The organism is Streptomyces sp. NPDC016640 (assembly GCF_043076215.1).
In the GTDB taxonomy this organism is placed as follows: domain Bacteria; phylum Actinomycetota; class Actinomycetes; order Streptomycetales; family Streptomycetaceae; genus Streptomyces.
Genome location: NZ_JBIBRG010000015.1, coordinates 113,216 through 213,281, shown reverse-complemented (window position 1 = coordinate 213,281; position 100,066 = coordinate 113,216). Strand labels below are relative to the sequence as shown.

General features: G+C 73.3%; 78 protein-coding genes and 2 pseudogenes (1 of these 80 only partly in view). 47 read left to right on the top strand and 33 right to left on the bottom strand.

Features of this window, described 5'->3' with window-relative positions; translation table 11 throughout:
* Positions 1–163 precede the first annotated feature (163 nt).
* Positions 164–1,447: a homoserine dehydrogenase gene (locus ACF07S_RS27470; protein ID WP_391966800.1), complete on the top strand. Its 1,284-nt coding sequence runs from the start codon at positions 164–166 to the stop codon at positions 1,445–1,447.
* A gap of 192 nt (positions 1,448–1,639) precedes the next feature.
* Here the strand turns inward: ACF07S_RS27470 and ACF07S_RS27465 are convergent, their stop codons facing one another.
* The 4 genes from ACF07S_RS27465 to ACF07S_RS27450 all read right to left on the bottom strand — a co-directional run bounded on the left by ACF07S_RS27465 (position 1,640) and on the right by ACF07S_RS27450 (position 5,629).
* Positions 1,640–2,509: an SGNH/GDSL hydrolase family protein gene (locus ACF07S_RS27465; protein ID WP_391975389.1), complete on the bottom strand. Its 870-nt coding sequence runs from the start codon at positions 2,507–2,509 to the stop codon at positions 1,640–1,642.
* A 333-nt stretch (positions 2,510–2,842) separates the two neighbouring features.
* Positions 2,843–3,697 carry a family 16 glycosylhydrolase gene (locus tag ACF07S_RS27460; protein ID WP_391966798.1) on the bottom strand — a complete coding sequence of 285 codons (855 nt, stop codon included), beginning with the start codon at positions 3,695–3,697 and terminating at the stop codon, positions 2,843–2,845.
* A 355-nt stretch (positions 3,698–4,052) separates the two neighbouring features.
* The gene (locus ACF07S_RS27455) at positions 4,053–5,030 is read right to left on the bottom strand and encodes a serine hydrolase domain-containing protein (RefSeq protein WP_391975388.1); all 978 of its coding nucleotides are present in this window, start codon (positions 5,028–5,030) and stop codon (positions 4,053–4,055) included.
* Positions 5,031–5,125: 95 nt separating this feature from the next.
* Positions 5,126–5,629, bottom strand: coding sequence for an NUDIX hydrolase (locus ACF07S_RS27450; RefSeq protein ID WP_391975387.1), 504 nt, complete (start codon positions 5,627–5,629; stop codon positions 5,126–5,128).
* 401 nt (positions 5,630–6,030) lie between these two features.
* Between ACF07S_RS27450 and ACF07S_RS27445 the strand changes: the two genes are divergently transcribed.
* Positions 6,031–7,527, top strand: a complete 1,497-nt coding sequence (locus ACF07S_RS27445) for a PTS transporter subunit EIIC (RefSeq protein ID WP_391975386.1) — start codon at positions 6,031–6,033, stop codon at positions 7,525–7,527.
* 313 nt (positions 7,528–7,840) lie between these two features.
* The gene (locus ACF07S_RS27440) at positions 7,841–8,719 is read left to right on the top strand and encodes an endonuclease/exonuclease/phosphatase family protein (RefSeq protein ID WP_391975385.1); all 879 of its coding nucleotides are present in this window, start codon (positions 7,841–7,843) and stop codon (positions 8,717–8,719) included.
* 18 nt (positions 8,720–8,737) lie between these two features.
* Here ACF07S_RS27440 and ACF07S_RS27435 read toward each other — a convergent pair whose 3' ends face one another.
* Together ACF07S_RS27435 and ACF07S_RS27430 are read right to left on the bottom strand one after the other, a co-directional pair.
* Positions 8,738–9,070, bottom strand: a complete 333-nt coding sequence (locus tag ACF07S_RS27435; protein WP_391975384.1) for a putative quinol monooxygenase — start codon at positions 9,068–9,070, stop codon at positions 8,738–8,740.
* Between the two features lie 107 nt (positions 9,071–9,177).
* Positions 9,178–10,659, bottom strand: a complete 1,482-nt coding sequence (locus ACF07S_RS27430; RefSeq protein ID WP_391975394.1) for an MFS transporter — start codon at positions 10,657–10,659, stop codon at positions 9,178–9,180.
* Positions 10,660–10,943: 284 nt separating this feature from the next.
* On the opposite strand from ACF07S_RS27430, the pseudogene ACF07S_RS27425 reads away from it, so the two are divergent.
* The 3 genes and pseudogenes from ACF07S_RS27425 to ACF07S_RS27415 form a co-directional block, all read left to right on the top strand.
* Positions 10,944–11,249: pseudogene (locus ACF07S_RS27425) on the top strand (hypothetical protein); the annotation flags it as partial.
* A gap of 124 nt (positions 11,250–11,373) precedes the next feature.
* Positions 11,374–12,555 (top strand): FAD-dependent monooxygenase, encoded by a 1,182-nt coding sequence (locus ACF07S_RS27420; RefSeq protein WP_391975383.1) that lies wholly within the window; start codon positions 11,374–11,376, stop codon positions 12,553–12,555.
* On the top strand, positions 12,555–14,090 hold the full coding sequence (locus ACF07S_RS27415; protein ID WP_391975382.1) for a hypothetical protein: 1,536 nt from the start codon (positions 12,555–12,557) through the stop codon (positions 14,088–14,090). The genes ACF07S_RS27420 and ACF07S_RS27415 overlap by 1 nt, the downstream gene beginning before the upstream one ends.
* Before the next feature lie 9 nt (positions 14,091–14,099).
* Here the strand turns inward: ACF07S_RS27415 and ACF07S_RS27410 are convergent.
* Positions 14,100–14,822, bottom strand: a pseudogene (locus ACF07S_RS27410) (alpha-L-rhamnosidase C-terminal domain-containing protein); the annotation flags it as partial.
* Positions 14,823–15,281: 459 nt separating this feature from the next.
* Positions 15,282–15,692, bottom strand: a complete 411-nt coding sequence (locus ACF07S_RS27405; RefSeq protein ID WP_391975381.1) for a RidA family protein — start codon at positions 15,690–15,692, stop codon at positions 15,282–15,284.
* A 79-nt stretch (positions 15,693–15,771) separates the two neighbouring features.
* On the opposite strand from ACF07S_RS27405, the gene ACF07S_RS27400 reads away from it, so the two are divergent.
* Positions 15,772–16,143 (top strand): winged helix-turn-helix transcriptional regulator, encoded by a 372-nt coding sequence (locus ACF07S_RS27400; protein WP_391966790.1) that lies wholly within the window; start codon positions 15,772–15,774, stop codon positions 16,141–16,143.
* 56 nt (positions 16,144–16,199) lie between these two features.
* Here the strand turns inward: ACF07S_RS27400 and ACF07S_RS27395 are convergent, their stop codons facing one another.
* Positions 16,200–18,599 carry an RICIN domain-containing protein gene (locus tag ACF07S_RS27395; protein WP_391975380.1) on the bottom strand — a complete coding sequence of 800 codons (2,400 nt, stop codon included), beginning with the start codon at positions 18,597–18,599 and terminating at the stop codon, positions 16,200–16,202.
* Positions 18,600–18,877: 278 nt separating this feature from the next.
* On the opposite strand from ACF07S_RS27395, the gene ACF07S_RS27390 reads away from it, so the two are divergent.
* The 3 genes from ACF07S_RS27390 (at position 18,878) to ACF07S_RS27380 (ending at position 22,872) form a co-directional block, all read left to right on the top strand.
* Positions 18,878–19,900: a LacI family DNA-binding transcriptional regulator gene (locus ACF07S_RS27390; protein ID WP_391966788.1), complete on the top strand. Its 1,023-nt coding sequence runs from the start codon at positions 18,878–18,880 to the stop codon at positions 19,898–19,900.
* 273 nt (positions 19,901–20,173) lie between these two features.
* Positions 20,174–21,301, top strand: coding sequence for a cellulose binding domain-containing protein (locus ACF07S_RS27385; RefSeq protein WP_391975379.1), 1,128 nt, complete (start codon positions 20,174–20,176; stop codon positions 21,299–21,301).
* Between the two features lie 494 nt (positions 21,302–21,795).
* Positions 21,796–22,872 (top strand): lytic polysaccharide monooxygenase, encoded by a 1,077-nt coding sequence (locus tag ACF07S_RS27380; RefSeq protein ID WP_391966786.1) that lies wholly within the window; start codon positions 21,796–21,798, stop codon positions 22,870–22,872.
* Positions 22,873–22,981: 109 nt separating this feature from the next.
* On the opposite strand, the gene ACF07S_RS27375 is transcribed toward ACF07S_RS27380, so the two are convergent.
* Positions 22,982–23,314: a WhiB family transcriptional regulator gene (locus ACF07S_RS27375; RefSeq protein WP_391966785.1), complete on the bottom strand. Its 333-nt coding sequence runs from the start codon at positions 23,312–23,314 to the stop codon at positions 22,982–22,984.
* A gap of 279 nt (positions 23,315–23,593) precedes the next feature.
* On the opposite strand from ACF07S_RS27375, the gene ACF07S_RS27370 reads away from it, so the two are divergent.
* Entirely contained in the window at positions 23,594–23,956 is a 363-nt protein-coding gene (locus tag ACF07S_RS27370) for a DUF1304 domain-containing protein (protein ID WP_391975378.1), read from the top strand.
* Positions 23,953–24,519: a TetR/AcrR family transcriptional regulator gene (locus tag ACF07S_RS27365; protein WP_391966783.1), complete on the top strand. Its 567-nt coding sequence runs from the start codon at positions 23,953–23,955 to the stop codon at positions 24,517–24,519. The genes ACF07S_RS27370 and ACF07S_RS27365 overlap by 4 nt, the downstream gene beginning before the upstream one ends.
* Positions 24,520–24,740: 221 nt before the next feature.
* Here ACF07S_RS27365 and ACF07S_RS27360 read toward each other — a convergent pair whose 3' ends face one another.
* The gene (locus ACF07S_RS27360; RefSeq protein ID WP_391975377.1) at positions 24,741–25,754 is read right to left on the bottom strand and encodes a LacI family DNA-binding transcriptional regulator; all 1,014 of its coding nucleotides are present in this window, start codon (positions 25,752–25,754) and stop codon (positions 24,741–24,743) included.
* Positions 25,755–26,054: 300 nt separating this feature from the next.
* Between ACF07S_RS27360 and ACF07S_RS27355 the strand changes: the two genes are divergently transcribed.
* The 4 genes from ACF07S_RS27355 to ACF07S_RS27340 all read left to right on the top strand — a co-directional run bounded on the left by ACF07S_RS27355 (position 26,055) and on the right by ACF07S_RS27340 (position 30,914).
* Positions 26,055–27,365: an ABC transporter substrate-binding protein gene (locus ACF07S_RS27355; protein ID WP_391966781.1), complete on the top strand. Its 1,311-nt coding sequence runs from the start codon at positions 26,055–26,057 to the stop codon at positions 27,363–27,365.
* Between the two features lie 91 nt (positions 27,366–27,456).
* Positions 27,457–28,455, top strand: a complete 999-nt coding sequence (locus tag ACF07S_RS27350; protein WP_391975376.1) for a carbohydrate ABC transporter permease — start codon at positions 27,457–27,459, stop codon at positions 28,453–28,455.
* Positions 28,456–28,467: 12 nt separating this feature from the next.
* Positions 28,468–29,391: a carbohydrate ABC transporter permease gene (locus tag ACF07S_RS27345; RefSeq protein WP_391966779.1), complete on the top strand. Its 924-nt coding sequence runs from the start codon at positions 28,468–28,470 to the stop codon at positions 29,389–29,391.
* Between the two features lie 83 nt (positions 29,392–29,474).
* Positions 29,475–30,914 carry a GH1 family beta-glucosidase gene (locus tag ACF07S_RS27340; protein ID WP_391966778.1) on the top strand — a complete coding sequence of 480 codons (1,440 nt, stop codon included), beginning with the start codon at positions 29,475–29,477 and terminating at the stop codon, positions 30,912–30,914.
* Positions 30,915–31,123: 209 nt separating this feature from the next.
* Here the strand turns inward: ACF07S_RS27340 and ACF07S_RS27335 are convergent, their stop codons facing one another.
* The 4 genes from ACF07S_RS27335 to ACF07S_RS27320 all read right to left on the bottom strand — a co-directional run bounded on the left by ACF07S_RS27335 (position 31,124) and on the right by ACF07S_RS27320 (position 34,291).
* Positions 31,124–31,801 carry a TOPRIM nucleotidyl transferase/hydrolase domain-containing protein gene (locus ACF07S_RS27335; RefSeq protein ID WP_391966777.1) on the bottom strand — a complete coding sequence of 226 codons (678 nt, stop codon included), beginning with the start codon at positions 31,799–31,801 and terminating at the stop codon, positions 31,124–31,126.
* A gap of 117 nt (positions 31,802–31,918) precedes the next feature.
* The gene (locus ACF07S_RS27330) at positions 31,919–32,137 is read right to left on the bottom strand and encodes a hypothetical protein (RefSeq protein WP_391966776.1); all 219 of its coding nucleotides are present in this window, start codon (positions 32,135–32,137) and stop codon (positions 31,919–31,921) included.
* A gap of 693 nt (positions 32,138–32,830) precedes the next feature.
* The gene (locus ACF07S_RS27325) at positions 32,831–33,268 is read right to left on the bottom strand and encodes a heme-binding protein (protein WP_391975375.1); all 438 of its coding nucleotides are present in this window, start codon (positions 33,266–33,268) and stop codon (positions 32,831–32,833) included.
* A 54-nt stretch (positions 33,269–33,322) separates the two neighbouring features.
* Positions 33,323–34,291: an NADP-dependent oxidoreductase gene (locus ACF07S_RS27320; RefSeq protein WP_391975374.1), complete on the bottom strand. Its 969-nt coding sequence runs from the start codon at positions 34,289–34,291 to the stop codon at positions 33,323–33,325.
* A gap of 346 nt (positions 34,292–34,637) precedes the next feature.
* Between ACF07S_RS27320 and ACF07S_RS27315 the strand changes: the two genes are divergently transcribed.
* From ACF07S_RS27315 to ACF07S_RS27305, 3 genes are all read left to right on the top strand, one after another.
* Positions 34,638–35,090: a DUF2809 domain-containing protein gene (locus ACF07S_RS27315; RefSeq protein WP_391975373.1), complete on the top strand. Its 453-nt coding sequence runs from the start codon at positions 34,638–34,640 to the stop codon at positions 35,088–35,090.
* 148 nt (positions 35,091–35,238) lie between these two features.
* Entirely contained in the window at positions 35,239–38,247 is a 3,009-nt protein-coding gene (locus ACF07S_RS27310; RefSeq protein ID WP_391975372.1) for a glycosyl hydrolase, read from the top strand.
* Positions 38,248–38,400: 153 nt separating this feature from the next.
* Positions 38,401–38,913, top strand: coding sequence for an alpha-L-rhamnosidase C-terminal domain-containing protein (locus tag ACF07S_RS27305; RefSeq protein WP_391975371.1), 513 nt, complete (start codon positions 38,401–38,403; stop codon positions 38,911–38,913).
* Here the strand turns inward: ACF07S_RS27305 and ACF07S_RS27300 are convergent.
* The gene (locus tag ACF07S_RS27300; protein ID WP_391975370.1) at positions 38,900–39,805 is read right to left on the bottom strand and encodes an endonuclease/exonuclease/phosphatase family protein; all 906 of its coding nucleotides are present in this window, start codon (positions 39,803–39,805) and stop codon (positions 38,900–38,902) included. The genes ACF07S_RS27305 and ACF07S_RS27300 overlap by 14 nt on opposite strands.
* A gap of 507 nt (positions 39,806–40,312) precedes the next feature.
* Here ACF07S_RS27300 and ACF07S_RS27295 point away from each other — a divergent pair.
* On the top strand, positions 40,313–41,107 hold the full coding sequence (locus tag ACF07S_RS27295; RefSeq protein ID WP_391966769.1) for a serine/threonine protein kinase: 795 nt from the start codon (positions 40,313–40,315) through the stop codon (positions 41,105–41,107).
* Positions 41,104–42,663 carry a protein kinase gene (locus tag ACF07S_RS27290; RefSeq protein WP_391975369.1) on the top strand — a complete coding sequence of 520 codons (1,560 nt, stop codon included), beginning with the start codon at positions 41,104–41,106 and terminating at the stop codon, positions 42,661–42,663. Before ACF07S_RS27295 ends, ACF07S_RS27290 begins: the two co-directional genes overlap by 4 nt.
* A gap of 81 nt (positions 42,664–42,744) precedes the next feature.
* On the opposite strand, the gene ACF07S_RS27285 is transcribed toward ACF07S_RS27290, so the two are convergent.
* Positions 42,745–43,929 (bottom strand): hypothetical protein, encoded by a 1,185-nt coding sequence (locus ACF07S_RS27285; protein WP_391975368.1) that lies wholly within the window; start codon positions 43,927–43,929, stop codon positions 42,745–42,747.
* Positions 43,930–44,221: 292 nt separating this feature from the next.
* On the opposite strand from ACF07S_RS27285, the gene tap reads away from it, so the two are divergent.
* The 5 genes from tap (at position 44,222) to ACF07S_RS27260 (ending at position 49,682) form a co-directional block, all read left to right on the top strand.
* A complete protein-coding gene (gene tap, locus ACF07S_RS27280) occupies positions 44,222–46,315 on the top strand; it encodes a telomere-associated protein Tap (RefSeq protein WP_391975367.1) in 2,094 nt (697 codons plus the stop codon).
* Between the two features lie 3 nt (positions 46,316–46,318).
* Positions 46,319–46,876 (top strand): telomere-protecting terminal protein Tpg, encoded by a 558-nt coding sequence (gene tpg, locus ACF07S_RS27275; RefSeq protein WP_391966765.1) that lies wholly within the window; start codon positions 46,319–46,321, stop codon positions 46,874–46,876.
* 625 nt (positions 46,877–47,501) lie between these two features.
* Entirely contained in the window at positions 47,502–47,729 is a 228-nt protein-coding gene (locus tag ACF07S_RS27270) for a hypothetical protein (RefSeq protein ID WP_391966764.1), read from the top strand.
* Positions 47,729–48,625 carry an XRE family transcriptional regulator gene (locus ACF07S_RS27265; protein ID WP_391966763.1) on the top strand — a complete coding sequence of 299 codons (897 nt, stop codon included), beginning with the start codon at positions 47,729–47,731 and terminating at the stop codon, positions 48,623–48,625. The genes ACF07S_RS27270 and ACF07S_RS27265 overlap by 1 nt, the downstream gene beginning before the upstream one ends.
* A 10-nt stretch (positions 48,626–48,635) precedes the next feature.
* Positions 48,636–49,682: a hypothetical protein gene (locus ACF07S_RS27260; RefSeq protein WP_391966762.1), complete on the top strand. Its 1,047-nt coding sequence runs from the start codon at positions 48,636–48,638 to the stop codon at positions 49,680–49,682.
* A gap of 195 nt (positions 49,683–49,877) precedes the next feature.
* Here the strand turns inward: ACF07S_RS27260 and ACF07S_RS27255 are convergent, their stop codons facing one another.
* Together ACF07S_RS27255 and ACF07S_RS27250 are read right to left on the bottom strand one after the other, a co-directional pair.
* The gene (locus ACF07S_RS27255) at positions 49,878–50,411 is read right to left on the bottom strand and encodes a TetR/AcrR family transcriptional regulator (protein ID WP_391975393.1); all 534 of its coding nucleotides are present in this window, start codon (positions 50,409–50,411) and stop codon (positions 49,878–49,880) included.
* Positions 50,412–50,433: 22 nt separating this feature from the next.
* Complete coding sequence (locus ACF07S_RS27250; RefSeq protein ID WP_391966761.1) at positions 50,434–51,270, bottom strand: alpha/beta fold hydrolase; 837 nt, start codon at positions 51,268–51,270, stop codon at positions 50,434–50,436.
* Positions 51,271–51,506: 236 nt separating this feature from the next.
* Between ACF07S_RS27250 and ACF07S_RS27245 the strand changes: the two genes are divergently transcribed.
* The 6 genes from ACF07S_RS27245 (at position 51,507) to ACF07S_RS27220 (ending at position 56,742) form a co-directional block, all read left to right on the top strand.
* The gene (locus ACF07S_RS27245) at positions 51,507–52,067 is read left to right on the top strand and encodes an RNA polymerase sigma factor (protein ID WP_391966760.1); all 561 of its coding nucleotides are present in this window, start codon (positions 51,507–51,509) and stop codon (positions 52,065–52,067) included.
* Positions 52,064–52,882 (top strand): zf-HC2 domain-containing protein, encoded by an 819-nt coding sequence (locus tag ACF07S_RS27240; protein ID WP_391966759.1) that lies wholly within the window; start codon positions 52,064–52,066, stop codon positions 52,880–52,882. The genes ACF07S_RS27245 and ACF07S_RS27240 overlap by 4 nt, the downstream gene beginning before the upstream one ends.
* A gap of 17 nt (positions 52,883–52,899) precedes the next feature.
* Entirely contained in the window at positions 52,900–53,709 is an 810-nt protein-coding gene (locus tag ACF07S_RS27235) for an ABC transporter ATP-binding protein (RefSeq protein ID WP_391975366.1), read from the top strand.
* Positions 53,706–55,103, top strand: a complete 1,398-nt coding sequence (locus tag ACF07S_RS27230) for a hypothetical protein (RefSeq protein WP_391975365.1) — start codon at positions 53,706–53,708, stop codon at positions 55,101–55,103. Before ACF07S_RS27235 ends, ACF07S_RS27230 begins: the two co-directional genes overlap by 4 nt.
* Positions 55,100–55,675, top strand: coding sequence for a hypothetical protein (locus tag ACF07S_RS27225; RefSeq protein ID WP_391975364.1), 576 nt, complete (start codon positions 55,100–55,102; stop codon positions 55,673–55,675). The genes ACF07S_RS27230 and ACF07S_RS27225 overlap by 4 nt, the downstream gene beginning before the upstream one ends.
* 257 nt (positions 55,676–55,932) lie before the next feature.
* Entirely contained in the window at positions 55,933–56,742 is an 810-nt protein-coding gene (locus ACF07S_RS27220; RefSeq protein WP_391975363.1) for a restriction endonuclease, read from the top strand.
* A 146-nt stretch (positions 56,743–56,888) separates the two neighbouring features.
* Here the strand turns inward: ACF07S_RS27220 and ACF07S_RS27215 are convergent, their stop codons facing one another.
* Positions 56,889–57,083, bottom strand: a complete 195-nt coding sequence (locus tag ACF07S_RS27215) for a hypothetical protein (protein ID WP_391975362.1) — start codon at positions 57,081–57,083, stop codon at positions 56,889–56,891.
* Positions 57,084–57,189: 106 nt separating this feature from the next.
* Here ACF07S_RS27215 and ACF07S_RS27210 point away from each other — a divergent pair, with 106 nt between their 5' ends.
* Positions 57,190–57,843, top strand: coding sequence for a DUF5701 family protein (locus ACF07S_RS27210; RefSeq protein ID WP_391966753.1), 654 nt, complete (start codon positions 57,190–57,192; stop codon positions 57,841–57,843).
* 338 nt (positions 57,844–58,181) lie between these two features.
* Here ACF07S_RS27210 and ACF07S_RS27205 read toward each other — a convergent pair whose 3' ends face one another.
* The 5 genes from ACF07S_RS27205 to ACF07S_RS27185 form a co-directional block, all read right to left on the bottom strand.
* On the bottom strand, positions 58,182–58,673 hold the full coding sequence (locus ACF07S_RS27205) for a hemerythrin domain-containing protein (protein ID WP_391966752.1): 492 nt from the start codon (positions 58,671–58,673) through the stop codon (positions 58,182–58,184).
* A gap of 359 nt (positions 58,674–59,032) precedes the next feature.
* Complete coding sequence (locus ACF07S_RS27200) at positions 59,033–59,917, bottom strand: TauD/TfdA dioxygenase family protein (protein WP_391966751.1); 885 nt, start codon at positions 59,915–59,917, stop codon at positions 59,033–59,035.
* A 26-nt stretch (positions 59,918–59,943) separates the two neighbouring features.
* A complete protein-coding gene (locus ACF07S_RS27195; protein WP_391966750.1) occupies positions 59,944–60,762 on the bottom strand; it encodes an ABC transporter ATP-binding protein in 819 nt (272 codons plus the stop codon).
* Complete coding sequence (locus ACF07S_RS27190) at positions 60,749–61,801, bottom strand: ABC transporter substrate-binding protein (RefSeq protein WP_391966749.1); 1,053 nt, start codon at positions 61,799–61,801, stop codon at positions 60,749–60,751. The genes ACF07S_RS27195 and ACF07S_RS27190 overlap by 14 nt, the downstream gene beginning before the upstream one ends.
* A 36-nt stretch (positions 61,802–61,837) precedes the next feature.
* Positions 61,838–62,713, bottom strand: coding sequence for an ABC transporter permease (locus tag ACF07S_RS27185; RefSeq protein WP_391966748.1), 876 nt, complete (start codon positions 62,711–62,713; stop codon positions 61,838–61,840).
* A 427-nt stretch (positions 62,714–63,140) separates the two neighbouring features.
* On the opposite strand from ACF07S_RS27185, the gene ACF07S_RS27180 reads away from it, so the two are divergent.
* Positions 63,141–63,383, top strand: coding sequence for a hypothetical protein (locus ACF07S_RS27180; RefSeq protein ID WP_391966747.1), 243 nt, complete (start codon positions 63,141–63,143; stop codon positions 63,381–63,383).
* 177 nt (positions 63,384–63,560) lie between these two features.
* Here ACF07S_RS27180 and ACF07S_RS27175 read toward each other — a convergent pair whose 3' ends face one another.
* Positions 63,561–63,902 (bottom strand): hypothetical protein, encoded by a 342-nt coding sequence (locus ACF07S_RS27175; RefSeq protein ID WP_391975361.1) that lies wholly within the window; start codon positions 63,900–63,902, stop codon positions 63,561–63,563.
* Between the two features lie 219 nt (positions 63,903–64,121).
* On the opposite strand from ACF07S_RS27175, the gene ACF07S_RS27170 reads away from it, so the two are divergent.
* Positions 64,122–64,517, top strand: a complete 396-nt coding sequence (locus ACF07S_RS27170) for a hypothetical protein (RefSeq protein ID WP_391966745.1) — start codon at positions 64,122–64,124, stop codon at positions 64,515–64,517.
* A gap of 214 nt (positions 64,518–64,731) precedes the next feature.
* On the opposite strand, the gene ACF07S_RS27165 is transcribed toward ACF07S_RS27170, so the two are convergent.
* On the bottom strand, positions 64,732–65,445 hold the full coding sequence (locus tag ACF07S_RS27165; RefSeq protein ID WP_391975360.1) for a S1 family peptidase: 714 nt from the start codon (positions 65,443–65,445) through the stop codon (positions 64,732–64,734).
* A 267-nt stretch (positions 65,446–65,712) separates the two neighbouring features.
* Positions 65,713–66,195, bottom strand: coding sequence for a GNAT family N-acetyltransferase (locus ACF07S_RS27160; protein ID WP_391966743.1), 483 nt, complete (start codon positions 66,193–66,195; stop codon positions 65,713–65,715).
* 271 nt (positions 66,196–66,466) lie between these two features.
* Between ACF07S_RS27160 and ACF07S_RS27155 the strand changes: the two genes are divergently transcribed.
* Positions 66,467–66,709, top strand: a complete 243-nt coding sequence (locus ACF07S_RS27155) for a DUF5302 domain-containing protein (RefSeq protein WP_391966742.1) — start codon at positions 66,467–66,469, stop codon at positions 66,707–66,709.
* 217 nt (positions 66,710–66,926) lie between these two features.
* Complete coding sequence (locus tag ACF07S_RS27150) at positions 66,927–67,568, top strand: GNAT family N-acetyltransferase (protein WP_391975359.1); 642 nt, start codon at positions 66,927–66,929, stop codon at positions 67,566–67,568.
* Between the two features lie 208 nt (positions 67,569–67,776).
* Here the strand turns inward: ACF07S_RS27150 and ACF07S_RS27145 are convergent, their stop codons facing one another.
* Positions 67,777–68,400 carry a TetR/AcrR family transcriptional regulator gene (locus tag ACF07S_RS27145; RefSeq protein ID WP_391966740.1) on the bottom strand — a complete coding sequence of 208 codons (624 nt, stop codon included), beginning with the start codon at positions 68,398–68,400 and terminating at the stop codon, positions 67,777–67,779.
* Between the two features lie 408 nt (positions 68,401–68,808).
* Between ACF07S_RS27145 and ACF07S_RS27140 the strand changes: the two genes are divergently transcribed.
* The 7 genes from ACF07S_RS27140 (at position 68,809) to ACF07S_RS27110 (ending at position 75,887) form a co-directional block, all read left to right on the top strand.
* The gene (locus ACF07S_RS27140) at positions 68,809–70,203 is read left to right on the top strand and encodes an MFS transporter (protein ID WP_391975358.1); all 1,395 of its coding nucleotides are present in this window, start codon (positions 68,809–68,811) and stop codon (positions 70,201–70,203) included.
* Positions 70,200–71,420, top strand: coding sequence for an FAD-dependent monooxygenase (locus ACF07S_RS27135; protein ID WP_391975357.1), 1,221 nt, complete (start codon positions 70,200–70,202; stop codon positions 71,418–71,420). Before ACF07S_RS27140 ends, ACF07S_RS27135 begins: the two co-directional genes overlap by 4 nt.
* A 194-nt stretch (positions 71,421–71,614) precedes the next feature.
* On the top strand, positions 71,615–72,163 hold the full coding sequence (locus ACF07S_RS27130) for a TetR/AcrR family transcriptional regulator (RefSeq protein ID WP_391966737.1): 549 nt from the start codon (positions 71,615–71,617) through the stop codon (positions 72,161–72,163).
* Between the two features lie 26 nt (positions 72,164–72,189).
* Positions 72,190–74,361, top strand: coding sequence for an MMPL family transporter (locus ACF07S_RS27125; protein WP_391975356.1), 2,172 nt, complete (start codon positions 72,190–72,192; stop codon positions 74,359–74,361).
* 388 nt (positions 74,362–74,749) lie between these two features.
* Positions 74,750–75,037, top strand: a complete 288-nt coding sequence (locus ACF07S_RS27120) for a hypothetical protein (RefSeq protein WP_391966735.1) — start codon at positions 74,750–74,752, stop codon at positions 75,035–75,037.
* A complete protein-coding gene (locus ACF07S_RS27115) occupies positions 75,034–75,552 on the top strand; it encodes a GNAT family N-acetyltransferase (protein WP_391966734.1) in 519 nt (172 codons plus the stop codon). Before ACF07S_RS27120 ends, ACF07S_RS27115 begins: the two co-directional genes overlap by 4 nt.
* A 104-nt stretch (positions 75,553–75,656) precedes the next feature.
* Entirely contained in the window at positions 75,657–75,887 is a 231-nt protein-coding gene (locus ACF07S_RS27110; protein ID WP_391975355.1) for an MbtH family NRPS accessory protein, read from the top strand.
* 168 nt (positions 75,888–76,055) lie between these two features.
* Here the strand turns inward: ACF07S_RS27110 and ACF07S_RS27105 are convergent, their stop codons facing one another.
* On the bottom strand, positions 76,056–78,452 hold the full coding sequence (locus ACF07S_RS27105; RefSeq protein ID WP_391975354.1) for a ricin-type beta-trefoil lectin domain protein: 2,397 nt from the start codon (positions 78,450–78,452) through the stop codon (positions 76,056–76,058).
* 283 nt (positions 78,453–78,735) lie between these two features.
* Complete coding sequence (locus ACF07S_RS27100) at positions 78,736–79,362, bottom strand: TetR/AcrR family transcriptional regulator C-terminal domain-containing protein (protein WP_391975353.1); 627 nt, start codon at positions 79,360–79,362, stop codon at positions 78,736–78,738.
* A 64-nt stretch (positions 79,363–79,426) separates the two neighbouring features.
* Here ACF07S_RS27100 and ACF07S_RS27095 point away from each other — a divergent pair, with 64 nt between their 5' ends.
* Positions 79,427–80,908 carry an FAD-dependent monooxygenase gene (locus ACF07S_RS27095; RefSeq protein WP_391966730.1) on the top strand — a complete coding sequence of 494 codons (1,482 nt, stop codon included), beginning with the start codon at positions 79,427–79,429 and terminating at the stop codon, positions 80,906–80,908.
* A gap of 349 nt (positions 80,909–81,257) precedes the next feature.
* Here the strand turns inward: ACF07S_RS27095 and ACF07S_RS27090 are convergent, their stop codons facing one another.
* Both ACF07S_RS27090 and ACF07S_RS27085 read right to left on the bottom strand, forming a co-directional pair.
* Entirely contained in the window at positions 81,258–84,545 is a 3,288-nt protein-coding gene (locus tag ACF07S_RS27090) for a GH92 family glycosyl hydrolase (RefSeq protein ID WP_391975352.1), read from the bottom strand.
* Between the two features lie 480 nt (positions 84,546–85,025).
* Positions 85,026–85,796 (bottom strand): class I SAM-dependent methyltransferase, encoded by a 771-nt coding sequence (locus ACF07S_RS27085; protein ID WP_391975351.1) that lies wholly within the window; start codon positions 85,794–85,796, stop codon positions 85,026–85,028.
* Between the two features lie 570 nt (positions 85,797–86,366).
* On the opposite strand from ACF07S_RS27085, the gene ACF07S_RS27080 reads away from it, so the two are divergent.
* Both ACF07S_RS27080 and ACF07S_RS27075 read left to right on the top strand, forming a co-directional pair.
* Positions 86,367–92,660, top strand: coding sequence for an amino acid adenylation domain-containing protein (locus ACF07S_RS27080; RefSeq protein WP_391975350.1), 6,294 nt, complete (start codon positions 86,367–86,369; stop codon positions 92,658–92,660).
* 125 nt (positions 92,661–92,785) lie between these two features.
* On the top strand, positions 92,786–100,066 hold the 5' portion of the coding sequence (locus ACF07S_RS27075; RefSeq protein WP_391975349.1) for an amino acid adenylation domain-containing protein. The gene runs 51 nt beyond the window's last position; the window shows 7,281 of its 7,332 coding nt (coding positions 1–7,281); the start codon lies at positions 92,786–92,788; its stop codon lies off the right edge, out of view.

Here is a 100,066-nt window from a genome sequence, read left to right as displayed (position 1 = left end):
GGGGGGGGGGGCGCTCGTGCAAATCCCTCCGGCCGGGTCGGTTGCGGGGGGCCCCCCCCCCCCCCCCCGGCCCGCCCCCCGGGCCCGGGGGGGGGGGGGGGGCCCCCCCCCCCCCCCCCGGCGGCGCCGCACACACAACGGCCTCGGAGCGGAGGAGTCGGACATGCGCACCCTGAGGGTGGCGATGCTGGGCTGCGGAACGGTCGGCAGCGAGGTCGCCCGCTACATGAAGAGGCACGCGGACGACCTCACCGCCCGCATCGGCGCCCCGGTGGAGATGGCCGGGATCGCCGTGCGCCGGGCCGGTCCACCACGCCCCGGCGTCCCGGGGCATCTCGTCACGACCGACGCGGACGCGCTGGTACGGCGGGGCGACATCGACGTCGTGATCGAGGTCATCGGCGGGACCGACCCCGCCCGTGACCTGATCATGACCGCGTTCGCGCACGGAGCGTCCGTGGTCAGCGCCAACAAGGCGCTGATCGCCGCGGAAGGCGGCGCGCTGCACGCCGCCGCCGCCGCGCACGGCGTGGACCTGTACTACGAGGCCGCCGTGGCCGGTGCCGTACCGTTGCTGCGGCCGCTGCGCGAATCCCTGGCGGGAGACCGGGTCCGCCGTGTCCTCGGCATCGTCAACGGCACCACCAACTTCATTCTCGACAGGATGCACTCCTTTGGAGCGGACTACTCCCAGGCGTTGAAGGAGGCGACTTCCCTCGGCTACGCCGAGGCCGACCCCACCGCCGATGTCGAGGGGTACGACGCCGCCGCGAAGGCCGCCATCCTGGCCGGCTTCGCCTTCGGCACCCGGGTACGGGTCGACGAGGTGCACCGCGAGGGCATCACCGCGATCACCGCAGCCGACGTCGACGACGCCAAGGCCGCGGGCTGCGTGATCAAGCTCGTGGCCGTCTGCGAACGCAGCGCCGACGGATCCTTCGTCAACGCCCGCGTCCACCCGGCGATGATCCCGTCGGACCACCCGCTCGCAGCGGTGCGCGGCGCGTGCAACGCCGTACTCGTGGAGGCCGACGCGGCAGGACAGCTGATGTTCTACGGCCCGGGCGCGGGCGGGGCACCGACCGCCAGTGCCGTGCTGGGCGACTTGGTCGCGGTCTGCCGCAACAAGCTGGCAGGCGTCACAGGGCCCGGCGACGCGGCGTACAACAGGCCGGCCGTGTCTCCCATGGCGGATGTCGTCGGTCGGTACCACCTCAGCCTCGATACGGCCGATCAGCCGAGTGCCCTCGCCGAGGTGGCCACCGTCCTCGGCCGGCACGGCGTGTCCGTGGCGACGCTGACCCGGCGGCCCCGGGAGGGCGGCTTCTCGCTGGCCGTGTCCACCCACCGGGCGACGGACGCCGCGCTGTCCGCGGCGCTCTGCGCGCTGCGCACCCTGGACCACGTCCGACGGGTCAGGAGCATCCCCCGCCTCGGGGAGACCTGATCAGCCCCCACTGACGCCCTGTTCCCGCCCCGCCGGTCCGCTTCCGTTCGCCTGTGACCGCATCGTGCGCCGGATACGCTCCTCGCCGTCCAGGTGTCACCACCGGTCCCGGGCACGTGCCGTGGTCCGCACCCGGCCGGGTGCCCGGCCCGGTCACGACCGCGTGGAGCTCCACGGCGGGGACGGAGCCCGTCACCGTGCGGACGTTGCGCGGACGGCCGTGGCGAGGGCCTGGCCGATGGCCCGGGACCCCGGAGCGTTGGGGTGCAGGGGCATGGCCGCGCGGGTGGGGACCAGACCTTCGACATAGCGGTCGGCGGGGGCGGCACAGGTGTCGTGTCCGGTCCCCAGGGTGTAGGTGTCGACGAAGGTGGCGCCGTGCTCTTCGGCCGCCCGCTCCAGCACGGCGCTGAGGTGGTTGATCACGCCTTGGAGGTAGTCGGCGTCCTGATCCCAGAAGGGCTGGACGGGGTAGCAGCCGCCGGGGCGGAAGTAGTTGCCGTAGCCGACGACGAAGACCTCGGCACGCGGCGCCCGCCGGGCGATCTCGTCCAGGACGGTGCCGAAGGCCGGTGCCCAGGCGTCGATGCGGGCCCGGATCTTGTCGGTGCCGCCGGCGGTGTTCTCCAGCGCGCAGCTGGTGCCGTGAGGTTCGGGCAGGATGTTGACGCATTTCAGCGCTTCACCGAAGAGGCCGGCGTCGTTGCCGCCGAGGGTGACGCTGACGATGTCGGTACCGGGCGTGAGCGCGTCGTACTGGGGTGAGGTCCCCGGGTGCTGGGAAGTGCTCAGGTGGTCGACGGTGGCGGCGGAGCAGCTGACGTCGGTGAGCTTGGCACCGAGGGCCTCGGCCGCGACACGCGGATAACCGGCCAGGGAGCGCAGGCACGCGGGGCCGCTCGGGTCGGCCGGCGGTACCAGGGGTGCGGCCGCGTAGGAATCACCGAGCGCGACGTACCGCAGGGGTTCTATCACGGTGGGCGCGGCCGTGGCGGGTGCCGTGGCCGAAAGGGCGCCGGTGAACAGAGCGGTGGTCAGGACCAGGCGCAGGGTTGTCTTCACAGACGCCTCCGTCAGAAGGTGAGGGGGTGGTTCTGCCGTGTGATGAGCATGCAGAGGTGTCCGGGCCGCCGCACGGCAGGGCGCGGCCCGGTACGCCGATCGGGTCCGGCGGTGTGTGCGTGAACACGGCGGCGGACCGGCGAAACGGGTGGCGGCGGACACCCGGCGGATGAGGATCCACCCACCCCGGCGGGAACAGGCGCAGCGCCTCGGCGGCGGGTCCCCCACCGGTGGGCGCGCGAGCTGACGGCGGTGATCTGCCGCACCGCTCGTTGCGTACGGCTCACGCGTGTCGCCCAGGCAGCGGGCGCACGCGGTGGCGTTACCGGTGCGTCACGCGTGGCCTTCGCCGTAGAAGCGCACGTGGTCGACCGTCATCGTCGCGGGGGACGGTGTCGAAGTGCCGGGAGGGCCGGGCCAGTCGCCTCCGACGGCGACGTTGAGCAGCAGGTGCATGTCCTGTTCGAACACCCAGTCGCGTGGGGCGGGCAGCTTCGACGGAGTCAGGGTGAAGTACGGCCGTCCGTCGACGGACCAGGTGATGCGGTGCGGCTGCTTGTCGACGGCGTAGGTGTGGAACGCCTGCGAGGCGTCGGCCGGAAGGGTGACGGAACCGCCGATTCCGTTCTCATTGAAGTAGGTCGGCCCGTGCGCGGTGCCGTACACCGTGCGCGGTTCTCCGCCGACCACCTCGCAGATGTCGATCTCACCCTGGCCGGGCCATTCGACTCCGTTGTCGCCCAGCATCCAGATCGCCGGCAGCAGTCCCGTACCGGTGGGTATCTTCGCGCGTACCTCCACGCGTCCGCGGGTGAGCGCGACCTTTCCCTCGGTGGTCAGACGGGCCGACGTCCAGGTGCAGAACTCCGTTGTGTGACACGGCAGCTCTGATCCGGCGGGGGCCGGCCGTGCCGAGATCAGGAGGTGGCCCGCGCCGTCGAGAGCGGAGTTGGCCGCGTCGTCCGTGTAGTACTGGAGTTCGTTGTTGCCCCAGCCCTCGGCATCCCGGTTCCCGGTTTCGGTGTTCCAGGACCGCGCGGACGGACGGGTGTCCGCCGCTCCGTCGAACTCGGCCCGCCAGAACGGCTTCTCCCCGGCCGAGGAGGAGCGCGGGTCCGGGGCGGAACCGCATCCGCACAGCAGTCCGCCCAGCGCCAGCACGAGCGCCAGGCGGGTCCGTCGATTCATCGCGCTGCTCCTGGAAGGTCGTGCGGAGGGGCGAGCACGGCCTGTTTCCCCACCCGCCGGGGGAGACCGGCACCCGGCGAACCGGGACCGTGCACACCCCGCAGACCTTACGCAACGACGCTTCCGTACATTCCCCGGGCCCGACGTGTCGCGGGGACCTCTGGGCAGTTTCACACGAATCAGCTGATCGCCGGTACGGGTCTGCCCGCTGAGGCGCAGTGGGCGCGGATCGCGCCCGGAGGCGATCACCGCCGGGCCTCCGGGGATCCGCCGGGCCGGCCGCCCCGGCCGGACGGCTCCGGCCGGGGCGGGGTCGACGGCTCTCGCCCGGGCCGTCGGGTGGCGGCCGGGTGCGTCAGTTCCGGGTGATCCGGGGAGCGATGTCCTCGGTGAAGGAGGGGACGGAGGCGGTGCGCCGGCTCGCGGCCGCGCCGGAGCCGCAGAAGGACGCTTCCAGGGTGGCGCCGAGGGTGGCGTTGACGGTCCCGTTGTTGGAGGTGTTCGCCAGGGAGGTCATGCTGCGGGTGCCGTCGCTGGTGGTGAAGGCGTACGTGTAGTAGCCCTGGACGGTGCCGGTGTGACCGTGGACGGTGGTGCCGCAGGAGAGCTGCCTGCTCCGCAGGCCCAGTCCGTAGGACTGCTTGCCGTCCGCGGTGACCGGGACCATGGTGGTCATCTCCCGCAGCTGCCGGTCGGGCAGGAGCCTGCCGGACAGGAGCGCGGAGAAGAAGCGGTTGAGGTCCGCCGCGTTGGAGACGACCGCTCCCGCGGACTGGGCCCAGGAGAGCGTCTGTTCGGTGGAGTCGACCAGCGGCAGGCCGGTGTCGTCCGGGCGGAGGTAACCGCGGGCGTAGGAGCCGGAGAGGGTGGTCCCCGGGTGGACGTAGGAGGTGTTCCGCAGCCACAGGGGCTCGAAGATGCGCTGCCGGTAGTGGGTGGCGACAGGGGTGCCGGTGATGTGCTCGATGAGCTGCCCCAGCACGACGAAGTTGGTGTTGGAGTAGCTGTACGCGGCGCCCGGCGCGTTGCTGAGGGGGCGCGCGGTGGACAGGTCGATCAGCTCCTGGTAGCTGAAGACCTTGTTGCGGACCGCCTCGAAGCCCGGGACGGTGTCGTGGAACATGTCGTTGGTGTAGTCGTACAGTCCGCTGCGGTGGCCGAGCAGGTGACGGACCGTGATGCGGTCGTCGGGCAGCGGCTCGGGCAGGTACTGGTTGGCCGGGGAGTCGAGGACGCCCCGTCCCTCGGCGGCGAGCTGCAGCAGCACCACCGCGGTGAACGTCTTGGTGACGCTGCCCGCGCGGAACCGGCGGGCGGGGCGGTACCGCGGCATAGTAGTGCACCGTCGGCCGCGTGCGTCTCACACCGCTCCGGCCAGGCCGGACGCGGCCGGGGCGAGCGGTGTGCGCGGTGCCGGCCCACACGCCGTCAGCCGGAGCGAGCCCTGTCCCCGGCGATCCGGTACGTGCGCACCCCGGCCGCCCCTCGCGGAACCGCTTCGGGCCACAGGCAGTCCAGGACCGAGGCGGACGGAGGGAACAGCGCGGGCGGCACCGACCCGCGCGGGAACCACTCCCAGCGCACGATCTTGTCCGGTTCGGTCACCCGGGGCGTGCCGGCCGCCCGCTCGGTGACGGCCGCGGCCGTCACCCGGGGCAGCCCGTGCGGACCGTCGACGACGACGGCCAGTACGCGGACGGCCGTTGCGGGCACCGAGAGTCCCGTCTCCTCCGCCAGTTCCCGCGCGGCGGCCGTCTCGAAGTCCTCCCCGGCGTCCACCTTGCCGCCCGGAAGCTCCCACCGGCCGTCGTGGCCGAGGCCGAGCAGGACGCGGCCTGCGGGGTCGAGCACGGCCAGACCGACGCCGGTCAGGCCGTGGGGGGCGGGGTGGGCTCGTTCCGGGCGCTCCGCACCCCGTTCACGTGTGTTCACCGGCCCATTGTGCAGGGAGGACACCACCACCGCGGCGCCGCGGAGGGCGTTCTCGGCCCACCCGATCCGCCACGGTGAGGACGGGTGCTCCGGCGGGGCGGGCGGGGCCGGTGGTCCCCGGCGGGCTGCCGGCCGGCGGCGCCGCCGCGGCCCCGCACGCGGCGGTGGTGTCCTCGGTGCGCAGGTCCGGGTGGGTGGAGTCGTGAGGGGCCCGCGGCCGTCCGGCACCGGGCGCACCCGGGCACCGAAAACCTCCCTCGGTCGCGGGAGACGAGTGGGAAAGAGGGTTTCCCCGCGGGGGAGTGGAGTGATCGGAACGGGCAGGATCTACGGAAACCCGCACAGGGTCCGCAAGCCGCTTGACGCACCGGTCCCCCCTCACAGCAAGGCCTGACCGCACCATGACGCAAGAGAGCAAGCACCACGCCACCGCTGCCGCCATCCTTCCCCTGGTCGGGGGCGCGGGGAACGTGACATCGGTGGCCCACTGCATGACCCGGCTGAGGCTGGGGCTGCACGACGGATCGCTCGTGCAGGAGGAGCGGCTCAAGGCGCTGCCGGCCGTCCTGGGCGTGGTCGAGGACGACACCTACCAGATCGTGCTGGGGCCGGGCACGGTGGCCCGTGTCACCCCGGAGTTCCAAGCCCTGGTCCAAGCCGGGAGGCCCGGTCCGGCCGCCTCCGGCCGCAGGCCGGACGCCGTGACGGCCGAGGCGCTCGCGGTGCGGGGGGCCGCGCTCAGGGCGGACCGGAAGACGAGGAACGCCACGCCGTTCAAGCTCGTCCTGCGCCGGATCGCCGACATCTTCGTGCCGCTGATCCCCGCGCTCATCGGCTGCGGCATCATCGCGGGCCTGAACGGTCTGCTCGTCAACCTGCGCTGGCTTCCCGCGGTCACCCCCGCCCTCGCCGCCGTCGCCGCCGGCTTCATGGCGCTGATCGCCGTCTTCGTCGGCTACAACACGGCGAAGGAGTTCGGCGGGACGCCGATTCTGGGCGGCGCCGTCGCGTCGGTCATCGTCTACGCCGGCGTCGCCGAGGTCGAGGCGTTCGGCCAGGACCTCTCACCGGGCCAGGGCGGCGTGCTGGGCGCCCTGGGTGCCGCATGGCTCGGCGTGCGGGTGGAGAAGTGGTGCCGTCGCCGGGTGCCCGAGGCCGTCGACGTCCTGGTGACGCCCACGATCACCGTGCTCGTGGCCGGACTGACGACCCTCTTCGGACTGATGTTCCTCGCCGGTGAGGTCTCCGCCCTGATCGGTGAAGCCGCCGACTGGCTCCTGTCCCACGGCGGCGCGGGTGCCGGCTTCCTCCTCGGAGGCATCTTCCTGCCCCTGGTCATGCTGGGCCTGCACCAGGCCCTGATCCCCATTCACACGACGCTGATCGAGGGGGCGGGCTTCACCGTCCTGCTGCCGATCCTCGCGATGGCGGGCGCGGGGCAGGTCGGCGCGGCGATCGCGATCTACTGCCGGCTCTCCCGCAACACCTCGATCCGGACCACCGTCAGGTCCGCCCTCTGGCCCGGCGTCCTCGGTGTCGGGGAACCCCTCATCTACGGTGTCTCCCTCCCCCTGGGGCGTCCGTTCATCACGGCCTGCGCGGGCGGCGCGTTCGGCGGCGCGTTCGTCGGCCTCTTCAACCAGCTGGGAACGGACGTGGGTTCCACCGCCATCGGCCCCTCGGGCTGGGCGCTCTTCCCCCTCCTCGACGGCAACCACGGCCTGGGACGGACGGTCGCCGTCTACGCCGCCGGCCTGATCGCCGGGTACGCGGCGGGCTTCCTCGCCACCTACTACCTCGGTTTCACCAGGGCCATGCTCACGGAACTCAACACGGAGCCCGCCTCCCCGGCGGCCGGTGCCGCCGGCGCCGGGGACCGGGGCGCCGAGAGAATCTGACGCGAGGCCGGATCTCCTGAGAAATGTCCTCGATCCGCGTGGAACCGCCCGGCACGCGGTGGGCGATCCCGGACGGGCGCGGGCGTGCCGCGCGGAACCTCCTCGCCGCCCGGTCGAGGGAACCGGCGTCGTCCCCGCGGCGCGTGAGCGGCCCTGCCGGTCACCGGACCGGGAAGCCGGCGCCCCGCGGGGCGCACGGCCGGTGAACGGCCGCGCCATGTCGACGTGTTGTGCCCGGGAGTGCGAGTACGCGGGTGTCTCCCGGAGCAGAATGCACTGGTGCCGGTCCGCTTCCACCTGACCTGGAGAAGGCATGAAGCCCAGATTCCGACGTGCTGTCCGCGGTGTCCGTGTCGCCGTCGTGCTCGGCGCCGGCCTGCTGACCGCCGCGACGCCGGCGACAGCCGCGGGTACCGGCGCCTCGGGGACGCCTCGCCCGACGGTCCCGCTGCGGGTGGCGACGTACAACATCCACGCCGGGGCCGGCCAGGACCAGATCTTCGACCTCGAGCGGACCGCCGCGGCCCTCCGCGGCCTGGACGCCGACGTGATCGGGCTTCAGGAGGTCGACGTGCACTGGGGTGCGCGCAGCGCCTTCGTCGACGAGGCGCACGCGCTCGCCCGGGAACTGCGCATGCGGGTCTTCTTCGCACCCATCTACGATCTGGACCCGGCCACCCCGGACGGCGAACGCCGGCAGTTCGGTGTGGCCGTGCTGAGCCGCCACCCCGTGCTCGGCGCCGAGAACCACGAGATCACCCGGCTCTCCACCCAGACGCCCGATCCGGTGCCCGCCCCGGCGCCCGGCTTCGCCGAGGTGGTGGTGGACGTGCGGGGCGCGCACGTCCACGTCTACACCACACACCTGGACTACCGGGCCGACCCGTCGGTCCGGCAGGCCCAGGTCGCGGACATGCTCGAGGTGCTGGCCGCCGATCGCGGACCGAAGGTCCTGGTCGGCGACTTCAACGCCGAGGCGACGGCTCCCGAGCTGGCTCCGCTGTGGCGGGAGCTGCGCGACGCCGCCCCCGGCGGCGGCGGGACGTACCCGGCGGTCGATCCGGCCAAGCGCATCGACCTGATCACCGTCTCACCGGACATCACGGTCACCGGTGCCCGGACGGTGACGAGCGACGCATCGGACCACCGCCCCGTGGTCACCGACCTGAGGTTGCGCCGGCGCGGCCACTGAAGGAGCCCGCCGGGCGGGTCACCGCTGTTCGGGGACGCTCATCTCGCCCAGCGTCGACCAGCCGTCCTGCGCGAGCGTCGCGTTCACGACCCGGGGTGTCTCGGCCAGATGGGACGGCAGGATCCTCTGCGCGGTCCTGAAGTGCTCGGACTGCACGTGCGCCGCTCCCGCCTCGTCGTCGCGGAAGGCCTCGACCAGGACGTACTCCGTCGGATCCTCGACACTGCGGGACCAGTCGAACCACAGGCAGCCCGGTTCGGCGCGGGTCGCCGCGGTGAACTCGGCGGCGATCCCGGGCCACTGGTCGGCGTACTCGGGACGGACACGGAACTTGGCGGTGATGAAGATCATCGGGCTACCTCACTCCTTCTCGCCACCGTGCCGTCCGGGCCGGACACGGCGGGCTGTGGTGATCGTAACCAACGCGCGTCCTGCCGGGTCGCCCGCGGGCTCCGCACTCACACCGGTCCGGGTCCCGTGCCGCCCTGGAGCCGCTCCAGATCGGCGGGGCGGACCTGGACGGCCAGCACGGCGATGAGCGCGGCGAGCACGGCGAAGAGCGCGGCCATGACGAAGGCGGCCGAGACGCCCGCGGTGAGCACCTCGTCGGCCCAGGGCGGTGGCAGCTCTCCGCTGCGCCGGAGACGCGCACGCTCGAGCGGGGTCGCCTGCTCCAGGAAGCGCGGGATCTGCTTCTCCGCCTGATTGCCGCTGGCCGTGCCGAACATCGTGACCAGGATGGACAGACCCAGTGAGCCGCCGACCTGCTGGGTGGCGTTGAGGAGCCCGGAGGCCGCTCCGGTCTCCGGCACGGGGACGTCGGACAACGCCATCAGGGTCAGCGACACGAACTCCATGCCCATGCCGAGACTGAAGACCAGCATCGGGCCGAGGACGCTGCCCGCGTACGTGGAGTGGACGTCGGTCAGGGTCAGCCAGGCCAGGCCCGCCGCCGCCAGGATGCCGCCCCCCACCATGAACGGCTTGGGCCCGTACACGGGCAGGAACCGGGAGGCCAGCCCGGCACCGATCGCGATGACCGCGCTGACCGGGAGGAAGGCGAGCCCGGCCTGGAGAGGGCTGAAGTCCAGCACGTTCTGCACGAAGAGCGTCAGGAAGAAGAACATGCCGAACATCGCCGCGGCCAGGAAGAGCATGATCCCGTACGTGCCCGCACGGTTCCGGTCGGCGAACATGCGCAGCGGGGTGATGGGCTGCCGGGAGCCCCGCTCGATCAGGACGAACCCCGCGAGGACGACGACGGCCACGGCGAACGAGGCCAGCGTGAAGGCGTCCCGCCAGCCCTCCTGCGCCGCCCTGATGAATCCGTACACCAGCAGGACCATGCCCACCGTGGAGGTGAGCGCGCCGGTGACGTCGAAGCGGCCCGGGTGGCGTTCCGACTCCCTGATCCAGCGCGGTGCGGCGAGCGCGATGAGGACGCCGATCGGGATGTTGACGAAGAGCACCCACCGCCAGTTCAGCCACTCGACGAGCATGCCGCCGGCGAGCAGCCCGATCGCGCCGCCGCCCGCCGACACGGCGGCGAAGACGCCGAACGCGCGGTTGCGTTCCGGCCCTTCGCGGAAGGTCGTGCTGATCAGGGCGAGGGACGTCGGGGACGCGATGGCGCCACCCATGCCCTGCAGGGCGCGGGCCGCGAGGAGCTGGCCGGAGTTCTGGGCGATCCCGCCGAGCAGGGACGCCAGCACGAAGAGCAGCACGCCGAAGACGAAGACCCGCCGTCTGCCGAGGATGTCGCCGGCCCGGCCGCCGAGCAGCAGCAGCCCGCCGAAGGTGAGGGTGTAGGCGTTGACCACCCAGGACAGGCTGGTGGTGGAGAAGTCCAGGGAGCGCTGGATCTGCGGCAGCGCGATGTTCACGATGGTGATGTCCAGCACCACCATGAGCTGACACGCCGCGATGACCAGCAGGGCCATCGCGCTTCCACCGCCGCCGGCCGTGCGGGCGGCGTCCTGCGGGGCGGTGGCTGAGTGCGGACGGCTGGTCATACCGGGTCGCCCTTTCGGGGAGTCCACCGTTCGACCGTACGCGCGCGCCCCGTCGGTCACCACTCGATCAGCCCCATCGCAGTGCAACCCCCGGGGTGCGCCCGGCGGACCGATGCGCAACCTTGGGGTTGCGTAATGCGTGCACGTCCAGGCATTGCAGGAGTACCTGATGAGCGAGGACCGGATCGAACGCGGCACCTGATCGACGGCCGTTCGCGCCGGGCGGCACCCTGATCACACGGGTTCTCCACGAGGCCGCCGGAGCCCCCTCCACGGCCGGCTCGTACGCGACCGCGGCACCCGACGCCGGGGCCGCCGTCGGACCGCTCCTCGCCGGAGCCGCCCTCGGCACCCCGGCCGGGGAACTCGGGCCGCTGGGGGCGAGCGGGCCGCTCGTCCTGGTCGCGCTGCTGGTCGCGCTCCCCTCCGCGGCGCGATCACCGGTGGCCGGGGCGCCGAGGTGCTCCGGTGACGCGTCCGGACGGCGCCTCGGCCACGGGCCGCCCTCCCCACGTTGACAGGCGCCCGTCGGCGTGTTGCCATGAGGCGCCGCTCGGCCGGGTGCCCGCCGCGTCGCCTCGCGTCCGGGCACCGCGTCGAAGGCCGACCGACGGGTGCCCCCCGGACACAGAGCGAGGAACCATGCCACAGCGCGCCGCGACCGTCGTCGGCGGCGGGATCGGCGGCCTCGCGGCGGCCCTCGCCCTGCACCGCCGGGGCTGGCACGTCGAAGTCCTGGAGCGGGCCCCGGAATTCACCGAGATCGGCGCCGGCATCTCCCTGTGGCCGAACGCGCTGCGCGCCCTGGAGGTACTCGGTCTCGCCGGCACCGTCCGCTCCCGCGGCGCCGTGGAGAGCGCGGGAGCGGTACGCGACCACCGGGGCCGCCGGCTGTCCCGCACGGACAACGCGGAAGTGGAGCGCCGGTTCGGCCGCCCCCTGGTGGTGCTGCACCGCGCGGACCTGCTGCGGGCGCTCGCCGAGGCGCTGCCCGGCGACCGCCTGCTGCCGGGCAGCGAGGTGTCCGCCGTCCGCGACGACGGCGGACACCCGGTCGTCGGTCATCGCGGGGGCGAGTCCCGGCCGGACCTCGTGATCGGCGCCGACGGGCTGCGCAGCACCGTGCGCCGCCGCCTGTGGCCCGACGCGCCCGGCCCCCGGTACGCCGGTTACACCGCCTGGCGCATGGTCACCCGCCCTCTCGCCGAGCCGCCCGGCGAGGGCACGGTGACCTGGGGACGCGGCGAGCGGTTCGGCTGCACGGTGCTGCCGGGCGGGCGGATGTACTGCTTCGCCACCGCCTCGCTGCCACCGGGGACACCCTCCGAACCGTCCGAACACGCCGAACTCCTGCGCCGGTTCGGCTCCTGGCCGGATCCCGTCCCCGCCCTGCTGGCCGCGGTCCCCGAGGACGCGGTGCTCCGGCACGACCTGTACGACCTGCCGCCCCTGCCCTCCTTCGTCTGCGGCCGGGTCGCACTGCTGGGCGACGCGGCCCATGCGATGACCCCCAATCTCGGCCAGGGCGCGTGCCAGGCGCTGGAGGACGCGGTCGTCCTCGCCCACTGCCTGGACGGCACCCCCGACGTGGCCGCCGCGCTCCGCTCGTACGACCTGCTGCGCCGTCCGCGGACCCAGGCCGTCGCACGGCGCTCCGCCCGGCTCGGTGTGATCGGCCAGCTGTCGTGGCCGCCCGCGGCGCTGCTGCGCGACACGGCCGCCCGGCTGGCACCGGCACGGCTGACGCTCCGGGCCATGACACCGGTGCTCGGCTGGACCCCGCCCGGCGACCGGGCCACCACCGGCGACGGCGGGAACGACTGATGCCGGACTGGACGTACGTCCCCCTGCGCGGCCCCGCCGCCGCCCTCCTCGGCGAACGCCGGTCGCAGCGGACCGCGCTGCGCCTGCTCGCGTCGATCGGCTCCCGTCCCGCCGGTGCGCGTCTGATCGCCCGCGCGTTCGGCCACCGCCATCCGCCGCGGCATCTCGCCGGAGAGATCGCCGGCACGCCCGTGACCGTACGTCTCGGCCTGTCCGTCCCGCCCGCGCACGCCCGCGAAGCGGTACGCGCCATGCCCCCGCTCGGGGCCGGGGTGATCGAGGTGGCGCCCGTCTCGGCGGCCGACGTCCCCACGGTGCGCGAGGCCGCCGCCGGCCGCTCGGTCCCGCTGCTCGTGCGTGCCCGCGACCCGGAGACCGCGGCCGCCCTCGCCCCGTATGTCGACGGTTTCACCGACGACGACCCGCGCGTGGTCCGTGTGTCCGATCCGTCGGTCACCGCCGCGGCCGCCGCGCTCCGGGAACCGGGCGGCGTCGTGCTCGCCCGTCCACAAGTCCTCGTCACGGCCGGACCCGGCTGGTTCGCCCGGGTCACCGAGGCGGCCACCCCCACCGAGCCCGCCCCCTCGCTCCGCGACGTCGGCCGCGATCCTCGCCGCTGGCCCGCCTGGTGGTGGGCGCTGCTCGTCGGCCTCGGCATGACGGGCGCCGGACTCGGCGCCGCGGCGATCACGCTCGGACCGGTGCTGCTCTGGTACGACCGCGACTACCTCGGCATGACGCTGCACGAACTGCACGCCGCCAACCACCACCTTGTGCACTTCCTCCAGCACGACCGGATCACCATGGCCGGCACCATGGTGGCGATCGGTGCCCTTTACACCGGCCTCGCCGTGGGCGGCATCAGACGCGGCCGGAGCTGGGCCCGCGAGGCGTACCTGCTGTCGGGGGCGATCGGCTTCCCCACCCTGTTCTACTTCCTGGCCACCGGTTTCGTGGAGCCCCTGCACACCGCCACCGCGGTGGTGCTGTTCCCCATGTTCGTGGCCGCGGTCCGCCGGGCCCCGCGCACACCCCGGTGGCGCCCGGTCCCCGAGGGGCCGGAGGCGGAGCGCCGCAGGGCACTGCTCGGCCAGCTGCTGCTCGTCGTCACCGGCGCGGGGCTGTTCGCCGGCGGCGCGGTGATCTCCGTCATCGGTCTGACGGGCGTCTTCGTACCGACCGACCTGGCCTTCCTCGGCACCGGCGCGCAGGCGCTGGAGACCGTCAGCCCCCGGCTGGTGCCGTTCATCGCCCACGACCGTGCCGGGTTCGGCGGCGCCCTGATGGCCGCCGCCGTGGCGATCCTGCTGCTCAGCGCCTGGGGCTGGCGGAGGGGCGAGGCCTGGGTGTGGTGGACCCTGGCCGCGGCGGCCGCCGCGGGCTTCCTGCCGGCCGTCGTGGTGCACGGGGTGATCCACTACACGGACTTCGTCCACCTCGCTCCGGTCCACTTCGGCATCGCCACGACCACCACCGGCCTGCTCCTCGCCCGCCCGTACCTCTGTGCCCGGGTGCGGGCGGAACCGGCGGGCTGAGCGGCACGCGGTGAAACGGTGGCTGCCGGAGCCGGCCCGGTGGACGGCGCAGCCGTCCTCCTCGCGGAGGAAGACCGCGCGGGTGTGGGTGACCGCGCCCGGAGTGTCCGGGGGGATCCACACCTCGGCGGTGGTGTCGGGCGGCACCGCGCACGACAGCGAGAAGCCGCCGGACGCCAGGTGCCACCGTGTGGAGACGGGACCGCAGGGCGAGGTGAACGTGGCACGGGCGCAGGTGACGCCGCCGCCCGGGCGCGGACGGATGACGATCTCGCGGTAGCCGGGCCGGGCCGCCGAGATACCCGCGATGTCCGTGTACATCCACTCGCCCACCGACCCGTAGGCGCAGTGGTTGAAGGAGTTCATCTCCGGGGTCCGGAAGCTGCCGTCGGGCCGGACGGAGTCCCAGCCTTCCCACATCGTGGTGGCACCGTTGTCGATCTGGCAGCCCCAGCCGGGGAAGGTGCGCTGCCCGAGCAGCCGGTGGGCGACATCGGTGTGGCTCGTGTCGGTGAGGACGGGCAGCAGCCGGGGCGTGCCGAGGAATCCCGTCGACGGATGCCGGTCCTTCGCCTCGATCAGGGCGACGAGCCGGTCGGCGGCCGCCTTCCGCAGGGGGTCCGGCAGCAGCGAGGACGGACTCCTCCGACGTGTCCTTCCCGCTGTCCCGGACATCGGGGTGCGCCAGGCCCGACGCCCGGGGCCGGTGAAGGCGCGTACCGGTCGCCGGTCCGGCGCCTGGCCGGAGCCCCTGCCGGAGGGTGCCCGTGGGGGCTGGACGCCCTGTGCGGGACGGTGACGCCGCTCCCGGGCCGCCGCGGCGCCGTGCGGTCGCCGGTCCGCTGCGCCGGGGGGGGGCGGCGTCGGCGATCGGTCGACCGAGCTACCTCGCGAGGTGCGAGGACCCTGCGGAGTGGAGGCGTCGCGGTCAAGGGGGCGGGGGACGTCTGCCTGATCACGCAGGGTGCGTCCGGTGACGGCATCCCGTGACCACCCCGGGGGCAGACATCGGTCGTGCGCCCGCGCCCCCTCAGGGCCGTGGTCACCGTCAGGCCCGACCGCATGAGCATGGCCTTCCACGGACGATCGACGTGATCCGGCCCGGTGAGGGTTAGGCCGCGGCGCCGGATACGCGCCGCGGCGCCGGATACGCGCCGCGGTCCGCGTCCGGGGCCGGTAGCGAGAGGCGGCTCAGCCGACGACGGCGGTCGCCTCGACCTCGACGAGCACGTCGGGCTCGAAGAGGTGATCGACGCCGATCAGTGACGAGGGCGGCAGCGGCACGGGCAGCCCGAGCTCCCCGGCGACCTCCTCGACCCCCGCCATGAACGCGTCGATCTTCTCGGGGGCCCAGTGCGTGACGTAGAAGGTCAGGCGGAGCACGTCGTCGAACGACGCGCCGGCACCCGCCAGACCGGTCGCGGTGTTGCGCAGGGCGTGCGCGACCTGGCCCGCGAGGTCGCCCGGGGCGAGCGGGGAGCCGTCCGCGGAGCGGGCGATCTGGCCGCTGACGTGCACGTGGCGGGTGCCGGTGCCGACGGCGACATGGGCGTACGGGGTGGGCTGCATCATGCCCTCGGGGGTGAAACGACGGACCGGCATGGAAGTCTCCTCACTTCGGCTGCTTCGGTATACCATTGCTACCTGGTGTGCGAAGGACACTTCAAGGAGACCAAGTATCGTGCCGGATACCGCGGAGGAGTACGACAGCGAGTTCACGATCACCGCACCGCACCGGGAACTCCTCGACCAGGTGCTGGACAAGTGGTCGCTGAGCATCCTCAACGAGCTGTGCGAACGGCCCCGCCGGTTCAACGACCTCCGCCGCGCCATTCCGGCGGTGACGCAGAAGTCGCTCACCGCGACCCTGCGGCGGCTGGAGCGCAACGGCATCGTCGAGCGGGTGCTCCTCAGCTCCCGGCCCGTCGCCGTCGAGTACCGGATCACCCCCCTGGGCAAGACCATGCGTCGACCGGTCGAGGGGCTCCTGGACTGGGCCGCGGCGCACCTGCACGAGGTCGAACGCGCACGGAGCGCGTTCGACCTCGAATGAGCCGGAGGCGGACGGCAGCGGGTCACCCCGCCACGGCCGGGCCGCCCGTCGCCGGATCACAGGAAGCGCCACAGGTGGTCGGCGGTGCCGTTGTCGTCGAACTGGACGACCTGCGCGCTGTTGGCGGTGGACATGCCGTCGACGCCCAGGACCTTGCCGCTGTGCCTGTTCCGGATGCGGTACCAGCCGTCCCCGTCGTCCACCGGCGTCCAGAGGTGGTCGGCGGTGCCGTTGTCCTCGTACTGCACGACGCGCGCGCTGTCGGCGGTGGACATGCCGTCGACCCCCAGCACCTTGCCGCTGTTGCCGTTGCGGATCAGGTACCGGCCCTCGCCCCGGTCCAGGAGCTGCCAGGCGTGGTCGCCGGTACCGGTGCTGTCGAACTGGACGACGCGTGCGCTGTTCTCGAGGGACATCCCGTCGACCGCCAGGACCTTGCCGCTGTGCCGGTTCTCGATCCGGCGGAACGGCGGTTCGGGCGTCCAGGGCCGGCCGTCGGGCGACGCGGTGGGGAAGGAGGTGACGCGCAGCCGGGCCGCGCCCATGGGGATCAGGGTGATGGTCTCCACGGGGGCGTCGCTGCGGGCGGGACTGTCCTGCAGGGGCGCGACGACGTGCTCGTCGTCCGCGATCCACTCCTCGATGCGGCGGGCCTCGGCGGTGATGCGGACCGGGGCGCTTTCGTGGGTGAAGGGGTTGTCGGGGACCGGGCCGGAGTCGCGGGTGAGGGCCGGTCGGGGTGACGGGGTGAGGCCGTAGTTCCAGGGGGTGGTGGGGTGCACCTCGTAGGAGGGGACGGCGACGTCGCCCGCGTGGCGGTCGTACCTCTCGCCGATTCTCAGCGAGTACGTCAAAGGGCCGTGCCGGACGCTGACGGCGTCGTGCTGGTCCGGCCGGCGGTGCAGCTCGGTGCGCTGCGGCAGCCGCAGGGTCACCCTGTCGCCGTCGCGCCACGTGCGGTCCGCCGAGGCCCAGGCCGGTCCGTCCGGTGCGGTCACGCGCGTGCCGTTGACCCGCAGTTCGGGCCCGCGGCACCAGCCGGGCACGCGCAGCCGGAGCGGGAAGCGGACCGGCCGCGGGGTGGAGACGGTGAGCGTGACGGTCTCGGTGAAGGGATAGCCGGTGTCCTCGGTGACGGTCACCGTGGTGCCGCCCGCGACCTGCCCGCGCACCGTGCACGGCGCGTACATCGTGGCGGCCAGACCGCCGTCGGGACTGCCGGCCCACAGCTCCTCGGTGAAGTACGGCCAGCCCATGCCGTAGTTGTGCGGGCAGCAGCGGTACCGGTCGACGCCGGGGGTGAACGCCTGCATGGCGAAACCGTTCTGGAACTGGCCCTGTGTCTTGGTCCTGTCGTCCAGGTCGACGCTGTTGGCGCTGGTGATGTAGTGGACGGACCTGCCCCGCGGATCGAGGGAGGCGGGCAGCATGTTGAACGCCAGGTCCTCGCAGCGGTCCGCCCACACCGGGTCGCCGGTGATCCTCGTGAGCAGTTCGTGGCTGGCCATGAACTCGACGATGCCGCAGGTCTCGAACCCCTGCCGGGGGTCGGTGAAACCGGGCCGGTAGTTCTCGTCCCCCGCCATGCCGCCGCCGGGGAACCGCCCGTAGACGTCCATGACGCCGTCGTAGGCGCGGTAGGTGGCCCGGGTCAGCTCCGCGGAGCCCGTCACCTGCGCGTACTGGGCGGGTTCGCGGAAGCCCCGGGCGATGTTGACGTTGTGCCGCGTGGGGGTGGGACCCGTCCAGTCCGCGCCCAGGGTGTGCATCTTGGCGGCCAGGTCGAGCAGGAACGCTTCCCCGGTACGGCGGTGCAGCCATACCGCGATGTCGAGTCCGTCGCCCCAGCGGTAGGAGATCCAGCTGGTGCCGAAGGCGCCCGGGCCCTGGGCGTTCATGAACCGGAGGAACCGGATCAGGAAGGGCACGATGCGCTCGTCACGCGTGAACTCCTCGTGCGTGCGCAGCGCCTGCAGCAGGGGCAGGAAGGGCCAGAAGTCCGGCCCGCCGTCGAGTGACGTCCGCAGTGCGCGCGGTCCGAAGAAGCCGTCGCTCCGCTGGGTGGCGAGTATCGCGTCGATCCACTCGCGCGAGCGGGTCAGGGCGGTCCGGTCGCCGGTGGCGACGGCCAGCGGCACATAACCGCGCAGCCAGTACGGGACCTCCTCCCATCCACCGCGCTCCGGGTGCACCCACCCGGTGGCGCCGAAGTCGAGGAAGTGGGAGATGCTCTCGTACCGGCCGCACAGGCCGTCGAGCTGGAGCCGCAACTGGCCGGCGAGCCAGCCGCGCGCGGTGACGCTGCCGGCGGGCAGCTTGCGGAAGGCATCGGGCAGGGGAGCGCCGGCGGGCCGACGGGGCGCGGCCCGCGCGGATGGGGCGAGGGGACCGCCCAGCGCGGCGGTGCCGGCGGCCAGGGCGCCGGCACCGAGGAGTGTGCGTCTGTCGAGGGGCATGCGGGAGCTCCTGTTCCGGGCCGAAGACGTGCCGCGCGCGGAGGGGCCGGGTTCGCCCCGGCCCTCGTCCGGCTGTACGACGCGGCAGCCGTACGGGGATGGCCGGCTCACTGCTCGCTCTGTACAACGTTGGAAGGATCGGTCCGGATCACAGCACGACACCCGGCGCGCTGTCCAGGGCCATGACAAAACGACCGTCACGACCGTCCGGAAGCGGCCTTCCTCCCTCCCGTCACCGGCCCGGGCCGTAAGATCTAGTGATCTCGTGGGGGGTGGTCATGGGCAGGCAGCGTCCCGGCGCACCGACGCTGGAGGAGGTGGCCGCGCTCGCGGGGGTGGGGCGGGGAACGGTCTCCCGCGTCATCAACAACGCGGCGGGCGTGAAGGATTCGACGCGCCGCGCCGTGCAGCGCGCCATCGCCGAACTCGGGTACGTCCCCAACCTGGCGGCCCGTTCGCTGGCGGGCCGGCGCGCGGACGCCGTGGCGCTGGTGATGACCGAGCCGGACTGGCGGCAGTTCGGCGAGCCGTTCTTCTCGGAGATCGTCCGGTCCGTCGGCGACGCGCTGACCGAGACCAAGGTGCAGTTGCTGCTCACCCTGGTCCGTACGGACGCCGAGCGGCAGCGCCTCGTGGAGTTCGCGCGCGGCGGCCGGGTCGACGGCGTCATGCTGATGTCCGTGCACGCCGAGGACGCGCTGCCCGACATGCTGGCCGAGGTGGGGCTGCCCACCGTCCTGCTGGGACGGCGCTCCGGCGACGAGAGCGTGACCTACGTCGACGCGGACAACGTCGGCGGAGCCCGCAGCGCGGTGGCGCACCTGCTCAGCCGTGGCCGCCGGGCCGTCGCGGCCATCACCGGACCGCCCGACATGTACGTGGCCCAGTGCCGGCTGCGCGGTTACCACGAGGCTCTGCAGCGGGCGGGAGCCGAGGCCAGGCGCTCCTGGGTCGCCGAGGGCGACTTCTCGGAGGAGAGCGGGCGCCGTGCGATGGCCGAACTCATCGAGCGGGCCCCGGAGGTCGACGCCGTCTTCGCCGCCTCGGACACCATGGCCGCCGGAGCGCTGGCCGCCCTGCGGGCGGCGGGCCGCAGGGTTCCGCAGGACGTCGCGGTGATCGGGTTCGACGACTTCCCGCTCGCCCGGCGCACCGATCCGCAACTGACGACGGTCCGTCAGCCGCTGGAGGAGATCGGCCGGACCATGGTGCGGTTGCTCCTGGAGGAGATGGAGGACTCGGCGGTCGCCTGGCGGCACGTCATCCTCCGGACGGAACTGGTACTGCGCGACTCCGCCTGAACCTCCCTCCCGCCGACCGGTCCGCACGTGCTCTCCCCACCCGCCGTGACCGAATGTTTCGGGAGCGCTCCCGAGGCGGGGGACTGTTGTGGATCAACCCACTGACCTGCGTCTTCGAAATCAGTTCGACACTTCTGTGCGTACAGGGTTGTCAGGAACATGTGCAGCTCCTACAGTCCCGTCGGAACCGAGTTATGGGAGCGCTCCCATCACATGGGGAGACGGGAGCGCTCCCGATCGGCCGCCCCCGCACCCTCTTGGAAAGGTCCCCGCATGCGACGGTTACGGCATCGAACCCGCACCCCGCGCGGCCTCTTCGCGACGCTGCTCACCGCTCTCGCCGCGGTCGCGGCGCTGGTGACCGCGACGGCGCCCGCGCAGGCCGACACCACGCTCTGCGAACAGTACGGAACGACCACCATCCAGGGGCGCTACGTCGTCCAGAACAACCGCTGGGGAATCAGCGAGCCCCAGTGCGTCACCGCCACCGACACCGGCTTCCGGCTCACCCGGGCCGACGGCTCGGTGCCGACCAACGGCGCCCCGAAGTCGTACCCCTCGGTCTTCAACGGCTGCCACTACACCAACTGCTCGCCGGGCACCAACCTCCCGGCCCGGATCAGCGGCATCTCGGCCGCGCCCAGCAGCATCTCCTACGGCTACGTCAGCGACGCCGTCTACAACGCCTCGTACGACATCTGGCTGGACCCGACGCCCCGGACCGACGGCGTGAACCGGACCGAGATCATGATCTGGTTCAACAAGGTCGGTCCGATCCAGCCGATCGGCTCCCAGGTCGGCACGGCCACCGTGGGCGGGCGCACCTGGCAGGTGTGGTCGGGCAGCAACGGCTCCAACGACGTGCTGTCGTTCGTCGCACCGTCCGCGATCGGCAGCTGGAGCTTCGACGTCATGGACTTCGTCCGGGAGACCGTCGCGCGCGGCATGGCGCAGAACGACTGGTACCTGACGAGCGTCCAGGCCGGCTTCGAGCCCTGGCAGAACGGTGCGGGGCTCGCGGTGAACTCCTTCTCCTCGACCGTCACCACCGGCGGCGGCTCCCCGGGCACCCCCGGTGGCCCGGCGGCGTGCACGGTGTCGTACGCCACCCATGTCTGGCAGGGCGGCTTCACCGCGAACGTCACCGTGAAGAACGCCGGTCCGTCCACCGTCGACGGCTGGAAGCTCGCCTTCGCCCTGCCCTCGGGGCAGCGCATCACCAACGCCTGGAACGCGTCCGTCACTCCCTCCTCGGGAACGGTCACGGCGAGCGGTCTGAACGGCAACACGCAGATCGCGTCCGGCGCCAGCCAGACCTTCGGGTTCCAGGGAACCTACAGCGGCGGCTTCGCCCAGCCGAGCGGCTTCAGCCTGAACGGCACGGCCTGCACCACCGCGTGACGCGACCGGCGGGCAGCGCACCCGCCGTGTCCCCCGGCCCCGGGGCCCGTTCTTCCTCCCTGCGCCGACAGGGCGGGCCCCGGGGCGACCCCACCGCCGGACCGTCCCGGAAGGCCCGTCCGCATGAGCCGCACGCCGTTCTCCCGCCGGCCGGAGGCCACCGTGGAGAACACCGGGACCGAACCGCTCACCGGCCGGCCGGGTCGAGTGGCCCGGGGGAGGGGCGGCCGTTACCGGCCCCTGGAACGGCCCCCTGCCGGTGACCGGGGACCGGACCGCCGTCCGCGACACCGCCCGCGACGGAACCCTCGCGCCGGACGCCACCACCACCCCGTCCGGGTCCACCGCGAACGGCACCGCGAGCGCGCCCGCACCGCACCGCACCGGTTCCCGAAGCTCCCCCGCCCGTCCGGTCGACGCCCTTCCCCGGACGGGCGGGGGGTTCCACCTCCCGTACCCGCCCTGATGAGCCCACGATCGGAACAGGAGATCCCATGGCATTACGCAGCAGATTCGTCTCCCTGGCAGCGGTACTGGCCACCTTGCTGGGAGGGCTCGGCCTGAGCTTCCTCTGGCAGAACGACGCGCAGGCGCACGGCGTGGCGATGATGCCCGGCTCGCGCACCTACCTGTGCCAGCTGGATGCCGTCACCGGCACCGGAGGACTGGACCCGACCAACCCGGCCTGCAAGGACGCGCTGAACAGGAGCGGCTCGTCGGCACTGTACAACTGGTTCGCCGTCCTCGACTCCAAGGCCGCCGGGCGAGGCGCCGGCTATGTGCCGGACGGCACGCTGTGCAGCGCCGGTGACCGGTCACCGTACGACTTCTCCGCCTACAACGCGGCCCGCGCCGACTGGCCCCGCACGCATCTGACGTCCGGGGCGACGATCAAGGTGAAGTACAGCAACTGGGCCGCCCACCCGGGTGACTTCCGGGTCTATGTCACCAAGCCCGGCTGGTCGCCCACGTCCCGGCTGGGCTGGAGCGACCTGGAGCTCGTCCAGACCGTCACCAACCCGCCCCAGCAGGGCTCGCCCGGCACCAACGGCGGCCACTACCACTGGGACCTGAAGCTGCCCTCCGGCCGCTCCGGCGACGCCCTGATCTTCATGCAGTGGGTGCGTTCGGACAGCCAGGAGAACTTCTTCTCCTGCTCCGACGTCGTCTTCGACGGCGGCAACGGAGAGGTGACCGGCATCCGCGGCTCCGGCGGCACGCCGACCCCGACGCCGACTCCGACGGATCCCCCCACGCACACCGGTTCCTGCATGGCCGTCTACAACGTGGTGAACTCCTGGGACGGCGGCTTCCAGGGTTCGGTCGAGGTGATGAACCACGGGACGTCACCGCTCACCGGCTGGGCCGTGCAGTGGAAACCCGGCGCCGGGACCCGGGTCGGCAGCGCCTGGAACGGCTCCCTGTCCACCGGATCCGACGGCACGGTGACCGTGAGGAACGTCGATCACAACCGGGTGATCGCCCCCGACGGCAGCGTGACGTTCGGCTTCACGGCCACGTCGTCGGGCAACGACTTCCCGGTGGGAACGATCGGCTGCGCGGCACCGTAGACAGTCCGGGGCGACGCCGGTACCGGCGGCAGGCCGGGCCGGCGGCGGCCCGGCCGTACGGTCGGCTCCGTTCCGGCGTACGGGCCGCGCGGCCGGGTGGCCCGTACGCTCACGAGTCCCCGCAGTGGGGCCGCCGGCCGGCCCCCTGTCCGTCCGAACCGCTGCGCGGCCCCCGGCTCATGGCGCGGCGCTGCGCAGCGGTCGTCGCCCCCCATATGCCGGCGTCCTCCCCCTGCTCGAGCGCCCATGACCGGCAGGCGGTCAGCACCCCGCAACGACGGCACACCCCACGGGCCGCGGCGACCTGCGGATCGCTCTCCCGCTCCACCAGGGGAAAGAACAGCTCGGGGTCCTCATCGGCACAGGCGGCCCCGTCCAGCCATGGCCGGACGTCACGGGCAGGGCCGGCGCCGAAGCGAGAACGGCGAGGGTGAACAGACACGGCGAACCTCCGCACGATGCCGGCCGAACCGGCGAGTGGCTGCGGCACGCACGGTGCCACAGGCCCGGCAGGGGTCCGTTTCCCACCATAATGCGTGACTCCGCACGCCGCAGATCGGACCACCGCACGCGCCGCCTCCGTACCCCGGCGACCCGGCGACCCGGAGGCGTCGGGTCGCCGGGTCGCCGGGGTACGGAGGCGGACGCCCGGGACGCTTCTTGGACAGGTGTCCATGTATATTGGACACCTGTCCAAGAAGTGTGGAGGAGTGGGTCACCGGTGGAGACCGCGGCGAATGTTCTGGTCGGTCTGGTGGCCGCCCTGCACGTGTACATCCTGGTTCTGGAGATGTTCCTGTGGGAGAGGAAGCCGGGCCGCAGCCTCTCCGGCTTCGACGCGGAACTGGCCCGCGCCAGTGCCCCGCTGGCCGCGAACCAGGGCCTCTACAACGGCTTCCTGGCCGCGGGCCTGATCTGGGGCCTGATCGCCGGTGACCCGACGGGGTTCCGGGTCCAGGTCTTCTTCCTCGTCTGTGTGCTCGTCGCCGGACTCTACGGAGGCGCCACCGCGAACCGGCGCATCCTGATCGCGCAGGCGCTGCCCGGTGCGCTCGCGCTCGCCGCGGTCCTCCTGGCGCGATGACGGGTCCGCCGGGGGAACCCCGGGCGGCCCGCACCCGGGCCAAGCTTCGCCAGGCACTGCTGGACGAATGCGCACGGCGTCCGCTGGCGGAGGTCAGCGTGGCCGCGCTGGTGCGACGGGCGGGGGTCGGCCGTGCCACGTTCTATCTCCACTACGACGACCTGGGGTCGCTGGCCGTCGACGCCTGCGCCGGCGTGGTCCGTGAGGCGGTGGACGCCCTGCATGCCTGGCGCGGCACACCCGACCCCGCCTCCCCGCCACCCGCGCTCATCGACTTCCTGACCGGTCTCGCTCCGCATGCCGGGCTCTACCGGGCGCTGCTGAGCCCAGGCGGCGGCGGCCCGCTCGGCCGCGTGCTCCATCGGGACCTGCGGGCCCGCAGCCGCACCGAGCGCAGCCTGGCCGGTGCTCCGGAGCCCGACCTGATCGCCTCAGCCGTGGCCGCGACCTTCACGGGAGTGCTCGCCGACTGGCTGCACGGTCTCATCCCGGGCACCCCCGGCGAGATCGCCCACCGGATCTGGCACCTGCTCGTCACCCTGCACCGCGCCCCTCCGCCCTGACGGGTCCTCCGCCGCGGTGGACCGTGCCCCACTCCACCCGGCACGAAGCACCGGGACCACGTCCCTCCGGCGTCCGGGACACAACAGCGTGACCGGCACCCCGGTCACGCAACGGCATCCTGCCTCCCGGCTCGTCGGGCGAGCGGATCCCGTGCGTGGGCGAACGCGCCGCACCCACGGGACGGCCCGTTCCCCGCCGAGCCGGAGGAGGAGAACACCACTCAGGTCGACTCGCGCACCACCAGCTCGGTCGGCAGCGTCAGTTGCTGCCGGGGCGCGCCGTGCCGGGTGATGTCGGTGAGGATCCGGGCCATGGTCCGGCCCAGTTCCTCCACCGGCTGACGCACCGTCGTCAGAGGGGGGTTGGTGTGGCGTGCGAAGACGGAGTCCTCGAATCCGACGACGGCGACATCGCCGGGCACCTGCCGCTTCCGGCGGCGCAGTTCGGCCAGGGCGCCGACGGCCATGAGGTCGGAGGCGGCGAAGACGGCGTCCAGGTCCGGGGCGCGTTCAAGAAGCGAACACATGGCGCGGCCGCCGCTCTCCTCGGTGAAGTCGCCCGCCTCGACCAGGAGTTCATCGGCCGGCAGTCCCGCCTCGTCATGCGCGGTGCGCCACCCGGCGAGCCGGCTTCGGCCGACGTCCATGTCCTGCGGGCCGGTGATCGTGGCAACCTTCGTCCTGCCGCTGCGCAGCAGGTGCCGGACGGCCTCGGCGGCCCCGCCGGCGTTGTCGGCGTTGACGTAGCTCAACTGTTCGCCCGCGTCCCGGCGGCCGGCCAGCACGGTGGGCAGGCCCATCTCCTCCAGCATGCCGGGCAGCCGGTCCTCGGAGTGGACGGAGACCAGGAGGACACCGTCCACGCGGCGCGTCGCCACCGACTCGGTCAGCTGGTCCCGCTCGGCCTGGTCGCGCACGAGCATGAGCTGCAGCTGGGTCCGGGTCTCGGCGAGGGCGCCGCTGACCCCCCGTATCAGCGCGGCGAAGAACGGCTCCGAGCCGAGCCGGCTCTCCGCTTCCGGGATCACCAGGGCCACGGCGTTGGTGCGGTTGGTGACCAGGCCGCGGGCGACCGAGTTGGGGACGTAGTTGAGCTCCTTGATCGCCGCCAGAACCCTGGAGCGGGCGTCGGCGCTGACCAGATCCGAACCGTTGACGACGCGGGAGACCGTGGTGCGGCCCACACCGGCGCGGGCGGCGACCGTTTTGATCGTGGGCCGGCGATTCCCAGCCATGCGCTTCCCTCCCTGGCAACCGCGGCGGTGCCGGCCGCGGGGGTGACCAGCGGCATTGTTGCAGACGCCGCCGCCGCCGGAGCACACCCGGGGGCCTGTGGATCCTGTGCCGGAGAGCCGGGCCGGGCGACGATTCGGGTTCAAGTTATTGACAGATCCCCTCCGGCCAACGAGTCTTCGATGCGCCGGTGGGAACGTACCCACCCGTGATTGGGCACGTTCCCATTCTTTGTTGAGCCGCTGTAGTCATCGCAGAACTCGCCACTCCGATGTGTCAGCGTCGTCGCTAGGAGGAGATCCATGGGCACTTTCGGTTCGTTGCGCACCAAGGCGGTGGCGACAGCCGCGGCCGTCGGCGCGCTGACGCTCGTCGTCGGCTGCAGCGGCGGTGGCGATTCGGTCACCGGTGGTGGCAAGAAGGACGGCAAGGTCGTCATCACCATGGGCCTGTACGGCGTGATGGGCCTCAAGGAGACGGGCCTCCTCGAGCAGTACGAGAAGGAGAACCCCGATGTCGACATCAAGGCCGAGATCGCCGGTGACGAGCAGACGTACTACACCGCGCTGCAGACCAGGCTCGCCGCCGGCAACGGCCTGAAGGACATCCAGGGCATCGAGATCGGCCGGGCCAAGGAGATCACCGAGACCCAGTCGGACAGGTTCGCGGACTTCGCCGGCCAGGCGGGCACCGACCACTTCCTGCCCTGGAAGGAGTCCCAGATCAGCACCGAGGACGGCAAGGTGCTGGGCCTGGGCACCGACATCGGCCCGATGGCCGTCTGCTACCGCAAGGACTACTTCGAGAAGGCGGGCCTGCCCACCGACCGCGAAGAGGTCGCCAAGCTGTGGGAGGGCGACTGGAGCAAGTACGTCGAGGTCGGCCGCACCTTCAAGAAGGACTTCAAGGGCGGGGACGTGGCGTACATGGACGCGGCCAGCGGCCTGTTCAACGCCATGGTCTACGGCTACCCCGAGCAGTACTACAACGACAAGGGTGAGCTGATCCACGACAGCAACCCGGCCGTCAAGGAGGCCTGGAACCTCGCCGCCGACGCCGCCGAAGCCGGCCTCACCGCCAAGCTCCGCCAGTTCCAGCCGGGTTGGGACCCCGGCCTGTCCAACGGCACGTTCGCGACCGCCGTGTGCCCGGCCTGGATGCTCAGCCACATCAGCGAGAAGGCCGGTGAGGCGAACAAGGGCAAGTGGGACGTCGCCAGGGCGCCCAAGGGCGCCAACTGGGGCGGCTCCTTCCTCGGGGTGATCGAGAAGAGCCCGGTGAAGGAGGAGGCGAAGAAGCTCGTCGCCTGGCTGACCGCGCCGGAGCAGCAGGCCCACATCTTCAAGGAGATCGGCAACATCCCGTCCTCGCAGGAGGCGCTGGAGGCCGACGACGTGAAGAACGCGAAGTCCGAGTACTTCAACAACGCCCCGATCGGCCAGATCTTCGGCGCCGCCGCCCAGGAGATCCCGGACAAGCAGGTCCTCGGCCGCAAGGACGGCACGATCAAGGACACCTTCTCCCAGGGCCTGACCCTGATCGAGCAGCAGGGCACCCCGCGTGACGACGCGTGGAAGACCACCGCCGAGCGCATCGAGAAGGCGGTCGGCTGACCGGTCGCCCCGCGGCCCCGGGCCCGCCCGCCGCCTGCCGGCGGACGGGCCCGGGGCCGGCCCACCCATCTGCTCTGAGGAAGGAAGTCCGGTGGCCACCTCCACCACCAAGGCCCTGGCCGGCGAGGAGCCGCCAGGCCCGCCGCGCAGGACGGGCGGCGAGCCGAGTGCCCCGCGCCGGCGCGGGGCACTGCTGCACCGTCTGGACATCAAGGGCGCGCCGTACGCGTTCGTCGCGCCGTTCTTCGTCGTCTTCGCCGCGTTCAGTTTCTACCCCCTGATCTACACCTCGTGGATCTCCCTGCACCGGGTCGAACTGGCCACCCTCGACGTCATGGAGTGGGTGGCGTTCGACAACTACGTCGAACTCTGGGGCGACTCACGGTTCTGGAACGCCGTGCAGAACACCATCACCATCGGCGTCATCTCCACGGTGCCGCAGCTGCTGATGGCGCTCGGCCTGGCACACCTGCTCAACTACCGGATGCGCGCCTCGCTGTTCTTCCGCGTCGCCTCGCTGGTGCCGTACGCCACCTCGGTCGCCGCCGCGGCCCTGGTCTTCACCATGATCTTCGAACGCGACTTCGGCATGATCAACTGGGCGCTCGGCACGGTCGGCATCGACCCGGTGAACTGGGAGGCCGACAAGTGGCCCGCCCAGGTGGCGATCTCCACCATCGTCATCTGGCGCTGGACCGGCTACAACGCCCTGCTCTACCTGGCCGCCATGCAGGCCATCCCCGCCGACCGCTACGAGGCGGCCTCGCTGGACGGCGCCTCCCGGTGGAAGCAGTTCACCCACGTCACCGTCCCCGGGATCCGCTCCACCATCGTCTTCACCATCGTGCTCTCCACGATCGGCGCCACCCAGCTGTTCGGTGAGCCGCTGATCTTCGGCCAGGGCCCCAACGGTGTCACCGGCGGCGCGGACAACCAGTACCAGACGCTGGGCCTGTTGCTGTACGAGGAGGGCTGGAAGAACTACCAGATGGGCCGCTCGGCGACCGTCGCCTGGGCCATGTGCCTGCTGCTCGTCCTCGTCCTCGTCGCGCAGCGCCTGATCAAGCGCCTGCGTTCCCGCACGTCCTGACCTGGAGTCGTCATGACCACCCACAGCCTCCCGGCCCGGACGGACGCGCCGGACCGTGCACCCGACGGGAAACCGGCCGGCCGCGGCGGCCGCCGGCTGCTGCGCCAGCGCGCCGGCCGCCAGCACCACGCGGGTCCGCTCGCCTACGTCCTGCTCGTCATCATGGCGCTGCTGTCCCTCTTCCCGCTGTACTGGACGATGGTGGCGGCCTCCACCGACAACACCCGGGTCAGCCAGACGCCGCCGCCGTTCCTGCCCGGCCCGAACCTGTTCACCAACCTCGCCCGGGCCTGGGACGAGGCGGCCATGGGCAAGGCCATGGTCAACAGCCTGATCGTGGCCGGGGTGATCGCCCTGTCCACGGTGATGTTCGCGACCCTGGCCGGGTTCGCCTTCGCCAAACTGCGGTTCAAGGGGCGCAACGCGCTGCTCATGCTGGTGATCGGCACCATGCTGGTGCCGCCGCAGCTCGGCGTCGTACCGCTGTTCATGATGATGTCCGAACTCGGCTGGTCGCAGCAGCTGCCCGCCGTCATCTTCCCCACGCTGGTGAGCGCGGTCGGCGTGTTCTTCATGCGGCAGTACCTGTCCGAGGCGCTGCCGGACGAACTCGTCGAGGCCGGACGCGTGGACGGGGCGCACTCGCTGCGGATCTTCTGGAGCATCGTGCTGCCCGTCGCGCGGCCCGCCATGGCGGTCCTGTTCATGATCACGTTCGTGCACGCGTGGAACGACTTCTTCTGGCCGTTCGTGGTGCTCGACATGACCAACCCGACGGTCCCCGTCGCCCTCACCCAGCTCAGCGCGGGCTATGTCCGCGACCAGTCGCTGATCATGGCGGGCGCGCTGCTCGGCACGCTGCCCCTGCTGGCGATGTTCATCGTCTTCGGCCGCCAGATCGTCAGCGGCATCATGGCGGGCGCCGTCAAGGGCTGACCCGCCGCGCCCGCCCGGCGCGAACCCGCACCCCCTTCCGGCCTTCGCGTTCCCCGCGAACAGCCCTCCCAGAAAGGACCCACGTGGTCACCGCAGCCCAGCAGCCCGCGTCCGCCCCGGACGCCGCCCGTACCTTCCCCAAGGGCTTCCTCTGGGGCTCCGCCACCGCCTCCTACCAGATCGAGGGGGCCGCGGCCGAGGACGGCCGCACCCCGTCGATCTGGGACACCTACGCCCGCACCCCCGGCCGGGTCCGCAACGGCGACACCGGTGACATCGCCACCGACCACTACCACCGCTGGCGCGAGGACGTCGCCCTCATGGCCGAACTCGGCCTGGGCGCCTACCGTTTCTCCCTCGCCTGGCCCCGTATCCAGCCCACCGGCCGCGGCCCCGCGGTCCAGAAGGGCCTGGACTTCTACCGGCGCCTCGTCGACGACCTGCTGGACAAGGGCATCCAGCCCGTCGCCACCCTCTACCACTGGGACCTGCCGCAGGAGTTGGAGGACGCCGGGGGCTGGCCCGAGCGCGCCACGGCGGAGCGGTTCGCCGAGTACGCGGCCCTCGCCGCCGACGCCCTCGGTGACCGGGTGAAGACCTGGACCACCCTGAACGAGCCCTGGTGCAGCGCCTTCCTCGGCTACGGCTCCGGTGTGCACGCGCCCGGCCGCACCGACCCGGTCGCCGCGCTGCGCGCCGCCCACCACCTCAACCTGGCCCACGGCCTGGCCGTCCAGGCACTGCGGGACCGCATCCCCGCCGACGCCCAGTGCTCGGTCACCCTCAACATCCACCACGTCCGCCCGCTCACCGGCAGCGACGCCGACGCCGACGCGGTCCGCCGGATCGACGCGCTCGCCAACCGGGTCTTCACCGGCCCGATGCTGCGGGGCGCCTACCCGGAGGACCTGTTCAAGGACACCGCGGCGCTGACCGACTGGTCCTTCGTGCACGACGGCGACCTGCAGCGGATCCGTCAGCCGCTGGACTTCCTCGGCGTCAACTACTACTCGCCCACGCTCGTCTCGGAGGCCGACGACAGCGGGACGCACACCAGCGACGGACACGGCAGGAGCGACCACAGCCCCTGGCCGGGCTCCGACCGGGTCGCCTTCCACCAGCCGCCCGGCGAGACCACCGCCATGGGCTGGGCCATCGACCCCAGCGGCCTGCACGAGCTGCTGTGCCGGCTGTCGTCGGACTTCCCCGAGCTGCCGCTGGTCATCACGGAGAACGGCGCCGCCTTCGACGACTACGCCGACCCCGCCGGCCAGGTCAACGACCCCGCCCGGATCGCCTATCTGCGCGGTCACCTGGCCGCCGTCCACCAGGCCATCGCGGACGGCGCGGACGTGCGCGGCTACTTCCTGTGGTCGCTGCTGGACAACTTCGAGTGGGCACACGGTTACAGCAAGCGCTTCGGCACCGTCTACGTGGACTATCCGACCGGCACGCGCATCCCCAAGGCCAGCGCCCGCTGGTACTCCGGGATCGCCCGCACCGGAGTCCTGCCCGGCGCCTGACCGGGCACGGGACGGGGACCTCGGCTCCCGCCCGGCGCCGTGCCGCACGGCCGACGCGCCCCCGCACCCCGCATACCGGGGTACGGGGGCGCGCGCGGTGACCGCGCCGGCCGCCGGCGGTACGACGACGGCGGAGGCGGCACCTGCCCACGGCCCCGGCGTACGGGCGAACCGGCGCCGGTGAAGGTCCGGGCGCCACTCCGCAGCGTTCACGCGGCCGGAAAGACGCTCCGTGCGCCTCCTCCCGCCGGAGCCGGTCCGCCCGGCGGTCGGAGGCCGGTGAGCAGACCGTCGAGCGGCGCCGGTACGCGCTGGGGGTGGAGGGCTTCGACGAGGACCCGACCGTAGTGGATCTTGCGGCCCTTCTTCGTGCCGAGGAAGCGCCGCAACTGCTGCTGCGGGGTGCGGCCGCGCTGGGCCGGCTGGCGCAGGAAGGTCCGCAGGGCGCGCAGGTCGCCCTCCGCCCGGACGAGTTCTTCCATCCGTGTCACGCCCAGCGCGCGGATGAGCTCGTCCTCCAGGTCCGCCGCGCAGACGAAGAAGTCCCCCGCCCGCCCACCGGCCCGCTGCAGGCCGCGGGCGTAGTAACCGCGCTCGGCCTCGTCGCACAGTCCCGTGAGGCGGAGCCCCAGCCCGGACGGCCCGAGGAGGCGGGCGAACCGCCCGACGTTCATCGCACCGCCCATCGGCAGGACGCACACCCCCTCGGCCGCCAGGTCCCGGCCGCGGCTCGCGGCCAGTGCGCCGACCGCGGCGGCGTCGCTCAGTCCCTCGAGCAGGACCGCAGCCCGTACGGGCAGGCGCGCGGCCAGTTCACGCGCCGGATCGCCGGGACCTCCGGCCGCCCACGCGGTGACCGCCTCCCGGAACGCCCCCATGTCTGCCATGTGCCGAGTCTCCGCCGTTTCCGGCGGCCACGGTAGCCGATATCCGCCCGCCACCGACGGCGGGGACCCCCGGGCCTTCGGGGCCGCTCCCCGGCGAGGCGAGGACCGGCCCCGCTCCTACCAGATCAGGCACCAGTAGCCGCCGTGGTGACCGATGGCGATGTGGCCGCACCGCGGCACCAGTCCGGGGTCCGGCCGCCCCACGGCCGCCAGTGCACAAGCCGGGTCACCGACCGTGTCGGCGGTGGCCATGCGCCGGGCGGCGGCCACCGCCGCCGGGGAGGTGGACCACTCGGTCGTCACCGGCTCGATGCCGTCGCCCGCCTGTGTCGGCATCCGGGTGAAGGGCGCCGGCGTGGAGGGTGCCGGCGTGGACGGTGCCGGAGCGGGCGTCCGAACGAGTGGGATCGGCCGGGAAGCGGGAGCGGAGGGTGGCGGTGGGACGGGCGCCGACGGCTCCGGCCGCGTCCGCGGGGTCCGCGTCGGCACGTGCTGCGGGGGTGGCGCCGAGGGGGTGGACGCCGCCGACCGTGCCGGAGCCGTTCCCGGGGTCGGTGCGGCCGACGGGACGGCCGCCGTGGGGTGGCCTGTCGGCCGGTTGCCCGACGGCGCCGGCTGACGCGGACGGGTTGTCGCCGGCTCGGGCGTCCGGGTGCGTGGCGACGGCTGCCGCGCCGTGGCCGACGCCTCCGGTGAAGACGTCCAGGGCGGCAGGGGACTGAGCGTCGGCAGGGACAGGTCGGCCGAGGCCGACGGCTCGGGGCGGGGCGTGCCGCCGTCCGTCGCGACCAACGCCCACAGGCCGATGCCGCCGAGGACGAGCAGGGCGATGCCGCCCGCGATCCATGGTGCCCGTCGGGGCGGGCGTCGGTGACGGTTCATGGTCCTTACTGTCCTATGCGACCTGGCGGAACGCCTGTCGCCCGGACACGGCCCGGACCGCGGGGTCGCTCCGCGCCCCGGTCCGGCCGGTGCCGGCCGCCGCAGGCGCGGCCGGCCCCGCCGCCGCCCGGCATACCACCCGTGCGGTCAGTGAGCGGGGCGGCTCGCCCCCGGGGCGGCGAGGGCTTCCCCGGCGGTTCGCCGGTCCTGTGCGTGGCTGCCGCCGGAGATTCCGGGGCTGCCGGCGCGCCGGCAGCCCCCGCCGACCGGGCGTCCGCCGCCGACCGCCATCGCACGCCCCGGACGCGGGCGGCCGGCCGGCGGCGCGATCCGCGGGTCGGCGAGGTGGCCGTTCCCCGTGTGAGCGGCGGCGGGGAGGGAAGCCGCGGTCCACGCCTCGCCGGGAGCGGCATCGGTGGGGAGGAAGGGCGCGTCGGTGCGGGAGCGGCCCTTCGGTGTGGTGCGGTGCCGAGCGGTACGTGTGGTCCGGGGCGGGCGAGGCGGGTGGGCCCTCTCACCGCGGCGGAGGGGCGGAGGTGGAGGCCACCCGGGTGACGGGCACCTCGGGATCGGCGGCCCGTGCACCGCCGGGCCGGTCCCGTGGAACGCGATGTCGCTTCAGGAGGGGCGTCCCGGTGGTCAGCCGGCGACCGTCAGGACGAGCTTGCCGCGGGTGCGGCCGGCCTCGCCGTGGGCGTGGGCCGCGCCGGCCCGCTCCAACGGGAAGGTCTTCTCCACCTCCACGACGACCTCGCCGGCGTCGATCAGGCCGGCGATCGTCGTCAGCGCGGTGCCGTCCGGCTCGACCAGGAAGGAGGTGGCCCGCACCCCGGCCGCCCCGGCGGCCCGTGCCAGTTCGGGGGAGACCCCGGCCGGGACCGCGACCAGCAGACCGCCGGGGCGCAGCACCTTCAGCGAGCGGGTGCTCGTCAGGTCGTGGGCGTCGCCCACCAGGTCGATGACGACGTCGATGTCGGCGGTGGCGTCCTCGAAGCGGGTGGCGGTGTAGTCGACGGTCTCGTGCGCGCCGATTTCCTTGAGCCAGGAGTGGCGGGCGGCGCCGGCGGTGGCGGTCACATGGGCGCCCAGGTGCCGGGCGACCTGGACGGCGAAGTGACCCACCCCGCCGGCGGCGGCGGTGACCAGGACACGCTGGCCGGCCCGCACACGGGCGGTGTCGACGACGATCTGCCAGGCGGTCAGCGCCGCCAGTGGCACGGCGGCGGCGTGCACGTGGTCGACGGTGGCCGGCTTGCGGGCGAACTGCCGGGCCGGCGCGGTCACATACTCGGAGTAGGCGTTCGCGGCGCGCGGGAACCACGGCATTCCGTAGACCTCGTCGCCGGCCTTCAGCGTGGTCACGCCGAAGCCGACCTCCTCCACCACGCCGGACACGTCCCAGCCGACGGTGAACGGCGGCTCGCCGAGCACGCCGGCCATGCCGGTGCCGCCCCGGGTCTTCCAGTCGACCGGGTTGACGCCGGCGGCGTGCACCCGGACCAGGACCTCGGTGGGCAGCGGCGCCGGCCGCGGCACCTGCCGGACCCGCAGCACCTCCGGGCCGCCGAAACCGTCCTGCACCACCGCGCGCATCGTGTCTGCGGACATACGTCATCTCCTGGAACAGCGCTCTGTGGAGGGCCTCCGCGGCTCTCCCCGGACACCGACGACGCCGTCCCCCGGGGGGGCGGCTATCTGAGATCCTCTCCTTCCCATCGGGAAGTGTCCTGGGGAGAAGTGTCCCGACGGGGAGAGCGAGCACGACGGCCACCTGCCTCGGCGCTGGGCGCGAGCACCACGACGTCCACGCCGGCCGGCCCCTGCCGTGCCCCGTACCGCTCATGGGCCGGGGACGACATCGACCACGCCCTCCCCGCCGAGCGGTGACGGGGGCTCACGCGGCTCTTTCGCGCATCCGGGTGGGTGAAGCGCGCCCGTCCGGCGGAACGACCCCGTGACCGCACGCGCCGGGACCGGCGCCGGTCCCGGCGGCGATCCGGTACGGACGCGACTCGCGGCGGCCGCGGCCGTGTCGCTGACGGTCGGCGCGGGACCGGGGCTCAGGGCTGTGACGCCGGGGGCGGTGGCCGAGTACGGCGGCGACGCCCTGTACACCCTGCTGACCGTCGTGCCGCTCGTCCCGGCGACGCCGCGGGTGGCACCGCTCCAGGCCGGCACAGTCGCCTTGTCCCTCGGCTGGGGGATCGGGTTTCCGCAGCTCAGCGGGTTGCCGGTGGAGTTCTCCCGGCACGGCACGGCGGCCCGCCCGGTCCTCGGTTCCGCCTTCGGCGCACCGGATCCGGTCCGGTGCGCGGTCGGCGCGGTCGTCGGCCGTTTCGCCCCGGCCGGACGTGTGGTGCCGGGGCGAGGTTCCGGTTCCGGCCCCGGTGATCGCGGGTCGTCGTGACGGCGCGGGGGGACGCCGGCGTGAAGCCGTCCGGCGACACCTTCCGTTCGGCACCTTGACCCGCCCGAGCCGCGCGGTTTAGCGTTCCCGCACTTGATGGCGATTGAAACGATTCAACGCACGTGAACCACTTCTCTGGGGTGCAACCATGTACGAATCCGTCTCGCAGCGTGGCGGTATGTCCAGACGCACGGTCCTCGCCGCGGCCGTGACCGTCGGAGCCGCGGCCGCCCTCGGCGCCGCCTCACCCGTCGCCGCCGCCCTTCCCCGCACCGGCGGCGGTGCGGAGCACACCGCCGACTGGTTCGCCGCGCCCGGCAGGTCGGTGCGGCCGAAGTTCCGCTGGTGGTGGCCGGACGGTCTGGTGGACCCCGACGAGATCGCCCGCGAGATCGACCAGATCGCCGACGCGGGCTTCGGCGGGGCCGAGATCGCCGCCGTGCACCACAGCATCAGGGACAAGTCGCTGCTCGACACCGCCCGGCACGGCTGGGGCGGCAGGTCCTGGCGCGACGGCGTGGAGGCGGCCCTGCGCCGGGCGGCCAGGCGCGGCCTCACCGTGGACATCACCCTCGGCCCGAGCTGGCCCGCGGCCGTCCCCGGTGTCACCCCCGACGACGAAGCCGCGACGCAGGAACTCGTCCACGGCCGGATCCCGCTGACCGGTGGCGCCACCTACCGCGGACCGGTGCCCCGGCCCGCGCACAAGGCCGCCTCCGGTGTCACCCGCGAGCGCCTCCTCGCCGTCCAGGCGGCCCGGGTGGACACCGCCAACTCCACCCGCAAGGAGACCGGGCTCGCCCCGGACAGCGTCCGCGACCTGACCGGCGCCGTCACCGACGGCACCCTGGAGTGGACGGCGCCCGCCGAGGGCGACTGGGTGCTGATCTCGTACTGGCAGCGCGGCTCGGGACAGCAGCCGGAATCGGGACCCCACACCGCCCCCGCCGCCTACGTCGTCGACCACCTCAGCGAGGCCGGCACCACCGCCGTCACCGACTTCTGGGACCGCCACATCCTGACCGACTCCCTGCGGCGCCTGCTCGAAGCCGCGGGCGGCGCCTTCTTCGAGGACTCCGTGGAACTGGAGACCGACGGACTGCTCTGGACGCGGCGGCTGCCGGAGGAGTTCGAGAAGCGCACGGGCCGCCCCCTGCTGCCCCACCTGCCCGCCGTCGTCCTCGACGACAGCAACCAGGTGTTCGCCTTCGACGCCCAGCTGACCCGGCAGATCCGGCACGACTTCTGGGCCACCGTGTCCGACCTGTTCAACCGCCACCACGTGCGCGCCCTGCGGGACTGGGCGCACGGCCTCGGCATGACGCTGCGCGCCCAGCCCTACGGCCTGCAGACCGACTCCATCGCCTCCGCCGCGCTGCTCGACATCGCCGAGGGCGAGTCCCTCGGCTTCAAGAACCTCGACGACTACCGCTGCCTGGCCGGCGGCCGGGACATGGCGGGACACACCGTGCTCTCCTGCGAGTCGGGCGCCTACAACGGCTCCGCCTACAGCACCACCTGGGACCGCGTGCTGCGCACCATGGGCGGCGCCTACGCGGCCGGCGTCAACCAGACCGTCCTGCACGGCTTCTCCTACGCGAAGGCCCCGGAGTCGCAGTGGCCGGGCTTCGCCGCCTTCAGCCCGTACAACGGCACCGCCGGCTACAGCGAGTCCTGGGGCCCCCGGCAGCCCACCTGGCGGCACGCCGAGGACATCTCCGGCTACCTCGGCCGCGTCCACCAGGTCCTCCAGGCCGGCACGGTCCGCGCGGACGTCGCCGTCTTCCGGCAGACCGGCTACTCCGCCACCGGCATCGGCGCGTCCTGGTTCACCTCGACCGGCGTCCCGCTCGGGTGGACCCACCAGTTCATCAGCGGCCCGTTGCTCGACCTGCCCAACGCCAGGGTGTCCGGCGGCCGGCTCGCGCCGGACGGCCCGGCCTACAAGGCCCTGTTCGTCGAGGGCGACTTCTTCTACGGCTCCACCCCGACCCTGGCTCTGGCCGACGCCCGCAAGCTGCTCCGCTTCGCCGAGGCCGGGCTGCCCACGGTGCTCCTCGGCGCCTTCGACCAGGCGCTCACGCCGGGCGTGCCGGCGTCGGGCGAGACCGGGCGGCTGCGGGACGTCCTGGCCCGCCTGCTCGCCCTGCCCAACGTGACCCGGGTCACCGACAAGACGGCGGTCGGGAACGCGCTCACGGCCCTCGGCGTCACCCCCGACGCCCGCTACTCCACCGCCTCGACGCTCCTCAACGCCCACCGGGTGACGGAGCAGGCGGACTTCTACTACCTGTGCAACGGCAAGCACGCCGAGACCGTCAAGCCGCCCGTCGCCGCGATCGACCACGACGTCACCCTGCGCTGCACCCGCGGCCGCGAGTTCGTGCCCTACCTGCTCGACCCCTGGACGGGCAGGGCCGAACGAGCCGCGCGGTACACGCGGCAGGACGACGAGATCACCCTGCGCGTCGCGCTGCGGCCCGGCCAGACCGCCATCGTGGCGCTGGGCCGGCCGGGCCTCTTCGGGGACCGCAACGGCAACCGTCCGCACGCCGTCTCCTCGGACGCCGACGAAGTGCTGTTCACCCGTGACGGGCTCACCGTGCGGGCCGGCGCGGCGGGCACGTACCGGACCCGTCTGTCGCAGGGCCGCACGGTCACCACCACCCTGCCGTCCGTGCCCGCCGCGATCGAGCCGGACCGCTGGCACCTCGACGTGGACGACTGGTTCCCGGGCTCCGACGCGACCCGGACCGAGACCGTGCGCCGCAGCGTGGAGCTGGACACCCTGCTGCCCTGGTCGCGCATACCGGAACTGGCGGACTCGGCCGGCATCGGCACGTACCGCACCACCGTGGTGCTCCCGGACGACTGGACCTCCTCCCACGGCGCCGTGCTGGACCTGGGACAGGTCAGCGACACCTTCCGCGTCACGGTCAACGGACGGGACTCGGGCCCCGCCGACCGTCTGTGCCCCGTCATCGACGTGGGTCCGCTGCTGCGGCGGGGCGAGAACACCATCGAGATCGAGGTGGCGACACCGCTCGTGAACCGCCTCCGGACGACCCGTCCGGAGGTCTTCGGCGGAGTCGCCCGCCAGGACCACGGACTCGTGGGCCCGGTCCGCCTGGTGCCGTACGCGCAGTCCGCCCTCTGATTGAACGTTTCAACCCGCCTGATTCCCACCGGAGTTGTCCGGCTGTGAGACAGCCGCTGTGCGGACGGTGCCCACGCCCGTCCGCACAGCGGCATGCCCCCGTGCGCTCAAGTCGCGCACATCAGAGTGTTCTGTGCGTCCCTTGCGCATCCCGTGAGAACCCCTGACGCCCGCTGTGGCGGCGCTTGGCGTCTGCGCCGATACGCCGAGCTGCTGATCGACCCGGCCGTCGAGGGCGGCATGACGTCGGCGTCCGGCTCCTGCCGCACGCCGTACGGCAGGGCCCGCAGCGACTGGGCACGCACGCGGGACCGCTTCCGGCCGACCGTGGACGTCCCCGCCGGAAGCACCGCGCAGGTGCACGTCCCCGCAGCCGGCGGGCGCGCCGAGGCGGAAGGGAGCGCGGCTGCTCGGGGTGAGCGGACAGGAGGCCGTGTACCAGGTGGGTTCGGGACACCGGACCTTCCACTCGGTCCCGCCGCGGTCCTGAGGCACGAGCGCTCCCGCCGGGCCACCGTGCGGCACGTCGTCGCCGACGCCCCCACCGACGAGGACCTCGCCGTGCCCGGCGCGGCCACAGCCGGCATGCCGCTCGTCGGCGGCGCCGCGGGCCCGGCCGGCCGGTTCCGTCAGGCAGGCCGGCGCCATGCGTTCAGCGCAGTGTGACCCGAGCGGCCACCGGCAGGTGGTCGCTGCCGGTGGCGGGCAGGGTGCGGATGTGGCCGACGGTCGCAGAGCGGGCCATGACCTGGTCGATGCGGGCCACGGGGAAGGCAGCGGGGAAGCTGAAGGCGAAGCCCCGCTCCGCCGTGTTCATCCGTGAGGTCAGCGGGGCCAGCCCGCGGTCGTCGACGGTGCCGTTGAGATCGCCGAGCAGGAGGACCGTCCTCACCTTCTCGGCGGCGACGGCCTCGCCCAGCAGACCGGCACTCCCGTCCCGCCGGGAGGACGCGAGGCCGCCCGCCCCGACCCGGACCGAGGGAAGGTGTGCGACGTACGCGGCGATGTCGCCGTGCGGTGTGTGGACCACGGTCCGCAGTCCGCGCTCCCAGGTCTCCGTGATGTCCGGGGGCTTGATGTCCACCGGCCGGGCACCGCTCAGCGGGTGCTTCGACCAGAGCCCGACGGTTCCCCGCACGGCGTGGTACGGGTAGCGCGGGGCGAGGATCCCCGCGTACACCGCCCGCGCCGGGGGCACCAGCTCCTCCAGGGCGATGAGATCGGGCCCGGCGTCCGCCAGGGCGCGGGCGGTGCCCGCCGGGTCGGTGTTCTCGTCGCCGACGTTGTGCTGCACCACGGCCAGATCGCGCGGACCGGGCCCGGCCCCGGGCAGGAGCAGCCCGCCGAACAGGTGCGTCCAGACCGCCACCGGCAGCAGCGACGCCACCAGCGCGGCGGCCGAACGGCGCAGCAGAGCGGGGACGAGCAGCACCACGGCCACCGGGCCGAGCCACGGAAGGAACGTTTCCAGCAGGCTGCCCGGACGGCCCACGGAGTCGGGCACCGCCCGGTGCCCGATCAGGAGTCCGGCCGTCAGCACCGCGAGCACCGCGGTCACCCGCCCCCGTCCCCGGTCCGGCCGCCACCGTCCGTCCCGCCCGGTGCCGGCGCCCGCGGCCCCCGGCTCGGCTCGGTACCGCGTCCACCGGGCCACCACCGCCTTCCCCGACACCCAGGCCTCCCATCCGTCTGCCCCCGCTGCCCAGGACGGGTCACCGGACCGGCCGGTTCCCGAGGCCGACGGGAGGCACCCCGTCGCTCACCCGTACGACCGCGGGGGCGCGGCCCGCACGGCACGGTGGGCTGCCGGCCGCGCCCTTTCCGGCCGGCCCGCCGGTGGCGTGAACCGACCGCGCGCCCACGGCACACCGATGATTCCCGGCGGCAACCGGAGTCCAATGACGTGTTCCGGACGACCGGCCGCGGAGGCCGGCCGACCGTGTCGAGGGCCGTCACGCGGGCCGGCCTCCGTGGCCGGCGAGGGACACGGCGGGGCTCCCGAACCGCGAGGGCGGTATGCGGAATCCGCACTACAATCCACGCGACCACCTTGGGGGAATGCCAGATGGAAACCGTTATCGTCCAATTACCGGAGACCGAAGCGCCGGTACCGGGTGAAACCGGAAGACCCGGATTGCTGCACCTGGGTCCCGGGGACGTCATCGACTTCGGGCGCGGCGTGCCCGGAAGCGGAACCACGGCGATCGACCTGCCGGATCCCGGGATCTCGCGCCGTGCCGGACAGCTGGAAGCCGCCGCGGACTACTGGCGGTTGTCCAACTTCAGCCGCAGCATGTCATACGTGGTGGAGAACCTGGAGGGCGCCGGCGAGTACATCACCGTGGCACCCGGCCGCCTCGGCGCGCCGGTGCCCTTCGAGTTCTCCCGAGTGGTGCTGCCGGCTCTGACGGGCAGCGCCTCCTTCAAGGTGTTCGCCCCGCAGCACGCCTACCTCGGCGAGCAGCCGGGTGACGGCGCCGGGGAGCAGACCGTGCATCCCTTCGCCCTGGATCCGACGTCGAAGTACTTCCTCGTGCTCGTCGCCCTGTGCGAGCCACGGCTGCGCGACCCCTCCGACCCGGCCCTGCCCGGCGCCGGGGAGATCGCGGAGCGGCTGCGCCCGCTGGCCTCGTGCCGGAGTCTGACGCGCTCGGCGGTGAACTACCACATCGACTACCTCGCGTTCGCCAAACTGCGTCTCACCCACGGTGACGAGGCACCGGCCGACGGCGCCCGCACCGGGGCCAAGCGGGCCCAACTGGCTTTCACGGCCCTGCGGTTCGGCCTGGTGCGCGAGGAGCACCTCGCCCTGCTGCCGCGACGCGACCGCCGTCCCGTGCCGCAGGAGGCCCGCCCATGACACCGCAGACACCCGGGGACCTGGACGGGCCGCGGCCGCCCCGGCTGCCGGAAGGGTTCCGCATCGAGGGCTGGGAAGTCGGCGCGGTCATCGGCTCCGGGGGGTGGGGCACCGTGTACGAGGCCCGCTCGGTCGCCGACGGCACGCCCGTGGCGGTGAAGGTGCTGCCGACCGGAGCCCTCGCACCCGGGCATCGCGCCGCGTTCGGTGAACTCGTCGCCCGAGAGGTGCGGTTCAGCGCCGGGGCGGACCACCCCCACCTCGTCCGTACGCGCGCCGTGCGCACGCTCGAGGTACCGGGCCTGCCGGCGCTGGACGGGGCGATCGCGCTGGTCATGGACCGCGCGGAGGCCAGCGTGAAGGACGTGCTGGACGCCGCCGGGTCGGGCCGGGCGGTCGCCGACGCCGCCCGGATCCTCGGCGGCGTCGCCGCGGGCCTCGCCCACATGCACGGCGCCGGGTGGGTGCACGGCGACCTCAAACCCGCCAACGTCCTGCTGGGCCCCGGCGGCGCGGTGTGGCTGGCGGACTTCGGTCTGGCCGTGGAGCTCGACGGCAGCCACGCCCACCTGCCCCCGCTGGGCACCCTCGACCACCTGCCCCCCGAGTGGTGGTCCCAGCGCACCGGCACCCGCGGATCGGTGGTCCGGCCGACCGCCGACATCTGGGCGTTCGGCATCCTCGCCCACCAGGTGCTCACCGGCGGACTGCATCCCTTCCCGGGAGCCACGGCCCGCGCCCGCTCACTCGCGGCGCAGGCCTACGCGCGCGGCACCGCCCCGCTGCGGCTCGACGCCGGACTCGAGGACGGCTGGCGCGGCCTGATCGCCGACTGCCTGGCCCCCGACCACGCCGCGCGGCAGCCGCACACCGCGCAGAGGATCGCGGCCCGGGTCGAGCAGCTGACGCGAGGACCGCACCGTCGCCGCCGGCGCCCGGGGCCGGCCGTCGTCGCGCTGCTGGGTCTGACCGCCGTGGCCGTCGCCGGTATGGCGCTGCTCGGAGGCGACGGCCGCGCGGGGAAGGACGGCACGGGCGACGACGGCTCGGGCGGCGCCCCCGGCGGGGCCACCGGGGCGCGGAGCGCCGCGGCCGGTGACATACACCCCGGCTCCGACGTGCCCGAGGCCCTGCGGCCGGTCATCGACCGTGCCGCCCATCGCTGCACCGACGAGGAGGTCACGCCGGCCCTGCTCGCCGCCATGCTCAAGGTGGAGAGCGGCTTCGACGTGAACGCCGCCCGCCCCGCCACCGACGAGTACGGCATCGCCATGTGGACGCCGTCGGTGTTCCGCGCCTGGGCCGTCGACGGGGACGGCGACGGCGACAAGGACCACATGTCGGCGCCGGACGCGATCGCCACCATGAGCCTGTACGTGTGCTGGCTGGACCAGCGCTTCAAGCAGGCGGGGCTGCCGAAGGAGGATCTGCAGGCGCTGGTCGTCGCGGGCTACCGCACCAGCGACCGCGCCGTCATCGAGGAACGCGGCGTCCCGGAACGGGTGCGGCCGCACGTGCGGGAGGTGCTGCGCCACCTCGCGGCGTACGAACGCTGAGGCGGCCCCGGCCGGCCCGCCGCGAGCGGTGGGCAAGGGCCCCGCCGGGCCCCGCCCACCGCTCGTCCCCCGTTCCACCGGCTACGGGGTGTCGCACTCCCGTACGCCCGGCAGCTTGTTGTCCGGTGAGCTGATGTAGATGTTCGAGATGTAGCCGCCGTGCTGCGGAAGATAGGCCCACCACTCGTTGGTGTAGGGCGGCACGGAGACGACCTGGCCCCGCGTCTGGCACTCCACCAGTACCTCCACCCCGGCCGGCAGCTGCCTGAGCGGGACGTCGGCGGTGGAGGGGTCCCTGCGCACGTTGACGAACTCGCTCCAGGTCCCGAACCACGTCCCGGACGGCCGCTCCGCCCCCGGCACGTTCAGCGAGCGGGTCAGCCGCCCGATGTCGGTGTACGCCTTGCCGTAGGAGGTGCCCGCCGGATGCAGCGTGAGCACGGCCACGATGGCACGGTCGCCGGCGCCCACCGTGCCGGTGGAGTGCAGGGCGGGCCTGACCAGATCCACCGCCGCGGCGGCCCGCGCACCGGGAGCGGCGCCCGTGGCCCGGTCCGCCGTGGCGCTCGCGGCGCGTGCCGGCGAGCCGCAGGTGCCGTCCGGGAAGTCACCCGACCAGCCCTGCTTCACCGCCCAGGGCCGCTCGAACGCCCCGGCGATGCCGAAGTGCTGGTCGAAGCGGTCCGAGGCGCAGCGTGTGGACCGACGCAGATTGCTCATGACGAAGTCACGGACGGGTGCGGGGGCCTTGTCCAGGATGTAGCGGTAGATCGTCACCGTGTCCCGGGCCGAGAGCGCGGTGTAGCCCCAGTACTCCTCGTACCCGGCGGGCGGCGGCACGGTGTCGCTGAGGCCCAGCCGGCCGACCATGCGGTCGATGATCGCCGCACGGCCGTAGGTCCTCCAGTAGTGGGTGGCCGCCGTGTCGTCGCTGCTGCGCAGCATCGGCTCCAGGCGGGCCCGGTCGGCGTCCGGGATGCTGTGATCGGGTCCGCGGTTCCACAGGAAGTCCAGGGCCAGCAGCAGTTTGACCACCGATGCGGACCTGAACTGAGCACCGGTCGCGATCTGTTCGGTGTACGTCCCCGTCTGCCGGTCGAACACCGCGACGCCGGCCGTGACCCCCGGCGGCACCTGTGCGGCGGACGCCGCCACCTCGGCCGTGGCGGCACGCCCTCCGTCCCCGGCGGCGGCCGGGGCGACGGCACACCACACCAGTAACGGGGCGGCCACGGCCCCCGACAACAGTCGTCCGAGTCTGCGCATGGTCGTGCCTCTCCTCGTCGCCCCGTCACCGCAGGGTCCACCGCTGACGCCGCCACGGTAGCCACCCCCGGAGCCCGGGGAGCCCTGACATGTGTCAGGGCGCGGACCGGCACGGTGTGCGGTGAGGAGTCCACGCGCGGGCCCGTGGCCGGATCAGCTCATGCCGGCACCGGCTGAAGCAGCGGCGCCGCCGCCCTGTCGCAAAGACCGGACACCACGCCCGGGAGGGTTAAGAGGAAGGCTAAGTGAGAGGGTATGCGCTGCTAGTGTGCGGGGGTGGAGGTAGGTGACCGTGGCTACTGAGGAAGAGCTGTTCGCGTCCGTCGACGCACTGCTGGAGGAGGAGCCGCTCCTCCCGTCTCCTGCGGAGCGCGCCCGGTTGCGCGAGGCCGCCGGTATCACCCAGGCGCGTCTGGCGGCCGCCTTGAAGACGTCGACGCAGTCGGTGAAGAACTGGGAGAACGGCCGCTCCGAGCCGAAGGAGCCGCGCCTGTCGGCCTATCAGCGGCTGCTGAAGGGCTGGGCGGCCAAGTACCCCGCGTCGCCCGGCGCTTCCGTCGCCGAGCCCGCCCCGGTCGTCGCACCCCGGCCTGAGCCGGTACCGCAAACGTCCGCCGGCCCGGCCGCCGCGCCCGGGGCGAAGGGTTCCGTACCGGCCGTCCGCCGCCCGGCGACGGCGTCGTCGGCCCCGGCCGTGAGGAGGGCCGCCGCGCCCGCCGTCGACTCGCGCTTCCCCCACGGCCCGCTCGCCGTGCTGGACGGCGACGGCTCCGCGTACGGCGTCGACGGCATCGTCCTGGACTGCCCCGCTCGCACGGTCCCGGAGCTGGTGGAGTGGACGCTGCGCGAGTCCGGTCTCGGGGCGCCGAAGCTGCACCGCCACGGCAAGGACTCCGACCCCCTGATCGTGCTCACCGCCGCGGCCGCCGTGAAGCTCGGTCTGCCGGAACGGCTGGAGGGCCACGAGCAGCGCCGCTCCCTGCGCCTGCCCGCGGACCATCCGGTCGTGAAGCAGGTCGCCAAGGCGAAGTGGCGGCTCACCCGGCGCGGGTTCGGCCCGTGGGCGCGCATCTACCGCACGGCACAGGGCGGTCAGCGGCAGTGCGTACAGCTCGCCGTCCTGTCCTGGGACGCTCTCGACGAACGGTCGTGGCCGGGCGTCACGGAGATGGAGCCGGCCGGCATCGCCCGCGCCCTCGGCGTCTACGCCCGGCGCGTCATCACACCGCGCGGCTCCACGGCCGTCTCCGGACTGGAGCTGATGACCGCACTGCGCCCGCCCACGAGGGCCGTGCAGGACCCCCGGACCGGCAACTGGGTCTCCGGCCACAACCCCGGCAGTCTCGGGACGGACCCGATGGATCCGGCGCCGCCGGAGGCGACCCAGGAGCATCCCGTGGTCGTGAACAGCGGCTGGATGGGCGGCTTCCTCGACGAGGAGGCGTACCAGTGGGTGCGGCCGGTGGACCTGTTGACCGATGAGGAGTGCCATCTGCCGTACGCGGTCGGCCTGGACCTGAACACGGCGTTCCTCGCCGCCGCCTCCCGGCTCACGGTGGGGCTGTCCGGCCCCGAGCACTTCGTGAACCCACCCTTCAACCCCAAGGTGCCCGGATCCTGGCTGGTGGATCTCTCCCACGTGGAGCTGGACCCGCGCCTGCCCAGCCCGTTCACGCCGACCGGGGAGCGCCCGGCGGGGCCGGCCTGGTACCAGACGCACACCGTCGCCTACGCCCAGGAACTCGGGTGCAACGTCGCTCCGCTCGAGGCGTATCTCCGCCGCGAGACCGGCGCGTACCTGGACCCGTGGCACGACCGGCTGAAGAACGCCTACGTCGACACTCTCGCCGATCTCGGCGTCACCAAGGACCTGTCCGATGCCGAGTTCCTCGAGGCGATGGAGCGCCGCACGCAGGCCGACCCGGGCATGGCGGCCGTCCTCTCGGCAGTCAAGGCCACGGTCAAGGGCGGCGTCGGCAAGCTGCGCGAGCGTCCGCAGGGCAGGACCTACCAGGAGGGCGAGCGGTGGCCGGCCCTGGAACGGCCGACCTGGCGCCCCGACATCCGCGCCGCCGTCATCAGCAAGGCGCGGGTCAACATGCACCGCAAGCTGCTGAACATGTCCCGGATGACGGGCCTGTTCCCGCTCGCCGTGCTGTCCGACTGCGTCGTCTACCCCTCGCCGGGTGACAGCCCGCTCGACTTCCTGCCTTACGCCGCGTCCGGCAAGCCGCTGCCCGGCGGTTTCCGTCTGGGACCGTCGCCGGGCCTGGCGAAGCTGGAGGGCGTCCAGCCGATGCTGTGGGCGGTCGACCTGATGGAGAAGGGCCTCAACCCCGCCCGCCACATCAAGGGCGGCGACGCCGTCCTGGACGAGGGGGAGTGAACCGTGGGGGAGATCGAGGACGCCATCGAGCGGGCCGACCGGGAGGCCGTCACCCGGCAACCGCCCAAGACCCTGAAGGGGCGTGTCGGTTACCTGATCAGGAAGATGGGCAGCGCGAAGGCCGTCGCCGAGGAGATCGGCGTCACCGCCGACTCCGTGAACCGCTACCGGCGCGGCGCGCGCAAGCACGCCCGCGCCGACGTCGCCGCGAAGATCGACGAAGCGGTGCTGGCCCGGTGGCAGCCGCAGGTGCGCAGGCGCCGGCGGGAGCGGGCCGCCACCACGAGCGGGATCACCGTGGAGACGAGGGCCCGTTTCGGGTACACCGCGCCGGTCGGCACGACCGACGACGGACGGTTCCGGCGACTCACCGTGCACCTTCCCCCGGCGTACGCGCAGCGCCTGTTCGACGCCCGTGACACGGGCGCGGGCGACCGGGAGATGCGCGGGATCATCGCCGAAGGGTTCAAGGAGGTCTACTTCCAGGACGGTGGAGCCCGCGCCGCGGGGCTCTCGGAAGTCGCCATCAACGACATCGACTACCTGGATCTCGACTACTGACGCGGGTGATCGGGGCCGGGCGGGGACGACGACCCGCCGTGCCGGGTCCCGAGCGCCGGCAGCTTGCGACCTCGCGCCCGCGGACCGCCGGCAGCGGTATGCGGCCGCAGGGGCCGGCGCGGTCCGGCGGCTTGCCCGCCGCGTCGGGCGCGCGGTCCGCCGAGGGTGAAGTCCGGCATTCCGTGTCGGGCGCCGGGGTCTCGCAGGGGTGTCGCCGACGCGCGCCGTGGTTCCGCTTCCGTCCAGCGCGTGGACTGCTGGACGGAAGCGGAGCGGTCCCCTTCGGTCGTTCTTCAGCACAAGGGGCCGCGCGGCCTTCCGGACCGGAAGGTGCGACGCCGGGGCAGGCGTCCCTCGTCCATGGTGCGCCATCCCGCGGGCACCACGACGAGAAGTGAGCTTTCGGCATCAAAAGCGTTAATTACGCCTGGATCTGCCCGTACCGAAGGCCGTGATGGAGTAAGGGACCCGGGCGGATGACGCCCGTCATTGTTCCGCATGTCCCTGATCGCGTTGAGGGCGTGCGCCCGGCGCACCATGCTGTCGTCCAGGTCCCCACCGCAGCGCATCAGCACCGCCGCGGGGGAGCCCTTCCGGACTTCTTCTCCCTCTCAGGGAAGGTGCGATGAACAGCAGGCAGGTGATGACCGTGGCCGTACTGGCGGCGGTTCTCGCATGGAGCACGGTGATGACCGTGCTGGGGCAGCTCGCGGCCGTGGCCACGTTACTGCCCTCGCTCGGGCTTCTCATCCAGCAGATCGTCTCCGCGTTCGGCGGCGGCTCGGGTGCGCGGCCGGGCACGACACCGACGGCTCCCGCGGCCGCCGCGCCGGCCGCGAGCGAGGAGCCGTGATGAGGAAACCGCCCCCGGTCCCGGGCCGGCCCGACGGAGATCCTTCCGGTCGCCGCGGCCGCCCGCCCGAGCCGATCTGCGACGAGGCCGGATCGCTCCACCGGACCTGGCTCGAGCCGGTTCGCAAGTGCCTCGTCGCCAAGGGCCTGACCCTGGACGAACTGGGCGAACTCTCCGGCTACTCCAAGACCAGGCTCTCCGAACTGCTGCGCGGCAAGGGCTACTACCCGGGCTGGCAGATCACCTACAACGTCATCCGGGCCCTGGACATCCCCGTCGGCCCGCTGCGCCGGCTGTGGACCGCGGCCGCGGTGGAGGCCGAGAAGAACGACGTCTGGATCAGGAACCGGATCCGTGACGTCAAGCCGCCCGGCCCGGACGAGCAACCGGTCGCCCACCTCGGGCTCACCCAGGCGATGTGGCAGCCCTACACCGCCTACGCCCAGGCCTTCCTGCAGACCGAGCGCCGCGCCCGGCAACTGGTCGCCCAGACCTTCGACATCCTCTGGCTCACCTGGGACGAGGCGACCGCCAGCCCCGACACCCCGCGCTACGCCTGGCAGTTGCTGCGCTCCCGGGTCCACGCGGTCGCCGCCAAGCGGCCCGACGGCCGCCCCGACCTGAGGTCCGCGGCGTTCTCCACCGCCGGCCAGGCACGGATCACCGACCTCACCGCGCGCCTGGCCCGGATCGACGTCCTCGCGCAGTTCTTCGACACCATCACCCGTCTGCCCCCGGACCAGATGGACGTCACCATCCTGCGCTACCTGTGCGACATCGCCCCGGACGCCGTGCCGGGCGTCATCGGCCTGTCCCCGGCCATCACCCACACCCTGGACCACCACGCCCGAGGGGCTCTGCACCGGCTCCTCCCCGACACCGACCCCCAGGAGTGATCCCCCCGCCATGACGATCATCGACGACCTCCTCGCCCAGTCGCGGCTGCTGCACCGGCCCCATGTCCCCTGCGACACCGTCCCGTACGACGACCTGGCCTACGCCGGACTCATGGAGGAGGGCCTGCCGCTCCGGGGCGCCGGGCCCGAGCCGGCCGACGAAGGCGCCGCACAGAGCCTCGCCGCCCTGTGCGAGGCGGTCGTCGCGCACTGCGCCTCCGACCAGCTCGCCGACTTCCTCACCGACCAGCTCCCCCAGCCGCGGGCCGCCTGGATCCTCGGCTGCGTCCTGCAGCTCGCCGGTGCCGAGGACGGCGCCCGCTTCTGGTGGCAGTACGCAGCCGGCGCCGACGACGCCCCCGCCTCCTACTGCCTCTATCTGCAGCACCTGGCCCGCGGCGACACCCACGCCGCCGCCCTGTGGCACGCCCAGGCCGACGTCCCCACCGGGCAGGACGAGACGGAATCCGGACAGGACGCCCCGGCCTGCCGCATGGCCAGTGCCGACACCAGCCTCTCCACGGTTCTGCGCGTCCTCAGCCGGCTCAGCCACACCGCCCCGCGCCGGCACACGCCGACCGCACGGGCCGTCATCGAGTTCGTCACCACGGCCGTCGCCATCGGCTACGACCGCCACCCCGACCTGGAGATCCCGGTCCCCGGCAAGGACTTCGCCGAACAACTGGAAATCATCATCGCCGCGGCGTCCGGCACGAACCCCCGCATCGCATCGGACCCAGTGCCCACCGCAGCGCTGCCCAACAGGTCCCCGCTGGACAGCGCCGTCGAACCCGTCCCGGCCCGCGAACGGCCGCGGGGCCCTCGTCGCCTGCTCGTGGAAGTCACCTCCGAGGACCAGGAACCCGCCACCGCGCGCGTGCTGTTCGAGCAGGCGGTCTCCGTGTGCTGGGAGACGGCCACCGCCGCCGGCAGCACGGACGGCCGCGGATCCCGCATGACCTACTACCTGAACCGCTTCCGTACACGAGCCGCCCTGGCCTTCTCGCCGGCCCCCTCCGGATTCGGGTCCAGGGCACCGTCCGGACTCAGGGCGTGACACGTCCCCCAGGCGCGGACACCCGACTGCGCACGGCCCGGCACCCCGTCCGGCTCCCGTGACGACAACCGCGGAAGGGGGCGCCTTCCAGGTGTCCGCCGGGCCGGTGCCCGTGGGGCGTACATGAGCACGGCCATGCGGACCGGGCGCACCGGGGCGCGGGTGACGCCGAAGCGGCCGACGGCGACGGCGTTCTCACAGGGTGCGCAGGCCCCGGTCGGCGAAGGCGATCAGCCATTCGAAACTGTCGTCGACGTCGGTGCTCCACTGGAAGCCGTTGGCCGCCTGCAGGGTGGCGAAGCCGTGGCAGAGGCTGCGGAGCATGCGCAGGGCGTGGTCCGTGTCGCGCTCCGCGACGTCGTAGCCGCGCAGGACCGCCCGGAACGCGTCGAGCACCCGCTTCCCCTCGGCGGCCAGCGGGTCGTCCGGGCCGGACGGTTCCAGGCCGATCGTCGCGGCGTACCGGCCGGGGTGCTCCAGGACGAAGGCGCGGAAGGCGCGGGCCGCGGCCGCCAGGGCGGCGCGGCCCGCGTATCCCTGGACCGCGCCGCCGACGGTGTCGGCGGTCTCGCCCAACGCCAGGGCCGCGATGCGCCGGTTGAGGTCCTCCTGGCCGCCCACGTGCTTGTACAGGGACGGGGTGCGCACGCCCAGCCGCTCGGCCAGCAGACCCATCGTCAGGTTGGCGAGGCCGACCTCGTCGGCGAGGGCGGCGCCGGCCGCGACCACGGCCGTCGGGTCGAGGCCGGCCCTAGGCACGGGCGGCGTCCGAGCGGAGGAAGGCGAGCACGAGCTCGACCACCCGGTCGGGGAACTGGTCGTGCGGGTAGTGGCCGGCGCCCTCGATCAGCTCGAGGCGACCGAGGCCGGACGGCAGGGCGCCGACAATCGCCGAACCCTCGGCGTGCGGGTCGGCCCAGTCGGGGTCGAGCGTGCCCATCACGACCAGGACCGGGCAGCGGACGTCCGCGAGTCGGGCGCCGGCGTCGGCCGGGGCGCTGCGGCCCATGCCCCGCATGGCCTTCATCCGGCCCGGCTCGCGCAGCAGGGAGTCGATGCGGCCCAGCCGCTCGGTCCAGTCGGCCGGCTTCACGCCGGGGTAGGCCATGTCGAGGTACGAGCGCCACAGCGGCAGGCTGCCGAGCGCGCCCGCGCCGAGCAGCCGCAGCATGGCCTCCCGGAACCGCTTCACGCGCAGGTCGCCGAGGCGGATCGACTGCTTGCGGGTGAACGGTGCCAGCTCGACGACCGAGGTGATCAGCGAGGGCTCCTGCGCCGCGGCGATGGTGGCGGCGCCGCCGGAGACCGAGTGGCCGACGAGTACGGCGGGGCCGCCCAGGTGGCGGATCACGGCGAGCAGGTCGCCGGCGATGGCGGTGCGGCTCCAGGCCGGCCAGTCGACGCTGGACTCGCCACAACCGCGCAGATCGACCGCGGCGACGCGATGGCCCGCGGCCACCAGCTGCGGGGCCACCGCGCGGTACGCGGCGCGGCTGTCGCCCATGCCGTGCGCGAGGACGACCAGCGGGCCCGACCCCGCCACCTCGTAAGCGATCGTGCCGTCGTCGACGTCAAGGTACTCGGTCATGACACCCCTCGATGCAGCTAATTGTGTTAGCTAAAAGCTAATCTCATTAACCAAGCCTGTCAATGGCGGGATGCGGCGGGCCGCCGCCCCCACGGCACCCCGAGGTCCGGCTTCCGCCCCGATGCCGCCGGGACGCGAGCCGGGCACCCGCACGCCCGGCGCCCGGGTCGCGCCCGTATGTGACGGGGATCACGCCGAAGGGAAAACTCGCCGCCCGTTCCCGGCGTCTAGCAGGCGTGAGATCAGTCAGGAAGGCACCGGGCGAGCTGGACGAGGAGCGCCTCGTCCGGCTGGTGGCCAGGGGTGACCGGGCCGCGTTCGAGGAGCTGTACCGGCGCACCGCGCCGTGGCTGGCGGTGCGGCTGCGCCGCCGCTGCGCGGACGAGCAGATCGTCGCCGAGGTCATGCAGGAGACGTATCTGGCGGTGTGGCGCGCGGCGGGTGCGTTCGCCGGCACCGCGGCCGGAGGAACGGCCGTCGGCTGGCTGTGGACGATCGCCGCGCGCCGCCTCGTCGACGCGTTCCGGCGCCGGGCCCACCACGCGGAGCCGCCGCCCGCGGCCGCCTCGCGGACCATGGCGCCCGCCGCCGAGGAGGAGGTGCTCGCGGCGACCGTCGGCGGCGACGTCGGCGACGCGCTGCGGCGCCTCGCCCCGGAGCTCAGAGAGGTGTTGCAGGCCATGGTGCTCGACGGGATGTCCGTCCGGGAGACCGCGGTCCTGCTCGGGCTGCCCGAGGGGACCGTCAAGACCCGTGCCCGCCGGGCCCGGATCGCGATGCGGAAGGCGCTGGCATGAGTGGGGAACACGCGTCGATGAGGATCATCGACGGTTACGCGCGCGGCGGCACGGACATCCCCGCCGACGAGGTGTGGGCCCTGGAGGCTCATCTGGAGACGTGCCGGGTGTGCCGTGACCGGCTGTCGGCCGCCGTCGCGGCGCAGGCGCCGGGCGTGGCGGCACTGGTCGACACCGTGTGGTCCGGCCTCGGACCCCGGCTGACCGCCACCGCCCCGATGCCGCGCCGCCGGCGCCGGCCGCCGCGGCTGTCGGGGTGGTTGACGCCCACGATGGTGCCGTGGCTGGCCATGGTCGTGAGCGTGACACTGCTCGCGCTGCTGCTGGACCTGCTCGGCACCGGATCCGGCGAGGTGTCGCTGGTGCAGTTGCTGGCCCCGGTCCTGCCCGTGCTCGGCGTCGCGGCGTCGTGGTCGCGAGGCCTGGACCCGGCGTACGAGCTGACGGCCTCCACGCCGAGGGCCGGACTGCACCTGGTGCTGCGGCGCACCACGTCCGTGCTCGTCGTGGTCGTGCCCGTGCTGCTGGTGGGCGGATGGGCGACGGGGGTGACGGCCGCGCAGTGGCTGCTGCCCTGTCTGGCCCTCACCTCGGCGGCCCTGGCGCTCGGCGGTGTCGTCGGCGTGACCCGGGCCGCTGTTTCCCTGGTGGCCGTGTGGGCCGGCGTGGTCGTGGCGCCGTCCCTGGCCGCCAGCCGTATGACCTTCGTCCTGCAGACGGGCGCCCTGCCCGTGTGGGGACTGATCCTCGCGCTCGGCACCGGTGCCGTGATCGCCCGCAGGGGCGCGTACTCCGCGCCGGGAGCCCATCGATGACCACAGGCAGGATTCCTATGACGCCCGCGATGAGCGCGGCCGACATCGCACCGACGGCCTACGCCTGGCAGATCCGGGCCACCGCCCTGAAGGTCAGGGCCAGCAGGAAACGCATGGCCGTCGACGGGCTCGACCTGTCGCTGGGAACCGGCGTGCACGGTCTGCTCGGCCCCAACGGGGCGGGCAAGACCACCCTCATCCGGGCGCTGGCCACCGTACTGCGTCCCGCCGGAGGCACCCTGGAGCTGCTCGGCACGGCTGTGGGCGGCGTGGGCGAGCACCGTGCGCTGCGCCGCCGGATCGGCTACCTGCCGCAGGAGTTCGGCTACTACAAGCGCTTCACGGTGCGCGAGTTCGTCGAGTACATGGCCTGGCTGAAGGAGGTGCCCAAGGCGGACATCCCCGCGGCGGTCCAGCGCGCCGTGGAGCGGGTGGGCCTGGCGGACCGCGCCGACGAGCGGATGAAGGCCCTGTCCGGCGGCATGGTGCGGCGGGCGGGCATCGCCCAGGCCATCGTCAACGACCCGTCGGTCCTGCTGCTGGACGAGCCGACGGTCGGCCTGGACCCGGCGCAGCGGCTGCGGTTCCGCGAACTGCTGCAGCAACTGGGTACGGACACCTGCGTGGTCGTCTCGACCCACCTGGTGGAGGACGTCGCCGCCGCCTGCAGCGACGTGGTGCTCTTCGCCGAGGGCCGGCTGGTCTTCCAGGGCACCCCGGACGAGCTGGCCGCGGCGGGCGGCCCCGAGCACGTGGGCGACAGCCCGCTGGAGCGCGGCTACTCGGCGCTGCTGCAGGGCCCCGAGCAGGGAAGGGGGAACTGGTGAACACCCGTGTCCTGAGCATCGAGCTGAGGCGTTCCCTCGCACCGTGGGCCGGGGCCGCGCTCCTGGCGGCCGCGCTGGGGTTCCTGTACCTGATCTCCGGCCCGTGGTGGAGGGGCACCGCGACGTGGACGGGCCAGTGGACGTCCATGGCCCTGTGGACCCGCTCCCTGCTGTTCTACCTGTGGCCGCTCGCCGTGGGGCTCGGGGCGCTGCAGGGCCTGCGCGACCACCGCTCGAGGATGTCCGAGCTGCTGACGAGCACATCGAGGCCCGCCTGGCACCGCGCGGCCGCGCTGACGGGCACGACGGCGCTCTCGCTGGCCTCGGCCTTCGCGCTCCTCGTCCTCGTGGGCGCGGTCCAGGTGCTCGGCAACACCGAGTACACGCATCTCGGTTGGCTGCCGGTCTCGCTGGTGGGGGCGTTCTTCCTGGTCGCGGGTTCCGTACTGGGCATGGGGGCCGGGCGGGCCCTGCCGTCGGCGCTCACCCCGCCCGCGCTGGCCATGGGCGCCTTCGTGTTCACGGCCCTCATGCACATGTCGTTGGGCCGGACGAGGACGACCACGGCGGCCGGCGTCCCGAGCACGGAACCGAAGCGCATCTCCCTGCTCTCACCGGCCGTGCAGGAGGTGCGCGACGTGCTCGTCACGCTCTCCGCCCCCGTGCACGTCGGGCAGACGATCTGGCTGCTCGGCATGGCCGCGACCGGCTTCGCGCTGCTGGTCGCCGCGACCTCGCGCGCCCGGCTGGCCGCCCTGACGCCCGTCCTGGCGGGCGCGGTGATCGCCCTGCTCGTCCTCCCCTCCGACCCGCGCCGGATGTACGTCGTCGACGAGGCCGCCGCGGAGCCGGTGTGCGACGGCCCGGTGTGCGTGGCCAAGACGCACCAGGAGCGACTCGCCGACGTGGCGGGTCCCGGCAAGGAGGCGCTGCGCCTGCTGCGCGGCGCCCTGGGCGACCGGGCACCGGTCTCGGTCCGGGAGAACACCGCCGTACTGCCCGATGGCGCCGTGCCGCAGTGGTCCCGCACGACCGTTCTCTTCGACTTCGACGACGAGATCATCGCCGCGGCCCAGGGCGAGGAACTGACCCGGGCCCTCGTCGCCCAGGGCATGGTGCCGGGGTGTTCCCCCGTCGGCTGGACCAGCGTGGGGCGGGACACGTTCGCGCAGACCGTCGCGGTGGGCTGGGTCCTCGGGGACCTCAGGCCGCTTCGCGGCACGGAGCCGGCGAGTTGGCGCCGCGAGGTCGACGCCGAGAGCCGCCCGGTGTGGAAGGAGCTCACGGCGCTGCCCCGGGCCGAGCAGCTCGCGCGGATCAACGCGATGCGCGCCGCCGCGCTCTCCTGCGAGGGCGACGCGTTCGACGCGCTGAACGGCGGTGCGTCCCGGTGAGAGGGGTGATCCTGTACGCGCGTGCGCGTCGGGTGCCGGCCTCGCTCGCCGCGGTGGTGATCAGCGCCGTGGCGGTAGGGGCACTCGCCCGGGACGGGGGCGGGGAACCCGGTGATCCGCGGCTGCCCGTGCTCGTCCTCGCCGCGGGGGTCATGGCGGCCTCGACCGGGCTGGGCGGGCAGGACCTCGCGCTGGACCGGACGGCCGCGATCCGCTGGGTGCCCCGCAGAGCGGCGCACGTACTGCTCGCCGGCGCGGTGGTCGGCACGGTGCTGCTGGCGGTGCAGACCATGGGCGCGGACCTGGCCACCACCGCGTTCGTCGTCAGGGACAGCGCGGGCCTGATGGGGCTGGCCGCCCTGGGCGCGGCGCTGTCGGGCGGACCGTACGCGTGGACGCCGCCGTTCGCCTGGCTCTCGTTCGCGTTCTTCGCCCCGCCCCCGACGAGTGTGCCGATGCAGGTGGCGACCTGGATGCTGCTGCCGCCCGGCACGGCGGCGGGCACCTGGACGGCCCTGGCCCTCACGGTCGCCGGCACCGCGGCCTACGCCGTCGCGGGACCGAGACGGTAGCCGGTACGGGCCCTCCCGCCGACCCGGTCACGGGGCGAGCGGCCCTGCGGTCGCGGAGGGCCGGTCAAGCGCACGCGGGAGCCGTCCGGGTCACGGCGGTTCTCGGCGCGGTGACGCGGCCGGCGCGGTGGCACGGGACTCGTCGACGGCGCCCGGGCACGGCGGCACGGGCGGTGGCACCGGCTCGATAGAACCTCCGTACCTGGGCAGACGCCTCTTGGATCTTCTTTGACGATCTCAGGAGGGGAAGCATCACCATGACCGTACCCGCCCGTGCGCCGCGTCCCGTGCGCCGCTCCCGCCGCTTCGAACTCCGCTCGACGGCCCTGTACTTCGTCCTTCTCGCCGTCATCCTGACATCGGCGGGCACGGTCGTCCGCACCGTGACGGCCGCCGCCGAACGGCGCCCCGCCTGGGCCGTCGCGCTCGTCCTCGTGGGCGTCGGCGCTCTCGTGGCCGCCTTCCGCAGAAGGCGCCGGATACCGGCGGCGAGGCTCGCCCGCCACGCCGCGAAAGCCCTGGACGAGGCCACGGAGACGGCGGTCGAGGCACTCGACACCGCCCGGCCGCCTTCCGCCGCTCCGCCTGCTCCTGCGGCCGGCCCCGTGGACGCACGGACCGCCCCCCTCCCCGGACCCGTGAACGAGGTGTCCGCGGACGTCGCCGGGATCGGCTACGAGGCCCTGGACCCGGCCGAGTTCGAGCAGGCGGTAGCCGAACTGTGCCGACGCGACGGCTGCCTCGACGTGGAGGTCGTGGGCGGGGCCGGCGACCTGGGCGCCGACGTCGTGGCGAGGACGCCGGACGGGCGCCTGGTCGTCATCCAGTGCAAGCGGTACTGCGAGGGCAACCGAGTGGGTTCCCAGGACATGCAGCGGTTCGGCGGTACGTGTTTCACCGTTCACGGGGCCGATGTCGCCGTCATGGTCACCACCAGCGACTTCACCGCTCCCGCGCTCGAGTACGCCGAGCAGTGCGGCATCGTGTGCGTGGAGGGCCGTGAACTCCTGCGCTGGCAGGACGGCGTGGGACCGCGGCCGTGGGAGGCGGCGTCCGCGGCCGGCTGAGCCCGGGCGACGTGCTCACCACGGAGAACGGACCGCCCGCCGTTCGTTGACCTGGGGACGCGGCGCCGCGGGCCCGTCGAATTCGACCTCGCCCATGCGCCCGGGGAGGTCGGCGGAACTGTCCGTGTCCTCGGCGGGCTCCCGGGTCAGGAGTTGCAGAAGCTTCCGAGGGACGGTTCCAGCAGGTCGAAGGCGCGGGTCGCCTCCGGCGCGACGATCGCCTCGATCTCCTCGTCAGTCCGCCCCGCGAGGGTGAGGTACTGGATACGCTGGAAGAGGATGCGGTGGACGGCGCCGAGCAGACCGGCGGCCGTGCGGACGGTGAGATCGCGGCTCGTCACGGTGTCACCCGGGCGCGCCCCCGTGTCCCGGCCGACGGCCCACCTCAGCCGGTACGCCCCCGGCCCGCACGGATCCAGCCCGGTCCGCCCCAACGAGGAGCACGCGTTGCCCGACACCCAGCCCGTCACCGTCCCGCCGATGCCGCCACTGCCAGCCCAGGGAGAGCGCCTGATCGAGCTGGGACTGCACACGCGCGCCGGGATACCGGCCGAGGAAGTCCGCGCCTTCGCCGAGCAGCACCGGGACGAGAGCGGTGGCACCCTGCTGGCCGTCCACCCCGACCGCGTTCCCGCCTCGGTCCTCGCCCCGCTGCTCCGCCATCGCGACAAGCCCGGCTTCGTCGTCACCGACATGCCCGACGTCGACCGCTTCACACCCCACGGGATCGACCTGCCCGCCGGCCCGCTCCACCTGGTCACCGGCGTCGACCGGGGCGACCACATGGCCAACTGGAGCCCGGAGGAGGCACTGCCCGCGCTCACCGAGGAGGACCGCACCCCGCTGCTGCTCACCGAAGGCATCCACTGGGTGCTCCAGCAGCCGGCAGTCCTCGAGCGCAACCGCTGCTTCATGACCATCGGCTCCCGGCTGCGCAAGCCGAACGGCACGTACGACGCCCGTACCCCCGCGATCTGGATCAGCAACGGCACCGGCCGGGACGGCCGCGAGAGGCGCGACGCCCCGAAGGTCGGCTGGTGCTGGTGGGGCAATCGCCACACCTGGCTGGGCTTCGCCTCCGCCGCGCACCGCGGAGACTGACGGACACGCACGGAGCGGTGCGGACGATCCCCTCCTGCGGCCGGTTCGCGCCGTCGGCGCCGCCACGGCGCGGGCGGCGCGGACCGCTGCGGCTGCTCGCCGTTCTCTCCGACGGTGACGCCGGGCACGGCCGTAGGACACACCGCGCCACCGCAGGGCCCACCGCTCCCGGTGGGTCCTGCGGCATGCGCCTCGACGCGCTGACCGGTCCGCGCCCAGGAACACGATCGCCCGGGGCCGCCGATCTTCGGGACGGGCGGCCGATGCCGGGAGCGCACGGCCGGGTCGCCCGCCGATGGCGGCGCGGTCCCGGTGTGCCCCTCCGCACCGACCGCGGATCAGGACTCGACGATCCGGCGCACGTTGTCCACGGAACCGCAGTCGGCCTTCAGCCGGCGCTCGCGCTCCTCCAGGAACGCAGTGCCCAGTTCCTCCCGCCGCCGCATCGCCACGTTCTCCCGTGCCCCGTTGAGGATGGTCCGCTCCTCCTCGTCGGCGTGGTGGGTGACGGCCTCCACGAGTGCCTCCAGTTTCGAGTCCCACTCCTCGGACCCGACCTCCCGGACCTCGAGCAGCTCCAGAAGGGCCTTGTTGCCCTCGTCGTGTTCTTCCTCGCCGTGCTCGACCTCTTCGTCGTCGATGTTCTTGTACCGCTTGAGGGCGGGGTAGACCTCGGTCTCCTCGGCCAGCGCGTGTGCGATCAGCAGGTGCGCGAACTCCTGCAACGCGGCCGCCCGGTCGGCCTCGACGCTGCGCATCCGGCGGAAGAGGTCCTCCATGCGCCGGTGGTCCTGGAGGATCAGCTCGACGACGTCCTGTGTCTCGGCCATGGAACGTGTACTCCTTGTGTGCGAGAGAAACGTGCCACTACCGATTGCCCGCTTCCGCCGGATTGAGTGCCCCCACCTTCGTGCCGGTCACCGACGGCGTCCGACACGGTAGCGGTCCCCCGGCCCGGCCCCTCGGAGGCGGTACGGGGCAGACGCTGTTCCCCTCCCGCGTACGCCCGCCCGGCGGCCCCGCGCGGTGCTTCCTCCCGCCCGAGGATCCGGCAGGGCCGGCATCCCGGTTCCCGGCACGCGTGTCCGCCGCACCGACCGGCGTCCGGTGGGGCGCACCGGCGGACGAAGAGCCCGGGTGAACGTGGAACCCGGCGGCGAGGAGGCCGCCGCCGGGTTCCACGCGCGGGTCAGCGGACAGCGGTGGCGGGGCCGACGGGGACGTCCCCGCGCAGTGTGATGCGGTGCATGACACGGTGCTGGTCGCCGTAGTCGCGGTTGGCGTAGTGGGCGGTGCTGCGGTTGTCCCACAGTGCGACGTCACCCGGCTGCCACCGGTGCCGCACGACGTGCTCGGGCTTGGTGAGGTGGGCGTACAGGATGTCGAGGATGCCGCGGCTCTCGTGCTCCGAGACGCCCACGATGTGCGAGGTGAAACCGGGGTTCACGAACAGGCCCTTGCGGCCGCTCTCGGGGTGCACCCGCACCACCGGGTGCTCCACCGGCGCCAACTGGGTGAACACCTCGCCCTCCCACAGATTGCCCCGGCCCTGCCGACGCTGGGCCAGGTAGTAACCGAACTCGCGGGTGCCGTCGTGAACGGCGGTCAGCGTGTCGACGTACGCCCGCAGGCCCGGCGACAGGGACTCGTAGGCGAGCTGGCTGTCGGCCCAGTTGGTGTCGCCGCCGTTGGGCGGCAGCACCACGGCCCGCAGCACGGAGATCGCCGGTGGCCGGCGCACGAACGTCACGTCGGTGTGCCACACGTCGGCGAATCCGTTGTCCTGACTGTCCAGGGAGTACACCTCGGGCGCCACGTCTCCGGAGTCGTGGACGGGATGCCCCACGGTGACTTCGCCCAGGCGCCTGCCGAAGTCGATCTGCGCGGCGTCGTCGAGACCGTGTTGGCCGCGCACGAACAGCACCTTGTACCTGACCAGTGCCTCGCGCAGGGCGAGGACCTGGTCGTCGTCGAGGCGGCCGAGGTCGATGCCGTGGATCTCGGCGCCGAAGTGGGGACCGAGTTCGGTGACCGGCAGCGTCGCCGTGGCGGGCCGCTCGCTGAGGATGCTCATGGTGTGTCCTTTCGCGTGGGTGGGAGTCAGGCCGCTGCGGCGGCCTTGACGGCGTGGGAGACGTGCGCGCGCAGTTCGGCGAACTCCCGGGAACCGCGCAGCTCTTCGGCGTCGATGTCGCCGCGGGGCAGGGTGATCGGCAGGTCCAGGGCGACGGTTCCCGGGCTCCTGGACAGCACGACGATGCGGGAACCGAGGAAGACCGCCTCGTCCGCCGAGTGCGTCACGAACACCGTGGTCCGCCCGGTCCGGTCGGTCACCCGGCGGACGTCCTCCTGGAGCCGTTCCCGGGTCAGCGCGTCCAGTGCCGCGAACGGCTCGTCGAGGAGCAGGAGCGGGTTGTCGGCGGCGAGCGCCCGGGCGATGGCGACACGTTGCTGCTGGCCACCGGAGATCTCCCAGACGCGCCGCTTCTCGGTGCCTTCCAGGCCGACCCGGGCCAGCAGCTCCGCGCGGCGCCCGGGCCACCGCGCGCGGTGCACCCCCGCGTACCGCAGGGCCAGGTCGATGTTGCCGCGCACGGTCCGCCACGGGAACAGCCGCGGCGTCTGGAACACCACGCCGGCCGCCCCGCCGGGCCGTGGCTCGGCCCCGGACACCCGCACCGATCCCTTCGTGGGCCGTTCGAACCCGGCGATCAGCCGCAGCAGAGTGCTCTTGCCGCAGCCGGAGGCGCCGACCAGGACCAGGAACTCCCCGGCCGGCACGGTCAGGTCGACCGGGCCGACGGCGGTGAAGGTCTCGCCTCCCCGGCCGTACCGGTGGGTGACGCGGTCGAGGCGGACGGACCCGGCACGCTCGGCGTCCGCCTCCTGCCGGATGCCGGTGAGCTCACTTGACGGCATCGGACAGCCCTTCGAGGTAGAAGGCCTTGCGGACGGCGTCCTCGGACGGTGCGGCGTCGATCTGCTTCTGGTCCGCCAGGAACCGACCGGTGTCGGTGACGTAGGTGAGGAGCTTGCCCGGGCTGCCGTCGGTACCGAGCCATTCGGCCGAGGCCACCTGCTCCGGGGTGAGGAACACGCCCTGCTTCAGCTGCGCCCCGGCGTCCGCGGCGCTGATGCCGAGTTCGGCCGCGACGGCCTTGACCGAGCCGTCGGGGTCGGACCTGAGCAGGCGCAGGGCTTCGGCCTCCGCCTTGCGCCAGGCGGCGATGGCCTGCGGGTCCTTGGCGATCAGGTCGTCCGAGACGACGGCGAGGTCGAGGGTGGGTTTGCCCGCCCCGCCGATCTCCTTGCTGCTGGTGAGCTGGGTGCCGGTCCTGCGCAGCTCGTCCAGGGTCGGCAGCCAGACGTAGGCGGCGTCGATGTCGCCGCGCTGCCAGGCGGCGAGGATGGCCTGCGGCTGCAGGTCGACGAGCTTCACGTCGGACGCCTTGAGCCCGGCCGCCGCCAGCGCGGCCAGTAGGCTGTAGTGCGAGGTGGAGGCGAACGGCGTGCCGATCGTCCTGCCCTTGAGGCCGGCGACGTCCGGGACACCGGTGTCCTTGCGTACCACCAGGGCCTCGTTCTCCCCGGCGACGTCGAGGATCCAGGCGACCTTGTACGGGATCGGCGAACTGCCGGACACTCCGCGGGCGAACGGGCTGGAGCCGAGGGCGGCGATGTCGAGGGACTTGCCCAGGAAGGCCTGGTTGACGCTGGCACCGGAGTCGAATCTGATCCAGGTGATCTCGTGGTCGGGCAGCGCCTTTTCCAGCAGCTTCTTGTTCTTCACGAGCAAGTCCCCGCTGGGGAAGGCGAAGTAGCCGATGCGCAGCCGTTTCGAGCCGCCGGATGTGGAGGCCTCGCTGTCGGAGGAGCAGCCGGTGACGGCCGCGGAGACGGCGGCCAGGGCGCCGGCGAGGAGGAGACGGCGGGACGGGCCTTGGGGTACTCGGGACATGGCGGAGCCGTTTCTGTGCAAAGGGGAGTGGGGGTTCTACGCGCGACCGCGCCAGGGAACGACCGCGCGTTCCAGCCGTAGCAGCAGGCCGTCGATGATCAGACCGGAGACGCCGATGGCGATGATGCCGACGAGCACGACGGGGGTGTTGTTGTAGTTGGCGGCGTCCTTGACCATGCCGCCGATGCCGGGCAGTCCGTTGACCAACTCGGCGGCGACCAGGGAGGAGTAGGCCACACCGACGGCGAGCCGCACCCCGGTGAGCGTCTCCGGCAGGGCGGACGGCACGACGACGTCCCTGACGACGTCCCACCGCGACCCGCCCAGTGCCCGGGCCGCCTCGATCAGGCTCTCGGGTACGGCGGCGACGGCGGTGGTGGTGGAGACCGCCACGGGCGGGAACGCCGCCACGGCCAACAGGGTGATCTTCGGCTCCTCGTTGATGCCCAGCCAGATGACGAGCAGTGAGAAGTACGCCAGTGGCGGCAGCGTCCGCAGGAAGGTGATCCAGGGTTCGAACAGCGAGCGCAGCCAGCCGACGGTACCCATGAGCAGGCCGAACAGCACCCCGAGCGCGATGCCGGCGCAGGCTCCGATCGCGATGCGGCGCAGGCTGATGCCCAAGTGCTCCACGAGGGTGGTGCCGTTGTATCCCCGCACGCCGTCATGGGTGGTGGACACGGTGACGAACGCGTCCCACACCTTGGCCGGTGGCGGAACGAGTGTGTCGCTCCACGTCCCGCTCGCAGCCAGTAGCTGCCACAGGAGGAGGAACAGCAGCAGCGAGCCGAGCGGCAGCGCGGCATGGCGCACGCGCACCCACGCCCTCCCCGTCGGCGGGCGGTTCTCGGGCCGTGCGCCGCCGGGCGTCACCGAGGTGTCGAGTTCGGACGGACCAGGAATTGCGGACATGTGGCGTCCTCCGGGGACGCAGGGACATCGGCAGTTGCCGTCGACCGGCAGGGGCAGCCGACCCCGAGCGGTAGTGGTACTGGAAGAAGACGGGTTCGCCCCCTGCGCCACCGGCGTCAGGGGAGGGGGAACGGCCCCGGCCGGGTGGCATCACCGGACGGGGGGCGCGTCAGGAAGTCCGCGTCAACAACAACAACACGAGCCCGCGCGTCGGCACAGGTCGATGACCAGGCGTCGCACCAAGGGCTCGGGAATCATGGCACTTTTCTACCGCAGCCCCGACTCCTCGCCAAGAGGTGTCCACCGATTGGAACGGTGGTTCCCGGAGCCGGGAGCCGGACGCCCGTGCACGCGGTGAAGTCGCGTAACGGGGGTACCGGCAGGGCAGTGCGTGACGGAATCGCCCGGGAGGACGACGATGAATGAAATGAGTCAGTTGCGGCAGCTCAGGGCCGTGTACGCGGGCGGTGTGGCCGCCTGGGCCTTCTGCCTGTTGCTGGCCATGGTCCAGGGCGAGGGGTCGGCACGCCAGACGGTCATGCTTCTCGGCCTGCTCGCCGCCTTCCTCGTTCTGCTGCTGTGGTCGACCTGGTGCCTGTGGGAGGCCGGGGCGCGCCGCTCGGCGGACCGCGCCGGGGGCACGGCGAGCGCACAGGCCGAACAGACCTGACGGAGCAACGGCCGACCCGGCCGAAAGCAGCGGAGGGGGCCGTGGCCGGCTGTCGCCGGGAGCGCATCGCCGCCGTAATGCCGGCGGTTGCCCCGGGACCGGTCCGGGAGGCCGCTCCACACGGCGTCGCGACCTTCGTGGCGGTCGCGGTCGGTGTCGGGTGATTCGAAGGGGCTTTCAGCGGAAGGGGCGGTGGGCCCGCTGCGGTGGCTCCCCGTGCGTCCGGAACTCCCTCCGGACGCCGTAGGCCGCCGTCACCATCGCCCGCCACTCCCGGCCGCCCTCCCAACGGGCCCGTCTGCGCGTCCACTCCTCCCCGGAGACTCCGAAGCGGATCTCCATGCCGTCCGCCGGGACGGCTCCCGTCTCGTCGCACTCCCGGAGAACGCGTTCCGCCGGGGTGAACAGCATCCCGCCGCGCCGTTCGTCGCCGGGCACCGGCCAGGAGTACAGGAACCCCTCACCCGCGTCCTCCGACGTCCGTGCGGCGAGCCGGACGCCGATCGGCGCGATCCCCATGCTCCGCCCTCCTCCGTCCCCACCGGCGACGGCGGGCCTACGCGGACCGATGCTCCCTCCACCGCGGACGCTGCCGGCCGGGGCCCGGCCACCGGCGCCCCGGACCCGGTGGAGGGCGTCTGCACCGGCCCGGTATGACCGCTTCCGTACCGGGCAGCACACAGGGGACCCGCGCCGGGGCGGCCCGGGTAAGGACACGCGAGAGGGAAAGGAACATCCGTGGACTGGCTGTTCATCGTGAAACCCGCGGAGACGGGCCCGGACGGCGGCTCCTCCGGCAAGGACCGCATGCTGCAACGCGCCGAGACCGCGCCCCGCCAGGAGTGGTGCCTGTCCAGGTGGCGGCGCATGGCCCCGGGCGACCGCCTGTGGATCTACTTCGCCGCGCCGGTACGGGAGATCGCCGCGGTGGCCGAGATCGAGGACGAGCCGTACGAGGTGGCCGGAAACCCCCGCCAGCCGTGGCGGTTCGTGGCGACGCTGGACCGGGCGGCGACTCGCCGGCTGCATCGCGACCCCGTCCCGCTGCACGCCCTGTCCAACCGGCACCCGCAAGGGGTCACCCGGGTGAAGGAGGGTGATCTGGCGCTCCTGCTGGAGCACGCGGGTCTGTGAGGACCCTCCAGTGGTAACCCCCGCGCGGGCGGGGAACGGGCATCCGAGACGTCTGGACACATCCCGCACCAGCCATGGCCGGTACTCCGCGCTCGACCCGATCGCCGCCCTCCCGCCGGATCGGGCCGAGGCGGTCCTGCTGCGCGTCGTGGCCGGACCGGACGGCCCGACCGTCCCGGGCGGGAGCTTCGCGTGATCGGCCGGTCCGGCCGTCTCAGTAGATGCTCAGGCCGGACGCCGACAGCCACTCCGTCACCAACTGGTAGTAGGTGAAACCTCCTGAGCCGCAGTTCCCACTGCCGGCGACGATGATGCCGAGAGCCGTGCCGCCCGAGAAGGCCGGACCGCCGGTGTCCCCGGGCTCGGAGCAGATGGTGGACCGGAACACTCTGTGGACGGTTCCCCCGCCGTGGTCGATGGTGAGGTTCACGGCCTGGACGGTCCCGCAGCGGTGTCCGGTGGTCCGTCCGACGTGGCAGACCGACTGCCCGACAGTGGGATTCGCCGCGTGGGTGATGTCGCGGGTACCGCTGCCGCCCCCCAGCGACACCTCGCCCGGGTAGGCGACCGCCGTATTGGTGTACCGGACGCTCGCGTAGTCGCCGTCCGGGAAACCGACTCCTGCGGTGACGCCGACGCCGACGGTCAGGGCGGCGTCGGCGTACCAGGTACGGGCGCCCTGGGCGCACCGGCCCGGAACGAGCGCGTACAGCGCGGAGCCGGAACGGGCGTTGAAGCCCACGGTGCAGCGGGTGCCGGTGCTGTAGAGGGTGTCGCCCCCGCGCACCGTGACGGCCGCCGCTCGCCCCGCTCGCTCCGCGGGGTGGGCGGCCGGTCCGATGGCGGCGGACCAGCCGAGGAGCAGCGCCAGTACGACGACGGCCCGGACGACGGTTCGAAGGGGTCTGTCGGAGCGCGAGGGACTCACGGCGGCCTCCTGTGGCATGTTCCTGCCATTGTGAATCTCCCCGACCCGGACGGTCAGGCCGAAAGCCGCCAACCACGGAGCGCGTGGACGGGGCCGCGGGCTCGCGGATCGCGGCGACGGTCGCGGGGCGGAGGCGCCGGCCGGGCGCGTGCACCACCCCGGACGGACCCGCCGGGTGGCCCGAAGGGCGGCGCCGAGCCATGCCGGGCGAAGCCGGACCCCTGGGACGGACGCTGGTCCGAGCAGATGTGGGGAGGATCCGCCCGGTCAGGCAATCACGAACTCCAGCTCGGGCCGGTCCCACGCCACCGCGGGTGGGTTCGCGGAGGCGGTCCCGGTGAACAGCGCGCCCACGCTGCGGTAGAAGCCCTCGGCCGGAGGGTGCGACACCACCCGGACACGGTCCAGCCCCGCCGCGCGCGCCTCGGACCTCATGTGCCCGACGAGCAGTCTCCCGATGCCGCGGCCCTGCGCCCCGTCCTCGACGAAGAGCAGGTCCAGCTCCGGCGGTACGAGGACCAGCGAGTAGAAACCGAGCACCCGGCCCGCGGCGTCGTCGGTGTCGACGGCCGCGAAGACACGATGGGCTTCGATGTAGTCGGGTCCGACGCGGTAGTCCGCGACCATCGCCGCGTACCGGCCCTCGTAGGCGCGCGAGCCGCGCACGAGTCGGGTGAGCCGCTTGGCGTCCCGGGCGACGGCTCGTCGTACGGCGATCTCGCCACGCGTGTGTGTAATACTCGACTGCATGTGCGGAATGTTACGCGCAGGGAGACAACCGGGTCGGCGGGCACCGGAACCGGACGCCGTCGTCGACCGGCCCACGTCGCCCGGCGTGGCCGGCGGAACGACCCCGTCGCCCGCGCGGCCGCGTCGCCGGCGGCAGCCGACGCCGGATGCCGCCGGGCCGCAGCGCCGGCCGGTCCGTGCTCACGCTTCGGGGCGCCGCCGGATATGGGCGGCGCGCGTAGTGCCCGGCATGACAAGCTGTGCTTCCACTGCCCGACCTCAGGAGGTCACCATGACTGCAGAGTCTTCATCGCAAGAGGGTTCGAAGACGGCTGACACCGAGAGCCGTGCCCTGGCGCCCGAGGAGGACGGCCAGTACGACCTGAAGGGCAAGTTCCGGGAGGCCTTGGCGCGCAAGCGGGACAAGCAGGCGCAGGCCGCGGCCCTCGCTGCGAACACCGACGCGTCGAAGATCCGTGGCGCGCACGGCCCGGCGTCGAGCCAGCGGTCGTTCCGGCGCAAGAGCGGCGGCTGAGTTCAGGCCGCGAGTACAGAGGCGACCGGCTCCTCCGGTTTCTCCGGCGAGGCCGTGCAGTCCTTGCGTGACGGTCCGCCGACAGGGTCGGCGGACCGTTCTGCCTTCCCTGGCGGGTGCTGGGCAGGGCGGTGGCTCCACCGACGTGTTGGGCCGGCGCCGGATTCCACTCCTCCGGCCGGGTCATCACCTGTATCCAGGGGGTGTTCAGCCTTTCATGAACACGGCCGAGGCCGTGCGAGCGTGGGTCTGCGGCTGGACCGTTTCGCGCGGCACGGCCGACCCCACCCCTACCGCCTGGGGATTCACCGTTGACGTCGGCCTGCCCGGGCATGTCGTACGCCACGTGCTGACCACCGCCGACGAAGCGGTCATCCGCAAGATCACTGAGGACGCCACCGCGCCCGGCGTATGGCTGAAGGCGCCCATGTCCCCAGAGGTGCTCGAGCCCTGGCTCGGGCCTGGATGGTCTCTCGCCGGAGGACCCGGCTTCCTGATGTCCGTCCCGCTGGACGCCGCCCGCTCCGAGGTCCCACCCGAGACGGCCGACGGCTACCGGTTGCGCACCTGGACCCGGGCCGGCGTCACTCGTGCCCTGGTGCGCACCACCGACGGGGCCTTCGCCGCGCGCGGGCAGATCGCCGTCGCAGGCCCCACCGCGGTCGTCGACCAGGTCGAGACCGACCCGGCTCATCAACGCCGTGGCCTGGGACGCCTGGTGATGCACGCGCTCGCCGACGCCGGCGCCGGACAGGGCGCGACAGAGGGCGTGTTGGTCGCGACGCCGGAAGGCCGGGCCCTGTACGGAGCGGCGGGGTGGCAGGTGCTGGCTCCGCTGACCGGCGCCCTGCGGAACTGAGGCCCACTCCGTCGTGGTCCCGGACCTTCCACGGCGAGGAGCCGCACGAGACGGCCCGTGAGTTGTCGGCGCGTGAGCCGGACGTGGTGCGGGGCGGTTCGTGCACCGGTTCGTGGTCGAAGCCGGCTTCGCCGGGCCCCGGAGTGTCCGGACCGCTGCCGGCCGGCGCGGGCCGGCGGCGCACGGGTCCGTTCACGCCGCCCCAGCCCTACGTGGCCCGGTACGCCCGGAGGAAGGTCCGTACCCCCTCGACGATGAGCGGCCGGACGCGGGTGTCCTCCGCGGCATTGGCGGAACCGAACCTGGTGAGCGCGACCGTGAAGGTCAGCGCGATGAACTGGTCGGCCGCGAGCCGGGCGTCGGGAACGTCGAGCAGTCCCGCGACGGCGAAGGCGGCGAACCGCTCGGCGAGCGCCTCCTCGGGGGTGTCGGCCATGGAGTTCTCCGGCAGGTGGCCGGATCTCGCCCGGACCAGTCGTTGCAGCGTCGCGTACTCCGCCGAGTCGAGCATGTCGGTCGAGATGCGCATCGAGAACGTGACCAGGGCGTCCTCGAGGTCGGCGGCTTCGGTGAGGCCGGTGAGGGTGTCGTCGAGGATGCGCCGGATCGTGGTGATCAGCGACCGGCCGACGGCGTCGACGGTTGCTTGCAGCAGCGTCTGCTTGTCGCCGAAGTAGTCGTAGACCGTCCGCTTGGACACCCCGGCCCGGGCGGCGACCGCGTCGACGCTGGTCCGGTCGAAGCCGTCGGCGAGGAACAGTTCCCGGGCAGCGGAAAGGATGGCGGCCCGCTTCTGCGTGGATCCTTCGCGCAGGGTCTTCGTGGTCGGCATGGCCGTATCCTAACCTGGCTACACTGCACGGTGTAGTGTATTTCTTGGTGGGGAGGTCGGCTTGAGGTCACGCCCCGGGAGTGGCCATCACGGTGGTGGGGGAGACCGGGATCCGGAGGTCACCCGCGTGACCCCGTGCCCTGTTCTCCGCCAAGTGGTGAGCAGTGCACGCGAGTTGAGGTCATGACCCGTGCCGCACGCGTACACCCGCTCCGCCCGGCGCGGCCACCTCGGGCACGGCTTCCCGGGGTTCACCTGCCCGCCGGACGGCCTCGGTCCGGTCCGCACAGCATCACGCACGCCGCGCCCCGCGTGAACGGCCGTCGTCCCCGCGCCGGTCCGGCGAGGCGGCAGCGCTACGCGCGCGGCCGGACCCTCACCCGCCCGGCAACGAAGGAAAGGACGTCCATGACCACGATCCTGGCTCCCCCGGTCCGCATCGGGAAGGCCGCCGTAGGGGCTCTCGGCGTGCTGGCAGCCGCCACCGGGGCCCTGGAGTCGGTGGTGACACCGACACTCCCGCTGTTGCAACGCGAATTGTCGATGAGTCCCGCCCAAGGGGCACTGCTCAGCATCACGATGCTCATCACCGGTGCTCTCGTCACGCCCGTCGCGGGCAACCTCGGTGACCGCTACGGCGGCAAACGGGTCATGCTCCGGCTGATGGCGGTGGTCTCGGCTGGTGGTCTGGTGTCCTCACTGGCGCCGAACCTGCCGGTGCTGTTGCTCGGTCAGGTACTCGAGGGCGCGATGGTGGGCGCGATGCCGCTGTCGTTCATCCTGGTACGCAAGCACCTCCCGACGGGACAGTCCCACGTGGCCATCGGGGCGGTCAGCGGGCTGTTCGTCGGCGGCGGCATGCTGGGCACGCTGATGGCCGGGCCCGTCGCGGAAGGGCTGTCCCGGCACTGGATGTTCGCGATACCGACGATGGCGATCGTCGTGGCGACCCTGTTCGTCCACGGGCTGGTGCCGAACGATCCGCCGGCCCGGTCGGACGCCAGGATCGACTGGCCCGGCCTGGTTCTCCTGAGCGGTGTTCTGCTGACGCTCATGTCCGGGCTCTCGATGGTGCCCAGCGCCGGCGGCCGACCACTCGCGCTCGGCGCCCTCGTCGTGCTCCTGGCCCTCCTCGTGACCGGGTGGGTCTTCGTCGAACGCCGGTCACCCTCGCCGATGGTCGATCTGCGCCTGCTGGCGAAGCCTGCGATGTGGAGCTCCTACGTGATCACGTTCGCCGTCTGCGCGGGTACCTCGGTGGCGACCTATCTCGTTCCGCAGCTGTTCGCGGTGTCCGCCGACGGGTACGGCTTCGGGGCCGGCTCCACCGACATCGGACGGTACCTGCTGCCCAGCACCGTCGCGGCGGCGATCAGCGGCCCGCTCGGCGGGGCGGCGTCGCGTCGTTTCGGCTCACGTGCAGTCGTCACGGCCGGAGTCGGCGTCATGACGGCCACGCTGGTCGCCCTGGCGTTCCTGCACACCGAGGTCTGGCACCTCGTCGTCGGCAAGGCGCTGATCGCCCTGGCCAGTGGTGTCTGCATCACGGCGATGGTCGTCAGGACCGCCACCGCCGTCGATCACGGCGACACCGGCACCGCCACGGGCCTGGTCCTGGTGACTCGCGTGATCGGCTTCGCCGCAGGCGTACAGGTCAGCGGCGCCGTCCTCACCGCCGGCACCCGCCCCGGGACGGAGGACCCGGCCGAATCGGCCTTCGGTACCGGCTTCGTCCTTGCGGGCGCCGTCACAGCACTGTCCCTGCTTGTCGTCCGCAGCATGAGCAAAGGAGTCAAGGCATGAGTCCCACCGATCCGTTGACGGATGTCCCTACCACGCCGAGGCGCAAGGTCCTGGTGTCGGGGGCCGGTACAGCGGGTTCCGCCCTCGCGTTCTGGCTGAACCGCTGCGGATACGCAGTCACGGTGGTGGAGAAGGCGGACACCCCGCGCAGCGGTGGTTACCCCGTCGACGTGCGCGGCACCGCACTCGAGGTCGTCCGGAGGATGGGGATCCTGCCGCAGCTGCAGGATGCGCAGATCGACTCGCGTCGGATCACCTTCCTCGACGAGGACGGCAGCGAGGTGGCCTCGGTCGATCCGCACACCGTCGCCGGCGGTGTCGCGGGACGGGACATCGAGGTGCGGCGCGGGGATCTGACCGACGCTCTTCACGCGGCGGTCCGTGACGACGTGGAATTCCTGTTCGGCGACTCCATCGACACCCTCGACCAGTACGACCACGGGGTCGACGTCACCTTCCGCGGGGGCGGCAGGCGTTCGTTCGACATGGTGTTCGGCGCGGACGGTCTGCACTCACGTACCCGGGAGTTGCTGTTCGGCCCCGAGGAGAAGTTCCACCGGTACCTCGGGTACTGCTTCGCCGGGTTCACCATGCGCAACACGTTCGGCCTCTCCCACGAGATCATGATGTGGAACACCCCGGGCAGGGCCGCGGCTCTCTACGCCGTGGAGGACAGCGCCACGGTGCACGCCTTCCTGAACTTCGCCCGGCCGGAACCACCGTTCGACGCGTTCCGTAAGCCGGAAGCCAAACGGGACCTGGTCGCGGCGGTCTTCGCCGACGCGGGCTGGGAGGTCCCGGGCATGATCGCCGCCATGCGCGACGCGAACGACCTGTTCGTCGACGTGGTCAGCCAGATCCGCATGCCTCGCTGGTCCAGCGGCAGGGTCGCGTTGGTGGGCGACGCCGCGTACGCGCCCTCGTTCCTCACCGGACAAGGCTCCAGCCTCGCGCTCGTCGGTGCGTACATGCTCGCCGGTTCCCTGGCCGACCGGGACGCCGCTGCCGGCTTCGCGGCCTACGAACACGGCACCCGTGAGTTCGTGACCGTGAACCAGGAGCAGGTCGGCGCGGGCGACGCCGCACTCTTCCCCACCACCGCCCGGGCGCTGGAACGGCGCAATGACATGCTGCGCAATCTCGGCACCATGCCCTCCACGGAGGGACGACCGGCCCACTCGGCCCTCACCCTGCCCGAATTCATGCCCATGAGGTGACTCCGGACGCGCGCCGCCGGTGGTCGCGGACCCGTGGCCGTCGCCGCGCTCTCCGGAAGGCGGCACGTCCGCGCGCGAGCCGGCGGAACCGGCCGTGTGTGCCGTACGGGCACCGGGCAGGGCGGTGATGCAGGCCACAGCAACTCGCTGTCCGATCGGTCAGGACTGACCGATCGGACAGTTATGGTGGAGGCATGGCACGATCCGCCTCCGCCCTGCGCGGTCAGATCCTGGAGTCGGCACTGCGGCTGTTCGCCGTGCACGGCTTCCGCGGCACCTCGTTGCAGGACATCGCCTCCGACGCGGGCTGCTCGAAGGCGTCACTCCTCTACCACTTCGCCGGCAAGGAAAAGATCCTCACCGAGCTGCTGACCCCGGCCCGGGACGCCCTCGCCACGCTGCTGGACCGCGTGGCCGGACTGGAGGGCGGCCGGCTGGTGGAGGAGACCGTCGTCGGATACGTCGACCTGACGCTGGGGTTCCGCCGCGAGATCCGGCTCCTCTTCGAAGACGTCGCCGAGATGTCCTGCCACCAGGACCTCAACGTCATGGAGCTGGCGGACGGGCTCCTGGACGCGCTGGCCGGCCGCTCGCAGCAGGCACCGGCCCGGGTGGCGGCGTGGATGGTGCTGGGCGCCGTCTTCATCACCGGTGCCGCCGATGACGAGGTGGCGCCGGACGAGGTGTTGCGCGCCGAAATGATCCGCAGTGCGCTGCGGACGCTTGACCACACCCCCAGTTGACCCCCTAACGGAAAGACCCTTTCTCCATGGCGACCTTGCTGTACCGGCTCGGGCGGTTCTCCTTCCGCAGAAGGGGCCGAATAGCCGCGGTCTGGCTGCTCCTGCTGACCCTGCTGGGTGTCGGAGCCGCCACCCTCATGGGCCCGACCAGCGACAAGTTCTCCATGCCGGGCACCGAGTCCCAGCGGGCGCTGGACGACCTCGACCGGCAGTTCCCGCAGGCCGGCGGAGCCACCGGTACCATCGTCGTCGCCGCGCCCGAGGGCGAGAAACTGGACCCCGCCGCGGTGGCACCCGTGGTGAAGGAAGCCTCCGGGATCGACGGCGTCACCGCCGCCATGGACCCGTTCCGGACCGGCTCCGTCTCCCAGGACGGCCGCTACGCCCTGATCCAGGTGCAGTTCGAGGAGGCCGCCGACGAAGTCACCGACGAGCAGAAGGCGGCCTACGAGGCCGTCGGCGCCGACGTCGAGGGTCTCCGGCTCGAGCACGGCGGCGAGGTGATGGGCGGTGAGGTGGAGATCGGCTCCACCGAGGCGCTCGGCGTCCTGGTCGCCGCGGTGGTCCTGGTCGTCACCTTCGGCTCACTGGTCGCCGCCGGCATGACCCTGCTGAACGCGCTGATCGGTGTCGCGGTCGGCATGGCCGGCCTCTTCTCCCTGACCGGTGTCATCGAACTGACCTCCACCGCCCCCGTCCTGGCGCTGATGCTGGGCCTGGCCGTCGGCATCGACTACTCGCTCTTCATCACCTCCCGCTACCGCCAGTACCTCGCCGGGGGACTCCAGCCCGAGGAGGCCGCCGGCCGCGCGACCGGTACCGCCGGCTCCGCCGTCGTCTTCGCCGGTGCCACCGTCGTCATCGCCCTGGCCGGTCTCTCCGTCGTCGGCATCCCGTTCCTGAGCGTGATGGGCCTGGCCGCGGCGGGCACCGTCGCCGTCGCCGTGCTGGTCGCCCTCACCCTGCTGCCGGCCTTCCTCTCCTTCGCCGGCAGGAAGATCCTGCCGCGCAAGCAGCGCCACGCGGACGGGCACACCGCCGAGGACGGCACCACCGCCGCCGAGGGCTTCGGCTTCACCTGGGGCCGGCTCGTCACCAAGCTGCGCGTCCCGCTCCTGGTCGTCGGCATCCTCGGACTGGGCGCGCTCGCCCTCCCGGCCCAGGACATGCGCATAGCCCTGCCGGACGCGGGCACCGCCGCCGAGGGTTCCCCCGCCCGCGAGGCGTACGACCTGACGTCCGAGGGCTTCGGCGAGGGCTTCAACGGCCGTCTCATCGCCGTCGTCAACGGTGAGGACGCACAGTCCACCGGGGCGGCCGCCGAGAAGGCCACCGCCCTCATCGAGGCCACCGACGGCATCCTGGCCGTGGCCCCGCCGCAGCTGAACGAGCAGGGCACCACCGCCCTGCTGGCCATCATCCCCGAGGCCGGCCCGACCGCCGCCGCCACCGAGGACGCCGTCCACGACATCCGCGACCGGGTCGCGGACATCGGGGGCGCCGACATCGCCCTCACCGGCGCGACCGCCCTGGGCATCGATGTCTCGGAGAAGCTCGGCGACGCCCTGCCGGTGTATCTGCTCCTGGTGGTGGGCCTGTCCGTCCTGCTGCTCATGCTGGTCTTCCGGTCGGTCCTGGTACCGCTGAAGGCAGCCCTGGGCTTCCTGCTCACCGTGGGCGCGACCTTCGGCGTCACCGTCGCCATCTTCCAGGAGGGCCACCTCGCCGGCCTGGTGGGCGTTGACACCCCCGGCCCGCTGGTGAGCTTCCTGCCGATCCTGCTCATCGGCATCCTGTTCGGACTCGCCATGGACTACGAGGTCTTCCTCGTCTCCCGCATGCGCGAGGACTTCGTCCACGGTGCCGACCCGCAGGCTGCCATGGTCAGCGGCATGGGCCACAACGCCCGCGTCGTCACGGCCGCCGCGCTCATCATGACGTCCGTGTTCGCAGGCTTCGTCCTGATGGACGACCCGATCATCAAGTCCATCGGGTTCGCCCTCGCCGTCGGCGTGGTCATCGACGCCTTCGTCGTCCGCATGGTGCTGGTCCCGGCGGTGATGTCGCTGCTCGGCCGTGCCGCCTGGTGGCTGCCCGGGCCCGTCGACAAGGTCCTGCCCGACCTCGACATCGAGGGCGAGAAGCTGAACCGGCGGCTGGCCGCGGAGACGCGGGAGGAGGCTCCCGTCCCGGTCTGACCCGCGCACCGGCCGGACCGGATCTCACCCCGGAGGACGGGACCCGCACCGCGGTCCCGTCCTTTTCCGTTCCTCCGCTCTCCTCACACTCTCCGCCCGCCCCGGGGGCGGACCCGGCCCCGTACGCCGCCGTGCGCGCTTTGCCGGGGACGGGGTGGTCACCGCTCTGTGAGGCGCGGGGCCTTCGTGACAGGGTGAGGCCATGAGGGATGACATCGGGGGAGGACGGATGGCGGAGCGCCGCTTGCATGACCTGCCCGGCTGTCCGGACCGTCCCGGCGGCGAGGGCGGCCGGATCGCTGCCGTCCCTGCCGACCGGCCCGTGCGTCCCCGTGCTCCAGGTGGTGGTCCTGCGTTGTCCGGCCTGGCCCGGTTACCGCGGGGAGCGGTGTCTCACCAGGTCTATGACATCGACCGGTGCCTGCTGCTGGAGGCTCGCGGTCACGGCGGGAGCGATCCCCGGGCGCGGGACCGCCACTGCGCGGCCGCCCGGCACGAGAACCTGCTCGCCCTGGCCGATGACGGCGCGGTCTCCGGGGTACGCGCGGCCTCCGAGCGCGAACGGGAGGCGGACCGGCGGGATCCCTCGCGCAGGGATCCCCGCGGTCACCTCCGCACGCAGGTTCGCTTCGAACGCGACCGGCTCCTCGAACGCCCCGAGGCGGTCGCGGCGTGAGCACCCTCGCGGCCCAGGCCATCGGCACCGGGAGGCTGGACCTGCTGCCGCTTCGCGTCGAGCACGCCGGGGAGATGGCCGCGGTGCTGTCCGATCCGGCCCTGCACACCTTCACCGGCGGCGCTCCGGACACCCCGCAGGCCCTGCGCTCGCGCTACCGACGCCTGACCGCGGGCTCACCCGACCCGGCAGTCTCCTGGCTGAACTGGGTGATCCGGCTCCGCGGCGAAGCCTGCCTGACGGGCACTGTCCAGGCGACGATCGGCTTCTCCGGCCACGGGGCCGTGGCCGAGGTCGCCTGGGTGGTGGGGACCCCGTGGCAGGGAAGGGGCATCGCCGGCGAAGCGGCCCGAGGACTCGTGGACTGGCTCTGCCGACAGCGGGTGCGGACCGTCATCGCCCACATCCACCCCGGCCATCGGGCATCCTCCGCCGTCGCCACCGCCGCCGGGCTCACACCCACCGACGAATGGCACGAAGGTGAGATCCGGTGGAGCCGGGGTATCGGGCGATGACTCCACCGGTCCACAGGTCTTCACCATCGCTCGCCCTCGTGCGGCCGGTCCCCCGGCCGTCGGGACCCGTGCCCGCACCTGACGCTGCAGCCCCCTGCCGGCCGATGCCCATCGTGGTCGACGACGAGGAGCAGTACTCCACCCGGCCCGCCGGCCGGGACGACCCGGCCGGGTGGTCGGACGCGGGCAGGACCGGCCCGAACGACCGGGGGCCCGCGCTGCGCGCCACCCTGGTGCGCAGCGGCGAGGAGCGGCACGTGCTGCTCGCAGCGCACCGCATCGTCGCCGGCCGGGCTTCGCTCACCGTGCTGGAGCATGAACCGGCCTGCCCGTAGGCGGTACTGGGCAAAGGCCGGCGCCGTCCATCGGTACGGGCCGCGGGGCGGGCGGAGGGGAACCCGCGCGAGCCCTGGGCGGGGCCCGGACAGGGGCGAGGGCCGGGGGAGTGCCCCGGCCCTCGCCGTCGGATGCTCCGCTTCATGCCGTGGGTGCCGCTCGCGACGTCACGGCAGGATCCACTTCTGGTTGGGTCCGGTGTGGCAGGTCCACAGATGGACGGGGGTGCCGTCGTTCCAGGTGCCGCCGGACGCGTCGAGGCACTTGCCGGACTGCGGGTTGCGGATCGTGCCGTCGGCCTGCGGGGTCCACTTCTGGGCGCCGGAGTCGTTGCAGGTCCACAGCTGGACTCTGGTGCCGTCCGCCGTGCCGCCGTCGGAGACGTCCAGGCACTTGCCGAGGACCTTCATGGCGCCGCCGGCCAGGGTCCACTTCTGGGCGTCGGTGCTGTTGCACGTCCAGATCTGCACCTGGGTGCCGTCGGCGGTCTGGGAGTCGGCCACGTCCAGACACTTGTTGTTCACCCCCTTCACCTCGCCCGTCCCGGACGCCGCACCCGGCAGCTTGTTCAGCGTGTACCAAGCCTCGGTGCTCCACAGCGATTGGCCGTCCGAGGAGCTGAACGGACGGGGCGAGCGGACGTGGACCACCCTGTCGGCCTTCAGGCCGGGGACGGACAGGGTGACCGTTCTGCGGTCGTCGGAGAGCGTCGCCGACTGTGCGGTGAGGGCCTCCTCGTCGACCTTGGGGCCGCCGTAGTCGGCGGTCGGCACGTAACGCCACTGCTTGATCTTGTAGCGACCGGTCAACCCGGCCGCCGTCTGCGTCGACAACGGCTTGGTGTACTCCAGTGCGAAGCCGCCCGGTACGGCGCGCATGGCCCGGATGTCGAAGGCGTTGCCGCCGTTGGGCGTCAGCTTCTGCAGGCCGTGACTGAGCTTGCCCTCCTGGCCCCAGTTGCCGCCCGCGCCCAGCCCGCCGGCGTACAGGGCGCCGTCCGGGCCTACGCTGATCCGGGTGACGCCGGCCTCCAGACCCTGGGTGAGACGGAAGACCGCCCCCTGGTACTCGCCGCCCACCTTCTCCAGGAACCCGCGCTGGATGCCGCCGTAGGTCACGTCGCCGAAGAGCATCTGACCGGCGAACGGACCCTCGGTCAGCAACAGGGGCGTACTGGGAGAGTTGGCGATCTCGTTCTGCGGCAGCCACAGCGCCGGCTTGGTCACCGGCAGGGCGTCGAAGGGCCCGTCCGGGTTGGTGTAGTGGTTGAAGAACCTGTCCTGCTTGATGTGCACCAGCTTCGACGAGGGCAGCCAGCCGCCCTGGTTGTCGGTGACGAACATGTCGCCCGCGGGTCCCCAGCCGATGCCGTTGGGGGTGCGCAGCCCCCCGGCGACGTAGGAGACCGCTCCGGTGTCCTTGCTCACCTTGATGGTGGTGCCGCGGTTCTGCGCCGGCTGCGGATCGGTGGTCGCGCCACCGTAGTTGATGGACACGGACAGGTTCAGGTAGAAGAACCCGTCCTTGTAGAGCAGGCCGAAGGCGAACTCGTGGAAGTTGCCGCCGAAGGGCCATGTCGCGACCCTCCGGTACTGGTCGGTGACCTCGTCGCCGTTGGTGTCGCTCAGCTCCGTCAGCTCGTGTTTCTGCGAGACGTAGAGCTTGCCGTCGACGTGCTTGATGCCCATCGGCTCCTTGAGGCCCGAGGCCACCTTCTTCACCGTCACCCTGTCCGGGCCGGTGCTTCCCGTGACGTTGCCCAGCAGGTAGACCTCACCCGTGGTGGTGTTGCTGCCGCCCCAGGTGGCCACGGCCAGCCGGCCGTCCGGCAGCCAGTCCATGGCGGAGACCTGCGGCTCGAAGCCGCTCGGACGGAGGCCGGTGAGGGTGTAGTTCGGGTGTACACCGGTCAGCGGCAGCCCGTCGCCCGGCGAGTCCGCGCCGCCCTCGCACTCCTTGCGCCCCGGCGACGTCACGCGGACGACGCCGGCGTCCGTGCTGAGCACCGAGTTCGGTACGACGGCGAAGCCGCCGGCGCCCGGGGGCTGCCAGGCCAGCGTGATCTGCTGACCGCCGTCGCGTTCGAAGTGCTCGATGCGCAACGCGTGGTGACCGGCCGGCAGCCGGACCGTGCCGTCCTTCGGGTCCGCGCCGTGCAGACCGTCGTGGTCGATCACCAGTTTGTCGTCGATCCACAGGCGGGAGCCGTCGTCACTGGTGAGCCGGAAGGTGTAGTCGCCCGTCTGAGGGGCGTCGAGGTTGCCGACGACCTGGGTGACGAAGTTGTTCTCCAGGCCGAAGTCGCCGGTGGAGGTCCAGTCGATGACCGGCATCAGCTTGTCGATGTTCGGTGTCTGACCCGGTTTCAGGGTGCAGATTCCACTCAACGGGGTCTGCACGTCGAAGACGCGCAGGGTGACACCCGGCTCCTGCGGGGGGAGGTCAGCGGCGTCCGAGTCGTCCGCGGGAGCCGGGGACGCGGACAGGCCGATGGCCCATAACGAAGCGATGAGCGTTCCGGTCAGGCGTCTGCCCAGCCGGCGGGAGTACAGCCGTGGATACACGTGACCTCCTGACGGTTCCTCATGGCACTGAGGAACGCGGTCCGGTAAGCGGGAGATCCACCGCTGCCGGGACGCGCCGTCGTCCCGGATACGGAGGCGTGCGAGTGGGGGCACAAGAGGCGTACACCGTCGCGTCGCACACAGTAGGGACTTCTTCCGCAGCCGTCCACGCTTTGTCATGAACGCGTATGAAGTTCCGGCCAGGCGCGCCGGCCCGCCGCTCCGGCAAGGAGCCCGCTCCCGCTGTGGCGTCCGGACGCCCGGCGTACCGGCGAAGGCGCTCTCACTCGGGCAGGCGGGACAGGACCGCGTCCAGCCCGAAGGCGAAGCGCTCCTCGAAGGACCCCTGCCGCAGGTGCGCCACGGTCTTCTGCAGCGCCGGGTACGTGTCGGCGGCAACGGCGTGCGCGAGGCGCTCGTCGCCCTGTGCCGGTGCCGCCTGCTCCTCCTGGGTCAGGCCGAGAGCGAAGTGGGTGACCGTCCACGCCGTCCACGCCGCCCGCTTCTCGTCCGCTCCCGCTTGGAGGAACGCGTCGACGAGACGGTCGGCGAAGCGCAGGGTGTGAGGCTCGGCCGGGTACGTGCCGGTGACCAGGGCGGCACCGTCGCGGTGCGCGAGCAGCGCCCGCCGGTAGCGGCCGGCCAGTTCCCGCGCGCGTTCCCGCGGCACGGCGGGCAGGTCGTCGTAGCGGATGCGGGCGAGGACGGCGTCGGCCATCAGCTCCAGCATCCGGGCCTTGGTCTTCACGTGCCACAGCACGGTGTTCATACGGACCCCGAGGCAGTCCGCCACCGCCCGGGTCGAAAGCCCTTCCAGTCCGCGCTCCTCCAGCACCCGCAGCGCGGCGTCGATCACGGCCGCGCGGGTGAGCCGGCCCGCGGCGCCTTCCCCGACTTGCTCATTGGTCACTGACCTAGTTTACTGCGGAGCAATTCTTGGTCGCTGACCAAGGTTCGAGGGAGAGGGGAAGGTCATGAACCACCAGGTCGTCGTCGGCGGCGCAGGCCCCGTGGGCCTGTGGCTGGCCGGCGAACTGCGCCGCGCCGGCATCACCGTCGCCGTCATGGAGACCCGCACCGAACGCGACACCCGTTCCCGCGCCCTGACCGTGCACCCGCGCACCATCGAGACGTTCGCCTCCCGCGGTGTCCACGAGCCCTTCGTGAGGGAGGGCATACCGCTGCCCGGCGGCCACTTCGGCGCACTGGAGTCCCGGCTGGACTTCCGCCGCCTGCCCAGCCCCTTCCCCTGCACCCTCGCCCTGCCCCAGGAACGCACCGAGGCACTGCTGGAGCAGCAGGCTCTCGAGCTGGGCGCGGACATCCTGCGCGGACAGGAGGTCATCGGTTTCACCGAAGCCCCCGACCGCATCGCCGTGCACATCACCGGCCCGCAGGGGCCCCGCACCCTTGAGGCGGCCTACCTGGTCGGCTGCGACGGCGCCCGCAGCACCGTGCGCCGGGCCGCCGGCATCGACTGCCCCGGCACCCCCTCCACCGTGCTCGGCTGGCTCGGCGACGTCATCCTCGACCAGCCCCCCGCCCCTGGCTACAGCCGTTTCGGCCCGGCGGGCACCCTCATGGCCGTACCCATGCCCGGCGGCGTTCACCGCCTGGTCGGCATCACCCCCCGCGACCTCACCACCACCTGGCCCGGCGACCTCACCGTGGACGAACTGCGCGAGAACGTCACCGCCGTGGCCGGCACCGACTTCGGCATGCGCGACCCCATCTGGCTCTCCCGCTACGGCAACGCCACCCGCCTGGCCACGCAGTACCGCAAGGGCCGCGTCTTCCTCGCCGGTGACGCCGCCCACCAGCACTTCCCCGCCGGCGGCGTCGGCATGAACGTCGGCATCCAGGACGCTGCCAACCTCGCCTGGAAGCTGGCCGCCACCCTCAACGCCTGGGCCCCCGAGGCCCTGCTGGACACCTATCACGCCGAACGCCACCCGGTCGGCGTCAACCTCACCGAGACCAGCCGCGCCCAGGTCGCCCTGATGACCGCCTTCACCCCCGAGGGCCTGAGCCTGCGCGGTCTGCTCGCCCGGCTGATCGGCACGCTGCCCGACCTCAACGACCACCTGGCCGCCCAGGTCAGCTCACTCGCCGTCACCTACCCGCCCGCCGACCCCCACGCGCACCCGCTGACCGGGACCCGCGCCCCCGACCTCGCCGTCGGCGACACCAGCCTGTTCGCCCTGCTGCGCGCCGACAGCTACCTCCTGCTGGACCTCACCCCCGACGGCCGCCTCGGCCGGTTCACCCGGCCCGGTCTGCACGTACACACCGGCACCCCGCACCTGCCCCCGGCCGACTGGGCCGGCGTCCGCGCCGTCCTCGTCCGGCCCGACGGCCACATCGCCTGGGCCGGCGCCCGCCACGACGACACCGCCCTCACCGACGGCCTCGGCGCCGCCCTCGCCCTCACGCACCGGGGGCGAGCCGTTCCGTGACCATCCGGTGCGGCCACCCGCCCGCCCGGTACGTCACGCCCGGCCCCCTCCGCCTTTCCGGGCGGACCGTCCTGCAACACGTTCGGCGCTCCCCTGCGTGCCACCGGCGCCGCGATCCGCTCCGGGGCGGTGACGCCGAGGACCACCGGCGCGATGCCGGCAGCCCGGACGGCCCCGGCGTCGCTGTCGCGCCGGACACCCCCACCGCCGCGGCGCGCTTCCCGTCGTCCGCCGGACGTGCTCATCAGGACGTGACCGATCGATCGCCGTCCGGGGGCGACCGCCGGGCCCCGCTGTCACCGAGCGGCCTTCCGGCCGGTGCCGGCGGGGCCGGCGGACGTACGGAGTCCTACCTGAGTGTGATCGCGTAGACCTGCACCCGAGGATCGTTCTGCAGGCCGATGGAACGCACCGTCCTCGACGCGTCGAGGTCCGCCGAGGAACCGAACAGACGCACCGGCGGGCCGTCCACGCCCTGTCCACGCTTGATCCGGTGCGGCATCTCCAGTGCCACGGAGCTGCCCTGCGGTGCCGTTCCCGCCCAGTCGCCCACGGTGACCGGCACCTCGGCGGTGGTTCCGTCGGTGTAGCGGACGCTGAGCATGGTCGTCACCGGGCCGTGGTGGGCCGTGGCGACCAGGCGCAGCGCGCTGTACGACCCGGCCGGGAGCAGCATCGACTGACCGCGGGCCTCGACGAAGTTCGGGGCCGTCCCGGACGGATCGGGAGCGTCGTAGGTCACGCCGTCCCAGACGACCGGACCCGCCGCGGGCAGCAGATCACCGTCGTAGCTCCACCCCGATCCGTCGAAGTCGCCCTCGCCGGAAGCCGCGACGGTCGCGGTGCCGTCGTGGTTCACCTCCTTGCCGAGGTCCACGGCACACTCCTCGCCGGGGTCCGCCGCGCAGCGGGCCGCGGCGCGCACCTCGATGGTCGCCGTCCGTTCCACGCTCCGCACCCCCTTCGCGGTCGCCGTGATCCCCACGGTGTACGAACCCGGCGCGGTTCCGGCCGGCACGCTCACGTCCACCGCCGCGGTCCGCTGGACCGGAAGCCGATGCGAGGTGAGCGAGAAGGGCTCGGAGGTCTTCACGGTCCAGCCGCTGGGAGCCTTCGCGCTCACGCCCACCCGCAGCGTGCCGGGGGACTGGCCCAGCACGTCCAGCTTCAGGCGGACGCTCTGTGCGCTGTCGGCCGTCGGCAGGACGTCGGAGCCGGTGCGCAGTGACGCGTCGAGGTGCCGGCGGGAGTCGGCTGCCGCGCGGTTCACGGACGGCGGCTCCGCCCCCTTGCCCGTGCCCCATGCCGACGGCTTGCCGGTCATCTCGAAGGCCAGGCTTCCGCCCTTGGCGACCGCGTCCCAGTCCAGCCAGGTGGCGCGCAGGTCCTTCCCGCCGAACTCCGCCTGCTTCACGTAGCGCCGGGTGTCGCTCGTACCCGGTGCCTCGACGGTCAGGGTGCCGCCCTGCTCGTTGCCGTAGGCGCCGATGCGAATGACCGCCGACGGGAACTGCGGGCTGGACACGGCGAGGAAGTCGCCGCCGTTCGTCGTCGGGTACAGGCCCAGGGAGGAGAAGACGTACCAGGCCGACATGGTGCCCAGGTCGTCGTTGCCGGTCATGCCGTCGGGCCCGTCCGTGAAGAGCGTCATCGCGGCGCGGACCACGGTGGCGGTCTTGGCGGGTGCCCCGGCCCACAGGTACATGTACGGGGAGTGCAGGTCGGGCTCGTTGTTGGGGTTGTAGGTCGGCTTCCCGTAGTAGTCGTACGGTGCCGAGATCCAGTCCTCGCGAGCGGTTCCGGCCGGGTCCGCGAGGAGTTCGTCGTAGGCGAAGAAGGCGTCGAGCCGCTTCTCGGTCTCCCGCTTGCCGCCCATCAGGGACACCAGGCCGGCCGGGTCCTGGGGCACCAGCCACTGGTACTGGTAGGCGCCGCCCTCATGGAACTGGTGGCCCGCCTCGACGGGGTCGTAGGGCGTCAGCCAGGTGCCGTCGGTCGTGCGCGGCCGGAACTGCTGGATGGAGGAGTCCCACAGGTTCCGGTACCACTGGCCGCGTGCCGCGAACATGCGGGCGTCCGCGGTGTGTCCCAGTCCCTTGGCCATCAGGGCCAGCGACGCGTCCGCCGCCGCGTACTCCAGGGTCGCCGAGGCGGGATGACGGCAGTCGTTGTCGCCGCCCTTGTCCGGACAGTCCTTCCCCGGTTCCAGCCCGCTGGGGATGTAGCCGCGTTCCTGGTACTCGGCGACTCCCGCACGGCCGTTGTAGGGGGAGTCGTCCGGCGGCGTGCTGAGGGCGTTCTTCCTGAGAAGCGCGTACGCCTCCTTCTCGTGGCCCGCGAGCAGGCCCTTGGACCACGCCTCGACGAGGAAGGGAGTCACCGGGTCGCCGGTCATGATGTTGGTCTCGCTGTTGGCGAGCGACCAGCGCGGCAGCCAGCCGCCGTCCCGTCCGATCGCGACGACCGACAGGGCGACATCGCGGGCGACCTTCGGCTGCAGCATCTGGAGCAGTTGGTTCTGCGGCCGGTGGGTGTCCCACAGCGACAGGTTCTGGTACGGCGTGAACCCGGACGCGGTATGGGTCTTGCCGTCGAAGCCCGCGTACCGGCCGTCGACGTCCCCGGCGATGTTCGGGTGCAGCTGCGCGTGGTAGAGGGCCGTGTAGAACGCGCGTCGCCGCTCGGCGGACCCGCCGTCGACGGTGACGGCGGCGAGCTGCCGCTCCCAGGTCGCCTGCAGCGCCGCGCGGGTGGCGTCGAAGTCGTAGGAGTCGTCCGTCTCCGCCTTCAGGTTCTTCCGGGCGCCCTCGACGCCCGTGTAGGAGAGTCCCACCTTGACGACGACGTCACGGTCGGCGCCGGCGTCGAAGGTCACCCAGGCACCGTTCCCGCCCTCACCGGCCGCGTCCCGTCCACCGGGAGCGGGGGTGCTGCCCCGCCAGGTGCCGTGCGAGGCGAACGGCCTGTCAAAGGTCGCTGTGAAGTAGACGGTGTGCCGGTCCTTGCCCGCGCAGAAGTTGCCCGCCTCGACACGGCCCTCGACCGTCCGGTCGCCGACGACATGCACCTCCGAGCTGTACACCCTCTGGTTGGCCTTGCCCGTGTTGAACAGGACGTTGGCGCGGTCGGTCGAGGGGAAGGTGTAGCGCTGCCATCCCGTGCGGGGTGTGGCGGTCAGCTCGGCGTCGATGTCGTACGTCTTCAGCCCGACGCGGTAGTAGCCGGGTTCGGCGTCCTCGTCGTCGTGCGAGTAGGCCGAGCGGTAGGCATCGGGGTCGACGCTGTTCACCGCTCCGGTCGTCGGCATGAGCGGCAGTTCGCCCATGACGGAGCAGCCGACGCCGGAGAGGTGGGTCTGGCTGAATCCGTGGATCTTGTCCTGCTGGTAGTCGTAGCCTCCCTGGCCGCCGGTGTCCGGGCTGACCTGGACCATGCCGAAGGGGGCACTCGCGCCGGGGAAGGTGTTGCCGAAGTTCTGTGTGCCGATGAACGGGTTGACCAAGGAGGTGAGCGGGGGAGTGGCTGCTGCGGTGCCCTGGGCGGCGGCCGGCGCCGGACCCAGGGCACCGCCGGCGACGAGCAGTGCGGCGAGGACTGTCGATGCGCGGTTGCGCCATCGACGGAGGGGTCTGTGCATGGAAACGGTCTCCTGTTCCTCTTGCAGCGCGATCAGCAGCCCTGGCTGGATGGAAGCGGACTAGATCATGCGTCTGACATCGTTGTCAATACCCCTGGCGCCGACTGGTACCGCCCCATCGCCCCGGCCCGGAGCACCACCTGATCACCGAGGGGCACGGCACCTCGCTCGCGGTCCCGCTGCCCGGCGGCCGACGGCCGGCGACCGGCGGCCGGTGGCTCTGTTCCCCTCCCGCCGACGGAGCGGGGCGTGATGGCCTCCGCCCCGGTCCTGCGGCCGCCCGACGCCGGACGCTTCGGATCAGCCCTCGCCCGGCACGGACCCGGTGGCCCCCGGACCGGCGAACGGGCCCTTCCCCAGCCCTGCATCCCAGAGGCCGGACGCCTGTCGCCCCACGCGCTGGGGGGCGTTTCGGCGGGGGTGGGGGGCGTGCCCCCGCCTCTCGGCCGGCTCCCCGGCCGTGCCGTGTGAACGCTGTGGTCACGGTGCAGGACGTTCGATGCGCAGCGCGTGCTGGTCGTGGCGGAGGGTGTACCCGCCCTCGCCGTCGCCGAAGTGCCGCCGGACGTACGCCTCGACCGCTTCCCGGGGCGGGGCGGGGATGCCAGGGACGCTCAGGTGGAAGCAGGCGACCGCGACGGTCTCGTCCACGTCCCGGCTGCGGTATCGGGCGGGCACGACGTTCGGCGCGGCGCCACGGGCCAGACCGGGTGGAAGCGCGTCGAGTTCGTCGGCGAGTTCCCTCAGGTCGAAGCGCAAGCCGGTGAAGTGACGCACCATGCGCATGCAGGGGTTGTCGGGGTCCTGCAACAGGACGAGCAGCACCCCGCCCGGCGCCACCCAGTCCATGATGCGTGCCACCGTCGTTGCCCACTGCGTACGCGGGACGTAGTACAGCACGTGGGAGAGCAGGGCCAGATCGGCCTGCGCTTCCACCGGGGCCTCGAGGATCGGTGAGGCCACCACCCGGGCCCGCGGGCAGGCCCGGGCCAGGGCGCGCCGCATCGGTGCGCTGGGCTCGATGCACACGGTGCGCTGGAACAACGGGGCGAGATGCCGCGTCGTGGTGCCGTCGCCGGCGCCCACGTCCAGGAAGACCCGTCGGACGGGCAGCCGTTCGACGATGCCCCGCAGGTAGGCGTGGGTGTTGGCCTTCTCGTCGCTGCCGGCGAGGAACCGGCCGAGGGCGTCCCGGTAGGCGTCCTCGTCCGTTTGCGGGCTCCTCGCCCCCGCAGACCCGTGCCGTTCCATTTCCGCGGTCCCTTCCTCACGAGCGGCGCGTCCACCCGGCGCGCTTCCGGTGATCCGCCGACGTCGTGACAATGACACGGTCGGCAGGTCCGCCCGCCGAGCGGCACACCCGCGGCAGGCGGTGGGGAAGGGCGCACGGGAGCAGACCCGAACGCCGGGGCGCGCTCCGCCATCGGTGCGGACGCCCCGTTCGTTCCCACGGGGCCGCGTGTCGTGCGACGGCGAACGCTGCCACGGGGCACGGGGCACGGGGCACGGGGCACAGGGCACGCCGGGCGAGGCGGCGGGACGGCCGGGAGCCGCGTCCCGCGGCTTGAGGAACCAGGACGCCGCATCGCTCGGGGCGATCCCGTGGAAGCGGGCGGTGAGCAGCGCGATGCCGTCGTCCCGGTCGCCCGGGCCGGCTCCGGGATCCCGCACCGGCAACGGGAGAAGAGGAACCGCGTCATGGCCGCTCCGGACCCGCGTCCACGACCGCAGCCGGCTCTGCTCGCGGTGCTGCGTCTTCTTCCCTATGGGCCCCGGGCCACCGGCGGCAGTCTGCTGCAAAACACCGCTTGGAGGCTCACAGTGACAGCAGGACCGGCCCACGACAAGGCTCCGAACGACGTCGTCCCCGACACGGCATCCTTCGCGCAGCGCCGCCTGTGGTTCCTGGACCAGTTGGCCGGTTCTTCCACCGGATCCATGCTTCCGCTGGTCCTGCGGCTGCGGGGCCCGCTGGACGCGGACCGGCTGGAACGGTCGCTGTCCGGGATCGTGGCGCGGCACGAGGTGCTGCGCACCCGGTTCCGCGCCGTCGGCGGGGAACCGGTCCCGGTGGTCGACCCGCCCGCGGGAATCGAACTGGAGCGGGTCGAGGCGGACGGGCCGGAGGAACTGTTCGCGCGCCGGCTGGGACGCCCCGTCGACCTGTCGGCGCAGCACCCGGTGCGGGCCGTGCTCGCCCGCGTCGCGCCCGATGAGCACCTGCTGCTCGTCGAGGTGCACCACATCGCCGTGGACGGCTGGTCGTGGGGCGTCCTGCTGGACGAACTCGCCGCCGGCTACCGGGGCGAGCCGGTGGCCCCGCCCGCCCTGCGCCACGCCGACCTCGCCCGCGCCCAGTCCGAACGGCTGCGCGGTGAACGGCTGGAGCGGCTCCTCGGCCACTGGCGCGAACGGCTGCGCGGTCTCACCCCGCTCGACCTGCCCACCGACCGGCCGCGTCCGCGGGTCTGGGACGGCTCCGGCGACGTGGTCCGCTTCGACCTGCCGGCCGACCTGGTCACCGCGGTCGACGCCCTCGCCCGCTCCCGGCGCGTCACCCGGTACACCCTTCTGCTCACCGCCTACCAGGCGCTCCTCGGACACTGGGCGGGCCGCAGCGACGTCGCCGTGTGCAGCACGCTCGCCGACCGGGCGCGGCGCGGCGCCGACACGCTCATCGGCCCCCTCGTCAACACCGTGGTGCTCCGCGCCGACCTGGCCGGCAGGCCCGGCTTCGGCGCCCTGCTGGACCGGGCGCGCGGTCGCGTGCCGGTGGACCTCGCCCATGCCGAGGCCCCCTTCGACCTCGTCGTCGGCGCCCTCGGCGGCTCCCGGGACCTGTCCCGCCACCCCCTCGCCCAGGCCTCGTTCACCCTGCTCAACGCGCCGATCCAGCCGGTGCGCATGCCCGGCCTGGAGGTGACGCTGGTCGAGCCGCCGCTCACCGAGACCCCGCTGGACGTCTTCCTCGACCTGACCCTGCGGACCGACGGCAGCGTCGCCGCCGTCCTGCAGTACGCCACCGCGCTCTTCGACACCGCCACCATGCGGGCCTTCGCCGGCTCCTACACGGCCCTGCTCCGGGCCGTCCTGACCGACCCCGACACTCCCGTGCAGGACCTGCTGCGTGCCCTGCCCGACGGCCCCGCCGGCCGCGGCCGGCCCCGGCCCGACTGGCACCGGGCACCCGACCGACCGGCGGAGCCGGCGGAGCCGGTCGTCTTCCGCGGCGATCCCGACGCCACCGCGCTGCGCTGCGGCGAGGACAGCGTCAGCTACGCCGGACTCGACACCATGACCGGCTCACTGGCCGCCGCGCTGCGCGCCGCCGGGGTCACCGCGGGCGATCCCGTCGGCGTGCTCCTGCGCCGCGGCCCGTGGTCGGCCGCCGCCATCGAGGGCGTGTGGCGGGCGGGGGGCGCCTACGTGCCCCTCGACCCGGAACTGCCCGCCGAGCGGCTGCGGTACATGGCCGAGGAGGCCCGGCTGGCCTGCGTGGTCACCGAACCCGCCACCGCCGGCACCGCCGCACCGCTCGCACCGGTCACGGTGGACGTCACCGCGCTCCCCCCGGCCGCGGACGCCCCCCGCCACCGGCCGCACCCCCGTGAACTGGCCCACGTCATCTTCACCTCCGGCTCCACCGGCAGGCCCAAGGCGGTCGGCGTCGAGCACGGCGCCCTCGCCTCGCACGTCGCCGCCGCCCGGCAGCGCTTCGGGATCACCTCCGGGGACCGGGTGCTGGCCTTCGCCTCCTTCGCCTTCGACGCCTCGCTGGACCAGGTGCTGCCCGCCCTCACCTCCGGCGCCACCGTCGTCATGCGGCCCGACGAGCCCTGGCTGCCCACGCAGGTGCCCGAGATCGTCCAGCGGTACGGCCTGACCGTCGTCAACGTGCCGCCCACCTACTGGTCGGAGCTCACGCTCTCCCTCGACCGGCGGCTGGCCGCCGCCCTGGGCTCCCTGCGGCTGCTCGTCCTCGGCGGCGAGGCCGTCCCGGCCGACACCCTCGCCGTCTGGCGTGCCGCCGTCCCCGGAGTGCGGGTCTGCAACGCGTACGGGCCCACCGAGACCACGGTCACCGCCACCACCCACGACGTCGACGACCCGCCGGGGGACACCGTGCCCATCGGCCGGCCCCTGGGCGACCGCCGCGTGTACGTCGTCGACGCCGAGGGCGAGCCGGTCCCGGTCGGCGTCGCAGGCGAACTCCTCATCGGCGGCACGGAGCTGGCCCGCGGCTACCTCGGGCGCCCCGCGCTGACCGCCGAGCGCTTCGTGCCCGACCCGTACGGGCCGCCCGGCGGCCGCCTCTACCGCACCGGCGACCTCGTGCGCTGGACGCCCGGCGGTGAGCTGGAGTTCCTCGGCCGCCGCGACGACCAGGTCAAGATCCGCGGCTTCCGGATCGAACTCGGCGAAGTGGAGACGGTGCTGCGGGCCTGCCCGCTGGTCGCCGCTGCCGCCGTCCGCCCCGACCGGGCCACCGGACGCGGCCTCACCGGCTACGTGGTACCCGCCCCGGACGCGCCCGCCGCGCCCGGCCGGGCCGAACTGCGCGCCTGGTGCGCCCGCTACCTGCCGCACTACGCCCTGCCGTCCGAGTTCGTCGTCCTGGACGCCCTCCCGGTCGGCGTGTCCGGCAAGCTCGACCGCTCCGCCCTGCCCGACCCCGCGCACACCCGCGCCCCCGACGATCCCGCGTACACCGCGCCCCGCGACGAGACCGAGCGGATCGTCGCCGAGGTGTGGGCCGACGTCCTCGGCCTGGACCGGATCGGCATCGACGACGGCTTCTTCGACCTCGGCGGCCACTCCCTGCTCGCCACCATGGCGGTCTCCCGGATCGCCCAGCGACTCGGCCGCGAGATCGAACTGCGCACCGTCTTCGAGCACCCCACCGTCCGAGGTTTCGCCCCGCGGGTGGCGGCCGCCCGCGCCGGCGGCGCCGCCGAGGTCGTCCCCGTCGACCGCACCAGGCCGCTGCCGCTGTCCTTCGCGCAGGAACGCCTGTGGTTCCTGGACCGCACCTCCGACCACGGCGAGTCGTACCTGCTGTGGTACTGCTGGCGGGTACGCGGAGGCCTGGACCGCGCCGCGTGGCAGGCGGCCCTGGACGACCTGACCGAGCGGCACGAGGTACTGCGCACGGCCCTCGTCGAGATCGACGGCCGCCCCGTGCAGCAGGTCTGCGACCCGGCCGCGGTGCCCCTGCTCTGGGAGCGGGCACCGCAGGCCCCGGACGAGCAGGGCCGCCTGGAGGCCGTACGGAGCCTGGCCGCGTCGCACGCCACCCGCCGCTTCGACCTCGGCCGGCCGCCGCTGCTGCGGTCCGGCGTGTGGGAACTGGCCGACGACGACCACGTCGTCCTGCTCGCCTTCCACCACGCCGTCACCGACGGCTGGTCCAAGGGCGTGCTGCTGGACGAACTCGGCCGGCACTACGCGGCCCGCCGGGCGGGCGGGCCCGCCTCGCCTGCACCGCTGCCCGTGCAGTACGGCGACTACGCCGTGTGGCAGCGCGACCGCGCCGACAGCGGCGCCCTGGAACCGCAACTCGCCTACTGGGAGCGGGTCCTCGAGGACGCACCCGTGCTGGAACTGCCCACGGACCGGCCCAGACCCCCCGCCTTCACCGGCCGGGGCGGCGCGGTCGAGACCGTCCTGCCCCGCGCACTCGTCGACCGGGTCGACACCCTCGCCCGCGAGCGCGGCGTGACCCGCTTCATGGTGCTGCTGGCGGCCGCGCAGACGGTGCTGGCCCGCTGGACCGGACAGACCGACATCTGCGTGGGCACGCCCGTCGCCGGACGCGGACGGCTCGAACTGGAGCCGCTGGTCGGCTTCTTCGTCAACACCGTCGTCCTGCGCACCGACCTGTCCGGGCGGCCCTCCTTCGGCGCCCTCGTGGACCGGGTGCGCGATGCCGTCCTCGGCGCCTTCGACCACCAGGAAGTGCCGTTCGAGCAGGTCGTGGAGCGGCTGCGCCCGGAACGCGACCTGTCCCGCAACCCGCTGTTCCAGGCCATGGTCGACGTCCAGGAGTCCTCCGCGGCCGGCATCGGCCTGCCCGGCCTGCAGACGGCCGACTTCGCGCTGCCCTGGGGGTCGGCCAAGTTCGACCTGACCGCCACCTTCGTGATCCGGCCGGACCGTTTCGCGCTCAACGTCGAGTACGCCGCCGACCTGTTCGACCCGGACACCGCGACCCGGTTCGCCCACCACGTCGGCCGCGTCCTCGAGGCCCTGCTGGCCGACCCCGCCGCGCGCGCCGACGAGGCCGCCCTGCTCTCGGCGGACGAGCGGCGGCACCTCGTCGCGGGCGCCGGACGGGACGCGCGGCCCGCGCCGCCGTTCGAGGTGGCGGGCCCGCCGCACGCCCCGGCCGTCGTCTGCGGGGACACGACCCTCGACCACGCCCGCCTGGACGCCCTCACCGGCGGGCTGGCCGCGGCCCTGGTCCGGGCGGGCACGGTCCCGGGCGACGCCGTGGGCGTGTGCGTCGGCCGCGGCGTGTGGTCCGTGGCGGCGATGCTCGCCGTCTGGCGGGCGGGCGGCGTCTACGTCCCGCTCGACCCCCGGCTGCCCGAGGAGCGGCTGCGGTACATGTGCGAGGAGGCCGGGGTACGGCACCTGGTGTGCGACGCGCACACCCGGGACCGCGCCGCCGCCCTCGGGACCGCCGGCGTCGACGTCGGCGACGTCCTCCCCGACCCCGCCGGGCCCCGCCACACCCCCCGCCGCGACGACCTCGCCTACGTCATCTTCACCTCCGGCTCCACCGGCCGACCCAAGGCCGTCGGCGTCGAGCACCACGCCCTGGACGCCCATGTCGCCACCGCCCGCGAGACGTTCGGGCTGACCGCGCGGGACCGGGTGCTCACCTTCGCCTCCACTTCCTTCGACGCCTCGCTCGAGCAGATCCTGCCCGCGCTGAGCACCGGGGCGACGGTACTGGTGCGCCCCGACGGGATCTGGACACCGGAGGAACTGGCCGAGTACGTCGCCGCCGAGCGGGTGACGGTCATGGAGCTGACCCCCTCGTACTGGACGGAACTGGTGGCCCGCCTGGACACGCTGGCCCCCCTGCTGGCCTCCCTGCGGCTGCTGGTGACCGGGGGAGAGGCGCTGCCCGCCGACCCCCTGGCGCACTGGTTCGCCCACCTGCCCGGCGTGCCCGTGGCCAACACCTACGGCCCCACCGAGACGGTGATCTCCGCCACCGCGCACACCGTCGCCTCGGCCCCGGCCGGCCGGGTGCCCATCGGACGGCCCCTGGGCAGCCGCCGCGCCTACGTGATCGACCCGCTCGACGAACCCGTACCGGCCGGCGTGCCCGGCGAACTCGTCCTCGGCGGACCGGAGATGGCCCGCGGCTACCTCGGACGGCCCGCCCTCACCGCCGAGCGGTTCGTCCCCGACCCGTTCGGCACGCCCGGCGGCCGCATCTACCGCACCGGCGACGTCGTACGCCGACGGTCCGACGGGGAACTGGAGTTCCTCGGCCGCAACGACGACCAGGTCAAGATCCGCGGCTTCCGCGTCGAACCGGGAGAGGCCGAGGCGGTGCTGCGCGCGCACCCCGGGGTGCGCGGCGCGGCCGTCGTGGTGCGCACCCTCAACGGCGAGACGGCCCTCGTCGGCTACGCCGCGGGCGGCGGACTGTCCGAGGAGTCCCTGCGCACCCACTGCCGGGCCCGCCTGCCCCACTACCTGGTCCCGTCCGCGTTCGTCCTCCTGGACGCCCTGCCCCTGACCGTGCAGGGCAAGCTGGACACCGCCGCCCTGCCCGAGCCCGAGGCGTCCGCGCCGCACGCCGACGTCGCACCGCGTACCCCGGCCGAGACGGTCGTGGCGCAGATCTGGTGCGAGGTGCTCGACCTGCCGAAGGTCGGCGTCCACGACGACTTCTTCGCCCTGGGCGGCCACTCCCTGCGCGCGGTCGCGGTCGCCTCCCGCCTGCGGACCGCCTTCGACTGCCCGCTCCAGGTCCGCGACCTGTTCGAGAACCCCACCGTCGAGCGGCTCGCCGCCGAGGTGGAGCGGCGACTGCTGGAACTCATCTCGCAGATGAGCGACGACGAGATCGACCTGTCCCTCACGGCCGACCTCTGACACCCGGACCCCGGCCGTCCGCACCCGCCGCCCCGGCGGCCACCGCGGCCGTCGGGACGGCGGACCACCGCCCGACGACCGCACCCCCACTTCCTCTCCTCCAGAACCGAGATCGGAGCGCCCCCATGACCACACCTGATGTGCGTCCCGGCCCCGTCACCACCGGCGGCGCCCTCTCCACGGCCGCCCGGCGCCTGCTGGAACAGCGGCTGCGCGGCCGGGCCGCCGCCCGGGACACCGGCCCGGCCCGGGTCCGGCCGCGCCCGGAGCGGATCCCGCTGTCCGCGGCCCAGCAGCGCCTGTACTTCCTGGACCGGATCGACCCCGGCGCGCCGACCTACCTGCTCCCCGCCGCCTGGCGCCTGACCGGCCCGCTGGACGTGCCGGCCCTCACCGCGGCCGTCGCCGACCTGGCCGCCCGGCACGAGCAGCTGCGTGTGGTCTTCCCCGAGCACGAGGGCGTTCCCCACCAGCGGGTCCTGCCCGCGGGCGGCACGGTCCTGGACGTGACCGAGGTGAGCGGCGAGGACGCCGGGGACCGCGAACGCCGGCTGGCCGCCGCCGTGCACGCGGCCGCCCTGCGCCCCTTCGACCTCGCCCGCGAACCCGCCTTCCGCGCCACCCTCGTACGCGCCGCCGCCGAGGAGCACGTCCTCGTCCTGGGCATGCACCACATCGTCTCCGACGGCTGGTCCCTCGACCTCCTCGTCCGCGACCTGGCCGAGCTGTACCGCGCCAGAACGCGGGGCCGCGCTGCGGAGCTGCCCGAACTCCCGCTCGACTACACCGACTACGCGATCTGGCAGCGCGGGAGCGACCAGTCCGCCGCGCTGGAGCACTGGCGCACCCGCCTGGCCGGACTCACCCCGCTGGAGCTGCCGACCGACCACCCCCGGCCGGAGACCCCCTCCGGGCGGGGGGCCGTCCACCGCGTCACCCTGCCGCCCGCCCTCACCGGCGCGCTCGCCGCACTGGGCCACCGCGCCGGCACCACCTCCTACATGACCGTGCTGGCCGCCTTCCAGGCCGCGCTCGCCTTCCACACCGGGCAGCACGACATCGCCGTCGGCACCGTCGTGGCCAACCGGGAACGCGTCGAGACCGAGCAGCTCGTCGGCTTCTTCGTCAACACTCTCGTGCTGCGCGGCGACCTCTCCGACGCCCCGACCCCGGCCACCCTGCTCGCCCGCACCCGGGACCGGGTCCTGGAAGCCTTCCAGCACCAGTCCGTGCCGTTCGAGCGGGTCGTCGACGCGCTCAGCCCCGACCGCGACCTGGCCCGCAACCCGCTCGTGCAGGTGCTCTACACACAGTCCGGCGCCGCCGCGCCCGGCTTCGCCCTCGGCGGGGCGACCGGGACGCCGTACCCGATCGGCCTGACCACCGCCAAGTTCGACCTCACCCTGGACCTGCGCGACGGTCGGGACCGCACCGAGCTGGCCTTCGTCTACCGGCCCGACCTCTTCGAGGAGGCCACGGTCGCCGCCCTCGCCCGGCACACCGTCACCCTGCTCGAGGCCTTCTGCGCCACCCCCGACACCCCGCTCAGCGGCATCGACCCGCTCACCCCCGCCGAACGCGGCCACCTCCTCGGCGCCGACGGCCCCGCCAACACCGGGGCCGCCGTCGTCCCCGACCCGCGGACCGCGCCCGACCGGTTCGCCGAGCACGCGGCCCGCACCCCGCACGCCGTCGCCGTCAGCGGCTCCGGCCGCTCCCTGACCTACGCCCGGCTCGACGCCCGCGCCTCCGCGCTGGCGCGGCGGCTGCGTGCCGCCGGGGTGGCCCGCGGCTCGCTCGTCGGCGTCTGCCTCGACCGCACCCCCGACCTGGCGGCCGCCCTCCTCGGCATCTGGCGGGCCGGCGCCGCCTACCTCCCGCTCGACCCCTCCCACCCGCGGGCCCGGCGCGAGTTCACCGTCACCGACGCCGGCATCGACTGGATCGTCACCGACACCGCCACGCGCACCGCCGTCGACTCCCTGCCCGCCCGGCTCGTGCTGCTCGACTCCGACGGGGAGCACAGCCCCGACGGGGAGCACACCCCCGGCGAAGGCGGCGACATCCGGCCGGCCCCCGACGACCTCGCCTACGTCATCTACACCTCCGGCTCCACCGGCCGGCCCAAGGGCGTGGAGGTCACCCACGCCAACCTGGCCTGGCTGCTCGCCGCCGCCGACCGGCACTTCGACTTCGGCCCCGCCGACGTGTGGACGCTGATGCACTCGCCCGCCTTCGACTTCTCCGTGTGGGAACTGTGGGCGCCGCTCACCGGCGGCGGACGCGTCGTCGTGCTCGGCGCGGACGAGGTGCGCGACCCGGCGGCCGTGCACCGCGTGCTGCGCGAGGAGCGCGTCACCGTCCTCAACCAGACCCCCGCCGCCTTCAAGGGCCTGCGCGCCCACCTCGAGGACGCCGGGGCCGGCTTCGACGACCTGGCCCTGCGCACGGTGGTCTTCGGCGGCGACGCCTTCGACGTGCGCGACTACCGCGACTGGTTCACCACCCCCGGGCGCCGTCCCGCCCTGGTCAACATGTACGGCATCACCGAGACCTGCGTGCACGTCACGATCCACACCGTGACCGGGGACGACGTCCGCGGCACGGTCCGCTCGCCGATCGGACGGCCGCTGGCCGGACAGCACGGATACGTCCTCGACCCCTGGGGCCGGCTCGTCCCGCCCGGCGCCGTCGGCGAGCTGTACGTCTCCGGCGGCGGCGTCGCCCGCGGCTACCGCAACCGGCCCGAACTGACCGCCGAACGCTTCCTGGAGGACCCCTTCGGCGCCCCCGGCGCCCGCATGTACCGCACCGGCGACCTGGTGCGCGTGCTGCCCGACGGCCGGCTGGCCTACGTGGGCCGCGCCGACCACCAGGTGAAGATCCGCGGGTACCGGATCGAGCCCGGCGAGATCGAGACCGCGCTGCGCGCCCTGCCCGGTGTCCGGGACGTCGCCGTGGTGGCCCGCGCCGACGGTGGCACGGCCCGGCTGGTCGCGCACGTCGTCACGCCCGAGGCCCGCCCGCTCGACCCGCCCGCCCTGCGCGAGGGACTGCGGCTGAGCCTGCCCGACTACATGGTCCCGGCCCTGTTCGTCCGCCACGAGCGGCTGCCGCTGACCGCCAACGGCAAGGTGGACCGCGCCGCGCTGACCGCCGTGCACGCCGGAGCCGCCGGACACCGCACCCACGTGCCGCCCGAGGGTCCGCGCGAGCGGACCCTGGCCGGGGTGTGGAGCCAGGTCCTCGGCACCGAACACGTCGGCCGCACCGACAACTTCTTCGACCTCGGCGGCGACTCCATCCTCGCCCTGCGCCTGGTCGGCCTCGGCCGCCTCGCCGGGCTCGCCTTCAGCGTCGCCGACGTCTTCCGCGCCCGCACCCTGGCCGACCTGGCCGCGCTCGTCACCGACGCGGTCGACACCCCGGAGCCCGTCGCCCCGTTCTCCCAGCTGGACCCCGCCGACGCCGGCCGGCTGCCGGACCACCTCGCCGACGCCTACCCGCTCACCATGCTCCAGGCGGGCATGCTGCACGAGATGCTCGCCGACCCCCGGCGCGGCGCCTACCACAACGTCACCGACCTGAAGATCACCGTCCCGGAGGGCTTCGACCTCGACGCCTTCCAGGCCGCCGTGGACGCCGTGGTCGCCGGCCACCCCATCCTGCGCACCTCCGTCGACCTCGTCTCCTACCGCGAGCCCCTCCAGCTCGTCCACCGCACCGCCCACCTCCCCGTCGGCTACACCGACCTGCGCGGCCTGCCGCGCGAGGAGCAGCGGGCGCGGCTGCGCCGCTTCGTCGACGAGGAGTTCGACCGCCGCTTCGACCTGGCCGCCGCCCCCCTGGTCCGCATCCACCTGCACCACATCACCGACCACGACCTGCGGCTCGTCCTCACCGACTGCCACGTCGTCCTGGACGGCTGGAGCCTGACCTCCCTCGTCGCCGACCTGCTCGCCCTGCACCGGGAGGCCGTCGCCCACCGCACCGCCCCGCAGCCGCCGAACGCGCCGCCGTTCGCCGAGTACGTCGCCCTGGAACGCGCCGCGCTGCAGAGCGAGGAGTCACTGGCGTACTGGCGCGACCGGCTCGCCGAGCTGCGGCCGGTCACCTTCCGCCGCCGCACCGACGGCGCCGCCGAGGACCACCCGCCGGTCCACGAGGTCCGCCGCTCCTACGCCCACCTCGCCGAACGCATCGGCCGGCTCGCCAGGGAAGCCGGCGTGCCGCGCCGCACCGTGCTCATCGCCGCCTTCCACCACACCATGAGCCTGTTCGCCGGCCGCGGCGACGACGTCCTCGGCCACAGCATCGGCCTGGTCACCAACGGCCGTCCCGAACTGCCCGGCGCCGACCGGATGCGCGGACTGTTCCTCAACACCGTGCCGTTCGGGGTGACCCGCCCGCGCGGCACCTGGCTCGCCTACCTGCGGGACGTCTTCCGGGCCGAGCAGGGCATGCTGCCGCACCGCAGGGTCCCCCTGGTCCGCATCGCCGAACTCCGGCCCACCGAACCGCGCCTGACCGACGCCGTCTTCAACTACGTCAACTTCCACCGCCTCTCCCACGACTCCTGGGACGACTCCCTGGAGATCGCCCGCACCATGTTCCCGCTGCTGGTCAACGCCAGTGTCAACGCCTTCACCCTCGACGCCGACCCGCAGTACGTCGCCCCCGCCACCGCCGAGCAGCTGGCCGACGTGTACTGCGCCCAGCTGGAGGCCATGACCGCCGCCCCCGACGGCCGCGTCACCCGGCCCGCCCTCACCGGCGCCGCCCGCGCCACCGCCCTCGACGAGTGGGCCCGCGGCCCCGTCGTCCCGTCCTCCCCGCTGCTCCTGCACGAGCACATCGCCGGCCACGCCGCCCGCACCCCGGGCGCGACCGCCGTCGAGCACCTCGGGCAGCGGCTCACGTACGCCGAACTGAACGAGCAGGCCGAGCAGTTGGCGCGCCGGCTGCGGCGGCTCGGCGTGGGCCCCGAGACGGTGGTCGGCATCTGCGCCGAACGCGGCCCGGACCTGGTGCGCGCCGCCCTCGGCGTGCTGCGCTCCGGCGGCGCGTTCCTGCCGCTGGACCCGCAACACCCCACCGAGCGACTCGCGTTCATGGCGCAGGACAGCGGCATGCGCGTGCTGCTGACCCAGCTGCCCCTGGCCGGCACGGTGCCCTTCGACGGGCCGGTCGTCCACCTCGACGTCCCCGCGGAACACCAGGAGCCCGTGCCGGGCGGCCCGGAGGCCGACGCCGACACCCTCGCCTACATCATCTACACCTCGGGCTCCACCGGCGTCCCCAAGGGCGTCGCCATCCCGCACCGCGGCCTGTCCAACATGCTCGAGGGCCAGCGCGACCTGGTGGGCCCCACCCCCGAGGACCGCGTCCTGCAGTTCGCCTCCTTCGGCTTCGACGCCTCGATCCTGGAACTGACCTGGTCCCTCTCCAACGGCGGCTGCCTGGTCACCGCCCCCAGGGACGACCTGCGCCCCGGTCCCGACCTCGCGCGCACCCTGCGCGAGACGCGCGTCACCGCCGCCATGCTGCCCCCCAGCGCCCTCGCCGTCCTCGGCGAGGACGCCTTCCCCGACCTCAAGGTGCTCCAGGTCGCCGGCGAGGCCTGCCCGGCCGAACTCGCCGACCTGTGGTCGCGCGGCCGGCGCTTCCACAACATCTACGGCCTCACCGAGACGTCCGTGTGGTCCCTCGCCGCCGAGCTGAGCCCCGGGCAGGGCCGTCCGCCCATCGGCACCCCGATACGCAACACCCGCGTCCACGTCCTGGACGACGACCTCCAGCCGGTCCCGGCCGGCGTCCCCGGCGAGATCCACCTCGGCGGCGACGCCGTCGGCCGCGGCTACCTGGGCCGGCCCGCCCTGACCGCCGCCACCTACGTCCCCGACCCGTACGGGGCCCCCGGCGACCGCCTGTGCCGCACCGGCGACCTCGGCACGCACCGGCCGGACGGCTCCGTGGAGTGGCTGGGCCGCCGCGACTCCCAGGTCAAACTGCGCGGATTCCGCATCGAGCTCGGGGAGATCGAACACGCCCTCAGGCAACTCCCCGAGGTCCGGCAGGCGGTGGTCCTGCACCGCACCGACCTGCCCGGCGAACCGGCCCTCGTCGCCTACCTCGTCGTCTCCGGAGCACACCGGCCCGCCCCCGAGGAACTGCGCGGCGCCCTGCGGGCCTCCCTGCCCGGGTACATGGTGCCGGCACGGTTCGTCGTCCTCGACGAGATGCCCGTCAACCGCAGCGGCAAGATCGACAGACGGGCGCTGCCCCTGCCGCCGGCCGAACTCGACCGCACGGACACCGAGTACGTCGCCCCGTCCGGTGCCGCCGAGAAGATCCTCGCCGAGATCTGGCGGGAGGTCCTCGGCCTGTCCCGGATCGGCGTGCACGACGACTTCTTCCGCATCGGCGGCAGCTCCCTGTCCACCGTCCGCGTCTCCCTCATGGCCGCCGCGCGCGGCCTGCCGGTCTCCGTCGGCGACCTGATCGAGCACCCCACCCTCGCCCGGCTCGCCCGGCACGCCGTCCGGGCGGCGGGCGAGGGCCTGCCCGCCGTCGTCACCTCCGAGGTGCGGCTGCGCGAGGGCACCGGGGAGCCCTTGTGGTGCGTGCACCCCACCGGCGGCAGCGCCGCCTGGTTCGTCCCGCTCGCCCGCGCCCTGCCGCCCGGCCGCCCCGTGCACGCCTTCCAGGCGCGCGGCCTGCTCGGCGGCACCGATCCGAGCACCGTGACCGGCATCGCCGCCAACTACGTCGCCGAGATCACCGAGCGCGGCGGCACCGGCCCGCACGCCCTGCTGGGCTGGTCCATGGGCGCCAACATCGCCCTGGAGATGGCCACCCAGCTCCACCGGGCCGGACACACCGTCGCCCCGCTGGTCCTCATCGAGCCCTACCTGCCCAACACCGCCGCCCGGGCGCGGCTCCTGGGCGTCACCCGGGATCTGCGCGAGGCCCTGCGCATGCGCGACCGGCTGCGCGACCTGCCGCCCTCCCCGCGGCGCGACCGGGCCGCCGCCGAACTCACCGCCACCCTGCTCGGAGCCGGCATGAGCCCGTCCGAGGCCGCCCTCGTCGAGGGCGCCCCGATCGAGGTGTGGCACTCGCTGCTCGCCGCCCTCGCCGCGTACGAGGTCCGCCCCTACCCCGGACATGTGCACCTGGTGGTGGGCAGCGAGGCCGCGGGGCTGCCGCGCGGCCGCACCATGCCCGGCCTGGACGTCGACTACGACACCTACGTCGCCCGCTGGCGGGAGGTGGCCGGCGGCGGGCTCACGCTGCACATCAGCGACGGCGACCACATGTCGATGATGGCCGAGCCCAGGGTGCGCGGCATCGCCGGCCTGCTCACCGGCATCGAGGACCCCGGCACCGCGCAGGCCGCCGGGGCC

Excerpts from the sequence above, each read along its gene's own strand:
- ACF07S_RS27085 (WP_391975351.1), bottom strand. The coding sequence starts at position 85,796 with ATGGAACGGCACGGGTCTGCGGGGGCGAGGAGCCCGCAAACGGACGAG.
- ACF07S_RS27310 (WP_391975372.1), top strand. The coding sequence starts at position 35,239 with ATGTACGAATCCGTCTCGCAGCGTGGCGGTATGTCCAGACGCACGGTC.
- ACF07S_RS27385 (WP_391975379.1), top strand. The coding sequence starts at position 20,174 with ATGCGACGGTTACGGCATCGAACCCGCACCCCGCGCGGCCTCTTCGCG.
- ACF07S_RS27390 (WP_391966788.1), top strand. The coding sequence starts at position 18,878 with ATGGGCAGGCAGCGTCCCGGCGCACCGACGCTGGAGGAGGTGGCCGCG.
- ACF07S_RS27355 (WP_391966781.1), top strand. The coding sequence starts at position 26,055 with ATGGGCACTTTCGGTTCGTTGCGCACCAAGGCGGTGGCGACAGCCGCG.
- ACF07S_RS27260 (WP_391966762.1), top strand. The coding sequence starts at position 48,636 with ATGACGATCATCGACGACCTCCTCGCCCAGTCGCGGCTGCTGCACCGG.
- ACF07S_RS27155 (WP_391966742.1), top strand. The coding sequence starts at position 66,467 with ATGACTGCAGAGTCTTCATCGCAAGAGGGTTCGAAGACGGCTGACACC.
- ACF07S_RS27090 (WP_391975352.1), bottom strand. The coding sequence starts at position 84,545 with ATGCACAGACCCCTCCGTCGATGGCGCAACCGCGCATCGACAGTCCTC.
- ACF07S_RS27445 (WP_391975386.1), top strand. The coding sequence starts at position 6,031 with ATGACGCAAGAGAGCAAGCACCACGCCACCGCTGCCGCCATCCTTCCC.
- ACF07S_RS27415 (WP_391975382.1), top strand. The coding sequence starts at position 12,555 with ATGCCGGACTGGACGTACGTCCCCCTGCGCGGCCCCGCCGCCGCCCTC.
- ACF07S_RS27200 (WP_391966751.1), bottom strand. The coding sequence starts at position 59,917 with ATGAGCATCCTCAGCGAGCGGCCCGCCACGGCGACGCTGCCGGTCACC.
- ACF07S_RS27395 (WP_391975380.1), bottom strand. The coding sequence starts at position 18,599 with ATGCCCCTCGACAGACGCACACTCCTCGGTGCCGGCGCCCTGGCCGCC.
- ACF07S_RS27205 (WP_391966752.1), bottom strand. The coding sequence starts at position 58,673 with ATGGCCGAGACACAGGACGTCGTCGAGCTGATCCTCCAGGACCACCGG.
- ACF07S_RS27295 (WP_391966769.1), top strand. The coding sequence starts at position 40,313 with ATGGAAACCGTTATCGTCCAATTACCGGAGACCGAAGCGCCGGTACCG.
- ACF07S_RS27180 (WP_391966747.1), top strand. The coding sequence starts at position 63,141 with ATGAGTCAGTTGCGGCAGCTCAGGGCCGTGTACGCGGGCGGTGTGGCC.
- ACF07S_RS27110 (WP_391975355.1), top strand. The coding sequence starts at position 75,657 with ATGCCCATCGTGGTCGACGACGAGGAGCAGTACTCCACCCGGCCCGCC.
- ACF07S_RS27175 (WP_391975361.1), bottom strand. The coding sequence starts at position 63,902 with ATGGGGATCGCGCCGATCGGCGTCCGGCTCGCCGCACGGACGTCGGAG.
- ACF07S_RS27150 (WP_391975359.1), top strand. The coding sequence starts at position 66,927 with ATGAACACGGCCGAGGCCGTGCGAGCGTGGGTCTGCGGCTGGACCGTT.
- ACF07S_RS27360 (WP_391975377.1), bottom strand. The coding sequence starts at position 25,754 with ATGGCTGGGAATCGCCGGCCCACGATCAAAACGGTCGCCGCCCGCGCC.
- ACF07S_RS27130 (WP_391966737.1), top strand. The coding sequence starts at position 71,615 with ATGGCACGATCCGCCTCCGCCCTGCGCGGTCAGATCCTGGAGTCGGCA.
- ACF07S_RS27250 (WP_391966761.1), bottom strand. The coding sequence starts at position 51,270 with ATGACCGAGTACCTTGACGTCGACGACGGCACGATCGCTTACGAGGTG.
- ACF07S_RS27125 (WP_391975356.1), top strand. The coding sequence starts at position 72,190 with ATGGCGACCTTGCTGTACCGGCTCGGGCGGTTCTCCTTCCGCAGAAGG.
- ACF07S_RS27285 (WP_391975368.1), bottom strand. The coding sequence starts at position 43,929 with ATGCGCAGACTCGGACGACTGTTGTCGGGGGCCGTGGCCGCCCCGTTA.
- ACF07S_RS27335 (WP_391966777.1), bottom strand. The coding sequence starts at position 31,801 with ATGGCAGACATGGGGGCGTTCCGGGAGGCGGTCACCGCGTGGGCGGCC.
- ACF07S_RS27330 (WP_391966776.1), bottom strand. The coding sequence starts at position 32,137 with ATGCCGACACAGGCGGGCGACGGCATCGAGCCGGTGACGACCGAGTGG.
- ACF07S_RS27435 (WP_391975384.1), bottom strand. The coding sequence starts at position 9,070 with ATGATCTTCATCACCGCCAAGTTCCGTGTCCGTCCCGAGTACGCCGAC.
- ACF07S_RS27290 (WP_391975369.1), top strand. The coding sequence starts at position 41,104 with ATGACACCGCAGACACCCGGGGACCTGGACGGGCCGCGGCCGCCCCGG.
- ACF07S_RS27365 (WP_391966783.1), top strand. The coding sequence starts at position 23,953 with ATGACGGGTCCGCCGGGGGAACCCCGGGCGGCCCGCACCCGGGCCAAG.
- ACF07S_RS27135 (WP_391975357.1), top strand. The coding sequence starts at position 70,200 with ATGAGTCCCACCGATCCGTTGACGGATGTCCCTACCACGCCGAGGCGC.
- ACF07S_RS27140 (WP_391975358.1), top strand. The coding sequence starts at position 68,809 with ATGACCACGATCCTGGCTCCCCCGGTCCGCATCGGGAAGGCCGCCGTA.
- ACF07S_RS27185 (WP_391966748.1), bottom strand. The coding sequence starts at position 62,713 with ATGTCCGCAATTCCTGGTCCGTCCGAACTCGACACCTCGGTGACGCCC.
- ACF07S_RS27380 (WP_391966786.1), top strand. The coding sequence starts at position 21,796 with ATGGCATTACGCAGCAGATTCGTCTCCCTGGCAGCGGTACTGGCCACC.
- ACF07S_RS27145 (WP_391966740.1), bottom strand. The coding sequence starts at position 68,400 with ATGCCGACCACGAAGACCCTGCGCGAAGGATCCACGCAGAAGCGGGCC.
- ACF07S_RS27405 (WP_391975381.1), bottom strand. The coding sequence starts at position 15,692 with ATGCCGGTCCGTCGTTTCACCCCCGAGGGCATGATGCAGCCCACCCCG.
- ACF07S_RS27095 (WP_391966730.1), top strand. The coding sequence starts at position 79,427 with ATGAACCACCAGGTCGTCGTCGGCGGCGCAGGCCCCGTGGGCCTGTGG.
- ACF07S_RS27160 (WP_391966743.1), bottom strand. The coding sequence starts at position 66,195 with ATGCAGTCGAGTATTACACACACGCGTGGCGAGATCGCCGTACGACGA.
- ACF07S_RS27455 (WP_391975388.1), bottom strand. The coding sequence starts at position 5,030 with ATGCCGCGGTACCGCCCCGCCCGCCGGTTCCGCGCGGGCAGCGTCACC.
- ACF07S_RS27430 (WP_391975394.1), bottom strand. The coding sequence starts at position 10,659 with ATGGCCCTGCTGGTCATCGCGGCGTGTCAGCTCATGGTGGTGCTGGAC.
- ACF07S_RS27190 (WP_391966749.1), bottom strand. The coding sequence starts at position 61,801 with ATGTCCCGAGTACCCCAAGGCCCGTCCCGCCGTCTCCTCCTCGCCGGC.
- ACF07S_RS27235 (WP_391975366.1), top strand. The coding sequence starts at position 52,900 with ATGACGCCCGCGATGAGCGCGGCCGACATCGCACCGACGGCCTACGCC.
- ACF07S_RS27220 (WP_391975363.1), top strand. The coding sequence starts at position 55,933 with ATGACCGTACCCGCCCGTGCGCCGCGTCCCGTGCGCCGCTCCCGCCGC.
- ACF07S_RS27265 (WP_391966763.1), top strand. The coding sequence starts at position 47,729 with ATGAGGAAACCGCCCCCGGTCCCGGGCCGGCCCGACGGAGATCCTTCC.
- ACF07S_RS27440 (WP_391975385.1), top strand. The coding sequence starts at position 7,841 with ATGAAGCCCAGATTCCGACGTGCTGTCCGCGGTGTCCGTGTCGCCGTC.
- ACF07S_RS27195 (WP_391966750.1), bottom strand. The coding sequence starts at position 60,762 with ATGCCGTCAAGTGAGCTCACCGGCATCCGGCAGGAGGCGGACGCCGAG.
- ACF07S_RS27270 (WP_391966764.1), top strand. The coding sequence starts at position 47,502 with ATGAACAGCAGGCAGGTGATGACCGTGGCCGTACTGGCGGCGGTTCTC.
- ACF07S_RS27460 (WP_391966798.1), bottom strand. The coding sequence starts at position 3,697 with ATGAATCGACGGACCCGCCTGGCGCTCGTGCTGGCGCTGGGCGGACTG.
- ACF07S_RS27240 (WP_391966759.1), top strand. The coding sequence starts at position 52,064 with ATGAGTGGGGAACACGCGTCGATGAGGATCATCGACGGTTACGCGCGC.
- ACF07S_RS27470 (WP_391966800.1), top strand. The coding sequence starts at position 164 with ATGCGCACCCTGAGGGTGGCGATGCTGGGCTGCGGAACGGTCGGCAGC.
- ACF07S_RS27320 (WP_391975374.1), bottom strand. The coding sequence starts at position 34,291 with ATGTCCGCAGACACGATGCGCGCGGTGGTGCAGGACGGTTTCGGCGGC.
- ACF07S_RS27345 (WP_391966779.1), top strand. The coding sequence starts at position 28,468 with ATGACCACCCACAGCCTCCCGGCCCGGACGGACGCGCCGGACCGTGCA.
- ACF07S_RS27420 (WP_391975383.1), top strand. The coding sequence starts at position 11,374 with ATGCCACAGCGCGCCGCGACCGTCGTCGGCGGCGGGATCGGCGGCCTC.